Source organism: Cytobacillus oceanisediminis (genome assembly GCF_004366035.1).
Classification (GTDB): Bacteria; Bacillota; Bacilli; order Bacillales; family Cytobacillaceae; genus Cytobacillus; species Cytobacillus oceanisediminis_C.
The window spans coordinates 115,343-215,305 of record NZ_SOEE01000010.1; the positions used below are offsets into that span (position 1 = coordinate 115,343).

101 protein-coding genes and 1 pseudogene (1 of these 102 running past the window's edge) are annotated in these 99,963 nt (G+C 40.3%); 76 read left to right on the top strand and 26 right to left on the bottom strand.

Features of this window, described 5'->3' with window-relative positions:
• On the top strand, positions 1-466 hold the 3' portion of the coding sequence (locus DFO72_RS22915) for a CbiX/SirB N-terminal domain-containing protein (protein WP_113884844.1). It extends 740 nt beyond the left edge of the window; 466 of the gene's 1,206 nt are visible here — the last part of the coding sequence; its start codon lies beyond the left edge, outside the window; the stop codon is at positions 464-466.
• 233 nt (positions 467-699) lie between these two features.
• On the top strand, positions 700-1,119 hold the full coding sequence (locus DFO72_RS30600; RefSeq protein WP_309472976.1) for a CBO0543 family protein: 420 nt from the start codon (positions 700-702) through the stop codon (positions 1,117-1,119).
• A 187-nt stretch (positions 1,120-1,306) separates the two neighbouring features.
• Here the strand turns inward: DFO72_RS30600 and DFO72_RS22925 are convergent, their stop codons facing one another.
• Complete coding sequence (locus DFO72_RS22925) at positions 1,307-1,891, bottom strand: hypothetical protein (protein WP_113884758.1); 585 nt, start codon at positions 1,889-1,891, stop codon at positions 1,307-1,309.
• Between the two features lie 225 nt (positions 1,892-2,116).
• Between DFO72_RS22925 and DFO72_RS22930 the strand changes: the two genes are divergently transcribed.
• Together DFO72_RS22930 and DFO72_RS22935 are read left to right on the top strand one after the other, a co-directional pair.
• Positions 2,117-2,683, top strand: a complete 567-nt coding sequence (locus DFO72_RS22930; RefSeq protein WP_113884759.1) for an MOSC domain-containing protein — start codon at positions 2,117-2,119, stop codon at positions 2,681-2,683.
• A gap of 64 nt (positions 2,684-2,747) precedes the next feature.
• Entirely contained in the window at positions 2,748-3,428 is a 681-nt protein-coding gene (locus DFO72_RS22935) for a lysoplasmalogenase (protein ID WP_113884760.1), read from the top strand.
• 86 nt (positions 3,429-3,514) lie between these two features.
• Here the strand turns inward: DFO72_RS22935 and DFO72_RS22940 are convergent, their stop codons facing one another.
• Positions 3,515-4,093, bottom strand: a complete 579-nt coding sequence (locus DFO72_RS22940) for a CBO0543 family protein (protein WP_113884761.1) — start codon at positions 4,091-4,093, stop codon at positions 3,515-3,517.
• A gap of 118 nt (positions 4,094-4,211) precedes the next feature.
• On the opposite strand from DFO72_RS22940, the gene DFO72_RS22945 reads away from it, so the two are divergent.
• The 7 genes from DFO72_RS22945 to DFO72_RS22975 all read left to right on the top strand — a co-directional run bounded on the left by DFO72_RS22945 (position 4,212) and on the right by DFO72_RS22975 (position 15,811).
• Positions 4,212-4,766, top strand: a complete 555-nt coding sequence (locus tag DFO72_RS22945) for a DUF3231 family protein (protein WP_113884762.1) — start codon at positions 4,212-4,214, stop codon at positions 4,764-4,766.
• Between the two features lie 489 nt (positions 4,767-5,255).
• On the top strand, positions 5,256-6,872 hold the full coding sequence (locus tag DFO72_RS22950; protein ID WP_243856249.1) for a GGDEF domain-containing response regulator: 1,617 nt from the start codon (positions 5,256-5,258) through the stop codon (positions 6,870-6,872).
• Positions 6,873-7,916 (top strand): HEAT repeat domain-containing protein, encoded by a 1,044-nt coding sequence (locus DFO72_RS22955; RefSeq protein ID WP_113884763.1) that lies wholly within the window; start codon positions 6,873-6,875, stop codon positions 7,914-7,916. It abuts the gene before it with no gap.
• Positions 7,917-7,918: 2 nt separating this feature from the next.
• On the top strand, positions 7,919-9,328 hold the full coding sequence (locus DFO72_RS22960) for a glycosyltransferase family 2 protein (protein ID WP_113884764.1): 1,410 nt from the start codon (positions 7,919-7,921) through the stop codon (positions 9,326-9,328).
• Positions 9,325-12,576 (top strand): hypothetical protein, encoded by a 3,252-nt coding sequence (locus tag DFO72_RS22965; protein WP_113884765.1) that lies wholly within the window; start codon positions 9,325-9,327, stop codon positions 12,574-12,576. Before DFO72_RS22960 ends, DFO72_RS22965 begins: the two co-directional genes overlap by 4 nt.
• Positions 12,577-12,948 (top strand): response regulator transcription factor, encoded by a 372-nt coding sequence (locus DFO72_RS22970; RefSeq protein WP_113884766.1) that lies wholly within the window; start codon positions 12,577-12,579, stop codon positions 12,946-12,948.
• Positions 12,938-15,811 carry an ATP-binding protein gene (locus tag DFO72_RS22975; protein WP_113884767.1) on the top strand — a complete coding sequence of 958 codons (2,874 nt, stop codon included), beginning with the start codon at positions 12,938-12,940 and terminating at the stop codon, positions 15,809-15,811. Before DFO72_RS22970 ends, DFO72_RS22975 begins: the two co-directional genes overlap by 11 nt.
• Before the next feature lie 449 nt (positions 15,812-16,260).
• On the opposite strand, the gene DFO72_RS22980 is transcribed toward DFO72_RS22975, so the two are convergent.
• Both DFO72_RS22980 and DFO72_RS22985 read right to left on the bottom strand, forming a co-directional pair.
• Positions 16,261-17,106, bottom strand: coding sequence for a DUF7164 domain-containing protein (locus DFO72_RS22980; protein ID WP_113884768.1), 846 nt, complete (start codon positions 17,104-17,106; stop codon positions 16,261-16,263).
• Positions 17,107-17,115: 9 nt separating this feature from the next.
• Positions 17,116-17,997: a glycosyltransferase gene (locus DFO72_RS22985; protein ID WP_113884769.1), complete on the bottom strand. Its 882-nt coding sequence runs from the start codon at positions 17,995-17,997 to the stop codon at positions 17,116-17,118.
• Positions 17,998-18,116: 119 nt separating this feature from the next.
• Between DFO72_RS22985 and DFO72_RS22990 the strand changes: the two genes are divergently transcribed.
• The 6 genes from DFO72_RS22990 (at position 18,117) to DFO72_RS23015 (ending at position 23,298) form a co-directional block, all read left to right on the top strand.
• Entirely contained in the window at positions 18,117-18,971 is an 855-nt protein-coding gene (locus tag DFO72_RS22990) for a hypothetical protein (protein ID WP_134177284.1), read from the top strand.
• Positions 18,972-19,036: 65 nt separating this feature from the next.
• Positions 19,037-20,551, top strand: coding sequence for a glycosyltransferase family 2 protein (locus DFO72_RS22995; RefSeq protein ID WP_113884771.1), 1,515 nt, complete (start codon positions 19,037-19,039; stop codon positions 20,549-20,551).
• A 36-nt stretch (positions 20,552-20,587) separates the two neighbouring features.
• On the top strand, positions 20,588-21,463 hold the full coding sequence (locus tag DFO72_RS23000) for a GT-D fold domain-containing glycosyltransferase (protein ID WP_134177288.1): 876 nt from the start codon (positions 20,588-20,590) through the stop codon (positions 21,461-21,463).
• A 277-nt stretch (positions 21,464-21,740) separates the two neighbouring features.
• Positions 21,741-22,223 carry a DUF2975 domain-containing protein gene (locus tag DFO72_RS23005; protein ID WP_113884773.1) on the top strand — a complete coding sequence of 161 codons (483 nt, stop codon included), beginning with the start codon at positions 21,741-21,743 and terminating at the stop codon, positions 22,221-22,223.
• A 9-nt stretch (positions 22,224-22,232) separates the two neighbouring features.
• The gene (locus tag DFO72_RS23010; RefSeq protein ID WP_113884774.1) at positions 22,233-22,448 is read left to right on the top strand and encodes a helix-turn-helix domain-containing protein; all 216 of its coding nucleotides are present in this window, start codon (positions 22,233-22,235) and stop codon (positions 22,446-22,448) included.
• A gap of 58 nt (positions 22,449-22,506) precedes the next feature.
• Positions 22,507-23,298, top strand: coding sequence for a DUF817 domain-containing protein (locus tag DFO72_RS23015; protein WP_166672548.1), 792 nt, complete (start codon positions 22,507-22,509; stop codon positions 23,296-23,298).
• Positions 23,299-23,325: 27 nt separating this feature from the next.
• Here DFO72_RS23015 and DFO72_RS23020 read toward each other — a convergent pair whose 3' ends face one another.
• A complete protein-coding gene (locus DFO72_RS23020) occupies positions 23,326-23,817 on the bottom strand; it encodes a CBO0543 family protein (protein WP_113884776.1) in 492 nt (163 codons plus the stop codon).
• Between the two features lie 277 nt (positions 23,818-24,094).
• On the opposite strand from DFO72_RS23020, the gene DFO72_RS23025 reads away from it, so the two are divergent.
• Positions 24,095-25,114 (top strand): DUF3231 family protein, encoded by a 1,020-nt coding sequence (locus DFO72_RS23025; protein ID WP_113884777.1) that lies wholly within the window; start codon positions 24,095-24,097, stop codon positions 25,112-25,114.
• A 70-nt stretch (positions 25,115-25,184) separates the two neighbouring features.
• Here the strand turns inward: DFO72_RS23025 and DFO72_RS23030 are convergent, their stop codons facing one another.
• The 3 genes from DFO72_RS23030 to DFO72_RS30470 all read right to left on the bottom strand — a co-directional run bounded on the left by DFO72_RS23030 (position 25,185) and on the right by DFO72_RS30470 (position 27,820).
• Entirely contained in the window at positions 25,185-25,961 is a 777-nt protein-coding gene (locus DFO72_RS23030; RefSeq protein ID WP_113884778.1) for a YibE/F family protein, read from the bottom strand.
• Positions 25,958-27,076 carry a YibE/F family protein gene (locus DFO72_RS23035; RefSeq protein WP_113884846.1) on the bottom strand — a complete coding sequence of 373 codons (1,119 nt, stop codon included), beginning with the start codon at positions 27,074-27,076 and terminating at the stop codon, positions 25,958-25,960. Before DFO72_RS23035 ends, DFO72_RS23030 begins: the two co-directional genes overlap by 4 nt.
• A 621-nt stretch (positions 27,077-27,697) precedes the next feature.
• On the bottom strand, positions 27,698-27,820 hold the full coding sequence (locus DFO72_RS30470) for a hypothetical protein (RefSeq protein ID WP_258549834.1): 123 nt from the start codon (positions 27,818-27,820) through the stop codon (positions 27,698-27,700).
• Between the two features lie 158 nt (positions 27,821-27,978).
• On the opposite strand from DFO72_RS30470, the gene DFO72_RS23040 reads away from it, so the two are divergent.
• The 8 genes from DFO72_RS23040 to rpmG all read left to right on the top strand — a co-directional run bounded on the left by DFO72_RS23040 (position 27,979) and on the right by rpmG (position 33,774).
• Positions 27,979-28,581 (top strand): TetR/AcrR family transcriptional regulator, encoded by a 603-nt coding sequence (locus DFO72_RS23040; protein WP_113884779.1) that lies wholly within the window; start codon positions 27,979-27,981, stop codon positions 28,579-28,581.
• 2 nt (positions 28,582-28,583) lie between these two features.
• Positions 28,584-29,486 carry an ABC transporter ATP-binding protein gene (locus DFO72_RS23045; protein ID WP_113884780.1) on the top strand — a complete coding sequence of 301 codons (903 nt, stop codon included), beginning with the start codon at positions 28,584-28,586 and terminating at the stop codon, positions 29,484-29,486.
• A complete protein-coding gene (locus tag DFO72_RS23050) occupies positions 29,486-31,087 on the top strand; it encodes an ABC transporter permease (RefSeq protein ID WP_113884781.1) in 1,602 nt (533 codons plus the stop codon). Before DFO72_RS23045 ends, DFO72_RS23050 begins: the two co-directional genes overlap by 1 nt.
• 173 nt (positions 31,088-31,260) lie before the next feature.
• Positions 31,261-31,530, top strand: a complete 270-nt coding sequence (gene rpsN, locus DFO72_RS23055; RefSeq protein WP_113884782.1) for a 30S ribosomal protein S14 — start codon at positions 31,261-31,263, stop codon at positions 31,528-31,530.
• Positions 31,531-31,723: 193 nt separating this feature from the next.
• Positions 31,724-31,975, top strand: coding sequence for a type B 50S ribosomal protein L31 (locus DFO72_RS23060; protein WP_113884783.1), 252 nt, complete (start codon positions 31,724-31,726; stop codon positions 31,973-31,975).
• A gap of 33 nt (positions 31,976-32,008) precedes the next feature.
• Complete coding sequence (locus tag DFO72_RS23065) at positions 32,009-32,374, top strand: hypothetical protein (protein ID WP_113884784.1); 366 nt, start codon at positions 32,009-32,011, stop codon at positions 32,372-32,374.
• A gap of 59 nt (positions 32,375-32,433) precedes the next feature.
• A complete protein-coding gene (locus tag DFO72_RS23070) occupies positions 32,434-33,600 on the top strand; it encodes an FAD/NAD(P)-binding protein (protein ID WP_113884785.1) in 1,167 nt (388 codons plus the stop codon).
• Between the two features lie 24 nt (positions 33,601-33,624).
• Positions 33,625-33,774: a 50S ribosomal protein L33 gene (gene rpmG, locus DFO72_RS23075; protein ID WP_095312352.1), complete on the top strand. Its 150-nt coding sequence runs from the start codon at positions 33,625-33,627 to the stop codon at positions 33,772-33,774.
• Between the two features lie 48 nt (positions 33,775-33,822).
• On the opposite strand, the gene DFO72_RS23080 is transcribed toward rpmG, so the two are convergent.
• Positions 33,823-35,835, bottom strand: coding sequence for a sigma 54-interacting transcriptional regulator (locus tag DFO72_RS23080; protein ID WP_166672543.1), 2,013 nt, complete (start codon positions 35,833-35,835; stop codon positions 33,823-33,825).
• A 159-nt stretch (positions 35,836-35,994) separates the two neighbouring features.
• Here DFO72_RS23080 and yfcC point away from each other — a divergent pair, with 159 nt between their 5' ends.
• The 4 genes from yfcC (at position 35,995) to DFO72_RS23100 (ending at position 40,055) form a co-directional block, all read left to right on the top strand.
• Positions 35,995-37,497 carry a putative basic amino acid antiporter YfcC gene (gene yfcC, locus DFO72_RS23085; RefSeq protein WP_113884787.1) on the top strand — a complete coding sequence of 501 codons (1,503 nt, stop codon included), beginning with the start codon at positions 35,995-35,997 and terminating at the stop codon, positions 37,495-37,497.
• 36 nt (positions 37,498-37,533) lie between these two features.
• A complete protein-coding gene (gene iadA, locus DFO72_RS23090) occupies positions 37,534-38,709 on the top strand; it encodes a beta-aspartyl-peptidase (protein WP_113884788.1) in 1,176 nt (391 codons plus the stop codon).
• A gap of 248 nt (positions 38,710-38,957) precedes the next feature.
• Positions 38,958-39,722 carry an SDR family NAD(P)-dependent oxidoreductase gene (locus tag DFO72_RS23095; protein ID WP_113884789.1) on the top strand — a complete coding sequence of 255 codons (765 nt, stop codon included), beginning with the start codon at positions 38,958-38,960 and terminating at the stop codon, positions 39,720-39,722.
• Between the two features lie 27 nt (positions 39,723-39,749).
• Positions 39,750-40,055, top strand: a complete 306-nt coding sequence (locus DFO72_RS23100; RefSeq protein WP_113884790.1) for an ArsR/SmtB family transcription factor — start codon at positions 39,750-39,752, stop codon at positions 40,053-40,055.
• A gap of 94 nt (positions 40,056-40,149) precedes the next feature.
• Here the strand turns inward: DFO72_RS23100 and DFO72_RS29675 are convergent, their stop codons facing one another.
• A complete protein-coding gene (locus DFO72_RS29675; RefSeq protein ID WP_395858199.1) occupies positions 40,150-40,383 on the bottom strand; it encodes a metal ABC transporter solute-binding protein, Zn/Mn family in 234 nt (77 codons plus the stop codon).
• 277 nt (positions 40,384-40,660) lie between these two features.
• Between DFO72_RS29675 and DFO72_RS23105 the strand changes: the two genes are divergently transcribed.
• The 8 genes from DFO72_RS23105 to DFO72_RS23140 all read left to right on the top strand — a co-directional run bounded on the left by DFO72_RS23105 (position 40,661) and on the right by DFO72_RS23140 (position 49,660).
• Complete coding sequence (locus DFO72_RS23105) at positions 40,661-42,187, top strand: spore germination protein (RefSeq protein WP_113884791.1); 1,527 nt, start codon at positions 40,661-40,663, stop codon at positions 42,185-42,187.
• Positions 42,188-42,223: 36 nt separating this feature from the next.
• The gene (locus DFO72_RS23110) at positions 42,224-43,312 is read left to right on the top strand and encodes a GerAB/ArcD/ProY family transporter (protein WP_113884792.1); all 1,089 of its coding nucleotides are present in this window, start codon (positions 42,224-42,226) and stop codon (positions 43,310-43,312) included.
• Positions 43,309-44,388, top strand: coding sequence for a Ger(x)C family spore germination protein (locus DFO72_RS23115; RefSeq protein WP_113884793.1), 1,080 nt, complete (start codon positions 43,309-43,311; stop codon positions 44,386-44,388). The genes DFO72_RS23110 and DFO72_RS23115 overlap by 4 nt, the downstream gene beginning before the upstream one ends.
• Before the next feature lie 174 nt (positions 44,389-44,562).
• Positions 44,563-45,426 (top strand): MurR/RpiR family transcriptional regulator, encoded by an 864-nt coding sequence (locus DFO72_RS23120; RefSeq protein WP_113884794.1) that lies wholly within the window; start codon positions 44,563-44,565, stop codon positions 45,424-45,426.
• Complete coding sequence (locus tag DFO72_RS23125; protein WP_113884795.1) at positions 45,423-46,550, top strand: M20 peptidase aminoacylase family protein; 1,128 nt, start codon at positions 45,423-45,425, stop codon at positions 46,548-46,550. The genes DFO72_RS23120 and DFO72_RS23125 overlap by 4 nt, the downstream gene beginning before the upstream one ends.
• 2 nt (positions 46,551-46,552) lie before the next feature.
• Positions 46,553-47,374, top strand: coding sequence for a GNAT family N-acetyltransferase (locus DFO72_RS23130; protein WP_113884796.1), 822 nt, complete (start codon positions 46,553-46,555; stop codon positions 47,372-47,374).
• Between the two features lie 21 nt (positions 47,375-47,395).
• Positions 47,396-48,502 carry an o-succinylbenzoate synthase gene (gene menC / locus DFO72_RS23135; protein ID WP_113884797.1) on the top strand — a complete coding sequence of 369 codons (1,107 nt, stop codon included), beginning with the start codon at positions 47,396-47,398 and terminating at the stop codon, positions 48,500-48,502.
• Between the two features lie 72 nt (positions 48,503-48,574).
• Entirely contained in the window at positions 48,575-49,660 is a 1,086-nt protein-coding gene (locus DFO72_RS23140) for a YkvI family membrane protein (protein WP_113884798.1), read from the top strand.
• Positions 49,661-49,751: 91 nt separating this feature from the next.
• On the opposite strand, the gene DFO72_RS23145 is transcribed toward DFO72_RS23140, so the two are convergent.
• Together DFO72_RS23145 and DFO72_RS23150 are read right to left on the bottom strand one after the other, a co-directional pair.
• Positions 49,752-50,243, bottom strand: coding sequence for a hypothetical protein (locus DFO72_RS23145; protein WP_113884799.1), 492 nt, complete (start codon positions 50,241-50,243; stop codon positions 49,752-49,754).
• A gap of 111 nt (positions 50,244-50,354) precedes the next feature.
• Positions 50,355-51,701 (bottom strand): PLP-dependent aminotransferase family protein, encoded by a 1,347-nt coding sequence (locus tag DFO72_RS23150; protein WP_113884800.1) that lies wholly within the window; start codon positions 51,699-51,701, stop codon positions 50,355-50,357.
• A 184-nt stretch (positions 51,702-51,885) separates the two neighbouring features.
• Here DFO72_RS23150 and blaOXA point away from each other — a divergent pair, with 184 nt between their 5' ends.
• Positions 51,886-52,644, top strand: a complete 759-nt coding sequence (gene blaOXA / locus DFO72_RS23155; RefSeq protein WP_395858200.1) for a class D beta-lactamase — start codon at positions 51,886-51,888, stop codon at positions 52,642-52,644.
• A 42-nt stretch (positions 52,645-52,686) separates the two neighbouring features.
• Here the strand turns inward: blaOXA and DFO72_RS23160 are convergent, their stop codons facing one another.
• Positions 52,687-53,151 carry a hypothetical protein gene (locus tag DFO72_RS23160; RefSeq protein WP_113884802.1) on the bottom strand — a complete coding sequence of 155 codons (465 nt, stop codon included), beginning with the start codon at positions 53,149-53,151 and terminating at the stop codon, positions 52,687-52,689.
• Positions 53,152-53,262: 111 nt separating this feature from the next.
• On the opposite strand from DFO72_RS23160, the gene DFO72_RS23165 reads away from it, so the two are divergent.
• Positions 53,263-53,670, top strand: coding sequence for a RidA family protein (locus DFO72_RS23165; RefSeq protein WP_113884803.1), 408 nt, complete (start codon positions 53,263-53,265; stop codon positions 53,668-53,670).
• A 261-nt stretch (positions 53,671-53,931) separates the two neighbouring features.
• On the opposite strand, the gene DFO72_RS23170 is transcribed toward DFO72_RS23165, so the two are convergent.
• Together DFO72_RS23170 and DFO72_RS30760 are read right to left on the bottom strand one after the other, a co-directional pair.
• Positions 53,932-54,801 (bottom strand): putative RNA methyltransferase, encoded by an 870-nt coding sequence (locus DFO72_RS23170; RefSeq protein WP_113884804.1) that lies wholly within the window; start codon positions 54,799-54,801, stop codon positions 53,932-53,934.
• A gap of 311 nt (positions 54,802-55,112) precedes the next feature.
• Positions 55,113-55,157: an erythromycin resistance leader peptide gene (locus DFO72_RS30760; protein WP_113884847.1), complete on the bottom strand. Its 45-nt coding sequence runs from the start codon at positions 55,155-55,157 to the stop codon at positions 55,113-55,115.
• A gap of 129 nt (positions 55,158-55,286) precedes the next feature.
• Here DFO72_RS30760 and DFO72_RS23180 point away from each other — a divergent pair, with 129 nt between their 5' ends.
• Both DFO72_RS23180 and DFO72_RS23185 read left to right on the top strand, forming a co-directional pair.
• Positions 55,287-55,778 (top strand): hypothetical protein, encoded by a 492-nt coding sequence (locus DFO72_RS23180; RefSeq protein ID WP_113884805.1) that lies wholly within the window; start codon positions 55,287-55,289, stop codon positions 55,776-55,778.
• A gap of 71 nt (positions 55,779-55,849) precedes the next feature.
• Positions 55,850-56,701, top strand: coding sequence for a GNAT family N-acetyltransferase (locus tag DFO72_RS23185; protein ID WP_113884806.1), 852 nt, complete (start codon positions 55,850-55,852; stop codon positions 56,699-56,701).
• Positions 56,702-56,947: 246 nt separating this feature from the next.
• On the opposite strand, the gene DFO72_RS23190 is transcribed toward DFO72_RS23185, so the two are convergent.
• Entirely contained in the window at positions 56,948-57,817 is an 870-nt protein-coding gene (locus DFO72_RS23190) for an EamA family transporter (protein WP_113884807.1), read from the bottom strand.
• 154 nt (positions 57,818-57,971) lie between these two features.
• Here DFO72_RS23190 and DFO72_RS23195 point away from each other — a divergent pair, with 154 nt between their 5' ends.
• On the top strand, positions 57,972-58,199 hold the full coding sequence (locus tag DFO72_RS23195) for a hypothetical protein (protein ID WP_113884808.1): 228 nt from the start codon (positions 57,972-57,974) through the stop codon (positions 58,197-58,199).
• 60 nt (positions 58,200-58,259) lie between these two features.
• Here the strand turns inward: DFO72_RS23195 and DFO72_RS23200 are convergent, their stop codons facing one another.
• Both DFO72_RS23200 and DFO72_RS23205 read right to left on the bottom strand, forming a co-directional pair.
• A complete protein-coding gene (locus DFO72_RS23200) occupies positions 58,260-58,631 on the bottom strand; it encodes a VOC family protein (protein WP_113884809.1) in 372 nt (123 codons plus the stop codon).
• A 113-nt stretch (positions 58,632-58,744) separates the two neighbouring features.
• Entirely contained in the window at positions 58,745-59,038 is a 294-nt protein-coding gene (locus DFO72_RS23205; RefSeq protein ID WP_113884810.1) for a phospholipase, read from the bottom strand.
• A 194-nt stretch (positions 59,039-59,232) separates the two neighbouring features.
• Here DFO72_RS23205 and DFO72_RS23210 point away from each other — a divergent pair, with 194 nt between their 5' ends.
• The 4 genes and pseudogenes from DFO72_RS23210 to DFO72_RS23225 all read left to right on the top strand — a co-directional run bounded on the left by DFO72_RS23210 (position 59,233) and on the right by DFO72_RS23225 (position 62,040).
• On the top strand, positions 59,233-59,493 hold the full coding sequence (locus tag DFO72_RS23210) for a hypothetical protein (protein ID WP_395858201.1): 261 nt from the start codon (positions 59,233-59,235) through the stop codon (positions 59,491-59,493).
• A gap of 94 nt (positions 59,494-59,587) precedes the next feature.
• Complete coding sequence (locus DFO72_RS23215; RefSeq protein WP_113884812.1) at positions 59,588-59,968, top strand: VOC family protein; 381 nt, start codon at positions 59,588-59,590, stop codon at positions 59,966-59,968.
• Between the two features lie 80 nt (positions 59,969-60,048).
• Positions 60,049-60,665 (top strand): annotated as a pseudogene (locus DFO72_RS23220) (Type 1 glutamine amidotransferase-like domain-containing protein).
• Between the two features lie 259 nt (positions 60,666-60,924).
• Complete coding sequence (locus tag DFO72_RS23225) at positions 60,925-62,040, top strand: cysteine desulfurase family protein (RefSeq protein WP_113884813.1); 1,116 nt, start codon at positions 60,925-60,927, stop codon at positions 62,038-62,040.
• A gap of 8 nt (positions 62,041-62,048) precedes the next feature.
• On the opposite strand, the gene DFO72_RS23230 is transcribed toward DFO72_RS23225, so the two are convergent.
• A complete protein-coding gene (locus DFO72_RS23230) occupies positions 62,049-62,591 on the bottom strand; it encodes a hypothetical protein (RefSeq protein WP_395858198.1) in 543 nt (180 codons plus the stop codon).
• 131 nt (positions 62,592-62,722) lie between these two features.
• On the opposite strand from DFO72_RS23230, the gene DFO72_RS23235 reads away from it, so the two are divergent.
• The 23 genes from DFO72_RS23235 to DFO72_RS23340 all read left to right on the top strand — a co-directional run bounded on the left by DFO72_RS23235 (position 62,723) and on the right by DFO72_RS23340 (position 87,776).
• Positions 62,723-63,730, top strand: coding sequence for a DUF3231 family protein (locus DFO72_RS23235; RefSeq protein WP_113884815.1), 1,008 nt, complete (start codon positions 62,723-62,725; stop codon positions 63,728-63,730).
• A 1,705-nt stretch (positions 63,731-65,435) separates the two neighbouring features.
• Positions 65,436-66,089: a DsbA family oxidoreductase gene (locus tag DFO72_RS23240; protein ID WP_113884816.1), complete on the top strand. Its 654-nt coding sequence runs from the start codon at positions 65,436-65,438 to the stop codon at positions 66,087-66,089.
• A 167-nt stretch (positions 66,090-66,256) separates the two neighbouring features.
• On the top strand, positions 66,257-67,165 hold the full coding sequence (locus DFO72_RS23245; protein WP_113884817.1) for a cupin domain-containing protein: 909 nt from the start codon (positions 66,257-66,259) through the stop codon (positions 67,163-67,165).
• Positions 67,166-67,304: 139 nt separating this feature from the next.
• Positions 67,305-68,438 carry an endospore germination permease gene (locus DFO72_RS23250; RefSeq protein WP_113884818.1) on the top strand — a complete coding sequence of 378 codons (1,134 nt, stop codon included), beginning with the start codon at positions 67,305-67,307 and terminating at the stop codon, positions 68,436-68,438.
• Entirely contained in the window at positions 68,398-69,858 is a 1,461-nt protein-coding gene (locus tag DFO72_RS23255; RefSeq protein WP_113884819.1) for a spore germination protein, read from the top strand. Before DFO72_RS23250 ends, DFO72_RS23255 begins: the two co-directional genes overlap by 41 nt.
• Positions 69,858-71,000 (top strand): Ger(x)C family spore germination protein, encoded by a 1,143-nt coding sequence (locus tag DFO72_RS23260; RefSeq protein WP_113884820.1) that lies wholly within the window; start codon positions 69,858-69,860, stop codon positions 70,998-71,000. The genes DFO72_RS23255 and DFO72_RS23260 overlap by 1 nt, the downstream gene beginning before the upstream one ends.
• A gap of 123 nt (positions 71,001-71,123) precedes the next feature.
• Complete coding sequence (locus tag DFO72_RS23265; RefSeq protein ID WP_166672545.1) at positions 71,124-71,567, top strand: DUF2243 domain-containing protein; 444 nt, start codon at positions 71,124-71,126, stop codon at positions 71,565-71,567.
• Positions 71,564-72,019 carry a hypothetical protein gene (locus tag DFO72_RS23270; protein WP_134177290.1) on the top strand — a complete coding sequence of 152 codons (456 nt, stop codon included), beginning with the start codon at positions 71,564-71,566 and terminating at the stop codon, positions 72,017-72,019. The genes DFO72_RS23265 and DFO72_RS23270 overlap by 4 nt, the downstream gene beginning before the upstream one ends.
• Positions 72,020-72,177: 158 nt before the next feature.
• Entirely contained in the window at positions 72,178-74,091 is a 1,914-nt protein-coding gene (locus tag DFO72_RS23275; protein ID WP_113884823.1) for a PTS mannitol transporter subunit IICBA, read from the top strand.
• Between the two features lie 88 nt (positions 74,092-74,179).
• On the top strand, positions 74,180-76,270 hold the full coding sequence (locus DFO72_RS23280; RefSeq protein WP_113884824.1) for a BglG family transcription antiterminator: 2,091 nt from the start codon (positions 74,180-74,182) through the stop codon (positions 76,268-76,270).
• Between the two features lie 12 nt (positions 76,271-76,282).
• Positions 76,283-77,419: a mannitol-1-phosphate 5-dehydrogenase gene (locus DFO72_RS23285; RefSeq protein WP_113884825.1), complete on the top strand. Its 1,137-nt coding sequence runs from the start codon at positions 76,283-76,285 to the stop codon at positions 77,417-77,419.
• Positions 77,420-77,505: 86 nt separating this feature from the next.
• Positions 77,506-77,643 carry a hypothetical protein gene (locus tag DFO72_RS29680; RefSeq protein WP_166672546.1) on the top strand — a complete coding sequence of 46 codons (138 nt, stop codon included), beginning with the start codon at positions 77,506-77,508 and terminating at the stop codon, positions 77,641-77,643.
• Positions 77,644-78,550: 907 nt separating this feature from the next.
• Complete coding sequence (locus DFO72_RS23290) at positions 78,551-79,270, top strand: GntR family transcriptional regulator (RefSeq protein WP_113884826.1); 720 nt, start codon at positions 78,551-78,553, stop codon at positions 79,268-79,270.
• Positions 79,271-79,472: 202 nt separating this feature from the next.
• Positions 79,473-80,558, top strand: coding sequence for an ABC transporter substrate-binding protein (locus DFO72_RS23295; RefSeq protein ID WP_113884827.1), 1,086 nt, complete (start codon positions 79,473-79,475; stop codon positions 80,556-80,558).
• 16 nt (positions 80,559-80,574) lie between these two features.
• Positions 80,575-81,651: an ABC transporter ATP-binding protein gene (locus tag DFO72_RS23300; RefSeq protein ID WP_113884828.1), complete on the top strand. Its 1,077-nt coding sequence runs from the start codon at positions 80,575-80,577 to the stop codon at positions 81,649-81,651.
• Positions 81,652-81,656: 5 nt separating this feature from the next.
• Positions 81,657-82,574, top strand: a complete 918-nt coding sequence (locus DFO72_RS23305; protein WP_113884829.1) for an ABC transporter permease — start codon at positions 81,657-81,659, stop codon at positions 82,572-82,574.
• Entirely contained in the window at positions 82,571-83,371 is an 801-nt protein-coding gene (locus DFO72_RS23310) for an ABC transporter permease (protein WP_113884830.1), read from the top strand. The genes DFO72_RS23305 and DFO72_RS23310 overlap by 4 nt, the downstream gene beginning before the upstream one ends.
• A gap of 15 nt (positions 83,372-83,386) precedes the next feature.
• Positions 83,387-83,710, top strand: a complete 324-nt coding sequence (locus tag DFO72_RS23315) for a (2Fe-2S)-binding protein (protein ID WP_113884831.1) — start codon at positions 83,387-83,389, stop codon at positions 83,708-83,710.
• Complete coding sequence (locus DFO72_RS23320; RefSeq protein WP_113884832.1) at positions 83,700-84,779, top strand: NAD(P)/FAD-dependent oxidoreductase; 1,080 nt, start codon at positions 83,700-83,702, stop codon at positions 84,777-84,779. Before DFO72_RS23315 ends, DFO72_RS23320 begins: the two co-directional genes overlap by 11 nt.
• Before the next feature lie 29 nt (positions 84,780-84,808).
• Entirely contained in the window at positions 84,809-85,138 is a 330-nt protein-coding gene (locus DFO72_RS23325; protein ID WP_113884833.1) for a (2Fe-2S)-binding protein, read from the top strand.
• Positions 85,139-86,212 (top strand): NAD(P)/FAD-dependent oxidoreductase, encoded by a 1,074-nt coding sequence (locus DFO72_RS23330; protein WP_113884834.1) that lies wholly within the window; start codon positions 85,139-85,141, stop codon positions 86,210-86,212. It abuts the gene before it with no gap.
• 86 nt (positions 86,213-86,298) lie between these two features.
• On the top strand, positions 86,299-86,631 hold the full coding sequence (locus tag DFO72_RS23335; RefSeq protein WP_113884835.1) for a DUF1904 family protein: 333 nt from the start codon (positions 86,299-86,301) through the stop codon (positions 86,629-86,631).
• A 17-nt stretch (positions 86,632-86,648) separates the two neighbouring features.
• A complete protein-coding gene (locus tag DFO72_RS23340) occupies positions 86,649-87,776 on the top strand; it encodes an NAD(P)/FAD-dependent oxidoreductase (protein WP_113884836.1) in 1,128 nt (375 codons plus the stop codon).
• Positions 87,777-87,837: 61 nt separating this feature from the next.
• Here DFO72_RS23340 and DFO72_RS23345 read toward each other — a convergent pair whose 3' ends face one another.
• From DFO72_RS23345 to DFO72_RS23365, 5 genes are all read right to left on the bottom strand, one after another.
• Positions 87,838-87,975, bottom strand: a complete 138-nt coding sequence (locus DFO72_RS23345) for a YvrJ family protein (RefSeq protein ID WP_113884848.1) — start codon at positions 87,973-87,975, stop codon at positions 87,838-87,840.
• Between the two features lie 78 nt (positions 87,976-88,053).
• Positions 88,054-88,272: a DUF2922 domain-containing protein gene (locus tag DFO72_RS23350; protein ID WP_113884837.1), complete on the bottom strand. Its 219-nt coding sequence runs from the start codon at positions 88,270-88,272 to the stop codon at positions 88,054-88,056.
• A gap of 42 nt (positions 88,273-88,314) precedes the next feature.
• Positions 88,315-88,533, bottom strand: coding sequence for a DUF1659 domain-containing protein (locus DFO72_RS23355; RefSeq protein WP_113884838.1), 219 nt, complete (start codon positions 88,531-88,533; stop codon positions 88,315-88,317).
• A 65-nt stretch (positions 88,534-88,598) separates the two neighbouring features.
• The gene (locus tag DFO72_RS23360; RefSeq protein WP_113884839.1) at positions 88,599-89,102 is read right to left on the bottom strand and encodes a sigma-70 family RNA polymerase sigma factor; all 504 of its coding nucleotides are present in this window, start codon (positions 89,100-89,102) and stop codon (positions 88,599-88,601) included.
• A gap of 195 nt (positions 89,103-89,297) precedes the next feature.
• Positions 89,298-90,110: a hypothetical protein gene (locus DFO72_RS23365; RefSeq protein ID WP_113884840.1), complete on the bottom strand. Its 813-nt coding sequence runs from the start codon at positions 90,108-90,110 to the stop codon at positions 89,298-89,300.
• A 531-nt stretch (positions 90,111-90,641) separates the two neighbouring features.
• On the opposite strand from DFO72_RS23365, the gene DFO72_RS23370 reads away from it, so the two are divergent.
• A complete protein-coding gene (locus tag DFO72_RS23370; RefSeq protein WP_113884841.1) occupies positions 90,642-91,037 on the top strand; it encodes a hypothetical protein in 396 nt (131 codons plus the stop codon).
• A 774-nt stretch (positions 91,038-91,811) separates the two neighbouring features.
• On the opposite strand, the gene DFO72_RS23375 is transcribed toward DFO72_RS23370, so the two are convergent.
• Both DFO72_RS23375 and DFO72_RS23380 read right to left on the bottom strand, forming a co-directional pair.
• Positions 91,812-92,246 (bottom strand): CBS domain-containing protein, encoded by a 435-nt coding sequence (locus tag DFO72_RS23375; RefSeq protein ID WP_113884842.1) that lies wholly within the window; start codon positions 92,244-92,246, stop codon positions 91,812-91,814.
• Between the two features lie 465 nt (positions 92,247-92,711).
• On the bottom strand, positions 92,712-94,121 hold the full coding sequence (locus DFO72_RS23380) for a YfcC family protein (RefSeq protein ID WP_113885891.1): 1,410 nt from the start codon (positions 94,119-94,121) through the stop codon (positions 92,712-92,714).
• Between the two features lie 110 nt (positions 94,122-94,231).
• Between DFO72_RS23380 and DFO72_RS23385 the strand changes: the two genes are divergently transcribed.
• The 5 genes from DFO72_RS23385 to DFO72_RS23415 all read left to right on the top strand — a co-directional run bounded on the left by DFO72_RS23385 (position 94,232) and on the right by DFO72_RS23415 (position 99,850).
• Positions 94,232-95,029: a MurR/RpiR family transcriptional regulator gene (locus DFO72_RS23385; protein ID WP_113885890.1), complete on the top strand. Its 798-nt coding sequence runs from the start codon at positions 94,232-94,234 to the stop codon at positions 95,027-95,029.
• Between the two features lie 12 nt (positions 95,030-95,041).
• Complete coding sequence (locus DFO72_RS23390; protein ID WP_113885889.1) at positions 95,042-96,172, top strand: M20 peptidase aminoacylase family protein; 1,131 nt, start codon at positions 95,042-95,044, stop codon at positions 96,170-96,172.
• A 1-nt stretch (position 96,173) separates the two neighbouring features.
• Entirely contained in the window at positions 96,174-97,319 is a 1,146-nt protein-coding gene (gene menC / locus DFO72_RS23395) for an o-succinylbenzoate synthase (protein WP_181782453.1), read from the top strand.
• Positions 97,320-97,949: 630 nt separating this feature from the next.
• Entirely contained in the window at positions 97,950-98,468 is a 519-nt protein-coding gene (locus tag DFO72_RS23400) for a YfiT family bacillithiol transferase (RefSeq protein ID WP_113885888.1), read from the top strand.
• Between the two features lie 974 nt (positions 98,469-99,442).
• Positions 99,443-99,850: an NUDIX hydrolase gene (locus DFO72_RS23415; RefSeq protein ID WP_134177292.1), complete on the top strand. Its 408-nt coding sequence runs from the start codon at positions 99,443-99,445 to the stop codon at positions 99,848-99,850.
• Positions 99,851-99,963 lie beyond the last annotated feature (113 nt).

Consider the following 99,963-nt stretch of genomic DNA (forward strand, 5'->3'; position numbering starts at 1 on the left):
AAAACGGCATGATGATACGGCCATTTTATTAATCGGTCGCGGCGGCAGCGATCCATATGCAAATGCTGATTTTTATAAGATCAGCAGATTACTGTGGGAAAAGGTGAATGTATCAGCCGTTGAATGTGCCTTCATGGGTGTCACGACGCCGACTGTGCATGATGGGATAGAGCGCTGCATCAAACTGGGCGCAAAAAGAATCATCATGCTGCCATATTTCTTGTTTACCGGCATTTTAATGGAGAGAATGAACAAAATGGCCGAACAGTTTAATGAAAACTATCCTCATATCTCCATAGATATTGCTGAATATTTTGGGTATCATCCAAAGTTAAGAACAGTCCTGCTCGAGCGTATGAACCAAGCACTGGACGGCACTTCGACAGGAATGCAGGACTTGGAAAATTTCCGTAAGTATGCGGAAGAACACGGGTATGAACACCATCACCATCACCATCATCATTAATTGTATATTTGGGTCAAGCTGCCAGAGGGCAGCTTTATTTTTTATCATGGATGAGTGAAGAAAACCTTGAGTGAGATTGAAGATGAACAGGTTCAGAGAATAAATATGATCTAAAAGGGTGAATTTAGTATTATCTGCAATAGGAAAGGTTGATCTTAATGGAGAAAAAATTATTGAACCTGCTTCTCGGATTGTGCATTTTTTCGGTTCCATTTTTGTTTAAGGGTAAAAAAATGAGGGAGACATTAGTTATTTTTTTCTCGAAAGGCGTCCTTGCCACTCTGGTTGACGCTTATGTTGTGGGAACGAAAAGAGTTGAATACCCGGTACGCCCTTTTTCAAGAATTTTTAAAACCAACCTGATTTATGATATTTTGTTTTTCCCGCTTTTAAGTGTGATTTGGGTTAAAATTTCTTACCATGACAAATTAAGAAATATATTCCTCAAAAGTTTGATATTCAGTGTCCCAATGAGCATCGCCCAATGGTACTTTGAGAAAAACACCAGACTATTCAAGTGGAGAAAATGGTCCATTTTCCATACCTTTAGCAGTGTTAATTTTACCTTATTCACTATTAGAGGTTTTGTTGGGTTTATCAAAATATTGGATCGACTAAAGAATAATCGGAACTTAAATGAGTTGGAAGGTTAATCAAGTTTTTGCAAACTTACCTTGCTATCTCGCACAATAAAGTCATGCTGCCATTACGGCGGCATGACTTTATTTTTATTGTTGATGTAAATCTGACTCTGTGCCAGTCTCAAAAAGGCAGCGGATATTAGTACACAACTGGAATGTATTATAAATAAAAGAACACCATGAAATAAATCATCCACATTTAATTTGAATGATTATGGTTATTAAATTTACTCTCTGTCCATAAAAAAACGTTCGTAATCACCTTAGCTAATATAATTACGATTAGGTAACATACAAAAAGAAAAAAATTATTCGTGCTCCCGTATAGCCTGAATAGACCGAGACCTATAAGAAGAGGCTTAAAAACAAATGCTAACACGCCAGCAGTCAGCACAGTATAGACATAGTAATTTTTTTTATGATTTAAAGTCCATTGATAAACAAGCATAAATGTGACAGGAACGAAACTGGAGTCAAGAGATAAACCTGGAACCATTGGAATCATAGGAAAAGGGTAATTCAGCAGCCCGGAATTTTTATTGTACAAGTCGATATAGCCAAATAGCATATGAATGCTATAACCATAAAATCCCATGAAAAATATTTTTCTTTTATCAATTTTGAAAAATAACACAATTAAAGGAATAATAAATAGCATAACCATAAACCAATATTCAAAGGAAGTGTAAATGCTGTATTCCACCCAGTAATGATTTAAAGCTTTTTGTCCCTCTTTACCCATTTTGACAATATGATCGAATTCTTTTATCCGGTTTTCCTCCACGGCAAATGTACCCCTTTTAACTGCGTGTTAGTTATGTCTATGTTTCCTAATTACTTATTTTTATATGTGTGATTTTATAAGTTTTCAGGAAGCATTAATCATTATTTTTAACTTATCGTTTATAAACAATGGTGAACATAATGGACTGGAGTGAAGGACTAATTAATTTTTTATGGAATAAATAAGTAAAAGGAGTCTAAAGAATAGGAAGGCTGTGTGGAATAAATGCAGGATGGAATAGAGAAATATTCACTTGTGGGTACAGTCATAGCGGTAAGCATAAGCAAAAGGCACACTTTCAGTAAAAAAAATCAAAATATCATAAAACTGGTGAAGGGTTTGGGGATTGAAGGGGATGCCCATTTTGGTTCAACGATTAAACACCGGTCAAGGGTGGCACAAAACCCTGACCAGCCGAATCTAAGGCAGGTTCATCTAATCCACAGTGAGTTATTTGAGGAGTTAGCAGAAAGGTTCCATATTGAACCTGGCCAAATGGGTGAAAATATTACAACCGCGGGAATCAATCTTCTTGAACTGCCTGCTGACAGTATTTTATTTATTGGGATATCTGCCGCTATTAAGGTAACTGGATTACGCAATCCTTGTGCTCAGATTGATCATTTTCAGCCTGGTCTTTTAAAGGCTGTTATTGACCAGGATAGAGACGGAAACCTAATAAGGAAAGCTGGAATAATGGGTGTTGTTTTGGAGAGCGGAGAAGTAAAACCAGATGATGAAATACGTGTTCAATTACCGCCAAAACCCCATAGAAAGCTGAAACGGGTTTAGGTGTTTGTAATGACTCCTAATAAAATAAAGTGTTATCTTTGAGAGATAGGGATGTGGATTTATTTTGAAAAATTGGCAGATTTCTATTTTAATAGGACTAATGTCTATTTTGTATATTTTCATTATTCCGCATGAGCCCCTGGCATTGAAGATTGTCTTCAAGCTGATTCCAATGGCACTAATTATTATTTATGCATTCCGTAAGCTCCCTGCCAGCCCTTCGCCGGCATTGCGTTTAGTCATTATGGGCTTATTTTTCTGCATGCTCGGGGATGGATTCATTGCGGTGTCATTTGTTGCCGGACTTGGGGCTTTCCTGGTTGGCCATCTTTTCTATTTGACTGGATTCCTGAAAATGGCGCATATCACTAAGCTGCGGCTGGCTGCCATAATCCCGATTGGTTTATATTCCTGGCTTGTTGGCCGCCAGCTGATTTCATCCTTGGCTGCTGAGGGAAATGATACGCTGGTGATGCCTGTTATTGCCTACATGCTGGTCATTTCAATAATGGCGTTATCAGCCATCCTGACCGGAAGTAAATGGGCCATTGCCGGGAGCCTTTTGTTTGTTATCTCGGATTCCATTCTTTCTTGGAATATGTTTGTTTCAAGCGTTGTTCTTTCAGATGTTTTCATCATGACAACTTACTACGCTGCCCAATTCCTGATTGCCTGCAGTCTTTCTTCAATTGGGAAGAGAGAAGGGATGATCACTGTAAAATCGGAAGTGATACGGCAATTGTAGATTGATTTTACTATAGGCTGTTAAAGGTACACTTTAGATGTAAAAAAGACTTTCCGAAATTAAGAAAGTCTTTTATTTTTTCCATTTTACTCTCCTTCAGATTTTATTTTATCCAGTCCCTGTAAACTTTCCATTTTCGTTATCCAATATCCGGCATAGTAAAGTGTAAGGAAAATGACGAAATCATATAAAGTAGACCAGCTTTTTGGATTATAAAAATCAATGGCATTAAAGAAATTCATTCCTCCAAAAGCTGCAATGGCAGAGAAAAGGATTCCTTTTAACAAGCTATTCATTTGAGGCTTTATCTGGAGAGCAAACATTATTCCTACCGGTGCTAAAGAAAAGTGGTACGGTAAAAATAGAAATGGTGCCAGAGGAATAATGATCATAGGATAGGACCATAACCCCAAAGATAATGCTGCCAGATCTATTGTAAGGGATAAAATTATACTTAATAAGCCAGCTAAGAGAAGACGCCCAGTGCTGTCCTTTTTCCTGTACTTAAACCATACCAGCCAGGGAATGATAAACAAAGCCAGTCCAAACCACCATTGCCATGTTGTAATAAAATCGTTCTTAAGGATATCCGCGAATGCAGCGCTTATCTCTGTAAACTGTTGATATGCTTTTTCAGACTTTGCCAGTCCCTCTTCAAAAGCCATATAATTCACCCTATCTTTTTCTAATTATTTTCAAGTGGAAATTAATATAACCAGTGCATCTAAATCTTTGTATTTTCTTTCTGCCTCTACACAACATATATAATGAGGAGGTAAGAAGATGCCTAACGCGTTGGAAGCAATTTTTAATATGCTCAGAATTTCATTTGATAATACAAATGAACCTAAATCTCTCTTACATGTGATAGAAGTTGGAGACCTATGGAAGTATGTAACTTTAATTGAAGAATTTATCAGGTACGAAGAATTGGGATTGAACACAACAGCGGATGATGAAGTGCGGGAAATGCTGACAGATGTAGTAAAGGTATGTGAGACACAGGTAAAAAGGGTAAGCAATTTTATGAAAAACGAAGGAATTCCTTTGCCTGACGTAACTTCTTCAAAGCCTAATTCAAGCCCGAAAGATGTTCCTTTAGGTGTCAAGTTAACAGATGATGAAATTGCAAATGGGGTCGCATTTAAATTAGTAACCTGTTCACAAGCATGTGCTAAAGGACAGGTAGACTCTATCCGCAGTGATTTAGGCCTCATGTGGACTCAATTTTTTTTAGAATGGACTGCTATAGGAGCAACTGTAAAAACATTGATGAGGAAAAGAGGATGGCTAAAAGTGCCGCCATATTACTATACCCCCGGTTCTCCACAAAGATAAAGAATCCAGCTCAAATGGTTTGAGTTGGATTCTTTATCTTTTATCATGAAGTGTTTTTTGGAGGAGGCAATAGTTAACCTGGATAAAAGATTTTGACAAAGCATTGTGAGAGGAAAAATGAAGAAAAGCAGGGCCTATTCTGTCCTTGTATTTAGGCTTAAAATCTCTAATCTTATTTACATTCATTAGCTTTATCATCTATAGTAATTGAATCCACTAATGTTATTTCAGCAGAAATTATAAATTTCAACTCCATTTTTGGATGAGGGCTATTCCCTTAGTCTTCTGCAGAAATAGGCAAATATTTTTCAGTACATCCAGGTTTGTATGGATACTATTAATGATTTAGACTAAAATTATGGAAGATATTTGTTATAGAAACATATTTTTTCATTCAATACTAATTAGCAGGTATGGTTTAGGCTCTAAATTGAAAAATATAGATTCACTTTAACCAGAGAACTGCTTTTAAAAAACGAGGTGTAGATAATGGAGCTGGAAAAGTATAAAGTTCTATTATTTGAAAAAATAAAAAGGCAGATTGCATCCTGGTTTGATGGCAATCTATTTGAATCTATCAGTAATGAAGAAGTATACAGGTTCCTCCATTCCATGAAAGGTACTGCTGGTACTATACAGCTTACTGGTCTTCATCAGCTGGCAGACAGATTAATGGCGGATATTGAAAGACAGGAAATGAAAGAATGGGATAAAAAAGACCTGAGAAATTATTTATTCGATTTAATCGAAATGAGCTATGAATATGAACATTTCCAAACGGTCAAGCAGCAGAACCCCATACGGGTTGAAAACGCCCCTCTAATTCAGCTGATTGATGATGATATCTCCATGCTGATCCTCCTTAAAGATGCTCTGGAAAGAAAGGGCTGGATGGTCATTGCCAGTACCGAGCTGGATGTTGCTAAAGAACAATATTATGACCATCGTCCAGATTGTTTAATAATAGATATTAATCTGGATGGAGAGAGTGGTTTTCAGTTATTAGAAGATATACAAAATCATACTCGAAACAAGTATATTCCGAAGATCATGATCAGTGTAAAAGCAGATCGTGAAACCAGGATAAAGTCATATAAAATGGGTGCGGATGATTTCATATCCAAGCCGATTGACCTTGAGGAATTTCTTGTAAAAATTGAACGGCATATGGACAATAAAAAATTATTTGATCAGTCATCTATGATTGATGAATTAACACGGGTATATAATAGAAGGTTTTTTCATGATAGTTTACTAATATTTATGAATGAGTTATCAAGAAATCAACGCCTGTTCTCTCTGGCTATGCTGGATATTGACTTTTTTAAAAAAGTTAATGATGCATATGGCCATCAAACAGGAGATAAGGTCCTTGTTGAATTTGCAAAGTATTTAAAGGAAAATGTACGCCAAACAGATTATGTATTCCGTTATGGCGGCGAGGAATTTATCATTTTATTCTCTGGTGCCAACGGGAACGAAAGCAAAACAGCCCTTGAAAAGATATTAAAAGGGTTTTCGGAAAAACGATTTGCAGAGGGAGAGAATGCATTCAGCGTTACTTTTTCTGCTGGGGTATTTATGGTTGATGAGCCAGAAATGGAGAGAGACATCATTATTAGAGCAGCAGACCAGGCCCTTTATGAAGCCAAGCAAAAGGGAAGAGCCCGGGTGGAATGCTGTAAACTCGATTCTTTTGCGCAAAATAAGAAAAAGCTTCATGTATCTGTTATTGACGATGATCCGATTATAAGAATGATGTTAACAAAGGTTCTAAGCAATATGGAGCTTAATCATGCAGAACTTGATATAAAGGTTTTTGAAGACGGCCGGAAATTTCTTAATTCCAATCGAATAGAGGAGAAAGGCCCTCATTTTCTTATTCTTGATGGGATTATGCCTGTCATGGATGGTCTTGAGGTGATGCACGAAGTGAAAAAGTCAAAAAGAGCAAAGGATATTCATGTCCTTATGCTGACCGGACGAAAAAGTGAGCATGATATCGCCCGTGCATTGAAACTGGGTGCTGAGGATTATGTGACAAAGCCATTTAGCCTGACAGAACTGGAAGCAAGAATTCAGCGCTTAATAAAGAGGTTAACTTAGATGCTGAAGAATGAAATATATCTTCTTGGCGTATCAGCTGCTGTAATTTTAGGATTATTAATGCTTATTCTCCTGTACCTGGTCATAAGAAAATGGATGGAGCATAGAATTCGAAGGAAAATTAATGAGAGCATTCAAATGCTGAGTCCGCAGATATTTGAATATATTTCAGAAGGAAAAATAAGCCGGCATCTCCATTTGGATAGTGATATAAAAAAGAAGGCTGCTGAAGAGCTCCTCTCAAAGTTCGCAGCTTATTTAACAGGAGAAGATGAAACGGAGAAACTTCGGGAGTTTGCTGATAGCCATCTGCGAAATTACTTTCAGCGGCAATTAAAAAGCAGAAGATGGAGCATTAGAATGAATGCACTATTCCATATCGAGGATCTCCATCTAACAGAATTGCAGTCTCATGTTCTGGAGACAGCTATGAAAGAGAGAATATCGCACGATGAAAGAGTGCAATCCTTGAGAATACTTGCGGTATTTCAGTATGAAGGGATCTTTGATCTTCTCCTTTCTAATAGTGATAATCTTTCGGATGGTGAATTAAGAAATATTATTCTGCGGCTGAATGATCATAAGTTCTGCGAGTTTATTTTAGGTTTTCATCAGGCAGGAAAACAATTGAAATATGCTGTTGTCGATGCTGCTGGAATCAGAAAAGATTTAAAATATGTAAATTTTATTGAATCGGTTTATGCAAGCTATCATGGAGAGACACGATTGCGAGCTGTGAAGGCCCTCTCCTCTTTAGGTGTGGTTAAGGACCTATCCCCCTATCTGAAACTGCGTCATTCCGGCGATTGGAAAGAGAGAATGATGGCCGCGAAGCTGTTTGGATCCCTAAAAGAGCCGGAACTGCTGCCATATTTATTGGAACTTCTCCATGATGCATCCTGGTGGGTGCGATCTCAGGCTGGACAGTCCATTATGCTTTTTCCGGACGGAAGGGAAAAACTGCAGCTTGTGCTGGAAACCTCAAATGATGCTTATGCAAAGGATATGGCTTGGGAATGGATGAATAAAGGAGATTTCGTTTAATCATGGCTTTGATTTGGGGAAATATAATAGTAGGGTTCGCAATGTTTATAGCAGCCTATATGGTGCTTGTCATCAGCTTCTATTCAATCATTTTATTAATCTCTGTATTTCAGTTAAGAAAAGAATATATGCTGGACCGGAATCAGACACTTGACGAATATATGAATGAAACCTTCGCAAAGCCGGTTTCCATCATTGTTCCAGCATATAATGAAGAAGCCGGCATTGTTGCCAGTGTCCGTTCCCTTCTGAGTATTGACTATCCTTCATTTGAGATTATTGTGGTTAATGACGGTTCTAAAGATGCTACCATGGACAAGCTGATTGAGAATTATGATATGAGAGAAATTAATCCAGCAGTCAGAAAGATGGTTGAGACAGAAACTGTAAAAAAAATATATCAGTCCGCTTCCCTTCCGCATCTATATTTGATAGATAAAGAGAATGGCGGAAAAGCAGATGCGTTGAATGCGGGGATTAATTTTTCCCATTATCCTTATTTTTGTTCATTGGATGGCGATTCTGTACTGGAAAGAGATGCCTTCTTAAAGGTAATGAAGCCTATCATGGATTCAAATGGGGAAGTCATTGCTTCAAGCGGAAGCATTCGGATTGCAAATGGGTGTGAAATACAGGACGGAAATATCTTAAAGGTCGGCTTAGCCAGTGAGCCTTTGGTGGTTATGCAGATAATTGAATATTTAAGGGCCTTTTTAATGGGAAGGATCGGGTTAAGCCGCCATAATCTACTGCTGATCGTTTCCGGAGCTTTCGGTGTTTTTTCCAAGCAATGGGTCATTGAAGCAGGCGGCTATAAAACCAATACGGTTGGTGAGGATATGGAACTTGTCGTAAGGCTTCACAGGCTTATCAGGGATAAAAAGCAAAAGAAGAAAATTGTCTATGTGCCTGACCCTGTTTGCTGGACAGAAGTTCCTGAAAGCATGACTTATCTTAGAAGGCAAAGGCGCCGATGGCATCGCGGTTTATTTGAAAGTTTGTGGACACACAGAAAGATGACGTTCAACGCAAGATATGGTCTGATAGGCTTTGTTTCATTCCCTTACTTTTGGATTGTAGAATTTATAGGACCGATTGTAGAATTATTGGGGTATTTATATGTTATTGTATCCTTATTCTTAGGAGGCATCTATCTGGAGTTCGCCATCCTGATTTTCCTGCTTTCTTGTTTGTACGGCTCACTTTTCTCAATGGCTGCTGTGCTGCTTGAAGAATGGAGCTTACGGAAATTCCCGAAAATCTCCGACTTAATGAAACTGTTTTTCTATTCAATGACGGAAACCTTATGGTATCGGCCATTAACGGTTTTTTGGAGATGTGAAGGGATTTGGCAGCTGATCAAAGGTGATACAAGCTGGGGAGAAATGAAAAGAAAAGGTGTTTCCGGATGAGAATATTTACCAAAGGGCAAGCTATCGTTTTTTTGATTGTTTTTGGAGTTTTGGCTGTTATTGCAAGTCCTTTCTGGACATGGTGGCTGAAGCAGGATCAAGAGCTCAATGTGTTCATCTTAAATAAGACCGTGCCGGATGACTCATACCGGGAGCATAAGGGGCTCGTATGGATTTTAAATAATGAAAAATATATTAAAGCAAATGGGGACCGATATAGTATTGAAGATGATTACAGCGGCTTTAAGCCAGGCAGGAAAAGTGAGTATTCCATTAAGCCATTCCCTGATAATCTTGAAAAATATCAAGTGCTTTACCTCGCCGATACGTATGGGGTTTATGAGGAAGAGTTTAATGGAAGCAATCCCCTGGGAGAACGGTCTTCAAGTCTTAATGGCGGTCTTCAGGAAGAGGAAGTCATTCAGCTGGAAGATACACTGCTATCATCCAAAGGGAAAACACTGATTGCTGAATTCAATACCTTTGCGGGTCCATCCTCAAATGAGGCACGGCACCGGCTGACGAATTTATTGAACATCAGCTGGAGCGGATGGATAGGCAGATATTTCCCGGATTTATCAAGCAGCGAGGTTCCGGTTTGGATTAAGGATAACTATGATGAGGGCAGCTGGGGTTTTAAAGGTCCCGGCCTGGTGTTTGTGAACTCGCAGGATTATGTGGTGGTGGTTGATGAAAGTGAACTGAATGGTGAAGGGGTTGGTTTCACGTTTACTGAAAAGGGAGAAGGTTACTTCGGGAAGAAAGCGCACGCTCCTTATCGGTATTGGTTTGATGTGATCGAGGCAAGAAATCAGGATGAAATATTAGCAGACTATTCATTGCCTCTTACAAAAGCAGGAAAAAGCAAACTGCAGAACGCTGGAATTCCTGTCACCTTCCCAGCTGTGATCCAGCACAAAAACACAGCTTATTCTTCCTTTTATTTTGCAGGTGATTATGCAGACGAAGCAGAAGTTCCTGGTATTTATCAGACCAGGGGATTGTCGAAGTGGAAGGAATACTTTAGTGCGAACGATTCATTTTACTGGGAAGCTTACGTTCCAATGATGAAAAAAATGCTGCAGGACAAGCCGGGAAGCGCGGATAGTCAGAATGCGCCCGAAACAGCCAGCAACACTGGAATACAAACGAACAGCAAGACTGGTGAAGAATATATACAAATTCTAAAAGATGGCACCTGGGAGGATCTATTGGTAAAAGGGGTGAATATGGGGATTGCTAAGCCTGGCTCCTTTCCTGGTGAAACAGGAATAACAGAAGCAGAATATTTCCGGTGGTTCAAAACGATTGGAGATATGAATGCCAATGCCATCAGAATATATACATTGCACCCGCCTGCGTTTTATGAGGCCTTTTATAAATACAACCAGATTGCGGAAAAGCCATTATTTTTATTCCATGGTGTCTGGGTTAATGAAGAAACACTGGTTAAAGAGCAAGACGCTTATTCAGATGCTGTTACAGCAGATTTCAAAAATGAAATGAAGCAAATGGTCGATATCATTCATGGTAGTGCTGTTATTGACGAGAAGCCAGGTCATGCTTCAGGTAAATATACTTATGATATCTCGCCTTATGTGCTGGGCTTTATGATTGGAATAGAATGGGATCCAGAGGCGGTCGCAGGCACAAACGAGAAACATAATGGCCTGCAGCAATTTTCAGGAACCTATTTCCAAACGGAAAATGCAAATCCTTTTGAAATCTGGCTTGCTGAAATGATGGAATATGCCGTGAAATATGAAACGGATCACTACCAATGGCAGCACACCATGAGCTTTACAAATTGGGTAACAACAGATCTGCTGACCCATCCATCAGAGCCTTCGATTAAGGAGGATATGGTCTCAGTGAACCCTAATCATATTAAGAAGACGGATAAGCTGCATGCCGGACTGTTCGCATCCTACCATGTGTACCCTTATTATCCTGACTTCCTCAACTATGAAGAAAAGTATGTGAATTTTATCGATTCCGAAGGGGACAAGAATAATTATGCCGGCTATCTTCATGATTTAATAGCTGTCCATGAGATGCCTGTTCTAGTGGCGGAATTCGGCGTTCCTTCTTCAAGGGGCATGACGCATGAAAACGCTGGAGGAATGAATCAGGGCTTTCATTCCGAAGAAGAGCAAGGAAGAATAAACAGCCGGCTGCTTGAATCGATCGTTTCGGAAGGGTATGCAGGCGGACTGGTGTTTTCCTGGCAGGATGAATGGTTCAAACGCACCTGGAATACGATGGATTATGATAACCCTGACCGGCGGCCATATTGGTCAAACAGGCAAACAAATGAACAGCATTTTGGCCTTTTAAGCTTTGAAACTGGGAAAGATGAAGCCGGTATTTATGCGGATGGCAATACAGGTGATTGGAAAAGGCTGAATGCGAAACCTGTTTACAGCTCTGATGATGAGAATTCTTACTTGAAGGATATGTATGTTGCTTCTGATGAGGAGCATTTGTATATACGAATAGATTATAACCATCCCATTGACTCAAAGAATGAGAAGACTTATTTACTGATCGATACAATTGCAGGACAAGGCCAGACCTCCATTCCCATTAGTCAAACGGACAAGATCAAAACGGACTTCGGAGTTGACTTTTTGGCGGAAATAGGCGGACAGGATCATTCCAGGCTTTTAATCGACAGCTACTATGATTCTTTTTATTATCATTATGGCCATATGCTGAACATGATACCGAATGAAAGCTATGCAAACAAAAAGGATAATGGAGTTTTTCATCCTATCAGATTAGCACTGAATAAGGAATTAACGATTCCTTCAACTGGGGAAACGAAACCATTCAAGTCTTATGAGACCGGCAAACTACTGTTTGGGAATGCAAACCCCGGATCTGAAAACTTCAATTCTTTAACCGATATTAGTATAAGCAGGAATAAAAAAGTAATGGAGATCAGACTCCCATGGGCATTGCTTAATATGAAGGACCCCAGTCAAAAGGAGATAATGGGGGATTTATGGAGAGCAGGCCTTACCGGCAGCCTGAATATTGAAGGATTATGGATTAGTGCAGTGTCGGCTGACAGCTATGGCATCAAGGATTCTTTTCCAAAGATGCAAAAAGGCGCGATACATGAAAAAGAATCAGTCTTTTATTCCTGGGATGTGTGGGAGCAGCCAGATTACCATGAAAGACTTAAAAAATCTTATTTTATTTTGAAAAAATCATTTGACTCCATACAACCGGGAGAGAAGTAAATGAAAAAGATATTGATAGCTGAAGATGAAGAAATTCTGCGCATGCTTATTTCTGATACTCTGGAAGATGGGGATTTTTCTGTAGATGAAGCTGAAGATGGAGAAGAAGCTTTGCAGCTTATGGAAAAAAAGCAATATGATTTGGTCATCCTGGATTATATGATGCCAGTCCTTACCGGTCTGGATGTCATAAGGAAAGTACGGAGCGGAATGAATCAAAACAAAGATGTGAAAATATTAATGTTATCTGCCAAAAGCCAGCAAAATGAACAGGAAGAGGTTTTAAACGCAGGTGCAGATTATTTCATGGTTAAACCGTTCAGCCCTCTTCAATTATTGGAGAAGGTCGGAGAAATAGCAGATGAAGTTTAATCATTTTATAAAAAAGAGCCTTACCAGACAGATTATCGCCCTTATGGGAGTGTTCACTCTTCTCTTCCTGGCGGGGACTATTATTCTGACTTTGCTGCAGGAGCATGTGAACAGCTCTTATTACAAGGAACGTGAAAAGCTTGTCAAAAAAGAAGAAATTGTTCAGCAAATCGATCATGACTTTAATCTGGTCTTTTTCAATGTCAGAGGCTATTTTGCCTATAACAATTCTGAATTGAAAAACCAGGCTGCTTCCTTAAGGCCCGGGATCAGAAAGCTTATAAGTGAATACAACCGTATCGCTGCAACGCCTGAGGACAAGGCATTTGGAAAGGAAATGGATGAATTTGCAGATTTTTATTTCATTGAAAGGCTTCCCGCATCAATAGAATATTTTGAAGCAGGCCGTATGGATGAAGTTATCAAATTGGCAGATTCCGGCGCAACTGCAAGGATAAATTCCTTTCAGGATGAAACACACGACTATCTGCAAAACCTCCATAAGGAGCTTAATGACAGAGTTCAGAGCCTAATCATCAAACAATCCTACATACAAACAGGGTTTTTTCTCTTTCTTGTTGTCATTCTGGTTATCTTGTTCAGAATGATCCGGATTATGTTCAAGAAAATTGGGCAGCCGCTCACTCAGTTTGCCAATGCCGCTGAGGAAATTGCAAGGGGAGGAAAGGCGGAATTGCATGTAGGACAGGAGCGAATGGATGAATTGGCTGTTTTGTCTACTGCTTTTAGTAAAATGGTGAGAACGCTGCAGGAAAAAGAGCAGGATTTGCTTGCTCAAAATGAGGAACTGCTTGCGCAGCAGGACGAGCTCCAAGCACAGAGGGAAGAATTGGAGGAAGTATTGGGAACTATGCGTTCAAATGAGAGAAAGCTTGAACGCCGGAACGAGTTGATCAATGGAATCTCCAATTCGCTGCAGAAACAGGAAGTGCTGGAGAGTATCGTAAACAATATGTGCTATGTCATTGAGGCAGATTGCGGATTAATTGTCATGCTGCAAAATGGCGAGTCTGCTTCGTTTGGCATTTCAGCTTTGGGTGTTGAGCAGTTTAATAATCATTTGGCAAGTGGCTTTATTGACAGGCTGAAGCAGACAAAGGAAGGATTTACAGTTAAGAGGCAATTGCTTCAGGAAGAAAAAGGATACCATGAAAGAACAGTTTTCGGCTATGACTTGTACCTGCCGATTATCTCTTCAAATCAAGAGGTGACCGCTGTCATGGTCTTCACCAGATTTGGTTTTCCTTTTATACAGACACATATGGATGAATATTCAGCATTATCCAAACAGATTGGATTGTCGCTTGATAAGATCAGCTCATATGAAAACTCTGAAGCTGACCGAAAATTAAACCAGGATATCCTGAACACGGTAAAGGAAGGCATGCAGTATGTCGACAGGGACGGCTGCATATTGCAGGTCAACAAACAGCTTTGCGAAATGTTCCACTGCCAGGATGGCTTTGCAGGGATTGTTGGTCAGACCTGGGATAAGTGGAGTGTTCTTTTAAAGAAGCAGGTAGTGGATGAAGATGGCTTTACCGAATTCATCTGGCGCGCTTTTAATGGTGAAACATCCAGCGGGGAAACGTTTGTATATAAAACCAAGGATAGAGGACATGTATGCCAGATGTACTGTGAAGGTCTTTATCAGAATAATGAGCGAGTAGGAACTGTATTTGTCCACAGGGATATTACAAAGGAATTTAAAGTGGATGAAATGAAATCGGAGTTTGTCAGCACCGTCAGTCATGAATTGAGAACACCGCTTGCCAGCATTTTAGGTTTCTCAGAGCTGCTTTTAAACCGTGAACTCAAGCCGGAGAAGCAGAAGAAGTATTTGATGACAATATTAAATGAGGCCAAGAGGCTTACCTCCCTGATCAATGATTTTCTTGATGTCCAGCGGATGGAATCCGGTAAACAAACGTACGAAAAAAAATATATTGAGCTTCTCCCTATTATTGAGAAGGTAATAGATAACCAGCAGGTGCAGACGGATGTTCACAGGATTATTTTGGAATCATTTGATGGAAATGATCTTATTCTCGGAGATTCCAGCAAGATTGAACAGGTATTTACCAATTTGATTAGCAACGCCATTAAGTATTCTCCATCTGGAGGCCCAGTCTATTTAAGGTTATACGAGGAAAACAGCCTGCTTCATATAGAAGTGGAAGACCATGGACTGGGAATTCCGGAAAATGCAGCTGCGGATATTTTTAACAAGTTTTACAGAGTGGATAATTCAGATCGGCGTCGAATTGGCGGAACTGGGCTTGGGCTGTCCATTGTTCAGGAAATCGTAAGGGCTCATGATGGGTATGTAAGCTTCAAATCAAAATACGGGGAAGGAAGTACCTTCATTGTTTCCATTCCAGGTGTCTATAAGCCTTCCCATGGACTGGATGAGAACATTCATCAAAGCGGCACACGCTATGAAGTGCTGGTCATTGAAGATGATCAAAGCCTGGCAGAACTGATTATTCAGGAGCTTACTGAAAACAATTTGCATGCGAAGCACTTCAATACCGGAAGGGATGCCCTGGCGTACTTGGAAAATCACCTTCCTGATGCGATTGTTTTGGACATCATGCTTGATGAAGGGCTTGATGGATGGAGCATTATGAAGATATTAAAGCGAAATGAAGTTCTAAGTCATATTCCAATTATTATATCAACTGCATTGGATGAAAAAGAGAAAGGCCTGTCATTGGGAGCTCATGATTACTTCATAAAGCCATATCAGACAGGCAGCTTATCTTTGGCCATTTTGCAGACATTGCTTAAAGTTGGAAAGGCAGGCCAAATATTAATTCCAGAGAATTCACCCGGTGATTGATTTGTACATGCACTATATTAGATTTTCCTGGGGAAAGCTTTCTGCATTGAATACAGACCTGGCAGCAGCACCTTGAGCTATAGAGATTCTAAGTTCAGATAAAAGATTCATTTATAACAGGCACACGGTTCTAAAGTCATTAAAATGACTTTAGAACCGTTGCCTCTTTTTGTATATTTAAGCTATTTCCAGCGGGTTTCAAGAAATAATAGGCATTAAAAATAAATACAGTTCTTTTTTATGAATAAGATATGGCTGGTAGCCCTTTAGGAGGGATTCTATGGATTACGGTAGATACCAGGCATATGGCAAGGGACAATGAGATCAATTATGGTTCCTGGCGAGGAACTCTGGATGTCCATTCGGGAAGCTGGCTTCACATTAGGCAGGGAATGAAAAGCGATAGCTGCCAAGGAGACAATGAAAATGATCTTTAATCTCCATATTTATTAGAAAACTCTTTTCATTACGTCCAATTCGATCAATGCCTTAAGGGAAATAAACATACAATAATCTTTGATAATTGAGGGATCTAAATTTTCAAGACTAAGATGATTATAGTTACCATCTGCAAACTGGAATTTTGAAAAAGCCTCATCTGTATGCCAGCAGTGAATATGGGGGTGGCTTTCAATTCGATCATCAGAGGTGCTGTCAAAATCCAGCTTATCTGGTTCAATCAGCAAGTGGTCAATTAAATGGTTTATGGCAATTTCACTGCTGTACATCGAAGTCACGCCTCTATACCATCCTGGCCAGCTTCCTTCAGATTCATAAAATTCTGCAGCAAGTATACACTCTGATATTAGCAGTGAAAGTTCGCAGACCTTTTTTATTTGCTTTGTTTTTCCGTAATGGGAGGTTCCGATATTATGGATACCGCGATGGTTAAGTCCGAAAAGGCGGGAAAGCTCCATGAGTTTGCTTTGGACCTCGGAATCAAAAGCATATTTTCCTATGCCTGCTGTAAAATATTCTGGGTAAAATGAATTCCAGGCCGGTGTCAAAAAAGTATCTGCATCGGTCCGCAGGATATATTCATAATCTTTCAAAATGGAATCAGACTCACTGCTGGCAATACAGCTAATGGAATTTAGATATGGATAGTCATGGTATGGCGAATCGTACTCTATTTTAATGCAGTCGTCCGGCAATAATTCAAGCGTCTGTTTTGGACCGAAAATAACCAAATCTGTATCCTTGCTTTGAATAGAGCGGTAAGAAGTGTATAAGCAGCCAAACTGTAAAAGTAACTCTCTTTTTCCTTCCAAGTAAACAACAATTGCTCTCTTCATTTTGCACCTCTAAAAATTGATGCCAAAAAGATTCATAAACCAATCGTCGTCATGAACTCTTTTTTGGAAGTAGTGTTCTCGCTGCAACATAACATCACTTTTCAATACTCTGTCGATAACGAAATCTGGGTCAGTAAACTTAATTAGTTTCTTACACTTTTCCACTCTTTTCTCATTAAAATGGCTGTAAGCCATACGCAACAGGTTATAATTAACGTCCTCCCACGTAATAAGAAATGGAGGAGATTCCGTACGGAAGACATGGAAAACAGTGCATTTTGGTTCTGCAAAGCATCTATAACCCATCAGCCATAATTTTAGTGAAATCTCTTCATCTTCTCTTCCCCAAACTTTAAAGCCATTTTCAAATCCATTGATATACTGAAAAACCTCTTTAGATATGGCAAGACATCCCCCAGCTAAAAGAGGAACTTTTGATAATTTCTTTATATCTGTTTTCCACTTAGGCTCCAATTGTTCATTCCAGGTATATCCGTATCCTTTTTTCTCAGGGTTCATAAAATCAGCAATTCCGGGATTCACAGCATCTGCAATGCCATTTTCAATAGGGGCGACTAAGGAATCTATAAAGTAGTCTTTGAAAAACATATGTGCATCACAAAATATGAAATATTTCCCCGAAGCATGCTCTGCTCCTATATTTCTAGCCTTTGCAGCACCTGCACTGTTCGTTTTTATGAGTTTTATTTTTTCTTGTTCCTCTTCTAAAAAATGACAGCATTGGTCCTCAGATCCGTCATCAACCACGATAATTTCATAAGAATGGTTCGTTTTGGTTTTAAGTATGGAGAGAATGGTGTTTTTTATGTGTATTCCTTCATTTTTGACAGGCAGAATAAGGGACGTTTTTACTAATTTTTCAGGTCTCACCTTTCCCCCTCCATGATGAAAAAGTTGAAAAGTCACAAATTAATTCTTTCATCCAGCACACTCTTATAAGACAAGCATATTGTAGCATTATGCTTTGGATGTTTTTTAGAAATGAAAGGATGAAGAAAATGGGCATTCAAACCCAGTTATTAGGAATAGGCAATAATGATGAAATCGTAACTTTGATTGGTCACATTGACATATCCGAAGATGGTAAAATGGCACTTCTCACCTTTGAAAATAAAAGCCCTTTACCTCCTTCCGGCCCGGAATCAAAATTAATTAGTTTAACATTAAACAAGGATTCATTAAAAGAAGGGGAAGCCAGAATTCTCGATGTAGAGCCAGCTGCTTGGAAATTTGCTCCATACGAAACGGCAAAAAGTAAAATGCAAGTGGTTTTACATCCTGAACAGCCAAATTTAGGACTTGCCCAAAATGAGAAATTGGTTATAACACTCCTGAATATGAAGACAAATGGTAAGTATAAAGAGGAAGACTTCCTTGGGTATGGGTCAGAGAATCAGCTGCAGGTCATCGCTTCCTTTAACAGACAGGATTCAAGTGAACTTGTTACGATTGAAGGATACTTTTTTAAAGCCCCGGATCTAAAACCACAGCATCCTGGTGAAGTGAATAATTTTCACCCAAGTGTAACAACAACATCACTAGCACCTTACGTAACTACAACACCGCCGCCAAATGTAACAACAACTCCACCGTCACCCGAAAGTATGGAACCCTGCAATAATAAACAAGCCAATCCTTATGAAGAGGCACTTTCAATTTTAAGGCTGACTTCGAAAGCAATGATAAAATCGATTCTTAAAAGTCATCCAAATGATCCAGGCTTCAATTTCAAATTTAGTTTGTTTGGGATTGCCAATATAGAAGTATCAAGCAATTTTTCGTTTCAAATCCCAATAATAAACAAGTTATGTGTTGAATTGATAAAAGGTGTCAGCAAGGTATAACGAATGAAAATACTATATAAAGCAAAACTTTCTTTTACCATACAAAGGAAGGTGCTGTGAGTACCATGCGAAAGGTTTCTGTTATTATCCCCATAAAGAATGAAGAAGAGAAATTAGAAATGATTTTAAACGAAGTTAAGAAGCTGAATCCGCTTGAAATCATTACTGTCATAAACGGATCGATTGATAAATCAGAAGAAATCGCTCAAGCAATGGAATGTAAAGTTATTGTTTATGAGGATGCTTTAGGACATGACATTGGAAGGGCAATTGGGGCTTTTTATGCAAAGGGGGACATCTTACTTTTTTTAGATGGTGATATTCTTATTTCAAATAAAAATCTATATCCGTTTATTGATGCGATAGAGCAAGGCCATGATATTGCCCTAAATAACCTGGAGTTAATTATGAACACCAAGGAGCGGCCGCATTCTGTATCGGTTGTCAAAAAGGCGCTGAACGAACTGTTTGGTTATGATGAATTAACGATTAACTCCATGGTTGCTGTGCCGCATGCAATCAGCAGGCATGCATTGCAGGAAGTTAACTGGCGAAGTCTTGCCAATCCGCCTTTAGCCCAGGCAATAGCCATGAGCAAGAAGCTGTCGATTGTTGCGCCTGAATATGTTGATGTAATAAGCAGAAATAAAATCAGGCCGGATATTCATATTGAAAAATCCAGTGAATCCCCCTATAACTGGATCGAGGATGTAATCTTTGGAGATCATTTGTCAGCAGTACATTACCTTATTACAGAAAAAGGAAAGAGAGGAGGCCACCCTGATAAAAGATACCGAACTATGCTGCAAAATATTAAACGGTTAAATGCTGGCAAAACAGTACTGCGAAGTGCTGTCATCTGTGACGAAGGTAAACTGAGCCTTGAGCAGTTGACTGAAGTGATCAGGACTTTAAAAGAATCGCAAATTGATGAAATCCTGTTTATCTCAAGCAGACAGGAAAAGATAAAAATGGATAGATTACGGGATTTAAATGTAATGGTAATTCCTTTGTTTATTAAAGGCGATATATTTTTAAATAGAGCTATTGGAGCAGTTTTCGCTTCAGGGGAGAGCGTACTTTTCCTCGACGAAAAGAGTATTTTGCCAGCCGAAGATTGGGAAAAGCTGTTCAAAGAAGCAGAAAATGGGGCAGATTTGGTTCTTTTAAATGAAGTCAATTATTTAGATGAAAGTCATCCCCTTGAACTAATAAATAGCATGAAGTATTTTCTTAATTTAGCAGCAAAGAGACCTGATCTCTGGAATAATGGCTTGGCCTTTCAGCCCCATGTTATCAGCAGGAAAGCACTGCAGCTAGTTGGTAATTCATCTATTATGATTCCTCCAGTGGCCTATCTCAAGATAATGGAACATAGTCTGCCTGTTTCAGTTGTCCAGGTCAGCACAAAGCTCCCTTACATGGATGACGCCATAAAGAAAGAGGAACTGATTGGAGATTGCATTGAAGGGCTATCTTATTTTTTTTCGAAAACGAATGAAAGAGGCGGCTTTTCTGATGGAAACAGGAAAAGAAGGATTCTAGATGAATTAAACGATAACGGCAGAGAAATTTTTTAAGAGATTCAATTTTTTTAAAAATGAATGGAGGACAAAATGATGTCTATGTATTCAGAGAAGGATTGGGATAGATTAAAAAACTTCGGATACTTAGAAGACCTCACATATGAAGCGTACTTCCGCGGCGGAGAACAGCATGTGGAAGAGCTGGTTGGAGCTGACTATATTCTCCCATATTCTGTGGAAGAAATATTGGAAGCAGGGATAGCCAGCTTATCAAATAAATTAATCAAGCTTAAAACACCTCATGAGGTTCAACAGGAAATAAAGCAGGCTATGGGTAATAATAAAGGATACTCCCTGATCAGAATTGGGGATGGGGAGCTTTTGACTCTTGGACATGACATTCTTTTTTCAGCGGAAGAGATAGAAAGCATCCCAAGGCTAAATTTCTTATCATATGCCGGTGTAAACTTGCCCGATCACAGCATCAGGGACTTATTAGCAAGAAATATGATGGAAGCCGATATGGTTGGCATTCCATTCCTGAGGAGACCTACCTTTCAGCAATTGTTTAACAAGCTGGCAAAGGTTCACAAATGGCCTATGAAAAGCATGAATTTAACCAGATCCGTAATAAATTATGAACTCCATCTGCAGACAACGCTATTTCAGGACCTTCTGAACAATAAAAGAGTATTATTAATAGGAAATCGGATGATGGAGGGAGAAACCGTTCTGCGTAATGCCGGGTTTAATAACATTGCGGGTTCGATTCCTGTTGAGAATATTAACTCGGTTCCGCATGTGCTTTCCGAGGCGCAAAAATATGACTTCGATGTGGCCCTCGTGTCTGCAGGCATTCCAGCAAATTTAATTTGTGTCGAATTGGCCAAACGCAATAAAATTGCCATTGATTTTGGTCATTTAATTGATGAACTGATTAACAATACGAAGGTAATTGTTAAATAAAAGCTATCTTTCAGCAAAACTGTATTCCTGCAAACATTGTTAAGGCACTAGTTATATCAACTATGCATATGACATATTTTACTAAGCAATTAATAATTTAATAGCTTTAAGTTAAATAGAGCATTTCACTGCCATGAGAAATGCTCTATTTCTTTGTTAAAGTATCAAGAATGGGTCTGGATTCAATAAAAATATAATAAAAAACGCTAATTATTTATTGCAAAACGATAAATTCTGTATTAAAATCAAACTGAAAATAAGAAGTGAGGTGTTTTTTTTGGAAAAAGTAACAACATTGTTTTTAAAAATAGCTGTTTTTCTTTTGGGTGTCCCTATTTTGGTTCTGTGCATTTTTTTGGTGCCTGAGCTGGGGAAAGCTGCAGGAGAAATGCTGCCGAAGTTTGCTTTCCTTAAATATTTGGTTTTCATCGTGTTTTATGCTTCGACGATTCCTTTTTACTTTGCGCTGTATCAGGCTTTCAAGCTTTTGCGCTATATTGACAAAAATAAAGCTTTCTCAGATTTATCGGTCATAGCTTTAAAGAAAATTAAATACTGTGCCATCACTATCGCCGGATTGCATGTGCTGGTACTGCCGGTCTTCTATATTTTTGCAGAAATAGACGATGCCCCGGGTGTCATTTTCGTTGGCTTGCTGGTTCCTTTTGCATCAATGGTTATCGCAGTCTTTGCGGCAGTTCTGCAGAAGCTTTTACAAGAGGCAATTGATATAAAATCAGAAAACGATTTAACGGTCTGAGGTGAGAACATGGCAATTATTATAAATGTTGATGTGATGCTGGCAAAGAGGAAAATGAGTGTAACAGAACTCTCAGAGAAGGTAGGAATCACAATGGCAAACCTCTCTATTTTGAAAAATGGCAAGGCGAAGGCGATAAGGTTTTCAACCCTGGAGGCCATTTGTAAAGCATTAGACTGCCAGCCTGGGGATATCCTGGAATACCGAAATAATGAGGAAGATTAATGATACAGGTGGGGGATAAAAGATGCATTTGACTATTCGAAAAGAGGAACCGCGATCGATAAGGTCAATTAAGCAGCTCTTTCGTTTTGGCTGGGAGCAGGCTTTGTCCTGTTTGTTTCCTGTTGTTATTTTTGCTTCTTTAGCTTTAACCAAATTCCTGCCGATGCCCATTCTGCCGCGGTATGACTGGATGCTGATCATTTGTCTCCTGATGCAGTGGGTCATGGTGCGCTCGGGGCTTGAAACGAAGGATGAATTGAAGGTTATCACATTATTCCACCTTATTGGCCTTGCACTTGAACTATTCAAGGTCCATATGGGCTCATGGGCTTATCCGGAGGATGGTTATTCCAAAGTGTTTGGGGTTCCTTTGTACAGCGGTTTCATGTATGCCAGTGTAGCAAGTTACCTGTGCCAGGCATGGAGGAGGCTGAAGGTTGACCTGGTTAAGTGGCCGCCATTCATGGCGGTAGTTCCTCTTGCAGCTGCGATTTATTTGAATTTTTTTACCCACCATTATTGGATTGACGTCCGATGGTGGTTATCTGGAATGGTTATGGTTGTTTTCTGGCAATCATGGGTCACCTACGAGGTTGGCGGGATCCGTTACCGTATGCCGATTGCACTTTCTTTTGTGCTGATTGGTTTCTTTATATGGATAGCAGAAAATATCGCAACGTTCTTTGGGGCTTGGGAATATCCCAATCAGGCTGATGCCTGGAGCCTGGTTCATTTAGGGAAGGTGAGTTCCTGGCTCTTATTAGTCATTGTCAGCTTTCTTATAGTGGCTACGCTAAAGCGGGTGAAAGGAAACAGTTCCGCTGGTTCAGCTTCTGGTCAAACTTTATAACTGTAAGGATTAAGTTCAATTGGCTGATTAAAGGTAATCAAACACAAATAAATAAAGGGCTGCAATTGGAACTGATAGAATTAATGCCCGCAGTTTATGGACATAGTGTAAACGGATCATAGGAAACATAATGACGACAAATAAAAAAGACCACCAAATATTCCATCCATTATGATAGCTTATGAAACTAAAACGGGATGCCAGCCATTCAGCTGCCCAAAATAAGACAATCCATTTTGCATAATAGTACATTTGCTTTTTTAATTTGCCGGGAAAATGGGATAAGAACACGAATCCCATTAAAGGATTGATAATGATATTGTGCAGCAGATGAACTCCCATCAGATTCAAAAGGCCTTTTTCAAGTTCCCATAAATGAAAATGGCTGTGTGAAATAAATTCATAAATAAAAGATGCCACGGAGATATAGAGCATGGTAGGATAATAACTTTCCCAATTCTTCCAATCTCCTCTAAAATAAGCAAAGATAATGACCAGTATAACAAGGATGCAATGCATATATTCACCTCATTTTTCTGGTAATTAGTATTGACGACATCTAAAATTAAATACCAATAAATGTAAAAATGGATAAATTATCCTAATAGTATTAACTGCAAATTAGATTAAGATGCTGATTTCAGGGGCTCTTACCTTATTATCTATGGGACTGTTGTTATAGAGGCTTTTTGGTAGTTTAAAGGGCAGTAATGAAGAATATTTACTTTATAAAATATAGGTATTTTTTAAACTTTTAGAGATAATAAACCTACAAATACATTGTGGGGGAGTCATTGTGGAATCCAGGAAAAAGAAAGTAAATATTGAACTGTCTTGCACAGAAATTGGAGGCCTTTGGGGTGTTTATTTACAAGAGAGCATGAGTTCCTGTTTTCTCAAGTATTTTTTACACCATCTTCAAGATGAGGAAATCATTCCATTAGCAAAAGAGTCATTGCAAATTTCGCAAGGAAGGTTAGAAAAGATCAAAAAAATTTTCCTCTCAGAAAATTTTCCGGTGCCTGCTGCCTTTTCCGAAGGGGATGTCAATTTGTCAGCCCCTCCATTATTCAATGATGTGTTCACTTTAAGCTATATTTATATGATGAATCGATTGGGCATGATTAACTTCAGCTATACTGCATCAAACAATGTTCGGCTGGATGTCCTGGATTTTTTTACAGAATGTATACATACCTCTACAGAAATGTTTGGTAAAGCAGTAAAGCTGATGCTGACTAAGGGCATTTATGATCGGCCGCCAAAAATGAACTATCCAAAAGAAATTGAATTTGTCCAGAAAGAATCTTTTCTTTCTGGAATTATAGGCACTAAACGTCCCTTGAATGCAATTGAACTATCGGAAATATTTTTCAACATCGAGCGAAATTACTTTTCAGTTCTCATCATGCTTGCGTTTGCTCAAGTGGTAAAAGACAAAAACCTAAAGAAACATATCTTGAAAGGAAAGACGATCAGCGAAAAACAGATATCTTTTTTCAATAATTTATTAATGGAAGAAGAGCTTCTTGGAACCGTTACTGTCGGAATGGAAGTAACAGAATCCATTGTATCACCTTTCTCAGACAAACTTATTTTTTCTATGATCAATGTTTTGAATTCCGTAGACATTAGCTTAATTTCACATGCCATGTCAGTGTCCATGAGAACCGACCTAACAACTCAATACAGTAAAATTATTGCAGAAGTCATGCTTTATGCAAAGGATACCTTTGATATAGTGGTAAAGGAAAAATGGCTTGAACAGCCTCCGCTTGTGACTAATAGGAAGTTGCTGATACATAAAAAGCAATAAGATACAGGCAATAGAAATAAGGATGAATCATTTAGTTGACTGCAGCCTCTCAAAAGGGCTGCAGTCAAAGCTATTCAGTCGTATCGGATGTATTTCCTCTTTTCACTAAATACATGGCGGTAATCCACGACGTGATGGGGATCACCATTGTTACCCCAATTCCTGCACAAAAAATCGTGATCATCTCGCCGCTGAAAATTTTTGAATTGATAATTTCACCTGGTGAATAGGATAGGTCTTTAAACCATATCAGCAGTGCTAAATATCCGCCAAAGAAGGCGAAAAATAATGTGTTGGTGCTTGTTCCGAGAATATCCTTACCGATGCTGATGCCAGCTTGGAACAATTCTTTTCTGCTAATGTCCGGGTGATGATAATGAATTTCCCTCATTGGGGAAGAAATGGCCATGGCAGCATCGGTTATGGCGCCGATTGTACTCATAATGATGACAGACGCAGCCACTTTAACAAAATCAACCCCAATATAAAGGGAAAATATGCTCAACTCTTCTATTTCCTCTTCACCAAATCCCTGAATCATTGACTTTTCTGCAATAATGACAATGAACACAATGAGAACGACCGTAGTAATGATGGAAGCCAGAAATGCGGTTTTCGTCTTAATGTTCACTTCATTTATAAAAAATAGATTGATACAGCCAATGAATGCACAGGCGAATAATGTAACGATAATTGGATTGATATTTGGATCGTTCATAAAGAAAAGGACGAAAATAATCACTCCGAAGTTGAGGAAGATCGCAAAAAATGATCTGGCTCCTTTTTTTCCGCCTATAAGGGTCATCAGAATAAATAAAATGGCTGCCAGCAATAGGATTGCGTTCATCTTTGTGCCCTCTTTCTATTAATGAAGTATATCGTGGTATACAGCCCAATCGGAATCGTGATCACAATCCCAATTCCTCCGGCAAGTGCCCGGGCTAACTCAAGCGAAAGGTTCATGGATAGGCTGAATCCGAGCGGTGAGTCATTTTTTATATACAGAATAAGCATCGGAATGGAACCGCTGATATAGGCGAAAAACAAGATATTCGTCATGGTGCCCATAATGTCTTTGCCCACTTCCATACCAGAGCGTTTAAGAGCCTGAACTGGAATGCTGTTATTTTTTTCATATAAGCTAAACAATGAGGATGACATGGTAATGGCCACATCCATAACCGCACCTAAAGAGCCGATAAATAAACCGGCTAAGAATACCATCTGATAGGGCCTGGTTATAAACTGGAGCTCTTCATATTTTAAGCCCTTCCCGCCAGTTAACCGAATGACTAGATAAGTGATTAATAATGATAAAAAAGTAGCCGCAAGAGTAGCAATAATCGCTGCATATGTTTTTTCATTAAAGCCGTTTACGAGCAGAAGGGAGGTAACGGTAAATAAGATGACTGCCGCACTGCATATCAGCAGCAGGCTTATTTCCGGATTCTTCAGATATACATCCAATGCATAAGAAAGCAGCACGGCATTAACTGCCAGGCTGATGATGGAAAAGAGACCTTGCTTTTTCCCGACAAAAAGCAGTATCAGGATAAAGATCCATCCTGTCAATAGTATGTAATGGTCGCGCTTTAGATCAAGGATATCTCCGCTTAATTCTCCAGCACCTTCTTTTTTCTCCTCTATGGATACGAATAACTTTTGTCCTGTTTGAATTTCATAATCGTATGCTTTGGATTTAGAATACTGATTGGATAACTGGATTTGCTGCCCTTTTTCTTCGCCATTCGTTATTTCTGCCACGATACGCTGTTCATATAGGCGATCTTCATTATCATAAATATCCTTTACTTCTTCAGAATGATGAGTTTGAACCTCTTTAACTTCAGCAATTGTTCGTTCATAGAATGAGTCATTGTTTTGAACAAATAGAGCAGAGGAAGCAATGCAAGATGCCAATATGATATATAAATAGAATTTTTTTAAAGGGATGTTTTTCAAAATGAACCTCCAGAGAATATAAAGACAGTTTTTAGTATAAATAAGCGGTTTTTCCGCTGAAACCCATAATGATGCCATGCAGCTGCCCGCTTCAACGCAATAAGAATAACAGTAATTTTTTCAGATAGTCAAGCGTATCAAAGTGTGTGTGCAATGTCCAATTGTTTTGGCCTCTAAGTATCATGGGCTGCAGATAAGGTCAAAGAGAAATGCCTGCAAGGTTTAACACCTGGCAGGCATTTGTGATGGCAAAAGTATAAGGAATATCAAGGGATCATTGGTCAGGGAGATCCCTAGATCGAACAATATAACTTGTATGAGAACTGCAAAGGAAGTGATTTTAACATACTGAAAGGTAAAGAACCGCGGACAGTTGAGGAGTTAGCCGCAAGACACAAAAATTGTCATCTCCAACCTGCATCGTGCTTATTGAATTATCAGATTTTAAATAAACCACATGCTCACTTTGCTTATTTAATATTTGATGAACAGGATTCATGCTTCTCATCCAGCTTATCCCGTACTATACTCTCATATTTGCCCGCATTCATTTATGGATTCAAATTTATCAAAAAAAAATCATCCAGAAGGATGAAAGAGAATGACTGCTGAGCCATGCTGTTATTTTTTTTTCTGCAAAATGGAGCTTTCAGTTTGCTGTTTCTCTTGTTTCTGTCTTTCTGCGTCCTTCTTGAATGCCTCCATTGCTTTATAGAAAAGCAAAGTCACCTCTATCACCTCCATATAAAATGTATCCCCCCTGAATCATTAGATAAAACTTAGAATACGAATTTTTATAAAAAAACATTGACCAAAGTGGTCATTTTTTGTTATGTTGAAAATGACCATATTGGTCATTTTAGTGAAAGGAGTGCAATATAATTAATACTACTTTTTACAGCTTGAAACCCGAAAAACAGGAACGAATTATCAATGCAGCCATGAAAGAATTTGTGAAGAGCGGTTATGAAAAGGCATCAACAAATGAAATGGTAAAGGATGCACAAATAAGCAAAGGCTCATTGTTCAACTATTTCAGCAATAAAAAGGATTTGTATTTCTTTTTGATTCAGAATGCAGTAAACATCATAGAACAAATCTATGTTGAAATAGACATGAATGAAAGGGACATTTTTGAAAGAATCAGCCAGGTAGGGTTCATTAAATTAAACATTCAAAAGAAGTATCCCCTTGTATTTGATTTCTTAAAATCACTGCTTGAAGAAGATGCTCAGGATGTAAAATCGGATATAAATCTACTGCTGGCAAACATTCAAAAAAATGGCTTCAAAAGAATCTACGAAAACATCGACTGGTCAAAGCTTCGGGAGGATATAGAGCCTGAAAAGGCGATGAATATCCTTAATTGGACCATGACTGGTTTCGCGGAACTGCAAATAGCGAAAATCACGTCATTTGAGGATATCGGTATCGGGCTGTTTAACGAATGGGACAGTTATAAGGAAATTTTAAAGCGCTGTTTTTATAAAAATGGGGAGGAATGAGCATGAGCCTTTTAAAAGTAACCAACCTAACAAAGAAATTCGGCAAGTTTACAGCACTGAATGGGGTAAATCTCGAGTTAAATGCAGGTGAAGTACTGGGGTTCATCGGCCCAAATGGGGCAGGAAAGTCCACCACCATTCGGGTGTTATTGGGGATATTAAAGGCAACAGGCGGAGAAGTAAAGCTTTTTAACAAGGACGCCTGGCAGGATGCTGTCGACATTCATAAGAGGGTGGCATATGTGCCAGGTGACGTGAATCTCTGGCCAAACTTAACAGGGGGGGAGGTTATTGATTTATTTATAAAATTAAATGGCACTGCGAATAAGGCAAAACGTGAGGAGTTAATAGAGAAATTTGATTTGGATCCATCCAAGAAGTGCAGAACCTACTCTAAAGGCAACAGGCAAAAGGTTGCTCTGGTTGCGGCCTTTTCCTCTGATGCTGACTTGTTCATTCTGGATGAGCCGACATCAGGCCTGGATCCATTGATGGAAAAGGTTTTTCAGGAATGTGTGATGGAAGTTAAAAGACAAGGAAAGAGTGTTCTCTTGTCCAGCCATATTTTATCAGAGGTAGAAAAGCTGTGCGACCGGGTAAGCATTATCCGTCAAGGCAAAATTATTGAGTCGGGAACCTTAAATGAGCTGCGCCACCTTACACGGACACAAATGCTCGTTGGCACCAGCATGCCGATTACAGGATTACTTGATATGCAAGGCATTCATGAGGTTCAGGAAAGTGAACATGGTATGTCGTTTCAGGTTGATACGATGCAAATAGATGCAGTCATCAGGCATATAAGTCAATTTGGCATCATCAGGCTGGAAAGTGCCCCGCCAACATTAGAGGATTTATTTATGCGTCATTATGAAGGGGCAAAGGATACTGGAGGTGTCCGCTGATGGCAGGCAACCATTTAGCAAAAACTGCTTTCCTTTCAAAATTTATATTCCGGCTGGACCGTTTGCGGATCCCAATATGGGTGCTGGCACTTACCTTTTTCACGATAATCGTTCCAACAGCCTTTAAGGGATTATATAATTCTCAGCAGGAAAGAGATGCAATGGCACAAACAATGGCAAACCCGGCGATGACTGCTATGACTGGTCCCGCGGATCTAAGCAACTATACGATTGGTGTCATGACAGCCCATCAAATGCTTTTAATGACTGCTGCTGTGACTGGTTTAATGAGCATACTGCTGGTTACGCGGCATACCAGGGCTGATGAAGAGGATGGACGACTGGAATTGCTCCGTTCGCTGCCTGTAGGGCGTCTATCCTATTTAAATGCATCACTGCTTGTAGTATCGGCAGCATGCATTGTATTGGCCTTAATTAATGGATTCGGCCTTTATGCCCTTGGAATTGAAAGCATGGATCTGGAAGGGTCATTGCTATATGGTGCTGCATTAGGGGCGACGGGTCTATTTTTCGCAGGTGTAACAGCTGTATTTGCTCAAGCTTCAGATAGTTCACGCGGAACAATCGGTTATTCGATAGCCATTCTTCTTATTTCTTACCTTTTTAGAGCAATTACAGACATCAGCAATGAATCATTATCCTGGCTTTCGCCGCTCGCATGGGTAACCAAAGCAGAAGTCTATGATTCTAATAATTGGTGGCCTATTGTCTTAATGATTGCTGCAGCCATGGTTCTTTTTGCCGTCGCGAATTATTTGAATGCAATTCGAGATCTGGATCGCGGATTTTTACCATCCAGACCCGGAAAAAAATATGCATCACGCTTTTTGCAGAGTCCAACCGGCCTTGCGTTAAGATTGCAGCGTACCGGAATCATTTCATGGGCAATAGGCATGTTTGTGCTGGGGGCTTCTTACGGTTCAGTTTTAGGTGATCTGGAATCATTTTTCTCTGATAATGAGGCCATGAAGCAGCTCCTTAAACCAACAGAAGGGGTAACATTGGTGGAACAATTCATTCCCATGCTGATGATTGTCATTTCACTGATGGCAACCATTCCTCCGGTTATGGCCATGAATAAGCTCCGCGGCGAGGAGAAAAAGGAACGAATTGTTCACCTGTTAAGCAGAGCCGTTTCACGGACAAAACTGTTAGGTAGCTATTATGTCATTTCCGTCATTAATGGATTTGTCATGATCTCACTTGCAGCACTCGGCCTTTGGTCTGCCGGAACTGCTGTGGTTGAAGGCGGGTTATCCTTTGGAATGATCTTTGGAGCTGCATTGTCCTATTATCCAGCCATGCTGGTCATGATCAGCCTGGCCGTATTTCTAATTGGCTTCCTGCCAAAATTATCCGGTTTTATTTGGCTCTATGTTTTATATTCTTTTATTGTGCTGTATTTAGGAGGCTTATTCCAATTTTCTGACTGGATCGGCAGTATTTCTCCTTTTGGCCATGTTCCGCAGGCACCGATTGAGGAATTTTCAATTATCCCGCTGCTTCTATTGTGTTTAATTGCTGGGGGACTGGCGTTAGCAGGGTTTATAGGGTTTAATAAGCGGGATATCGAGCAATGAAAATAGAAATTAAGAAACGCAATCTATATGGGGATTGCGTTTTTTATTCATACTAATAACAGTTAAAAGGAAATTCTGAAGTTACATGTGTTGCAATATCAAAATCTTTGTGATTAAATAACATTATTCAAATCGTAATAATTACGATTTTCATCAGGAAGGAGTGACTTACCTTGGCAAAAAAATCTAAGGTAGCAAAGGAAATCAAACGCCAGGAGCTTGTATTAAAGTATGCAGAAATACGTAAGGAACTAAAAGAAAAAGGGGATTATGAGGCTTTAAGGAAACTGCCAAGAGACTCATCACCAACACGGCTGAAAAACCGCTGCCAGGTGACGGGCAGACCAAGGGGATATCTCCGCAAATTTAAAATGTCCCGAATCGCTTTTCGGGAATATGCGCACAAAGGGCAAGTTCCGGGAGTAAAGAAATCCAGCTGGTAAAAACAAAAGCATCAAGCGCCTTGCTCACCCCCCGACAAGAACAAGTCGAGCCGATCGGAAAGGTGCTCTTTACGTTTCTGGGCGGATTGGCTTGTGACCTCGAGGGGGTAGGCGCTGGAGCTGGACGTAGATAACTTTTTCATAAAATTATAAACAAATGGCGATTTAAAAATAAAATGTGGAGGTAATGAAAATGAAGGAAAGTATTCATCCGGAATATCATAAAGTAGTATTCATGGATATGAACAGCGGCTTTAAATTTTTGACAGGATCAACAAAGACTGCAAATGAAACAATCGAGTGGGAAGATGGAAACACATACCCATTGATTAAAGTTGAAGTAAGTTCAGATACACATCCGTTTTATACTGGAGTTCAGAAGTTCACGGATCGCGGCGGACGTGCTGAACGATTTATGAAGAGATATAACATGAAGAACAAGTAAGGTTTCTTCACTTGGCAAGGTGAGGTGAAAGATATGAATTCACATCTTATGGAAATTTTCTCAAGAGAGATTGTAAAGTCTCTCCCTCCTAAGCAAAAGGAGATTTATGAATATGTCGTTGATCTGGAAGAAGAATTGGCTCAAAAGGCTTCGACTTCAGAAGAATTTATGGCTCTACTTGTGAAGCACTCACCTCATAGGCAGGCGGCAGAACATTTTAACCTTTCATTTGGACAGCTGATGATGATCATGCATGAAATTGAAGACATTATTAGCAGGGAGCTTGAGAATAAATTGAACCAAGTAACATGGGTCGAATTAACAGATAGTGTCCGGGCAAGAAAGAAAGGGAATAAAGTTAAATATTTTTATTTCTCCTTAAATGAAAGTAAACCGTAGAAAAATCCGTTGTTTAAATCGTAATGATTTCGTATTAAACTCTGCCCCAGGAGGGTCATATGGTTTATGATTGGATCGTTGTAGGAGGCGGCATTCAGGGCAGTACCATTGCAGCCTTCTTAGTAAAGAATAATAAGGTATCAACTGATAAGCTACGCATTATTGATCCACATGTAAGGCCATTATTTAAGTGGACTGCAAGTACGGATCGGATTGGCATGAAGTTTCTGCGCTCACCTTTTGTACATCACCTTGATGTCGATCCATTCAGCTTAAGAAGCTACGCAGCAAGGCACCAATGGAAGAAAAGTGAGTTTTATGGGGTCTATAAGAGGCCATCCCTGGAAATGTTTAATGAGCACAGTCAGACTCTTCTCCATGATCTTGGGTTAGGGACCAGCTGGCATCAGGGATATGTAAATGGTCTCGATAGGGAAGACAATTATTGGATTGTAAGCACAGCCCGAGGAGAAAGTCTAAAATCCAAAAAAGTCGTATTGGCATTAAGCATAAACGATCAGCTTCATGTACCGGAATGGGCAGATTCTATTAAGCAAGGCAGTCATCAGCTGTATCACATCTTTGATGAAACTGCAGATTTTTCAAAATTGAGGCCGCCAGTTGCCGTAATTGGAGGAGGCATTACAGCCGCCCATACAGCTATCAAGCTTTCGACATTATATCCAGGTCAAGTCAATTTAATAAAAAGGCATCCCTTTAAAGTTTGTGATTTTGACAGTGATCCGGGATGGCTTGGACCAAAATATCAAAAACACTACCAGCGAATCACGGATTATTCCGAACGCAGAGAAATAATTAAAAAGGCGAGAAACCGGGGATCGCTGCCCTCAGAATTATTCCATAAGCTTAGGAAGCTTGAAAATGATCGAACGATAAAGGTGGAAGACGGAGAGGTTACTTCCGTGAAGGAAGGAGAAAACAAGGAACTGCTTCTTTTCGTGGACACACAGGAAGTCAAGGTACATTCGATTGTTTTTGCAACCGGGTTCAGGCCATCCAGGCCTGGCGGAAGCTGGCTTGAGAAAGCCATTGAAATGTTTGGCCTTCCATGTGCAAAGTGCGGATACCCGATTGTCAGTCAATCTCTTGAATGGTGCCCGCAACTATATGTAACAGGGCCCCTGGCAGAACTGGAAATTGGGCCGATAGCCCGAAATATTTCAGGGGCGCGCCAGGCTGCAGAAAGAATTGTTCAAAGCATTTAAAAAGTTAATAAGGAGGAAATCATTATGAGAGTAAAGATTACATTAGCTTGTACAGAGACAGGGGACAGGAATTATATTACAACCAAAAATAAGCGGAACAATCCTGACCGGATCGAATTAATGAAATATTCTCCTCGTTTAAAGAAGCATACGTTGCACCGTGAAACGAAGTAAGACCTGAAAATTCAGCACGGTATTTGAAAATCGTGCTGAATTTTCATTTTAATTATTCGACAATGCAAACTCCAGTCCCTTTTCTGTCACATTGGTGCCTGATCTCCCCTGGCGGATGATGACAAATCCCAGCTGTTCTAATTCCTTGAGTCTGAGTCTTGCCTGCTGTTCCGTGAGGGGGAAGTTTGTATTCTGGGTAAGAGCTGACAATTTCTTTCGGCTTGCTGGTATTCCTTTCTCATTTAACTCGGCAATAAATGTAAGCAGAATCTTGTGTTCAGCTTTTAAGTTTGTTAGAGTCTTTGGCGTTAATTGGACCCTTGCCGGGGCTAGGTCTGCCGGCAAATCAGAAACTTTCAGAACATTATCATCCGAAACGGCAAGCATGTACTGTACTACATTCTTCAATTCTCTTATATTTCCCTTCCATTCCATCTGGGACAATAATTCTAAAGTATCCTCTGTTATGTCAGCAGCAGGTTTCTGGCTCTGTCTTATGAAGGACTTAATTAAAATTGGAATATCTGTTCTTCTCTGCCTTAGGGAAGGAATGGACAAGGACAGAACCTTTAAACGATGATATAGATCTTCACGGAACCTTCCTTCTTCGATCATGTGCTTTAAGTTCCGATTAGTCGCCGCAATGATCCTGACATTAATAGGAATAATCTTGTTTCCTCCTATTCTGCGGATTTCCCATTCTTCGAGAACGCGTAATAGCCTGGCCTGCAGTTTCATACTGATATCCCCAATCTCATCCAAAAACAAAGTCCCTTGGTCAGCCTGTTCAAAAAGTCCTTTTTTTCCGCCTTTTCTTGCCCCGGTGAATGCCCCATCTTCATATCCGAATAATTCACTTTCAAGCAATTCTTCTGGAAGGGCGTTACAATTTATTCCTAAAAAAGGTGCATTTTTTCTGCTCGATTCCGAATGGATGGCTCCGGTGAACAGTTCTTTTCCAGTGCCGCTTTCCCCCTGAATCAAGATAGGTAGGTCGGATAATGAAAGTTTCTTGGCAATCCGAATGGTTTCCTGAAGGGTCTGACTCTCACCCAAAATGCTTTGGAATGTATATTTAGATACAAAACCCTTTTTCTGAAGCTCCAGTTTTACTCTTCTTTCCATTTCGAGCGTTTCATCCATATTTTTAAATGTGGCAACAATCGTGTTATCATTTTTCATTGGAAATCGGTGCACCAACAAGTTTGTTTGTCTTACCGTAAAGGCTTCCTGATCACCAGCTTCATCATTTAACAAGAAATCCAGCAGTTCGTTGTTTCTGAATACCTGGCCGATTTTCTTCTTAAGCGCATACTCAGGTGATATTCCTATCATTCTCTCAAGCTCTTTGTTAAAGACTGAAATCGAACCGGAACTGTCAAATGCCAAAATCCCATCATTTACTCCATCTACGACCCTTTTTAAATATTGATTGAGTTTATCGGCTTCCTGTTTCAAGGATGATAGTTTCTTGCTCAGTTCAATTATTTTTCCGGTGTACTTATCGGTGATGTTTATTCTGAGGGCTTCCGGCAGTTCAAAGTAATCAATAATAGCCATAATCGTGTGAATATCAATAAGCCGTACACCGAGATTAAGTTTTGTTGGGATAGAAGAAGGGATTAATTCCATTTCTCCTGGAGTAACGGCAACCTCAATCGAATCTGGAACTTCTCTGCCAGGTGAATAGGGAATATATCGGAGATGTCTGATTCCGAGTCTGTCCAGAGTTTCAATAGAGTCTATGGTGCTCTGTGGAAAGTCATTTACAAAAAGGACATTTGTGTCATTTGGTATTTCAAATAGGTAATCGATATATTGATAATTTACGGTTCTGTGAGCTGTGATCACTTCACAGGAAGGAGCAATAACATGCTTTACTTCATCATGAATCAGGTAAGAAGAATACACAATTAAGGCATCCTCTATTAAGGGGGGCAGATATTCTTCTGAAGCAAAGCTCTTTATTCGTATATACTGTCCGAGAATTCCTTTTAGCTGTTCTGTGAGTTCTTTACAGGTTTCCCTGGTTCCGGCAAGCAGCACTAATTCATTTTTCATGGTAAACTCCTTTATTGGTTGATTAATGGTTATTATTATACCAGTTAAATAACCCATTAATAAACCAGTTTTCAATCTTTTATCCATTTATTCTGAATTTTCAACTTGGCACACAAATTGCATTAAGTATTTACATCTAGAGATAAAGGGGGAAATAGAATGAAAGAAAAAAACAAAGCCTGGAAAGTGCCGCACACGTTTGTCATCGTTTTCTTTGTGGTCCTTCTGGCCGCCATTGTTACGTATTTGGTTCCCGTTGGACAATTCCAGACGGAAGAAGTAACTTATACGCAAAATGGGGAAGAGTCAACCAAGACCGTATTGATTCCCAACAGCTTCGAAATAGTGAAGGATGAAGAAGGAAATCCTGTCCGCCAGGGTACAAGCCTTTTTGAATCTGGGGGAGAAGCTGGGTTTTTAAATTATGTTTTTGAAGGACTCGTATCAGGAGATAAATGGGGATCCGCAGTTGGCATAGTAGCATTCATATTGATCATTGGCGGAGCATTTGGAATTATAATGAAAACTCGTGCTATTGAAGAAGGCATTTTAAGTGTGATTGACAAGACAAAAGGCAGAGAAATCTTAATCATACCGATTATGTTTTTCCTGTTTTCGCTTGGAGGAGCTGTTTTTGGCATGGGGGAGGAGGCCATTGCATTTGCGATGATTCTTGTTCCTCTTATGGTTGCACTTGGCTATGATGCCATAACAGGTGTGATGATCACCTATGTTGCAACACAAATTGGGTTTGCCACCTCCTGGATGAACCCTTTCAGTGTGGCCATTGCACAGGGTGTATCGGGAGTTCCCGTTATGTCTGGCGCACCGTTTCGAATAGGCATGTGGGCTGTTTTCACATTAATAGGCATTATCTATACATGGAGATATGCAGCTGGAATTAAAAAGGATCCTTTAAAATCAGTAAGCTATGAATCAGACAGTTATTTCAGGAAAGAAATGAAAACGGGGGAGCTAAAGGTCAGATTTACTCTTGGACACGGCCTTGTTCTGTTAACCATAGCAGCCGGAATTGCCTGGATTGTATGGGGTGTTGTGGAACATGCATACTATATCCCGGAAATAGCTTCGCAATTTTTTACGATCGGATTGGCAGCTGGACTTATTGCCGTATTCTTTAAGCTTAATAATATGAAGATAGATGATATTGCTGAAGGATTCATTGAAGGGGCAAAAGATCTTTTGCCGGCAGCATTGGTTGTAGGCATGGCAAAAGGCATTGTCATCATCTTAGGCGGAGACAGTCCGGATGCACCATCTGTATTAAATACAATGCTCTTCGGTGCCGGACAGGTAATTGGGGATTTCCCTGCAGCCCTGTCCGCGTGGTTTATGTATCTTTTTCAATCCGGATTCAATTTCTTTGTTGTTTCAGGATCAGGCCAGGCAGCCCTTACGATGCCGCTGATGGCGCCGCTGGCTGATATTGCCGGAGTATCCAGGCAGGTTGCCGTGCTTGCTTTCCAGCTCGGCGATGGTTTGACAAATATTTTTGTTCCTACTTCTGCAGCCCTTCTGGGAGCTCTTGGAGCAGCAAGACTTGACTGGGGAACATGGGCAAAATTTATCATCAAATTTTTGCTGCTCCTTATGGGGATTTCTTCATTATTTGTGATTGGCGCAGTACTAATCGGTCTTTAACTAGACATCATAAGTTAGACAGAAAGGGGTTTATCCTTGTTAAATCTTATAAAGAACGCAGAAATCTATTCTCCGCAGTATCTTGGGAAAAAGGATTTATTACTTGTTCATAATAAAATAGGCTATATCCGCGATTCGATTGAAATACCTGATCTTTCATTTGCGGATATTGAAGTCATTGATGCCGAAGGGAAAATTGCCGTTCCGGGTTTTATCGATTCGCACGTTCATATTATCGGCGGCGGCGGTGAGGGAAGCTATAAAACGCGGACACCGGAAATCCAGCTGACAGATGCTACACTGTCTGGCATTACTACCCTGGTAGGTGTCATTGGCACAGACGGAACAACACGGACAATGGCTAGTCTTATTGCTAAAGCCCGGGGGCTTGAGGAAGAAGGAATTACCTGTTTTGTCCAGACGGGTTCATATCAGGTACCAGTAAAAACACTGACTGGAAAAATTGAAGATGATCTCATTCTTATTGACAAGATTATCGGTGTCGGAGAAATTGCGATCGCCGACCACCGCTCTTCTCAGCCGACAGTTGAGGAGATGGCTAAAATCGCTTCAGCCGCACGTGTAGGTGGCATGCTTTCTGGTAAAGCGGGAATTGTAAATGTCCATGTGGGTGATAGTTATGATCATTTAAAACTCTTGGAAGACGTTGTGGAGAAAACGGATATACCAATAAAACAATTTTACCCGACACATATTAATCGAAATCCTCATTTATTTGAAGCTGGCATACGTTATGCCAAAAAAGGCGGCTATGTCGATTTCACGACAAGCTCCATACCAAAGTTTCTCGAAGAAGGGGAAGTAAAGTGCAGCAAGGCTCTGAGATTCATGCTGGACGAAGGGATTCCTGCTGGACAAATTACGTTTACTTCAGACGGCCAGGCCAGCCTGCCTGATTTCAATGAGCAGGGAGAACTGATTGGTCTGCAAATTGGCAAAGTTTCCACACTCTTTTCCGAAGTGCGGGATGCGATCCTTCAAGAAGGGGTCTCTATAGAAAAGGCACTTTCTGTCATTACAGAAAATCCAGCTTCTATCCTCAAGCTTTACCAAAAAGGAAGGATAGAGGAAGGTAAAGATGCAGACCTTGTGCTTTTGAAAAAAGAAACACTGGCAATCGAAACCGTTTTTTCCCTTGGCAGAAAAATGGTTGAAGACGGTAAGGCTGTTGTGAAAGGAACCTTTGAATAATAAATGAGAATGAAAACCAGGCAGCTCTTAAAAAATAGGGGCTGCTCTTTTGTTGCCAATCATACCCGAAAATTAAATATATGAACATCCTTATCATGTTACGGGTAAATCCATGCAGATTTTATTAATAAAAAGGAATTACTTAACTATTGACTGAAATGGACTCTTTAAATTACGATATGTTTAAACGATTAAACAGATAAACATTAAATTAATTTACTTTGAATTGTATAAGAGGAGGAAATATTATGAGAAAAACGGCACTGATCACAGGGGCAACTAGCGGATTGGGTTATGAATTTGTAAAGCTGTTTGCTGCTGATGGCTATAATTTAGTTCTGGTTGCAAGAAATAAAGAGAAGCTGGAAGAAATAAAAAAGGCTTTTGCTGAAACAGAGGTAACGATCATTGCCAAGGATTTAAGTATCCAGGGGGCTCCAAAGGAAGTTTTTGAAGAAACTGCAAAACTTAATATTAATATTGATGTTTTGGTAAACAATGCGGGTTTCGGTTTAATGGGAAAATTTGATGAATTGGATTTGCAAAAACAAATAAATATGATTCAATTAAATATAACTGCTTTGACAGAGCTAACTTATTATTTTCTTCCTTTTATGAAGGAAAGAAATAATGGGAAGATCTTAAATGTTGCAAGTACGGCTGCTTTTCAGCCTGGTCCGCTTATGGCTGTCTATTATGCATCAAAAGCGTATGTCCTGTCTTTTTCAGAAGCTTTGGCAGAAGAACTGCAGGAGTATTCCATTTCAATCACCACCCTTTGCCCAGGTGCAACGAAAACGAACTTTGGCTCCGCTGCAAGCGTAGAAGGAACCAAAATGTTCAGCCGGGCCATGCTGCCTGATGATGTAGCAAAGAAAGGATATGAAGGGTTGATGAATGGGAAACGCGTCCTCATAACAGGTGGACTTAATAAATTCGGTGCGATTAGTGCAAAATTCTTGCCAAGAAGTTTAGCAGCTAAGATCGCCAAGTATGCAGCTGGAGAAAAATAACAACCCTATGTGGTAAGGGGGAGTCTTATGTCACAGAAAGCCATAGATGTGTTTAGAGCGTGTATTCCATTATTTCATGCATTAAGTGACCCTGCGAGGCAGGATATAATCATTTTGCTGGCAGAAAATGACGCATTAAGTGTAAATGAAATAGCCCAGCAGTCTAATCTTTCCCGGCCTGCTATATCCCATCACTTAAAAGTCATGCGTGACAATGATCTGGTTTTAATTGAACAAAAAGGGACTCAGCGTTTCTATACTCTTTCTATAGAACAGGGAGTAGAACAATTAAAAAAGCTGATTCAAATAGTCGAAAGTGAATGTATTTTATAACTTGGTTAGAATGAAAGGAAAAGAGCGCAGGGATTGCGCTTTTTCTTTTTAGCTGTTTAAGGCTTTATTTATTGTCTCGATATCTTCTTAATAATTAATCGTTTTCCTCAGCATGCTTGGGTTCCTCATCACCATGATCATGATCATGTGTGCCCTCCAGAAGGTTTATCCCTTCATCAGCTTCTTTAATCATTATATTCTCATTATTAAAGGTTTTAACTGGTTTATCAGCGAACCCTCCCACACTGCTCCTGATTAAAATGAACAAATCAGCATCACCTATTTTTGCCAGGGTTTTTTTAGTCGGTTCATAAGTTTCTAGGTCAATATTTACCGATTAGATACTTTTTACTCCTGCTTTGATACTCGAGAATTTTTCATTAGAGAATATATCTGTACTCGGTTTTTAATTAGATGAATCATGATTTGAACCAAGTTGATAATAGACTCCTGATATTTGTAGCATGTGAATGATGAAATGCTTATCCATTGATAGCTGCATTTCATAGTTTTCACCAATTGCAAGCATGCATAATAAAAGAATAATTATGATCGCACGGCAGCATACTAAAACTATGATTTGTTAAGTTTTGGAGGAGTGACCGGTGGGTTTTTTTAAATCGAAATTAAAAAGGTTTAATAGGGACAATAAACAAAAGAAGAATGAAAATAGTGAGCATGAATTGCGGATTGATGAACTCCTTCATCGCTGTAAAGAATCTACAGATTTTGTTTCCTATAGATATTCAGAATCCAGCCCATTTTATATTCATTATTACCAGACAATTGTAGAAATAAATATTTTGCATCAATATGTCCTGCCTTATATCAATGAAAATGAGAGCAATACCCTTTTTGATCTTCAGCAGGCTATTCCTATTGATAATACTGAAATTATAGATAATGTTCATGAAATAAGGGATAAATTGCTGACAGGCTGTATTGTTATTGAAGTAAAAGGTTCTATTCAAGAGGCTTTGGTCATATCTGCTGTTTCGCTTGAGAAGAGACCCGTCAGTATGCCGGAAGTAGAGTACAGTGTTGTGGGGCCAAAGGAAGCTTTTGTCGAATCAATTGATGCTAATATCAATCTGGTCAGGAAGAGACTGCCTATACCTGATCTCATCGTGGAAGAAGTAAAGATTGGAAGCCTGACAAAAACAAGGGTGGCTGTTCTTTATATAAAAGGAGTTACGGACAAAGAAAATGTGAATACGATTCTGCAGCGTCTGAAAGAGATTCATTTTGATCAAATTGTGGACAGCTCCTTTATTAACCAAATCATTTCCGATAACCATAATTCTCCCTTTCCTCATTTAATTGATACGGAAAGGCCTGATAGGGTGGCGAGTGTTCTCTCGGAAGGGAAAATAACGATTATTGTAGATGGCTCACCGCATGCTCTAACTGGTCCTACAACTCTCGTAGAGTTTTTTTCAGCTTTTGAAGATTATTTTCTATCTTGGCATATTGCCTCCATTTTTCGGCTTGTCCGGTTGTTTGCTGTATTCTTTTCCGTTTTGTCGACTTCTCTTTATGTCGCAGTGCTAACCTATCATTACGAAATGATTCCGGAGAACCTGCTTAATCCGCTTATTGCTTCAAGGAGCGGGATCCCGTTCCCGCCGATTCTGGAAGCGATTATTCTGGAATTGACCATTGAGCTATTGCGTGAGGCTGGAGCAAGGCTGCCGACAAAAATCGGACAGACGATTGGTATCGTAGGCGGTATTGTCATCGGGACTGCGGCTGTACAGGCTGGGCTGACCAGTAATGTGCTGCTGATCATCGTGGCGCTTGCGGCCCTGGCGTCCTTTACAACGCCTGTCTATCAAATGGGCAATACGATCCGCTTAATCCGCTTTCCTTTTTTAATCTTTGCCCAGTTATGGGGACTTCTGGGAGTAACCTTTTGTTTCTCATACATTTTGTGCCATTTGCTAAAAATGACTTCTCTGGGACGCCCATATCTGGCACCAGTCTATCCATTAAGGCTGGATGATTTAAGGGACTCCCTTTTCCGACTTCCGTTTTTCATGCAAACGAAGCGGCCGATGCAGGTCAGATCTCCTGTACGGACTCGTTTTCAGCCCAAAAAGCACGAGAAACCGAAAAGAGACATAGAAGATTAATGGGAATAAATATGTTCTGATAAAGGAGGCTAGTTGATGTTTCCATTGCCTAAAGAAGATAAAATGGTATCTCCCTTTTTTGTATTTTACTTAATACATGCTATGCAAGTAGGCGTAGGGATTCTAGGCTTCGAAAGAGTTATTGTCCAGTCGGCCGGCTATAGCGCCTGGATCGCAATCTTAGCTTCCGGCGCCTCCATTATCGGATTGATATGGATTTCCTATCGCATTTTAAACAAGGGAAACAACGACATCGTAGCCATACACGCTGATATTATGGGAAAGTGGATCGGCGGTTTTTTCAGCTTTCTATTTTCGTTATATTTCTTATCTTTTGCTTTGGTGGTTCTCAGGTCTTATGTAGAGGTCATACAGGTTTGGGTATTTCCCGAAGTCTCACAATGGATATTCGTACTTATTATTATTTTTTTAGCCTATTCCTATGTCACAGGAGGTTTTCGGGTTGTCACAGGGGTAAGTTATTTAGGGATTTTATACGGCTTGCCATTATTATTGGTGAAGTTTTATCCTTTGCAGTATGCCGATTATGGCAATCTTCTGCCAATCTTTAATGCCTCTCCTGCAGATTTATTTAAAGCATCAAAAGAAATGACTCTTAATTTTCTAGGGTTTGAGACCTTATTTATGTTTTATCCTTTTATAAAAGATGGGCCGAAATCTGAAAAATGGGCCTATTTCGGTGTGCTGTTCAGCATATTTATTTACCTCCTGACTGCTTTTGTTACGTTTGTCTACTTCAACCAGGAACAGTTGAAAGGCACCATTTGGGCTACACTCACACTATGGAAAATCGTGGACTTAATCATTGTAGAGAGGTTCGAATACATAGGAATTTCCGTATGGTTCTTTACTATTCTGCCGAATATTTGCATCGGCCTCTGGTGTGCAAGCCGGGGAATGAACCGGCTGTTTCCTGTTTCTCAAAGAAATGCTTTAAAGATGTTTTGCCTGTTGCTGTTTATGATTAGCGTCTTATTGACAGATAGACAGCAAATCGATGTCCTTCAGAAAGTTATTTCCCAAATAGGACTTTATACAATTTACTTTTATTTACCATTCTTGCTGGTTTTACAATATATCATCATGAAGGTGAAAAAAGGATGAAATCAAAAAACTTTTTATGGTGTATAACACTTCCATTAATCCTGACAGGATGTATTCCAAGTCCAAAAGTATTGGAGGATATCCAATTAGTGCAGACAATAGGCTATGATTATGTCAATGATGAGGAATTCGAAGGAACAGCAGGCTCTTCCAACATACCACCAGGTGAACAGTCATTACCGGTAAATGAGGTTTTTTCTGCAAAAGGGAAGACAAGTAAACGGATCAGGCAAGAGATTCAGGCGGAAGCTGCAAGGCCCATAGTCGTTGGCAGGGTAGGATTAGTCATTTTCAACAAGGAACTCGCAGAGCATGGCATTGAAAAACAAATTGACAGTCTGCAGAGAAACCCCAGTATTGGCAGGAAATTGCTGCTTGTTGTATCGAAAGAGAAGGCGAAAGACATTATTGATTCAAATTACTCGCAAAGTGATTCTGTATCACAGTATTTAATCGATGTGGTGGAACAGAATATTGAGGCGACTATTCCTGAGATAAATTTGCACCGTTTTCTTGTGCACTATTACAGCAAAGATGCCGACCCTTTTTTACCTTTAATAGAGAAACAGGGTAAGCATTTGAAGGTAAGCGGACTGGGGATTTTTAAAGAAGATAAGCTAGTTGATACAATCAGCTTTGGTGACGCCTTTATCTTCAAAATCCTTTATGAAAAATTCCGGCGGGGACAATTTGAAGTAGAACTTAGCGGGGGAGAAGATGTAAGTCTCGAAAACCTGTCATCAAAACCTAAAATAAGGGTGGACAAGAGGAATGGGAAATATATAGCCACTTTTAAGGTGAAAGTAAACGGCAGAGCCATGGAAGGGGTGGATTTAGATCTTACAGACAAGAAAACGATTGAGAGAATTGAAAAAGCAGTGGAAAAAGAAATAACTGAGAGAGCAGAGAAAATGATCAAGAGGTTTCAGGAAATGGATACAGATCCCCTTCGGATTGGAGAAAAGGCCAGGCAGCGCTCTGATTTTAATCGGAAGGAATGGAGGGAGCAGTATAGTCAAATGGAAATTAAGATTGAGGCAAAAGTGAATGCTGTTCAATCAGGGATTATAGAATAAATATGTATATGATAAGAGAAATTGGCATCCGAAAAGGGTGTCATTTTTAATTATAAAATTTTCAGAATTATTATTGTTTTCTAAAGGAATATATGATAGTTTAGTTAAAACGAAGTTGAGACTTCAAAAAAATTAAAATACAGCTTAAACTTCATAATTTTAAGGTGAGTCTAAATGATATTAAAAGAAGCGATCGAAAAAGAGTTTAAAAACCTCTCCAAAGGGCAGCGGAAGGCCGCTAAGTATTTACTGGATAACCCTAAGGAGTTTGCGGTGAAGTCAGCGGGTGAGATTGGCAAGAGAATAGGGGTAAGCGAAACGACAGTCATCCGATTCTGCTATTCGATTCAGCTTTCCGGCTATTCGGAACTGCAAAAGATGGTAAGGGAGCAGCTATTGAAGGCGAATAGCACGTTGGGGCAGTATCTTTCGAGCAAGGTGGAACTGGCCGAAAAACCGGAGTTCCTGTCAAGTGTGATGGAGAAGGATTGTCTCCATATCAGGGAAACGATTCAGAATATAAGTCAGGATGATTTTGATGTTTTAGTGAAACGTTTGATAAAAACAAAAAAAGTATATGTTACCGGATTGCGGTCTTCCTTTGCGGCAGCAAGCTGGCTTTCTTTTACCCTTGGGGTTGTAAGGGGAAATGCGAAGCTGATCCGGCCGGATACGGATGATCTGCTGCTGACGATTTCTGAAATGGATGAAGAAGCGACGTTCATTGCCATTTCATTCGACCGCTACATGAAAGATACGATTAAAATGGCGGAACTGGCGAAAAAGCAGGGAGCATATATAATCGGCATTACGGATTCAGCAATCGCACCGATTAAAGATCATGCTGACTTGCTCTTTCAAATCCATTCATCGGAAAAATCGACGATTGATGCGGCGCCAGCGCTCTTTTCTTTTCTGAACGCGGTGATTGCGGGTGTGTCGATTCAAGATTGTGACCGATTTCAAACAAGGAAAGAGCAATATGAAAAGCTGGAAAGTGAACATTTTTTTATTCAGCCGGGAGGGAAGATGGTTTGAAGGTAATTATTGAAGAGATTAAACCTGTAATGGATACGGTTTTTAATCATTTGCACGAAAACCCGGAAGTGAGCTGGAGGGAATATAAAACCACTGAGTACTTGAAAGAATTCCTTGAATGCCGGGGATTCCAGGTTCAGCTGTTTGGGGATTGCACTGGTTTGGTTGTTGAAGTGGGTGAAGGGAGTCCATGCGTCGCGCTGAGAGCGGATATGGACGCACTTTGGCAGGAAGTGGACGGCAAGTTTCAGGCAAATCATTCGTGCGGACATGATGCCCACATGACAATGGGGGTTGGGGCCATGCTGCTGCTTCAAAAGGCAGGCCACCCTAAAAAAGGCAAACTGAAATTCATCTTCCAGCCGGCTGAAGAAAAGGGCACTGGTGCCTTGAAAATGATTGAGCATGGCGTGCTGGATGATGTGGATTATCTGTACGGTGTACATCTGAGGCCAATCCAGGAAATAAGGGATGGAGAAGCGTCTGCAGCCATATATCATGGAGCAGCAAGATTTGTGACCGGAGAAATTATCGGGGAAGATGCCCATGGCGCCCGCCCGCACCTTGGGCAGAATGCCATCGAGATCGGTGCTTCTTTCATCCATGAAATCAAAAATATTCATTTGGATCCGATGGTCCCGCACACGGCTAAGATGACCAAATTCCATGCCGGCAGTGACTCAGGCAATATCATTCCGGGAAAAGCTTCCTTTAGCCTGGATCTGAGGGCACAAACAAATGAAGTCATAAATGCACTGGGAGAAAAGATTGAAACGATCACAGAGTATTTATCTAAGCTGTATGGAGTCAAGATCAGCCTTGAGACGAAAGCGAATGTGGCAGCAGCTGAAGTGGATGATGAAGCTCAGCACTTTCTGGAGAAGGCTATAGTTGATGTCCTGGGTGCTGGCCGATTAAAGGAGCCAATAGTGACTTCTGGCGGGGAGGACTTCCATTTTTATACTCTCAAGAAGCCGAATATAAAGGCCACAATGCTCGGATTAGGCTGTGATTTAAAGCCGGGGCTGCATCATCCGGACATGACGTTCAATCGGGAAGCGATATACTCGGGAATGGAAATACTGGCAAAAGCCGTCATGGCCACTTTGGAAAAGGAGGAGTGAAGATGGCTGCTGTGACAATGGATTTACGCATATTAAAGACAGCATCCGATATGGATCTTATTCAAAAGCTGGAGAAGACAATCTGGAATATGGCTCCCCTGCCGGTTCATCAAACCATCACAGCTGCCCAGAACGGAGGGCTGCTGCTCGGGGCATTTATAGATGATAATCTTGTGGGATTCAGCTACGGATTTCCCGGTTTTCACAAGGGGAAAGGCTATTTATGCTCCCATATGCTGGGTATTCACCCTGACCACCAGGATAAGGGGATGGGGGCATTATTGAAGCAGAAGCAAAAAGAACTGGCTTCCGGTATGGGCTATGACCTGATCACCTGGACTTTTGATCCGCTTGAAAGCCGGAATGCTTACTTGAATCTTTCCAAGCTGAATGCGGTTTGCTCCACTTATGTGGAGAATTGCTACGGAGATATGGATGACAGCCTGAATCATGGGCTGCCTACAGACCGTTTAAAGGCAGAATGGTGGATTACTAGTTCACATGTGGAGGAGCCATTGGGCATTGAAACAGCGACCGCACAGAATCCCTACGATTGGGGAATTTCAGAGGATGACTTTCCTGTTTTATTAAATACTGAATGGGATGCTGCTGTAGGTCCAGTGCTTGTTCCGGTTCCGGCAAACTTCCAGATGATTAAGAATAAGAACTTCGAGCTTGCGATCGATTGGCGCTTTAAAACAAGAAGGATTTTTCAGGAGTTATTTTCTAAAGGGTACGCTATGGCAGGATTTCAAAAAGGGCTGGATGGCCGCCCTGTGCACTACTATGTATTAGTCCAGAGGAATCAGCTTAAACTCAACTAACAGGAAAAGGCGGGAATGAACATGAAAGTAACAGAAGTCGTATTGCGGCACATGAAGATGAGAATGAAAGCTCCATTTACAACAAGCTTCGGCACGTTTCAGGATAAAGAGTTTCTCTTGCTGGAAGCCAAGGACGAAAATGGTGTGAGCGGTTGGGGAGAATCTGTTGCCTTTCATTCACCATGGTATAACGAAGAAACGCTGAAAACGAACTGGCATATGCTTGAGGATTTCATCATTCCGAATCTATTAAACAAAGAAATGCAGCATCCTGATGAAGTTTCGGAAACTCTTTCCTACATACGGAAAAACAATATGGCGAAATCAGCATTTGAAGGGGCGGTTTGGGAGTTATATGCCAAGCGGAAGGGAATCCCGCTTGCAAAGGCCCTCGGCGGAACAGCGAATGAGATTGAGGTTGGCATCAGCATCGGGATTCAGGATAGTGTTAATGACCTGGTGAACCTTATTAGTGAATATGTAGAGGAAGGCTATAAGCGCATCAAAGTGAAAATCAAGCCAGGCTGGGATGTTGAGGTCATGAGGGAAGTGAGAAATCATTTCCCGAGCATAGCACTTATGGCTGATGCAAATTCAGCATACACCCTTGAAGATATCGAACTATTAAAACAGCTGGATGAATTCGGGTTAATGATGATCGAGCAGCCGCTTGCATCTGATGATATTATCGATCATGCAGTACTTCAGAGAGAACTCAGAACGCCTGTCTGCCTCGATGAAAGCATTCATTCCTATGAAGATGCCCGCAAGGCGATTGAGCTGGGAAGCTGCAAAATTATTAATATCAAAATCGGCCGGGTCGGCGGGCTGACAGAATCCAGGAAAATTCATGATCTCTGCCAGGAACGGGGCATCCCGGTATGGTGCGGAGGCATGCTGGAATCGGGAATCGGAAGGGCACACAATATTGCCTTAACTACACTATCAAACTTCATTATGCCAGGGGACACAGCCGCATCATCCCGATACTGGGAGAAGGATCTGATAGACCCTGAAGTAACTGTTGAAGATGGAATGATCAAGGTTCCTGGAAAACCAGGTCTGGGATATGGACCAAATTATGAAACCCTTAAACAGTTTACTGTTTTTGAAAAAAGCTTTTCTTAAGGGAGAAAGAATTCTCTCTTTCCCTTTTAAGAAAAGTTGTCAAAAAATTCAAATATCTAAAGGGGGATCATAATGAAAAAGAGTATTCAGATTGCTGGTGCTTTTATCGGGGTCATAGTCGGAGCGGGCTTTGCTTCGGGCCAGGAAATTTTGCAGTTTTTTACCGGCTTTGGCTGGATGGGGATAGGCGGTGCCATTCTGGCGACCATTTTCTTTGCTTTTCTGGGGATGAACTTAACACAGCTTGGAAGCCGTCTGCAGACAGATTCCCATAAAGATGTCATTTACCATATTTGCGGCAGATATCTTGGCATGGCGGTTGACTTCATCATTACCTTCTTCCTTTTTGGAGTGGCCGCTGTCATGCTTGCCGGATCGGGATCCATTTTTGAAGAGCAATTCGGGATTCCAAGCATGGCCGGCAATGTCATTATGGCTATATTAACGATCCTGACCGTTTGCCTGAATATCCAGAAAGTGATTTCGATTATCAGCCTGGTCACTCCATTTCTTTTAGTAATGGTAATTATCATTGGCGGTTATGCCCTAAGCACGATGGGGGTGGATTTATCAGAGGTACAGAAACTGGCGGAAAGCCAGACCCCTGCTGCTTCCAACTGGTTCATGGGCGGACTATTATATGTTTCCTACAATATTGCGGCTGGTGCTGCGATGCTGGCTGTCATGGGCGGAACCACTACAGATGAAAAGCAGGCAGGAATGGGAGGCATCCTTGGCGGTGCCGGTTTGGGAATTCTTATCTTAATTATCAATGCAGCTATGCTTGTAAAAATGGATATTGTGGGTGGCTCTGAGATGCCGATTCTTGCACTTGCCAATGAAATTTCACCGGTGTTTGGGTTATTGATGTTCGTTGTACTTCTTGGTATGATCTATAACACCGCTGTTGGTATGCTGTATGCCTTCACGGCCAGGATCGTGAAAAGGGAAAATCCTAAATTCAATCTATTTGCTGTATTATTTGGTGCAGCAGCGTTTGGAGCCAGTTTCGCAGGCTTCATTACGCTGGTAGGAACGGTTTATCCTTTGATGGGCTATTTAGGATTTACGCTTATTGCGGCGATTGTGCTTGCATGGCTGAGGGGGAAGCGGAAGGCTGCTGGGAGTATGGGTAATAGAGTTGCTTTTAAACAGTAGAAACTTTACTGATTCTTTAGAAAGCTCAGTTCTCCTGAGCTTTCTATACATTCTCACCTCATGGTTGTCTTACTGGATGGCATCCTATTCCTTAATAAAGATTGTATTCTCCACTCTCCGGTCCGCTTCCAGCTGAAGGAAAAGATACCCCCATCCCACGCAAAGCCTCTTTAGCTTGTGTCAGGTAATTTTCTGCCTGGTCCTGCCATCTGATGATCAAGCTCATAAACGCCTTATACTCAGGACCTGCATTTCCCTCCATGGTTTTTAGTCCTTCACGCACCTTTTTATCCTGATTTTCCGCATTCACGATGCAAGCTGCCAGTGTAGCGATAATCGTTTGCCTCTGCTCACCGTTCACAAGTCTATGGGCACATCCGACAGTGGTTACGCGGTGATACGAAGCCGGAACGAGGTGATTGTGCATTTCTGTATTTCCTTTTAAATCTTTGGTCTCAGGAATATGAAAAAGCTCAGAACTCATGGAACAAACCATTTCTTCAGCATATAAACTTTGCTGCAGCAGCGTTAAAATATCTCCCCAGCCAGTTGCCCGATAATATGGATAATAATAAGGATTCAATCGAACCATCTCCTTTTATGGATATTGGAACCCCATCATTATAGATATGTTTGTTAAGCGGTTGTCATGTCATCCTGGGAGGTGGCGGCCAGTCCAAATTAAGTTTATCTTTTAGAGATAAGAATGGGCTAACGCACGAATCCCGTCCCCGATCTTCTTCACTCCAACTGCAATTTTCCGGTCCTCCACCTGAGAGACACTTAATCGAATTCTATTTTCCTTTAGATATTCTGGAAGATACATTGGTGCAGCATCCTGAACGAATACATTTTTCTTTTGGAGATGCTTCACAAGATGCTTTGCTTTCATTCTGCCCGGGAGGACAACTGTCGAATAGAATCCCGAATCCCCGCCAGTAAATGAAGTATTGGGAGGCAAATGCTCCAGGTATGCCTTTTTGAGGATGCTACCTTTCTTTTTGTATTGCCGCCGGAGTTTTTCAATATGGGCTTTAAACATACCGCTGCTCAAGTAAATCTCAAGTGCCCCCTGTGTGAGGACAGGTGTGTGGACGTCCGCTGCAAATTTGGCCTGTGTAAAGCTTTTCATTAAGGCTTCTGGAAGAACGGCCAATCCTAATCGCAGGCCTGGCAGCAAAACTTTCGAAAAGCTTTTTGTGTAAATGACTCTTCCGGAAGAATCATAGGCAAACATTGGATGTGCCTTTTTTCTTGTATCAAGATCTCCCATATAGTCATCCTCCACTATGTAGACATCATATTTCTGAGCAAGATCGACCATATCCTTTTTTTCCTGGTTGGAGTAGCTGCAGCCTGTAGGGTTTTGAAATCTGGAAACAGTGTAGAAAAACTTGATGTTTCTCTCTCTGAATACCTTTTCTAAGTAATTGAGATCAATGCCTTTCTGATTCACCTCTATGCCAATAGGCTTCAAGCCACGAGAGGTAATGGAATCTATGAAACTGAAGTGGGTTGGCTGTTCAACACAGATCCCGTTTTTATTATTGGGAAAAGGCAGTGAGACTAGGAGATCCAGTGCCTGCTGGGAACCTGATACAACAGCAATTCTTTCAGGCGGAGCAAAAACCTGCAGATCCTGTAGCTGAGCTGAAAGCTGTTGCCGAAGGCTGGGTAAACCAAGGGGATGGGAATACTGAAACATTTCCTCTTTATAAAGCTCAATTGCCTGATTCATACAATGCTGGTAATCACGGTATGGCATTTTGCTTTTATCCGGTCCTGCTGAGACAAAGTCAATGATCATAGGTTTTTGTTTTTTGGGCATATCAGTACCTACCGCAAAATAGCCGCTTTTTGGCACAGAGTAAATAAGATGTGCCTTTTCCAATTCACTGTAAGCTTTCATTACTGTGTTAATGCTGCAGTTGAACTCTTTGGCAAACCTGCGGATGGAAGGGAGCTTTCCTCCGGCTTTCAAGCGTTTATCATCTAATCTGGATTGGATTTCTACTATGATTTCATCATATTTATTGCCCATGAATACATTCCTCTCGTGGATTTGTATGGGTACAGATGGACAAAACAGTTCTTTTCTGTATCCATCATGCTGTTTATAGTATAAGGGACAAATACAAGAGCTGACATCATGACTGAAATCCTATTTTATGAAGGGGGAAAAGTAGATGAAGTGGATGAGAAGAGCGGGAATTGCGGCCATTTTCATGTTATTGCTGCTGACGGGTACTGGTGCTGAGGCATTAGGCGGAAAGGAAAACACAAAGCATCTGCCCATTGAAGAAGCTTTTGCAGGAACAGAGGGCACTATGGTTCTCAAAAATCTTAAGAATGACAAGGTTTATATCTACAACAAGGAGAGGAGCAAAGAGAGGCTGACGCCTGAATCAACCTTTAAAGTCGCCAATGCCCTAATCGGACTGGAGACTGCCGCTGTAAGAGATGAATATGAAGTGAAAAGATGGGATGGAGTTGAGCGGGAATTCGACAGCTGGAACCGGGACCATTCGCTGGCTTCTGCCATAAGGGAATCAGCTATATGGTTTTACCAGGACCTGGCGAGAACGATTGGTGAAAAGAATATGCAGGATTACGTTTCAAAAATTCAGTACGGAAACCAGGACATATCAGGAGGAATCGATGCCTTTTGGCTGGACAGCAGCCTGAAAATTTCCGCAGCAGAGCAAGCTGATTTTATCGAAAAACTGGTTGAAGAAGACTTGCCTTTTTCACAAAAGAACCAAAAGACAGTCAAACGTATGATGATTCAGGATGAACAGGATCAGTTCATCCTGCATGGCAAAACAGGGACAAGGCTGTCTGACATGGGACTGGGCTGGTACGTTGGCTTTATTGAAACAGAGAAAGGCTCATGGGTGTTTTCGGTTAATATTGATGGAACAGGTACCGAGGCAAAAAATATTGCTGCGGAAGTGCTGAAGGAGAAAAAAATCATGAAAGACTGATGTTAGCGGATCCAGTGAAGGAAGGCATGTTCATTGTTTCCCTCACTGGACTTCAGCTGCAAATGTAAAAGAGGCTTTCCCATTTGGCCATTCTGCTAAGACTTCATAAATATAATTGCCTTTACTTGAAGGTACAGTGATTTGATGATCCTCCAGCTTGATTTCTTTTTCTTTCCCTGTTTCATTCCATAAGTACACTTTAATAACCGGTTCATCTTCAATCTTAATCCTAACTTTTTGGTCTGGTTTTATCATAATAGGTGTTATATGATCTGCCATCTGATTCGGTGATGCGTGATCTGTTGTCACAGTTTCCGTTTCCAGCCCTTTTTTTCTGACCCACTGTTCATTTCCTTTTTCCATTTGATAATCTGTTCCGTCCACTTCGGCAACCGCATTCATCGATGGAGGGAATTCAGCTTCTTCCCCAGCGTTAGTTGAGCATCCAATCATTATTATAAAAAGGGAATAAGTTAAACTCGCTTTTAACAATCGTTTTAAGCCCAAATTGCCACCCGCCTTTTTAGAGAACCTTATTAAAAACAGTTTAACCGAAAGAGGAAAAATTGCATATATGCGGAATTAATATAGGTACTGTCAATAGAAAGGAATCCTGAAATGACCCAAAATATATCCTTAATCCGTTCATCGAAATTACCGTCAATTGATTATGCTTATGCATCCTATGTTCCTTCCGAAATGGACCTGTTTTTTATGGCGGGAGCCTGCCCCCTTGATGCAACTGGCAGAGTGCCTGAGCAAAGCGGATATGAAGAACAGGCCAAGCTTTGTGTTGATAACTTGAAGTCAGCATTAAAGGAATGCGGTGCAGAATTAAAGGATGTGGCTTATACAAGAGTCCTCGTTGCATCCTCAGACCAGTCAGATTTGGTGACAGCCTGGCAGGCAGTTAGAGAAGAATTCGGCTCACATGATGTTCCAAGTACATTGTCCGGTGTAACCGTTTTGGGATATAGCGGTCAAGTAGTTGAGATAGAAGCGGTTGCGGCTTTATCCAAAGAATAAAAAAAACTCTATTATGCCGAAAAAAATGCTCTAAGAGCTGTTCTTAGAGCATTTTTTTGGTATAAGTTCTGGAATTGAACATTCTTTAATTATTAGGGTTGTTTCTATTCACAGATTGCGGCTGTTGTTCAAGCCATCTATGCTTAACCTAAATTTTATAGCAAAGGGCACCTGCTTGGAATATTTAGTACCAATCTATCTAAATAAGAAACTTCTATATTTTAATTCAAGCCATCTTTTTCCATTATAAAACCTCACTTCCTATTTGTTTATACCGATCAGAATATCTGCATCTAACGTTACATGACTGCTGTTCCTGCTAATAAAAGAGTGAATGGCAGCCTGATTGGAATCCCAGGAAAGGGGAGACATCTGGGCTAAATACGGAAGTTTGCTTTCGTCCATTTTTCTTTCATCCGTCACATGAATCGTGTCGGTTAGGGTAAAATGCTTTCTAAAAAGGGAAACGATCTCATCATTTTTATATAAATTTTTTTCATTGCTTCCATAAAGGGAATTCCGCATTTCCTTTAAATGCCCTGTGCGCGGAACCGCCTTTATGATGAGCCCTTTTGAGGACAAAATTCTCTTAAATTCCTTGTAATTTGAAGGAGAGAAGAGATTCAGAATCATATTGAAGGACTGATCTGCTAAAGGAGATCTCGCCAGATCCCCTACAAGCCATATTTCATCTTTGTAATTTTTCGCAGCCTGTTCAATCCCGGCTTTCGAAATATCCACACCGACACCTGTCATCGTTCCAACCCTGGAATTCTCTAATATCTTTTTCAGATGCGAACCTTCACCGCATCCTGCATCAAGCATTAAGGATGGGGTGCTGGAATTTGTGAAATAGTCATGAATCACGGTTGAAATTTTATCATGAAGGGGATCAAACAGTTCACTTTCCATGATAATTTTCTCTCTGGCTTTATATAAGGTTTTGCTGTAGCGGCTCTTGGCAGAATGATTAAGCATGTTCACATATCCATGCTTTGAAATATCATAGGTATGCCTGTTCGAACATAGGAGGCTTTTATATTGAACAAGCTTCAATGATTCTTTACAGAGAGGGCATCTTAGAGAATTACTGAACGTCCTAAACTTTGCAGCGATTGTTTGATTTACCATGTTTTCTCTTCCTTTCAACAAAAAAATCACAGGCATCTGCCTGTGATTCAGAGTAAAGGGAAGAAGCCCCATCCTAATTCGGCTGGGCTAATCAGAGCCGTCAGCTAATAAACCTTCCTGTTTCATGGAAGAGTTTAAGAGATATAAAAAAAGAAAGGCAAAAACCATGCCTTTCTCAATTTGCCAATTTCATTTGGCAGAATATGAAATAACATATTGACGCTATTCCATATAAATTGAAGATTATTAAAAAAGGACAGACTGATCCCATTTACTCTGCATACACAAACAGAGCCTTTGAACGTATTAAATTATTGGTTCAAAGCTGGGAATCGAAGTCTTATTGCGTATGTCATTTTTTAATAATCCTCCTTAAAGATAAAATACAGTTGTATTATAGTTGCTATTCTAAGATAAGTAAAGGTCCTATACAGAATTTTATAAAAGAGGGGAGGGAAGACTTAGTTTGAAATGGAGGAAAACCTATGAAAAAAAAACTTTTACTGACGATTTTCATGGCACTTTCTATATCTCAGAGTAATGCATATGCACAATCCCTCTCATATCCCTGCAGCATTGTACTGAAGCCTGTAAATAAAATTCCCAATATTAGCGGCACAGCTTTAATAACAAAGGTAAAGAAACCGTATACGGAACAGCCTGGCAGCCCTGTAAGAGAACGAACCGGTGTTGGTATATACGCTGATTGGATGCCTCAGCCTTCTAACTTTGGAGATTATGATCAATATGAAGGGTTTGCCCAAATCCCAGGTGAAATAAGCTGGAAATTTAAAATGTATCCCGTTAAGGAAGATCAGCCCAGCTGGTTTGGCGGTTCGCCATGGGTGGGGAAATTTGATGAAATCTCAGCAGAACTATCTCCTGAAACGATCGTAAGCTTGAGGCTGTCCAATTCAAGGACCAATCGTCTGGGGCCGGCCGTTTTACAATTCACATTAAAGAGATGTGCAGAGTAAGAAGGATATTGTATAAAGAGTATTTAATACTTAGTGGGGTGAAAAAACAAAAGATTATGAGGGAGAAGCGAATGATAGCAGAATTAGCAGAATTAAATCAATATGATATTCCCGGTCTAATAGATTTATCGGCATCGGTTGGATGGGATTATGATGAAAATGAAGTTAGAACACTTTTGGAATCGGGGAGAGTTTTCGGTCATAAGAATTCTGCAGGGAGAATTGTTTCTAGTTCAGCAATAATCCCTTATGACACTAAACTGGCGTCGATTGGCATGGTTATTGTCCATGAAGAATTCAGAGGATTAGGGCTGGCAATGGAAGCAGTCCGGAAATGTGCTGGAAGTATTACTGCAGATATGGCGGTAATGCTAATTGCAACGAAGGAAGGAAAGCCCCTTTATGAAAAAATGGGCTTCACAGCAGTGGATTATATAAGCAAATTTCTTTGTGATAAATTCGTCCCTGAAAATTTACAGGATCATGATGGTGTTTTCATAGAAGACTTCAAGCAGTCTGATTTAGCCAAACTTGTTGATTTGGACGGGACTGCCGTTGGAGATAAGCGAAGCGTTTTTCTCCGCAATCGAATCAGCCAGTCCAAACAATGTCTTGTTGTTAAAAATAATAAAGGAGAAATCATAGGATATGGATTATCCATACAAGGGCCAGTAAATTTAATACTCGGACCCATTGCAGCTCCAGATTCAGAAACAGCTGCTTTAATCGTAGAAAATTTGGCTTTACATCATAAAGGGAAGCTGCGTATTGATGTTCCAAAGGGAAGAACCGATTTTATGTCTTATTTGGATCGATGCGGTTTTGTTAAAGCAAATACTCCCCCAGTCATGGTGAAAAATTCAGCAGCTATGCCGCAGAGGAACAATTCCTTATATGCTATTGCTTCGCAGGCTTTTGGATAGAGAAATGACGAAATTGGCTATGCGCAAATAAATATTTTTATCCGCAGATAAAATTGGGCTATGTGCAAGTAAAATATTTTATCCGCATGTAAATTTGGTCTATCCGCACGTCAATGTCAATAGCAGGTCAATAATGCTTATATAGTTTCTGAAAAGCGGCTGGGGAAAGCACAGTCTCCATGCAAAATCATAAAAAAACGGCTTAATCTCAGGATTAAAGCCGGTTTTTTTATCTTTAATTACCATCTAGATAATCAGCAGAGCCGTCCCTATAGTAATCAAAATGGCGCCTGCAATTGTATTCATCGCCGGTTTTTCTTTTAATATGATGAAGCTTAAAATCATTGTAAGCACAACACTGAACTTATCGATGGGATTGACAACACTAACCTTGCCGATGGCGAGAGCGCCGAAATAGCACAGCCAGGAAAATCCGGTTGCGGCTCCAGAGAGGAAAAGAAATAGATAAGACTTTTTGGATATTTTTTTTAGTTCCTTAAAGGTCCCTTGAAAAAACACAATTCCCCAGGCGAAAATAATGATGACCACAGTCCGGATGAAAGTAGCCACATTGGAGTCGACGTCTTCAATTCCTAACTTTGCTAAAATATTGGTGGCTGCAGCAAATACCGCAGACAATACCGCCAGGAAAATATACGATTTTGTATTGAATACTTTCCTTTTTGAAGTCTTCTTTCTGTCTTTGCCGATTAACACAAAGGTTCCAATGGAGATAATGACTCCCCCTGAAACAACTAAAGCTGTAGCGGGTTCTCTTAGAATAATAAATGATAACAGGATGGTTAAGACAACGCTCGACTTATCAATGGGCACTACTTTTGACACGTCGCCGATTTGAATGGCTTTAAAGAAACAAATCCATGATAAGCCGGTTGTCAGGCCTGAAAGAATGAGAAATATGTACGATTTAACAGAAATAGTCAAGATGCTTTCCGTTTCTCCCGTAATAACAACCATAAGATAGGCCATGATGACCACCACAATCGTCCGGACTGCAGTAGCTAAGTTGGAATCAACCTTTTCAATGCCAATTTTTGCGAGGATGGCTGTGAAGGATGCAAATACCGCGGCAAGCAGAGCTAAAATGATGCTCATAGACATGATCTCCATTTCTTCAATGGGTTTATTATATTTTATTTTGCTGAAGTGAATATAGAATATTCTCTGATTCCTTTAGTACACATTTAAAAAATTCTGTTTTTTTGCTGAGTATTCTATATTATAGTTTGATTAAGCAAGGAGGCAGGAAATGGATCAAATTGATAAAAGGAATCGCTTGAACGATGAACCATTTAGTTTTCGGCTAAATAAGAATAACACAGTATTTCTTGATTATAATGGAAAACAGGTGAAAATTCTAAAAGGGAAAGAGGCAGAGAAATTTCTAAAAAAAATGAATGATGCTGAAGAAGAAAAGAGCAGGCAATTAATCATGGCGAAGATAACGGGGAACTTTAAACGGGGAAATGAACGGTAATTGTTATGAGCTAAAACAGCAGTGTCAATTGGCACTGCTGTTTCTATTATTACGTAAACTCTACCTATGCTGGTCGAAAAGTATGGCGTTGCCATCCGGATCTTCGAGTGTAAAACTTGCAGGACCAGCGCCTGACTCATCTGCTTCGTTAATGATATGAACCCCTTGTTCCTTCAGCTGCTTTTGAAGATTCCGAATGTCAGTGAATCCCTCTAAATTTTCTGCATTTTGGTTCCAGCCAGGGTTAAATGTAAGAATGTTTTTCTCGAACATCCCTTGGAATAGACCTATTACACAGCTTTCATTCTTTAAGATCAGCCAATTTTGAGAGATATCCCCTCCTAATGCTTCAAAACCAAGTTTTTCGTAAAATTCTTTTGACTTCTTAATGTCTTTAACAGTTAAACTTACTGAAAATGCTCCTAGTTTCATAGTTCCTCCAAGGGTTTAGTTTTTATACAATTCAGACAATACAATTTGAGTTTAATCGAAGCCATTTTATAAAGCAATAGAGTTGCCATTAAAAAAGCGGCTGGGACCGCTTTTTAATAAAGTCTTCTTCTCCGAAACCGGCTGCAGGTAAAATCGGTTTGGATTTTCATATAAATATAAATAATCGCCGCAATTGTTCCTTCTTCGCCGTGCCTGTTTGTCTTTGGCTTCAGACATCTCAGGAATTCCCGGTCACAGCTGCATTTCGATCTACCGTTTGCCCAGCATTTATCATGTGCCATGCAGCAGGCATCCACGCCGTTAATAGGGGCATCTGGTCCGCTGCATCCGGGACCGCACCATCTGTAGCCGGGGAACAGGCAAGGAATCTGTTTTTTTCTCCTCAATAGTATCCCCCTTTTTATATCAATTTAATTATAGATATGGCAGAACCCTGCTAGAGGTGTGGTTACTTATCTACTAAATGAAGATTGTTTTCTGATTAAGGGCAGGGGCCCATACCCCATAGGCACCTGACGCATATCCTTAACTGTAGACAAATACAGAGGAGGAGTTCCGTTTGGATTATCAATATCAGCACATGCCAGTGGCACAGGAGTATGTTCCTCACAATGGCATGTATTTCACTGACCAACGAGTTCGGCCCGGATTTGGATTCGGGAGACCAGGATTTGGGTTTGGCCGGCCAGGATTCGGATTTGGAGGACCTGGATTTGGACTGGGGCTTGGATTTTTAGGGGGCCTGGCGACAGGAGCTTTGCTGGCACCTGGGCCAGGATTTGGATATCCTTACTATCCTTACCCGCCATACCCGTATCCGCCATACCCTTACTATTACTAAAGGAAGAGAGCTTTGTCCTGGGGCAGGGCTCTCTTTTTAATTGATTTAATTTTCAGAATTATATAATATGAAATAACGATAGGAGTGTGAAAGTATGATTAAACAAGTTGGACAAATAATGCTATACGTAAACAATCAGGATGAAGCAGTGAAATTTTGGACTGAAAAAGCCGGATTTCAAGTAAAAGACGAAGAAGATAATGGCCAGGGAATGAGATGGATCGAAGTAGCACCATCGAAGGAGGCGGAAACTAGCATCATACTGCACAACAAGGAATGGGTAGAGAAGATGTCGCCGGGATTAAATCTGGGCACCCCTTCATTGATGTTCTTCACGGAAAATATTGAGCAGCTGTATAGCGACTTTTCAAACAAGAATATTACCGTTGGAGAAATGGTGGACATGCCTTCCGGACGGGTTTTTAACTTTGCGGATGGAGAAGAAAATTACTTTGCTGTGATGGAGAAAAAGTGAGAAAGGGATAGGCAGAGCTGCTAATTCAGAGGTGTGGAAAGATGAAACAAATTATTGCTCTCTGAGGTGGTGGTTTTTCTATGGAGCCCGACATTCCATTATAGGATATATACTGGTTCCTACAGCAAGCGGGGATTCCGACCAATATACAAACAGATTCTATCATTCTTTTGAAAAAATGCCCTGTCAGCCATCCCATTTATCTTTATTTAAACCGCCAGCCAGTGATATTGAAGGATTCGTACTGGAATAAGATATTATTTATGCTGGCGGAGGCAGCACGAAAAATCTCGTTGCTTTGTAGAAGGAATGGGGATTAGATGCAGTACTTAAAAAAGCATGGGATCAAGGGATTACTCTCGCTGGCATAAGCGCCGGCTCTTTATGCTGGTTTGAAGAAGGCGTTACAAATTCCTTTGGCGATGAAAAGCTGGATCCGTTAAAATGTTTAGGATTTTTAAAAGGCAGCAATTGTCTTCATTATGATGGTGAATTAAATAGAAGGCCTTCCTATCATCGATTATTGTCTGAGAACAATATCAAAGCTGGTATAGCGGCAGATGATGGAGCTGTCATTCACTTCATAGACCAGGATATTCTGAAGATTGTCAGCTAAAGGCCTGATGCAAGGGCATATAGAGTTTATTTTGATGGAGAGGTAAAAGAGGAAGTGCTTGTAGCTGAATTCTTAGGATAACAACTTACGGGAATAGCGTACAAAAAATCGTCAGGACCACTAATCTGAACAGTTTCTCAAGCATTCCGCCAGCTCCTTTCGATTGGTAAGCATAGTTTTATTATACGTGTCCTTTATTAATAGAATATAATTGGCCTGTAAAGTTTTTGTTAAGTGTAATTTAGGGGTGCGCCGGCATCCCTTTTCCTATGTTTCTGAAGCATCTCTATTTCCTCTATTTTCATGGTTTTGATATTCTTAAGGCAAAGGGGGAAGAGGAATGAACAAAGTCTATCTCGATTACAATGCAAGCACACCTTTGGCATCGGAAGTTGTAGATGTCATGAATCCGCTGCTGACGGACTTTTATGGAAATCCTTCCGCTCTGCACTGGGCTGGGCAACCAGTAAAAGAGAAGCTGGTGAATGCAAGAAAACAGGTAGCTGGCTTGTTGTCATGTTTGCCGGAAGAGGTTATTTTTACAAGCGGCGGAAGTGAAGCGAATAATTTGGCATTAAAGGGTTATTATTTCAAGCACCAGCAAAAAGGCAAACATATTATTACGTCTAAAATCGAGCATCCTGCCATCGTGGAGCCCCTGAAATTTCTGGAGCGCCTGGGTGCTGAAATCACCATGGTGGATGTGGATGCATATGGGCTGGTTTCTACTGAGGCTATTGAAGATGCCATTCGGGAAGATACAATCCTGATCACCATGATGCATTCAAACAATGAAGTGGGGACCCTTCAGCCGATCGAAGAAATAGGGGAAATCGCCAGAAGACACAGGATCACTTTTCATACCGATGCGTCTCAATCTATGGGCAAGGTAACTGTTGATGTTAATCAACTGAATGTGGATATGCTCACAATAGCGGGCCATAAATTGTATGCCCCAAAAGGAATTGGCGCCTTATATATCAGAAAAGGCATTGAGCTGGAGCCGCTGATTCATGGGGCTGGGCACGAGTTTGGATTGCGTGCAGGAACAGAGAACACTCTGCTTGCAGCCGGGCTCGGAAAAGCATGTGAGCTGGCTCAGGAACAGGTCTGGGACCGGAAGCTTGCAGACTTAACGAATTATTTTTGGGGTCAATTGAAGGAGGCATTTGGTGATGGAGTTGTCCTTAACGGCCATGAAGAAAAACGGCTTCCGAATACTCTGAATGTCAGTTTTATCAATCGGGTTGGACAGGACATTTTATCCGCCATTCCACAGCTTGCTGCCTCTACAGGGTCAGCCTGCCATTCAGGCAAAGTGGAATTGTCCCCTGTTTTAAAAGAAATGAAGATTCCTGAACAGGTTGGAATGGGTGCTGTCAGATTCAGTCTAGGAAGATATACGGTAAAAGAGGAACTCGATCAGGTGATTTCCTGGCTGAAAGAAAAGATCTAGGCTGCCGTTTATTCCGCTGAAAAGACACCGGCAATTTGCAGAAGATCATCCGAAAAAATGCAATACATATCCGTATCGCCGGCTTCAATGGCCATTTTCCGTACGGCAATCCCATCGTAGCCTTTCTTCACAAGACTTTTGCGAAATTCGGCATTGGCTTCATCTTTATTTAGTAAGATCGCCTTATCTTTCCAGGTAAGGTGTCTTTTTTTTGTGCTTGCATAGTCACAATAGGGGTCCCGCTCATTCATGAAATGCTCATAGGAATCGTAGTCCTTTAAAATCGGTTCATCTATATATACTTTATAAACAAATCCCGGGACTTGTTTGTCATATTCAACCACTTTCGGCAAACCATCTTCCCAAAACTCAGTGTCCGATTTTTCGATAACGGTCTCTGTCCCGAAGGCAAAGGACTTAGCAGATTCAAAATCTGATGAAAGCCAAATGCCAATCGTATCGAACTCTTTCATTGATTTTTGAATAGCGTGCTCTTTATGAAAGTGATCAAATTTCCTAATTGAACCGTGATAAACGATCAAATGAAACACCTCCCATTAATAGGATGTCCGATATTTGATCTGTTATGAATGATGAAACATGAACCCCTGTTTTAATAAAAAATTTCTTTTTTATTTCAGCACTTTGGAAATAATAAAATAAAAAGAGGGACGTGGAGCCAATGAGTGATAATCAAAATACGGAATTAACGGCAGCTGAAATAGCGCAATTATGGTCGGCTTATTTGAACAGCAGCATGTGTAATTGTATTTTCACATACTTTTTAAATGTTATTGAAGACCGGGAACTACAGTCCATGCTTGAGGATAGTATTCAACTGACTGACAAACATTTACAGAGACTGACGGGCTTTTTTGAAAACGAAGGGTTATCCGTGCCCCATGGATTTAAACCTGAAGAGGATATAAGAGAAAATGCTCCGCAGTTGTTTTCGGAAAATTTTTCCCTGCATTTCTTTTACAATATTGCCATGTTTGCTGTCAATTTTTATGCGCTGTCCAAAACACTTTCCGTCCGATCTGATATCGAGGAATACTTTAATAATTGTTTGATGGAAATTAATGAATATGAAACAAAGCTAAAAAAAATGCTGTTGAACAGAGGCTTGTATATGAGATCCCCTCATGTCATTCCAGTGAAAGAAACCAGCTTTGTTGAAAGCAAAAAATTCATGGGCGGCTTGTTTGGTGATAAAAGGCCGCCGAATGTTATTGAAATTACAAATATTTATATGAATTTAAAAAGGAATGCCATGGGAAAAACGATTATGGTGGGATTTAGCCAGGTCGCCCAATCGAAGGAAGTTGGCCAATTCATGGCAAGGGGCAGGGATATAGCAGCAAAGCATACAAAAGTATTTGCCGGGTTGCTCGAAGAAAGTTATTTGCCTGTTAGTATGTCTTGGGATATGGAAGTAACAGATTCCACTGTCCCACCCTTTTCAGATAAGCTAATGATGTTTATGACGACATCCCTCATTGCTCTTAGTGCAGGGATTTATGCCACAAGTGCAGCTTCAAGTGCACGAAAGGATATTTCGGTTAATTACATTCGCTTGGCCGCTGAAATTGCTAATTTTGCTGAAGATGGCGCAAACATTCTGATCAAAAATGGCTGGTTCGAGGAGCCGCCGCATCCGGCAGATCATGATGAACTGGCAAATATATAATCGCTGAAGGCTGGGGAAGGGACTTAACCTTTTCCAGCCTTTTTTGATTTCTTTAGTAATTGTAATTCCACTTGCTTGAAGATTTAAAAAAGTCTGCAGGGCGGTGAAAACCAGCAATTTGTATTCTGTTTTTTTCTGCTGACAAAAGATAATTTAGCCGGCAGAACTAGTTGCCCTTGGCGTGTTGAATAACATCAATGGAAGGTTTTGCAACACTAAGCTGGCGTTCAACGCACATGCGAATCATCGGAAATTAGTATGTCAGCTGATACCGGTTTGAGATGGATCTCAAGAGTAAAAGGTGAATAAACACGAAAAGGGCAGAGTACCGGAATAAATGGTAACCTCGTAATGAATAACGACGAAAAAGGCAGAGTGCCGTAAGAAATGGTAGTTAATCAGAAGGAATAACGACGAAAAGGGCAGAGCGCCGTAAGAAATGGTAGTTAATCGTAATGAATAACGACGAAAAAAGCAGAGTGCCGTAAGAAATGGTAGTTAATCGTAATGAATAAAGACGAAAAAGGCAGAGTGCCGTAAGAAATGGTAGTTAATCAGAAGGAATAACGACGAAAAAGGCAGAGCACCGTAAGAAATGGTAGTTAATCAGAAGGAATAACGACGAAAAGGGCAGAGCGCCGTAAGAAATGGTAGTTAATCGTAATGAATAACGACGAAAAAAGCAGAGTGCCGTAAGAAATGGTAGTTAATCGTAATGAATAAAGACGAAAAAGGCAGAGTGCCGTAAGAAATGGTAGTTAATCAGAAGGAATAACGACGAAAAAGGCAGAGCACCGTAAGAAATGGTAGTTAATCAGAAGGAATAACGACGAAAAGGGCAGAGCGCCGTAAGAAATGGTAGTTAATCGTAATGAATAACGACGAAAAAAGCAGAGTGCCGTAAGAAATGGTAGTTAATCAGAAGGAATAACGACGAAAAGGGCAGAGCGCCGTAAGAAATGGTAGTTAATCGTAATGAATAACGACGAAAAGAGCAGAGCGCCGTAAGAAATGGTAGTTAATCGTAATGAATAACGACGAAAAGAGCAGAGCGCCGTAAGAAATGGTAGTTAATCGTAATGAATAAAGACGAAAAAGGCAGCGCGCCGTAAGAAAAGGTAGTTAATCGTAATGAATAACGACGAAAAAGGCAGAGTGCCGTAAGAAATGGTAGTTAATCGTAATGAATAACGACGAAAAAGGCAGAGTGCCGTAAGAAATGGTAGTTAATCAGAAGGAATAACGACGAAAAGGGCAGCGCGCCGTAAGAAATGGTAGTTAATCGTAATGAATAACGACTAAAAGAGGAGAGCACCGTAAGAAGTGGTAGTTAATCATAAGGAATAACGACGAAAAGGGTTGAGCACCGGAAAAAATGGTAGTTAATCGTAAGGAATAACGACGAAAAGGGCAGAATGCCGTAAGAAATGGTAGTTAATCAGAAGAAATAATGACGAAAAGAGGAGAGCGCCGCAACAAATGGTAGTGAATCGCAATAAATTATCACGAAAAGGCAGTTAAACATAATCAACAGCGACCAACAATGTACAATTTAATACGGGTGTTAATCCCACCAAATCGACCCTTAAGCTTTTTCCGTGTAAAATAAAACGCCACCTACTATACTAAAGAGGAATATACTGTATTGGAGGAATATTATATGCATATTGAAATGTGGACTGACTTCGCTTGACCGTTTTGCTATATTGGCAAAAGGCATCTGGAGGATGCCATTAAACAGATTAATCATCCAATTGAAGTCACTTATCGCTGCTTTGAGCTGGACCCGACAGCTGAACGGGATATAAAGGATAATATGTATGAAAAGTTATCCAAGAAATACGGGATGACGATTGAACAGGCGAAAGCCAATACCCAAAACATGGTGCAGATGGCGAGAAATGCCGGGCTTGAATTCAACATTGATACCGTCGTTCTCACTAACACGTTTGATGCTCACCGTCTGACGATGTTTGCCAAAATGAAAGGGCTTATGAAAGAAATGACTGACCGGCTGCTCCAGGCTTATTTTACAGATTCCATTCATATAGGGAATCATGCCGCTTTAGCAGAATTAGCCGAAGAAGTCGGCCTGAACCGTGAGGAAGCTGAAAAAATGCTTGCCGGCAATGAGTTTGCAGATGAAGTCCGTGCAGATGAACAACTGGCACAGCAATACCGCATCACCGGGGTTCCATTCTTCCTTATTAATAAAAAGTATGCACTTAGCGGAGCACAGCCAACTGAGATGTTTGTGCAGGCGTTGCAGAAGATTATTGCAGAGGATGAAATTACTGTTTTAAAGGATAATGACGGAATGATCTGTGATGATGACGGATGTGAAATTCCTAAGAAATAATTAGATTAATAAAAAAGAACCAGTCTAACAGTCCTTTAAAAAGGACAAGACTGGTTCTTTTTAATTCATCCATAAAGCGTGCATAAGCCCAACTTGAGAAATTAACGTACCTTCTTTTTTTATAGGCATATGATGTGTTGATAAATCTGTGAAGGGAATGACATGTATTGTATCATCCTAATGCGTATTCCTATCCATATTACCCTTTTGTAAATGCACCTGTATTTCATACTGACAACATGTTAAGAAGCAATCAGGATCATTTTCAGCAGCTTTGTGAAACGGTCCTTGAAGGAGTCAAAAGGGAAGCTTCGGTACTTGAGCTATACACTCAGCTCGCAGAACAAGCCCCTAATGAAGAGCATAAACAAAATATTATTCAGGCTATTGAAGGAAAGAAAGTTCATTTAACCCATTTCTGCAACCTTTATTACAATTTAACGGGAACCCAGCCGGAGTATCAGATTGGCGATGTATCCATTCCTCATTATCGTGATGGCTTGCATAGGGCTTATCAATTGGAAATGGAGGGTTTCCAGGAGTATCAGCGGGGGTCCGCACTTTCACAGCTTCCGCAAGTTCAAAATGTGTTTATTTGGGCTATGACAGGGGAACAGGAAAATGCAGCGCGGCTTGTTTCACTGAATGACCGGATTACCGATTATGGCCCACAGCCATTTGTCGTTGATATAGAAGAAGCGACAAAACAGAATAACACATTCCGGACGGCGATATGGACAGGTCAGCATATGCAGCTGACATTGATGAGCATAAATCCAGGAGAGGATATCGGCCTGGAAATTCATCCTGAACTCGATCAATTCATAAGAATTGAAGAGGGGGAAGGAATCGTTCAGATGGGGGACAGCAAGGATCGGTTGGACTTTCAGCGGAAAGTTGCCGATGACTTCGCAATTGTAATCCCTGCAGGTAAATATCATAACGTCATCAATACAGGCAGTAAACCACTCAAGCTATACTCCATTTATGCACCGCCACAGCATCCATTTGGAACGGTGCATCAAACGAAGGCAGATGCCATGGCAGCTGAGGAAGAGCATCAGCACGGAAATTAAAAGATAAGGGATGAATCAAAAGCGGTCAGAAGACTTTCGTTTTTGTTTCATCCTTTATTTTGGAGGTTCTGGAATCTCATTACATAAATTGCTCTTGTCTGGTAAGTATATTAAATAAAACTAATAGCTGGAGAAAGATATGCAGAATTTAATAAAGGTCCTGATACCCAGACAACTGTATTTATTGCTCATCCTGTCCACAGGCTTGCTTAACCATGTTATATTGATTCCTAATTTATTGACAGCTGCCGGAAGAGACAGCTGGCTGAGTGTGATAGCAGCATATCCGATTTCACTAATTTTTGTGTGGCTTATTTACTACATACTTAAAAACTCGTCAGATGAAGGTTTCTTTTCTATGCTGAGACAGCGTCTTGGAAGTACTTTTTCCGTACTTTTATCGGCTCCTGTATTTCTTTTTTTAATTGCGAGTTCTTATATAACATTGAGGGATTTAGTGATTTGGCTAAATACGTATTTTCTGGCAGAGACTTCTTTACTAATGATTAATATTATTTTAATACTGGTTTGTTTTATTACGACACTTTACGGTGTGAAATATATGGCTATTTCCAGCGGCGTGCTGCTTCCGCTTGTTATGCTTTACGGCGTATTTATTTCGGTTACAAACACCCGTTTGAAGGACCCAAGTCTATTGTTCCCGCTTCTTGCAAACGGGGCTGAACCTCTAATGAACGGCATTGTCTATTCTCTCTCGGGATTGCTTGAGGTTTATATCATCATATTACTGCAGCCGTATTCACAAAAAGCTTTTAAGTTTAAGCATCTTGTTATTCTTTTGACGCTTCTGGCAGGGCTAATATTGGGACCGCTCTCAGCCTCGATCATGGAATTTGGGCCTGTAGAAGCGACAAAATTTCTTTACCCAGCCCATGAACAATGGAGAGTCCTGACCATTGGAGAATATATCTCACATTTGGACTTTCTCGCCTTATATCAGTGGTTAAGCGGTGCATTAATCAGAATCGGATTATTTATGTATTTAGCCGGTTCATTTTTTCAAGCTAAAAAGAAACATTATCGATTGAATCCCAAATTGGTCCTTTCTTTGTACCTCATCTTGATTGGGTTAATGAGTATAAAGATTGAAACTTACACTTTTTATCGGATTATCTATAAGTATTATCTGCCGGTCAGCGTGGTGTTTTTTCTGTTGTATATCCTTTTGTCAGCCTTGATTATATTAGTTTTGAAGAAGAGGGATGAAAACCATGGCAAGAACAAGAATTCCAAATTCCAATCCTCAACATAAAGACAATGGCTGCACAAAAGCAGAGGAGTTAAAACAGCAGCTTTCCAAAAGCGGGGATTTTGTGAGCATTGTCCATGCTGCTGAAAAAGATGAGTTGGAGATTTTGTATTTCGATACTTTGGCCGATACCAAATATTTGGATCAACATATCTTGCCAAAACTTGCTGCTGAGAAGGACGGCACGGCAAAAGATAAGCTCAGGGCTTTATTCCAGGCTGAGCTGGTAACAGAAAAACCAATTGATGACTTGTCTTTATTGCTTTTTGAGGGGAATTTCCTGTTCCTGGCTGATCAGCACTTATTAAGTATAAAAGCAGCAAACCTTCCAAAACGGCAGCCAGAAGAGTCTGCACTTGAGACTTCCATTAGAGGCCCAAAGGATGGGTTTGTTGAAGATTTGCAGACAAATATTTCTTTAATTCGCAGAAGGCTCAATACCAGTACATTATGTGTTGAAAAATATACAATCGGACAACGGAGCAAAACGAAAGTAGCACTTATGTATATAGAAGATATTATCGATAAGCGGGTCCTGGATGAAATTCATAACAGGCTTGGGAAGGTTGAACTCGATATCTTGACGAGTATCCATGAACTCGACTCCTTAATACGGGACCGCCCCTATTCGATATTCCCCAGTCTTGATTATACCGGCCGTCCGGATTTTATCGTTCAGGCACTGAATCAGGGCAGGTTTGCCATTCTGGTGGAAGGAAACCCCACCGTTACCTTTGCCCCGATCAGTTTATTGCTGCAGACTAAATCACCTGAAGATCATTACATCAATTATGCGTTTGTAAGTCTGGAAAGAATCATCAGGATGATCGGGATAACGGTATCCGGGTTCCTTCCGGGAGTATGGATCGCATTTTCCGCCTTTAATATTGAGCAGATTCCTTACCTGATGGTTGCAACTATCTCTGTGTCCCGATTTGGCCTGCCTTTGAGTGCACCGGTTGAGATGTTCATCATACTGCTTTTGTTTGAGCTTTTTAATGAAGCAGGAATCAGGCTGCCAAGAGCCATTGGGCAGACAGTGGCCGTACTGGGTGGTTTAATTGTCGGGGATGCCGCTATCAGGGCCGGATTAACCTCTCCAACCATGCTTGTTGTTTCAGCCATTACGTATATTTCGTCCTTTACTCTTGTAAACCAGTCCCTTAGTTCCGCTATTACCATTGTTAGATTTCTCGTCATCTTCGTGAGTACTTTTTTAGGCTTGTTCGGTGTCATCATATTCTATATTCTCACTGTTCTATATTTTTCGACACTATCATCGTTTGGCGTTCCTTATCTTTCATCATTAGCTCCTATCAACTGGAGGGAAAGTGTAAAGGCATTTCTGATGCTGCCTGTACAATTTTATAAATCCCGTACCTCGTCCACCAGCCCTGACGATCCAACGAGGGAGGAGAAATAATGGCTAGAAACGTAATTTTGATGATTGCCGCATGCTGTATTATGCTTTCAGGCTGTTCAGGCATAAAAAATATACAAGATTTAACCTATATAGTATCAATCGGGATGGATTATGATGAAGAAAAGGATGAATATACAGTGTTTCTCCAAGGTCTGAATTTTGTAAATGTCGCAAAACAGGAAGGCGGAAAATCAGCAGACCCCATCCCTATATTTGTGGCTTCTGCAAAAGGAGAAACGTTAAATTTAGCTATAAGGGAGCTGTACAAATTATCAGAACCTTCCTTGTATTTTGCACATGTAAAGAATCTTGTCATATCAAAACGGATTCTCCAGCACAAATTTAAAGACGTTGTAGAGGAGATTGGAAGGAACCGTTTTATTCGCCCTACGCTTCATATCGTGACAACAGACGAATCAATTGAAGAGGTATTTAATATTAATGCACTGTTTAATTATCCGGCAGTATATACCGTTATATTTAAAAAGGATATATACGATGTTGACCATAATGAAATTCGGCCGGTACCTTTAATGAAGTTTCTGCGGGAATATTATGAACCAATGAATGCAGCAAAATTGCCTTCCGTAAAAATTAATAAAACAAGCTGGAAGGCAGAAAAGGATTATCCGGTATTATATTTTGACGGTTATGCAGTTTTTCAAAACAAAAAATATATTAAGGATCTTACATTTGAGGATTCTTTATTTCTTAATTGGCTGATGGAAAAATATGTTGCTATAGACGAAAGAGTCGATGTAGAGGGTAAACTGGCTGCAGCAGTAAAGCTGGAAAGCCCGAAGCTGAAATTTCAGTATGAGGAAAACGCCTCATCCCCAAAGTTCTCTATCGTTTTATCCATCCGTGCAGATTTACTGGAAAAAGTAGAGGACATTTCTTCTGACCGATTAACAAGCCTGATAGAAGAGAAGATAAAAACAAAGCTGCAATCGCTTTATTTGGATGGTATAGAAAGAAAAATTGACTATCTTAATGCGGGTGAGAAATGGTTTCGCATGCGTCCCGAGAAATTCGCAGAATTAAAGAAAACAGGCCATTTTTATTTGGAAGAAAACTCTCTTACTGACATTCAGGTGAAGGTTCAGATTTTTAATTTCAACAGCTATAAGTTTAATGAATGAAAAATTTCTGAAGGGGAGAGGCTGAATACCTCTTCTTTTTTTGCAATTTTACTTCAAGGAAAGAATAATAACCATGTAGTTTGGGCACTAATCGAAGTATGAATGTTTTCGGAGGGTGCCTTTATGAAAAAGAAAAATAAAAACCTCTTTATAGCTGGTTTAATCCTTGGGTTAGGTCTTATTGGGGCGATTGATGGCATCGTATTTCATCAGCTGCTTCAATGGCATCATATGATTATGAGCCCAAATATCCAGCTGGAAATTTTTACAGATGGCTTATTCACTTCTCTATTTTCTGCCAAGCTGCTTTGGGGAGGGATGAAAATTTTTCAGGATGCCCGGAATAATGAATTGGGCACAAGCTGGAAGATATTTGTTGGCGGTATTTTTATTGGGGGAGGCATATTTAACCTTGTCGAAGGAATTGTGGACCATCACATTCTCCAGGTTCATCGTGTCAGACCATTAGCCGAAAATCCATTATTCTATGATTTAGCCTTTTTAGCCATTGGATTATTGCTTGTCATCATTGGGCTTATGATCAAGCGGTCGGAGAAGGAAGCATGATGAAAAGAGCAGGAAGCTTTATCAGTTTTTTCATCATCTTTTTAGGTTTCTTTTATTTTTACACAAGTCAGAATCCCCACAGCCAGACGGGGGCAGACCAGCATATGGGTCATGGGTATGTGGAAATCCCAAAAGATCATGAAATTCCCGCTGTCAGCATAAGTGTTGCCCCCGACGGACCAGATACATGGCTTTTAAGGCTGGAGCTGCTTCATTTTTCTTTTGCGCCTGAAAAAGTTGGTGAGACCCATCCAAGCTATAATGAGGGCCATGCACATTTATACATAAATGGAGAGAAAATCAGCCGTTTATACGGACAGTATTATCATATAGGCAAACTGAAGGAGGGAAAAAATGAAATTACCGTGTCACTTAATTCGAACAATCACGGAGCTTTAATGTCCCGCGGCAAACCCGTGATGGCCAGTATAACTATAGATGTGGACCGGTAAGCGAAGAGGGTGGAACCAAGAACAGTCAGCTGCTAAATAAGAAACCGCAGTTTTGTCATCCGCGGCGCGACAAAGTTAGGTTTCTCCTTTGTTGAGTATAGCCCGTTTGTACATTACCATTAATAATAAAGTACTATATTTTGAAAGGATGAGTGTACATGGCTCAATCTAATCTAAAAGTAGCTGTACAGAAGTTCGGTAATTTTCTGAGCTCAATGGTTATGCCGAATATCTCTGCTTTTATAGCATGGGGTCTTATTACAGCTTTATTTATACCTACTGGCTTCTTCCCAAATGAAAGCCTTGCCATAATGGTCGATCCAATGGTTAAATACTTGCTTCCGCTTCTTATTGGTTATACAGGAGGTAAGCTTGTACATGATCAGCGCGGTGCCGTTGTTGGTGCCATCGCGACTATGGGGGTCATCGCAGGCGCGGAAATTCCTATGTTCCTTGGCGCCATGGTTATTGGTCCTCTGGGCGGATATGTGATTAAGAAATTTGACCAAATGATTGAAGGCAGAGTCCGTGCAGGATTCGAAATGCTCGTGAACAATTTCTCGGCAGGAATTCTTGGTGCGTTCATTGCAATCCTAGCGTTCAAGGGAGTTGGTCCGGCAGTTGATGTCTTCACCGGGTGGCTTGTAGCCGGTGTTGACTGGCTGATTGGCACTGGACTTCTGCCGCTGACAAGCATCTTAATTGAACCGGCAAAAGTATTATTCTTGAACAATGCCATCAACCATGGTGTTCTTTCGCCAATCGGCGTTGAACAGGTAAAAGAAACAGGACAGTCCATTCTGTTCCTGCTTGAAGCAAACCCTGGACCTGGTATCGGTGTCCTGCTTGCTTACATGTTCTTTGGAAAAGGCAATGCAAAGAAATCCGCACCAGGTGCCGGAATCATTCACTTCTTCGGCGGGATTCATGAAATTTATTTCCCGTATATCTTAATGCGTCCGATGCTCATTATTGCTGTCATCCTTGGCGGAATGAGCGGCGTGTTCACACTGGTTCTTTTAGGCGGCGGATTATTCGCTCCGTCATCACCGGGCAGCATTATCGCCATTACGGCTGTAACGCCTCATCATGCAAGTGCGTATATTGCAAACTTCGCAGGTGTGCTTGTGGCTGCTGCTGTTTCATTCATCGTGTCTGCATTTATAATGAAAACAGGCAAGCAGGGTGAAGAAGATATTGAAGAAGCTGCGAAAAAGATGCAGGAAATGAAGGGCAAGAAAAGCTCTGTATCCAACGTGATTGAAGGCGGTCAGGCTGCAATGCCTGATAATGTATCCAAAATCTATTTTGCCTGTGATGCAGGAATGGGCTCAAGTGCCATGGGTGCATCACTTCTCCGCAAAAAGGTAAAGGAAACGGGCATGGACATTGCTGTTACGAATACAGCAATCTCTAATTTGCCAGCAGATGCCGAAATCGTCATTACCCAGGAAGAACTGACGCCAAGGGCACGCCAAAAAGTGCCGAATGCATTCCATGTATCGGTTGATAACTTCCTATCAAGCCCGGAGTATGATAAGCTGATCAGCGCACTTCAGTTCCCGGCTAACTCAGAACTTCACGAAATCGTTGAAGATGCTGAAGATAATGTTCCTGATATCCAGGACGAAGAGATGGCTCATGATGACGATTTATTGCGTCCGGAAAATATATTCCTGAACAAAGAGTTTGCTGATAAGGATGAAGCGATCCGCTTTGCAGGAAGAGTGCTTGTGGATGCAGGCTATGTGGAAGAAAGCTATATTGAAGCGATGATTGAACGTGATAATATCACTTCCACTTATATGGGGAATGATGTTGCGATCCCGCACGGAACCGAAGAAGCCAAAAAGGCTGTGATCAAATCCGGCTTTACCGTTATCCAGGTGCCAAATGGTGTTGATTTCGATGGCCAAAAGGTCCGTCTGATCTTCGGAATTGCAGGCAAAGACGGTACACATCTTGAAATACTATCAGGAATCGCGGTAACATGTTCTGACATGGATAATATCGAAAAATTGGCTGCGGCTGAATCTGTACAGACCATTATGGATATTATCGGCAAAAAATAATACTAAAGCTATTTCCGAATAGAAAAGCGTCATTCTGCGCTTTTCTATTCAGTGTTTTTGTCACTAATTTTAGAAATGAGCTGATCTCATGTATATTACATCGAGGGAAAAAGCCATTATTGAATTGATTATAAAAACATCGGGTAAACACACGGCATTGTCGATTGCATCTTCGTTAAATGTCAGTGCGAGAACGATTCAGAGGGATTTAAAGGCAGTTGAGAAAATTGTCAGTGAGTTCGAATTGAAGTTAACCCGCAATTTAAATCAGGGCCTTGCTATTGAAGGGAAAAATGAGCAGATTTTCCGGCTGATCCAGCATTTGACCAGCAGTGAACCGATCGACCAGCCTCCTCAGGAAAAGAAACTGCGCCTTCTAATAGCTATTCTGGAAGAAGACTTATACAAGACTCAGGTTCTGGCAAGCTACCTCGGCATCAGTACGGCTACCCTGTCAGCCTATCTGGATGAACTTGGTGAATGGCTATCCGTTTTCCAGGTCCAGCCTACGAGAAAACGGGGAGTCGGTGTAGAGCTTCACGGATCAGAAGCAAATAAACGAAGAGCACTAGCACATTTTTTCCTTCAATATTTTCATGAAGAATTAATTGAGAAACTATTTTTGCTGGAAAAAAGGAAGCTTGGTGAAGAAAGGGTCCTTCATTACTTTGAACCGGATTATCTTTTTCAGGTGAACAGTATTGTTCAGACTGTTTTTTCTGGTGCACCTGCCCGGTTTGCTGATAGTGGTTATCTGGAGGTTGTGCTGCATGTATGCATTTCACTGCAGAGGACTCAAAAACAGCTTTTTGTGGATCAGAATGATACCCTTCCTGAAAAGGAAGTTATAGTGGAATACGGATTGATGCAGCAGATAACAAGCAAGCTGGAACGAAAATTTAACTGCATTTTTTCAGAAGGGGATGTCCTATACCTCGCACGAATACTTAAAGGGACCAAATTGAGCGGAGCCGAGGCTTTTCCATATGACAGCCTTGTGCTCGCCCAAATGATCAAGAATGTGATTAAATCTGTTTCGGAACAGCTGCATGTGGATTTAACCAAGGATTTTTCTTTATTTCAGGGACTGCTGGCGCACATGGAGCCATCCATATTCCGCATAAAACAGAATATGGAATCTTATAACCCGCTAAAAGAAGAAATTATGCGCAAATATCCGGTTCTGTTCATGGCTGTGAAAAATAGTCTTGTAGAGGAATTTACTGATATTGATCAATTTTCCGATGACGAGATCGCCTTCATCGTCCTTCACTTTGGCTCAGCCCTGGTCATGCAGGAAGAGAATCTTTCCATTAAGGCACTTGTGATTTGTCCGACAGGCATCGGCACATCCAAGATGCTAAAGAGCAGGCTGAAAAAAGAAGCAGCTGAAATTGATGTGATCGAAATCAAGTCGATGAAGGAAATTTCAGAGGGTGTTGATCTAAAAGATTATGATTTAATCCTTTCTACAGTCAGACTTCCTTTTATAAATGCTGAGTACATATTGGTGAATCCGCTCTTAAGCGATGAAAATATTCTTACCATAAAAAGCTACTTGCAGAACAATATTGAAAGCCTGACAAAAGGAAAAGAATATCAGCCGGGGGATGGGTTCAAACAGGCTGAACAGAAGAACCTTTCTTTATCCGCAATGCTTGAGGAAGTAAGAGATATCCAGGAGAGCATCGAGTCTCTTATTCATAACTTCCGTTTTTACCGGATGGATGGAGGAGAAAGCCAGGAGCAGATTCTTAGGAAAATGCTTGTGAATGCCGAAGGAGATAATTTGCTGACGAATGCTGAAGATGTCCTGCAGTCATTAAGGGAGCGGGAACAAAAAGGCGGGCTTGGCATACCTGAAACCAATATGGCTCTCTTTCATGCCCGCAGTAAAAATGTCCGTGAACTTATTTTTCAGATTGCCCACCTGCCTGAGCCATGCATGGTAAAGGGGATGGACGGGAGAGATGTTATTCTGAAAAACCTTCTGCTCATGCTGGCACCGTTCGATCTAAGCAGTAGAGAGCAGGAGATATTAAGCTTAATCAGCACAAATATCATTGAGACAGAGGAAGCGATTCTAATTTTTTCTTCAGCCAATGAAGACATGATTTACAAGAAGCTAGAATCAATTTTGACAGAATACCTGCAGTCTCATTTTAAAATAAATCAGTAAAGGAATGATTCGATGAAACAAGCAGTCCATTTTGGAGCAGGGAACATAGGAAGAGGATTTATTGGAGCCCTATTTTCACAGTCAGGCTACCATGTAACATTTGTTGATATTGCCGACGAAATCATTAATCAGCTGAACGAAGAAAAACAATACCAAGTGCTGCTGGCTGCAGATATACAGGAATCCATGACAATTGAAAATGTTTCAGGATTGAATAATCTGAAACAGGAGAATGAAGTAATAGAGGCCATTAAGCAGGCTGACTTCTTAACAACAGCGATTGGCCCTAACATCCTTCCGCGGATTGCTCCATTAATTGCAAAAGGCCTGGCTGCAAGAGCAGAGGCAGGAATTAACCAGAAGCTTTATGTCATTGCATGTGAAAATCAGATTTCTGCGACTGATCTTTTAAAAGGCTATATTATGGAGCATCTTGACAGCGATGTAAATCTGGCGGGTGTATCTTTCCTAAACTCCGCAGTAGACCGAATTGTCCCAATCCAGAACAACCAGGGATCACTGGATGTTCTTGTTGAACCGTATCATGAATGGGTTGTGGAAACGACTGAGGACATTCCGCATATCGAAGGAATGAAAATTGTTCCGGAGCTTGCGCCATTTATCGAAAGAAAGCTATTCACGGTTAACACAGGACATGCCGTTATTGCTTATTTCGGATACCTGGGAGGAAAAGAAACCATCGACCAGACACTTGCGGATGAAGAAATTTATAATCAGGTTCAGGCAACACTCCGTGAAACAGGTGCCTATTTGATTAATCGATATGATCTGAATCCGAGCGAGCATCAGAAATATATTGATAAAATTATCGGCCGTTTCCAAAATGCCCACTTAAATGATGGTGTAACAAGAGTCGGACGTTCGCCGATAAGGAAGCTTGGCCCTGAAGACAGACTGGTTCGCCCGGCACTCCAGGCACAAAAAGCAGGCTTATCATACACAAACCTGGCTAAAGCCATTGCTGCAGCACTAATGTTTGATAACAGGGAAGACGAAGAAGCGGTAAAGCTCCAGGACATGATTCAAGAAAACGGAGTAGCTTACGTGCTGAAGGAAGTATGCGGACTTGAAGATTCAAGCGAGCTTGCTAAAGAAATACTGAAACAGTATGAAGCATTGGAAAAATAAAAAGGATTTAAGGCTGCTGAAATGTTCGGCAGTCTTATTTTTTGGGGGTTTTTCGGTGGGTGGAAAATAGAACTTATGGAGGGCTTATGAAGCTAAAAAAGGTGGAGATCCGTGGAAATGGTCGCTATGGAGGAGTCATGAAACCCAAAATGGTTGGAGAGGTAGGAAATGGTCGCCATGGAGGGCTCATGAAGTCCAAAATAGATGGAGATCCGAAGAAATAGTCGGCATGGAGGGTTCATGAGGCCAAAATAGGAGGAGAGCAGATGAAATAGTCGCCATGAAGGGCTCATGAGGCCCAAAATTCATAAAAGCCATAAATTTCTTCTTCATAAGGGGGCAAGGGAGAATTGATCTCTGGTAATTAATTCGAAGTCCCAGAGCCAGCCAACAAACTGGGAGTTATTCAAAGGGTAACGATGAAAACTCGGACCCGGCAGTCAAAATGGGGGTTAATCAAAGGGAATAACGACGAAAACTCGGACCCGGCAGTTAAAATGGGGGTTAATCAAAGGGAATAACGACGAAAACTCGGAGCCGGCAGTCAAAATGGGGGTTAATCAAAGGGAATAACGACGAAAACTCGGACCCGGCAGTCAAAATGGGGGTTAATCAAAGGGAATAACGACGAAAACTCGGAGCCAGCAGTCAAAATGGGGGTTAATCAAAGGAAATAACGACGAAAACTCAGACCCGGCTGTCAAACTGGGAGTTAATCAAAGGGAATAACGACGAAATCCCAGATCCAACCGACAAGATGGGAGTTAATCAAAGGGAATAACGACGAAAACTCGGACCCGGCAGTCAAAATGGGAGTTAATTAAAGAGAATAGCGACGAAATCCCAGATCCAACCGACAAGATGGGAGTTAATCAAAAGGCGTAAAGATGAAATCCCGAAGCCAGCCATCAGAAGGGGCCATAAACTGGAGCAGCAGCTTCGAAACGATAAGATTTTTTAAAACTGGTGATTAGTCAGTTCCGGTGGGAATGCGCTTAACAATGCTGTTTAAATGAAGTCCTCATTCTAAATATTAAATTTTCAAAAAATATTGACAACTATTCAAAAAACAGATAAATTATAAAATAATATAAAGTTATAACATTATATTCTTTCAAGGGAGATACATAAATGCAGATAGATAAGAGTTTACATATACCTCTTTATAGACAAGTAGAGCAGATTTTGGAAGATAAAATCATTTCAGGCCAATGGGAGGTGGGGAGTCAGCTGCCGACTGAGCAGGAGCTGTCCGACCGATTCGATGTAAGTACCATTACTGTTAAAAGAGCTGTGATTGAGCTTGTGAATAAAGGTTATCTCTTCAGACAGCGAGGCAAGGGAACCTTTGTATCTGGAGCTGCAAAAGAGCAGGACCTCAATTCCATTATTTCGCTGTCCACCGGTGCGGAACAGGAACATCCGCATGAAATGATCAGCTTTAAATATGAGACAGCAGGTTCTGAAATTGCCCAGAAGTTAAGGATTGATCCTGAGGATGAGGTGATCAAAATTGAGAGATTAAAAGTGGAAAACAATGATCCTCTCGCATTGGAATATACCTATCTTCCAGCAGATAAATGTCAGGGGCTTACACCTGAAATGATCAATAACGATTTAATTTTTAACATCCTAAAAAATAGATTCCATATAGCACTAAAACGAGCCAGGGTATTTATCCGGCCATATATTCTTCCTGATCATCAGGCTAAGCTGCTTCATGTGGAACCGGGAACCCCGGTGTTTGAGTGGGAGCGTACTACATACACAAAGCAGGAAGACATCATTGAGTTCTCTAAATTCTATATCCGCAGTGATAAAGAGGTTTATTATACAGAGGTTCAATTGTAAAAAAAAAGCTGAAATATCAGAGGGCGTTTTATAAATACAAAAGATATAAAGTTATAATATTATATCTTTATATTTTATATATAAATCAATCTCTTTAAATAGATTGATCCAAATTATAAAGGGGGTATCGCTTTTATCAAGTCTTCATCTTAGAACAGCTCCTTAAGTTCACAAAAGCAAAAATAAACGAGGGGGAAATGAGTTGAAAAAGAAAGCTTATTTAATTGTATTGCTTTGTTTATTGCTTGTCACAGCTGCAGGATGCAGCGGCCAAACAGGAAGCTCTGCAGATGAAGGATCAGGAAAAAGTGATGAAAAGACACTTGTTTTAGCGGCATATGGAGGAAGCTATGAGCAAAAGATGAAGGAGGAGTTGATCCCAAAGTTTGAGAAAGAGCATGGCGTAAAGGTGAAATATATTACTGGAAGCTCTGTTGATACCTTATCCAAGCTACAGGCTCAAAAGGATAATCCTCAAATTGATGTAGCTTTCCTTGATGATGGTCCGCAAGCACAGGCAAAGGCGTTTGGATTGCTGGCGCCAATGGATGAGAGTGTTGTTACGAATCTGGCAAATGTCTATGATATTGCAAAAGATAAAGATAATGTCGGCGTTGGATTCGGAATCATCTCAACCGGCTTGGCTTATAACAAGGATGTCTTCAAACAGAATGGCTGGGAACCGCCGACATCCTGGAATGATTTGGCCGATCCGAAGTTTAAAGGAAAACTCGTACTGCCTTCCATTGCCAATACGTATGGAGTTCATTTTCTGCTCATGACTGCGATTGCTAATGGCGGAGATGAAGAAAACATTGAACCAGGCTTTGAAAAAATGAAGGAAATTGCCAAAAACGCGATCACTTTTGATAAAACAGCTGACGTATCAAATTACTTCCTGCAAGGGCAGACAGTTGCAAGTGCATGGGGAAGCAGCCGGGTATTTACCCTTCAGGATAGCGGATTCCCGATTGAATATGTCATTCCCGAAGAAGGGGCTCCAGCACTAATGGCAACTGTCAGTGTGGTGAAGGACGCTCCAAATGGGGAACTTGCACAGGAATTTGTCAATTTTGTTCTGGATGAAGAAGCTCAGCTTCTATTTGCCAACTCCTTGTTTGACGGTCCGGTTAATAAGAATGTGAAGCTTGAAGGTGACATCGTCGATAAAGTGGCATATGGGGAAGAGGAGATTGCCAAATTGATCAAAGTCGACTGGGAAGCTGTAAATGCAAAACGAGCAGAGTGGACAGAACGGGCCAATAAAGCAATCGAAGTAGCCCATTAAAAGAGAGGGGAAACGAATGAGTTACTTAAGCCTGGAAAACGTGGTCAAGACCTTTAATAAAACAGAGGTAGTTAAAAAGCTCAGCCTTGACATCCAAAAAGGGGAACTGGTCTCCTTTTTGGGGCCTTCGGGCTGCGGAAAAACGACAACACTGAATATGATCGCCGGATTTCTGGAGGTGGATGGCGGGAAGATTGAGGTGGACGGCAAACCCGTTCACCTGCTTCCTCCCAATAAAAGAGAAATGGGCATGGTGTTCCAGAATTATGCTTTATTTCCTCACATGACGGTTTTTGATAATGTCGCCTATGGACTCAAGCTGCGTAAAGTGCCAAAAAATGAAATAAACAAAAGGGTTCTGGAAGCACTGGAAATGGTCCGTTTAGCTGGCTATGAAAAACGCTATCCAAAGGAACTATCCGGGGGACAGCAGCAGCGTGTTTCACTGGCGAGGGCATTGGTCATTAAACCGAAGGTGCTTCTCCTTGATGAACCACTGAGCAATCTTGATGCAAAGCTGCGCCAGGAAATGCGCGAAGAAATTGTCGATATTCAAAAGCAAGTGGGGATTACAACGATATTTGTCACACATGACCAGGAGGAAGCATTGGCCATATCGGACCGGATCGCGGTCATGTACGAGGGCCGGATTGAACAGGTAGATGATCCGGCATCCATATATAACCATCCAAAGACTGATTTCGTATCTCAGTTCATAGGGGAAGTCAACCACATTCAGGGGAAAGTTCTGGAAACCTATGAAAATAAGAAATGCAAACTGCATTTTTTTGGGAATGAACAGATCGTTTCAGTTCCATCCGTGAAGAATTCCGAAGTTCACTTTTTCATAAGGCCGGAAAAAATCCAGATCGCCTTAGCCGAATCGAATGAAAGAAATGAGGCTTTTCAAACCAAGGTGGAAAGGAAAATGTTTCTTGGAGCCAAGACAAGATACATTTTGAAGGTACATGACCGGCATCTTATTGCAGATATTTCCAATACCGTATTAAATCCCACCGAAATTAAAGAAGGAAACAGTGTCTACACTTATTGGAACCCTGAAGACCTGCTGCCTTCCAGAATGGCGAGGTGACTCACATGCAAGCCGGAATCGGAACGGAACATGACTTATTGCTTCAGCAAAAGAAAAAGAATTTGAATAAAAAACGGCTTGATACGTGGCTGCTTTTACTTCCGACGCTGGGGATCTTCATTTTCTTCTTTCTTCTGCCATTGTTTTTCTTATTTATTACAAGCTTTAAAAATTTTGATGCCAGCACGGGAGTGGGAAATGAGTGGACACTCCAGAACTATATCAAATTCATGTCAGATCCTTTTTATCTTGGGGTGGTCTGGCGCACTGTGAAAATTGCACTTCTAACAACATTGATTACCATCATGATTTCTTATCCCGTAGCTTTTCAGATTTCCAGATCAAAAGGAAGAACCAGGAATTATTTAACCCTTCTGGTCCTTTCCCCGCTACTGATCAGCATGGTTATACGCTGTTACGGCTGGGTGATTCTTTTATCCAACAATGGTGTTGTCAACAATACACTATTAAAGCTGGGCTGGATTGATCAGCCTTTAACCCTCTTATACACCGAATTGAGTGTGGTCATCGGGATGGTGCATGTTCTTTTCCCGTACATGGTGCTGAGCATCATGGGCTCACTCGAAAAAATAGACCCTTCTGTCATCAGAGCCTCGCAGAATCTTGGGGCCAGCTCCTTCAGAACTTTCTTTTCCATTTTGCTACCGTTAACCTTGCCAGGTGTTTTCGCCGGATCGGTTATGGTGTTCAGCTTAAGCGTCAGCTCATTTGTTACACCGGCCATTCTTGGCGGTCCGCAGGTGAAGGTTATGTCCTATTTAACGTATGAACAGGTAGCTGTCATGCTGAATTGGCCGTATGGAGGCGCAATTGGCTTCCTCCTTATCCTGATTGCCACCATTACAATCATCGCATACAGCAAAATCCTTGCCAGATCTGAGAAGGGAGTGGCCATACAATGAGCAGGAAGCTGTCCAAGTATTTCTTTAACTTTGTCTGTTTACTGGTTTATATTTTCCTGCTGGCGCCAATCGTGGTTATATTGCTTTCTTCCTTAACAACTACCGAATACATTGTATTCCCGCCAGAAGGCCTTACCCTCAGATGGTACACAGAATTAATAGAACATCCGGAATTTATGCAGTCCTTTACACTGAGCATTATTGTGGCGTTCGGAACAGCCATTATTTCCACTGCCATTGGCACATTGGCTTCACTTGCGGTCGTCCGGCGCCAATTTAAAGGGAAGACAGCGATTGTTCAATTAGTAGGTTCGCCTCTGTTGATTCCATCTGTTGTATTTGGTGTCGCTCTCTTGCAGTTTTACTCCTGGATTGGCTTAGCTGCGAGCCCGCTTGCATTGATTTTAGGTCACATCATCTTAACGGTTCCATTTGTGATGCGTCTGGTTGTTGCCAGCTTAGTAGGTTTTGACCGTTCCATCGAACAAGCTGCCCTGAACCTTGGTGCAGGACCGATGAAAGTTTTCTTTCAAATTACTCTGCCGATTATTAAATCAGGCGTTATAGCAGGCGCCATTTTCGCCTTTATTACTTCATTTGATGATTTAACAGTTGCCTTATTCATTGTCAGTACCGACGTTGTGACACTGCCAGTGCGAATTTACACATATATGCAATATCAATATGATCCGATTATTACATCCGTATCAAGCATCATGATTCTTTTCACTGTTGTATTAATGCTTGTAATTGAAAGAGTGCTTGGTGTAGGAAAAGTGTTTTCCTCGAAAAATTAGATAGGAGAGGTCTTTATGCACATTGAGAAACATCCCGTTCTAGGCAGGCAGCTTCTCAAGCCTGTAACCATTTATTTCAATGATCAGCCATATCAGGCCTATTCGCAGCAATCAGTCGCTGCCGCCTTAATGGCAAATGGTATTAAGAAATTGGGTGTCAGCCGAAAGCTGGTCCAATCCAGAGGATTATTCTGCTCGCGCGGGAGATGCTGCAGCTGCTATATGACGATTGACGGTGAGGATCATGTACGGAGCTGTATGACAGTGGTTAAAGATGGCATGCGAATATACCCGAATATGGAAGATCCCGAGGTAAGGAGGGAGATTGATGAAGACTGATGTACTTATTATCGGAGGTGGTCCTGCAGGTCTATCAGCAGCAATTGAGACGGCATCAAGGGGACTGGATGTAACAATTGTTGATGAAGCTTCTCAACTTGGCGGGCAGCTAAACCAGCAGACTCAAACGCTGCGTCCGCTTCCTTCTGTATATGAACCCATGCGTGGCTTTGAATTGGCATATAAGCTAATTGAGCAGATTAAGGGTTTAAGTGTAAAGCCGCTCCTGAATCACCGTGTGGTTGGATTTTACGCTGATGGTAGTGCCGGAATTACCGATGAAGAAAATGTATTCCCGGTAAAAGCAAAAAAGATTATTGTGGCTTCCGGAGCGGCTGAAAAGGCCGTCGCTTTTCCAAAATGGACAATGCCGGGGATTATGACAATCGGTGCTGCACAGACATTGATCAATCGTGATTTTGTGATGGCTGGGAGAGAAGCTGTTATTGTGGGCTCCAGTGATTTTGCCATGGAAACGGCAATGCAGCTGATGGCTGTGGGCACTCGGGTGAAAGCAATCATAGAAAAACAAAGTGAAGTTTCAGCAATAGACCAGGAAAAAGTGAGTGAACTATCAAGGAATGGAATTCCTTTTTATTTTAATAGTTTTATAAAAGAAGTAAGAGGAAATGGGCAGGTGGAACAAATTGATATTGAACTGCCTGATGAAGTCATTACCCTGAATGTGGACCTCGTTTGCATGGATGGAGGCAGGATGCCCATACTGGATGTTTTTTACCAGCTGGGCTGTTCCTTTGGCTTCCAAGAGGAGCTGGGCGGCTGGGTCCCGCAATATAGTAATACATTCCAAACCGACAGGGAGGATGTATTTATAGCTGGGAATGCGGCAGGCATCAGCACTCAGGGGCCGTTGCTTCTGACAGGAATGATTGCCGGCATTAGTGTAAGTGAAGAATTGCAGGCAATCCGCTCGGCAGAGGCAAATGAGATGAGGGAGACACTTTGGAAAGAACTCGGATTATTGGAGTACAAAGAAGTGTACAGCGGAAGAGTCAAGCATCTCGAGAACTTTACAAGCCCAATACTGAAAGATCAATTTATCTCCTAGATAGGAAAAGAGAGAAGAAGGTGAATTAGTTGGATAAAACGACGATCATCTGCAGATGTGAAGAAATCAGCTGTGAAGAAGTGGAAGAGGTTATCAGCAATGGAGGAAGGACATTTGATGATGTTAAGAGGATTACCCGCTGCGGAATGGGTCCTTGCCAGGCTAAAATCTGCACCAGCATGGTGGCAGAAATTATTCACCAGCAGACTGGGCTGTCACTTTCAGAGATTCCGCTGCCGAGGATGAGGATGCCGCTATCTCCCATTAAGCTTGAAACACTGGCAACGAACAGTACATCCTTTAGTGCGGTCAAGTCTGTCCTTGATGATGTGGAAATTGAAGAAGGGAAGGTGAGGTAATTGGAAACAAACTATGAAACAATTGTTATTGGAGGAGGTGTAGTGGGCAGCGGAATTGCTTACCACCTTTCTGAGCGATACAAAGAAGGCGTGCTTGTGCTTGATAAAAAATACCCCATGTCAGGCACCTCCGGATCCACCCAGGCCTGGGTATGGGTACATAATAAAACTCCTTCCTGGTATGCGGAATTTAGTATGTACAGTGCGGAACTCTATCCTTATCTGTCTAAAAAGATCGGGGACGTAGAATACAAACGTACAGGGGGGCTATCACCATTTTTCAATGAAAGTGATCGTGAAAAGGCAGAGAAACTCGCGGAATCTTATCGAAAAATTGGCATCAAAATCAAAGTCTTATCCAGGGAAGAAGTTCTCGAAAAAGAGCCCTATATGAATCCAGAAGTAGCCGGGGCTACCTACAGCTCCATTGATGGCAATGTCAATCCATTCCGCCTCATTGATATGTATATGAGAGCAGCTAAAAGAAATGGCGTCCGCTATTCTACTTATAATAAGGTAACTGAGATTAAAAAGCACGATGGAAAATATGCAGTTGTATCAGATAATGGGGCGTTTGAATGTAAAAACCTTATTCTTGCTGGCGGAACCTGGTCAAGAGAAATCGGTGACATGCTTGGAGTTAAGATTCCTGTTAATCAATTAAGAGGGCAGATCCTAGTGTCTGAACCATTAAAGCCTTTCTTAAATTTTACAATAAGCGGATTAAGGCAGGCTAACAATGGTGAAGTACTGATGGGTTATTCAATGGAAGAAGCTGGCTTTAATCGGGCTACAACGCTTGATGTGATTCAGGAAACAGCCAATATGGCAGTCCAATATGTACCCGGATTAAGAAAAGCCAAAATTGTCCGTGCTTTTTCCGGAATCCGGGCCATGCCTGAGGATGGTTTTCCGATTCTTGGTAAAGTGCCAGGCCATGAAAACCTTTATGTAGCCGCCACCCATAGTGGAGTTACACTATCTCCTTTAATTGGTACCCTTATAACGGAGTTAATCATGGATGGGGAAACTTCGATTCCGATCGACAGGTATTCTTTAAGCAGGTTTGGCTAGAGTGAATCATATTAAGTTATAATATTATAACTTTTTTAAAAGGTAGTCAGGAAAAATATTATGTAAACAAAATTGGAGGAAATAAGATGCCGCATTTGTTTATAAGGGGAATATCAGTGGATCAGACTAAGGAAATCAGTACACAGCTGGTTAAAGACCTGGCTTGGCTTTGTGACTGCGGAGAAGATAACTTCACATTGGAAGTTTTGAATTCAACTTTTGTGTTTGATAAAAAAGAGGTTTCAGCATATCCATTTATAGAAGTAAAGTGGTTTGACAGGGGCAAAGCAGTTCAAAACCAATTTGCCGGGATTGTTTCGAACCATGTTCAGTCGCTTGGGGTGCCGGAGATAGAAGTCGCATTTTTAGCTTTTTTAGAGGCGGATTATTATTTGAATGGGAAGAGTTTTGCGGATTAAAAGGGGGGAGTTCAATCATGAAAATAGCAGTCATAGGCTCAGGAATTGCAGGTTCAAGTGCAGCCTATCACCTCTCAAGAGAAGGTGCAGAGGTAGTCATTATTGATAAGGCACATCAGGGGCAGGCAACGGCAGCAGGCGCAGGAATCATTTGCCCGTGGATTTCCAGAGTAAATCACAAAGACTGGTACACCATTGCAAAACGAGGCGCTCTTTACTATCCATCTTTAATAGCGAACCTTAAACAAGATGGAGAAGAGGATTTTGGATATAGAATGGTAGGAGCTCTGGCAGTCAGCAGCAGTTCTGATGAGCTGGATGCGATCGAGCAAAGTGTTCGGCAAAAAAGAGCTGAAACCCCTGAGGTTGGGGAGATTACGAGATTATCAGCAGTGGAAGCCCGGGAACTTTATCCTCCGCTCCGCGAGGATCTGCAGGCTGTCCATGTTACAGGTGGAGCCAGGCTGGATGGAAGGCTGTTAAGAGACGCTATGCTAAATGGTGCAAAAAAACATGGTGCAGCAATAATTGAAGGTGAAGGTGACCTTGTATTTCAAAATAATAAGGTTACAGGAGTAAAAGTGAACGGGGAGGTCATTGCGGCCGATGCAGTTATCGTTACAGCCGGTGCCTGGGCTAAAGACTTACTTGCCCCGTTAGGCATTGATCTGAAAATCGAGCCGCAGCGCGGGCAAATTGCCCATCTGGAAATCGACAGTATGGACACCTCCAGTTGGCCGGTTGTACTTCCGCAAAGCTCTCACTATCTAGTGGCTTTCGACCATTCCAAAGTAGTAGTTGGAGCTACCAGGGAAACGGGCTCCGGGTTTGACTATAGACTAACGGCGGCAGGTGTGAAAGAAGTGCTGGATGAGGCATTAGCGGTGGCACCTGGATTAGCTGAAAGCACGCTAAAAGAAGTAAGGATTGGCTTCCGTCCGGCTGGACCTGATATTTTGCCGCTGCTGGGTACGGTTCCTGCTGCAGAGGGGCTGGTTATCGCAACAGGATTAGGAGCATCAGGGCTTACGATGGGACCTTACGTGGGTACATTGGCTGCAGATCTTGCTTTGAAAAGAGAGATGGAAATAGATCTATCACCTTATGATCCATTAAGAAAAGGCTTGGAAGCAGAAATAAAATGAAACTAAGAGTTAGGTAAAAAGGAGCTGCCATACTGTTTTAATGGCAGCTTAATTGTTTTTCCTACTCCTTCAATCGATCCGGCAATCCCTGAATGGAAGACACCACAACATCAAGTTTCGCTTCGATCCGGTTCAGCAGAAAAAACGTGACAACGATTGGGAAGCCGAGTTCGCTGATCAATGTAACCATCTGTTCCATACCAGTTGCTCCTTTCTCATGAATTACCTTTACCTGCATTAAAAATGGCCGGGTTTCAAAGAATCCGGCCACTGCACCTTACATTAATTCATAATCAGTTACATTACGCTCAACCAGCCGGACACTATCCGCTGTAATCAAGTCACCGCCATTGCCGATAAAAGCATTGGCAGCAATGATTTGTTCCATAGCTGCTTTCACAGCTTCAGGATCAATCGGCTCGATGGGGTTATCGACGGATAATTTCGTTGGCTTGCCCAGTTCGGACAAAAAAGTCATCTCTAATGATTTAGCCATTTTAATTCCCTCCTTAAAATTTTAGTTTTTTAATAGAATGAATTAGCCCAGGATTTCGAAGCTGTCATTTCTATTCATTTCAGCCAGTGGATAGCTGCATAGTCCAGAGATCGCTTGTCCCACTGAGAAAAGCTGGTCTGCTGTTGCCGATTGCTTTACGCGACTGTAGGTTTTGGACTTGTGGATTGGTTTGCCCTGCGTATTAAGGCCTGTTTCAAACACTAGACGAAGTTTGGAATCAGTGATAATTGCTTGCGCCATCTTTGTTCACCCCCTTTCATGCTCTATATACGAATTATGGGGAGATAAGGACAGGGTAAAATTGATTAATCTTCCAAAAAGCGATTATTTTCCATTATATTTTTCAGCTTCTCACGGGCACCATGCCGCCAGTTTTTGACTGCTGACAGGCTGACTTGTTCTTTTTCAGCTATTTCCTTGACAGACATCTGATCACATAATGTATACTGCAGCCATTTCATTTGATTGGCAGTTAATAGCCCGCATTTTGTTAGCAGCTCGTGTGTATGATCTGTGGCGGGGAATGGGGAGGGGCCTTCAATAAGTTCCCAGAATTCATCTTTCGGATAGAAATATTGTTGGCTTTGTTTATTCTGTCTTGTTAATTCGTTCATGATTTTCCCTTTTACCATACTGTAAGAATAGGAAAAAAAAGTCCCTTTTTCAGCGTCATGATTTTTCCACGCCTGCCAAAGTGAAATTAATCCCAGCTGGTAAAATTCCTCCTTGTTGTTAAAGATGTTCAGGCTATGCATGATTTTATGGATCATTGGATCATATTGGGCTGCTAACTGTTCAAAACTCTCCATGAATATTATCCCTTCAAGGAAAGCGCGCTCTCTATGTATTCCCGGGTAGCTCAAACATAGCGTGTAAAAAATATTTTGGCGAATCAAGAAAAAGTCCCAGTTCAGTGAGTTAACCCCCCTAAGTCCGGAGTTAAGGGGTCCAAGTCCGGACTTAAGGGGTCTAACTCACGAAAAACGGGTAGTTAGCCTGTTTTTTTATTTTTTGTAAAAAAAATTCATGAAGAAGCCATTATCTTCAGCTAAAAACCCCATTTTAAACAAATCCTCAAAGTACATTTCTTCAAATTTCTTAGTCAAAATTCCATAGAAATAAGCGACAGGATTATTAATGGCGCGGGTTTTCATCTTACCGATCAGCTGCTTAAATGAATGGATGGCTGCTGCTAAAACAGCGTTCAAATTTTGTTCACAATTGTTTTTATATGCTGCAATGGATGCCATTTTCCAAAACTCCTCAATTTGCTTTGCTTTCGGAAAAAAGTATTTTACAGTGCTTGTGAATGATTGTGGTACACGATCACTAGTGTAGGTGTGATCAAGGACGGTATAGTTACGTTTATTAATCTTTTGATTTTTATTAGCTTTAGAAAGATTGATAGTTTTATTAGGGTGGTCCAATTTTTCTTTCTTAGGTGGCTCACTCTTGGGAAAACGATTAAAAACATACAAATTACTGGACTGGGACCCGTTTTTTCTCTCTGTTTCAAGTACAGTGATAATCCCTATCTCTAAAGCTTTGGCAATCATCCTTTTAAAAGTGGATCGGGAAATGCCATTTCCGTTATATTCTTCGTGGATGGCTTTTAAAATGGTGCCAATTTTAGCATTGGAGACTCCAGGAATTTTCGCAGCAAAACGAACCAGCCTCTTTAAACCAGCTAGTTCACCTTTTGAGAACTTTTCCTTATGCAGCGAAAGCCACATCTCCACATGCGCATTAAACTCCTGAAGATTCTTAAATTGGGAATATCCTTCAAATTGCTCAATTCTGCCTGATTTTAAATTCATACATATGCACCGCCCTTTCACCTCCTAAATACAAATGAAGGGTGGGGGAAGGACAGGGGGTTATTGGGTACATTGTGACGAAATCGTGAACGGGGGTGTTTTTTGGAACTAGCTGTTGAAGCGTGGCGACAAAGAATAAAGCTTCATAGGCCATAATAGATTTATGTAGACTGAGTTTCGCAGGTTCAAAGTAAAACGCACGCCATTTGAAATTCATGTCTACAAAAATTCGAAGGTACAAGTAAAAACGGTCGCCAAGCTAAATAATTATGACCTGCCCTAATATCTTGACAATGATAATCATTTTCATTTAAAATAAACTTTATCAATGATAATCATTATCAATCAATTTAGTTTACATCAAAATAATCTAAACTGAGGGAGGGATATAAGTCGATTAAACATCACATTTGCGGCTGGTGCGGTTATATGGCGGATACTGAATCTGATGAAAATAACGAAGCCCAATGCCCTTGCTGCGGTTTGGATCGTATCGAGGCAGCTGATTATGAAATGTAGGAGAGTTGAAAAATGAGTGAACTTTATATCGCAATAGATCATTTTGATCATCAAATCGATTGCTTTTGCCCGGATGCTGATCATGTGAATATACTGCATTTTCAAAAGGGGGATTTAATTGAGGTCACTCCTGAACGTAAATCTACAATGCTGGGATGGTATGCGCTAGTGGTGATTAATGGACAGCAGGCATTTTTCATGGCTATAGAGGATATTGAGAGATATTTCATGAGTGAATGCATATCATCACAGTTAGATATAGACCTGAAAATCAATTATCTGCAATATAAAATTGATCAGGATCTTGAAGCGGGGGACAAGGACTCTTTTGAAGAGAATAGCAGAAAGCTGAGCGAAACCTGCAGACTGAAAGAGGAATTAGAATATTACATAGCCAAAGCCATCTAAAAGGTGTAAACAGGAATAAAGTTAACGTATCTGAGCGTTAGCTTTATTCCTGTTTATTCCATTTATGTATCCCAATATAGAAAATTTCCACGCATGAAATCTGGCCGCCTGTAAAATACCTTTTTCCTTTTGGATGCAAGGATGTGATTCCTTTTACCAAACCTTTTCACCCTCTCCATATTAGTTACTGGTATTGCAGCAAATTTGCTGTACCGTTTAAAAAAGTGTCAGTCAAATTGTCACAACCCGCCAGTTTTTATGTAGTAGGGACGATGATAAGGATTGGAGGGAATTGCTTGACTTCAAACTCTGAGGTGCCGAAATTAGATCTGTTAGATTTAATCAGCGAGCGGCTTAGTCTTATCCCAAAGATGAGGTAGATGAAATAATGAATAATCCATTAGTAATAAGAAGAGAGCCTTTATTTAGATTTTCGCATTATTTTTTTATAAATTACTTACATTACACCTTATTTTAGGGTTTGCTATGGATGGAATTTTTGGTTAATGCTAATTAGTGTTCTAATTAAAAAAGCAATCCTTTTGCTTCAAATCTTCTATTATTTACCCACTAAAAAAGTAAAGAAATACTTCAAATTTTTATATGTATCTATCTATTAATCCTAATGGGTTAGGGTAACCCAAATAGAACGTGAAGGTTACAAGTTTACTTTTTGCAACAAGTGATAAGACCTTGAAAGATATTTAAAATAATAGCACAGACCCAATATAGGTCTGTGCTTATTATTTTTTTAAATACCAAAGGAACCCCTTACTACTCTTGCGGTGCAGAAGGAGTTGAAATACTTTGTAATGCCTGTTCTGCCTCATTTGCATATTGGTTCTGTACGGCTAGATCTCCTAAAGCTACCATTCCGACTATTTGTCCATTTTCCACTACAGGCAATCGTCTAATTTGCTGCTGTGCCATTAAATTTGATGCTTGATGAACATCCATATCAGGGGTCCCTTGTACAATTTTCTGTGCAGTCATAACTTGCGAGATTGGTGTTTGAACATTTTCTCCTTGAGCGGTGGTACGAAGTGTTATATCACGATCTGTTACAATGCCAACGATATGCCTGGCGTTATTAACTACAGGGATAGCTCCGATATTATATTGGCTCATTAATGCCGCAGCTTCCTGTACCGTCTGTGTTTCGTTAACTGTAACAACATTTGATGTCATGATATCTTTTAATTGTGCCATAATAATACCTCCAAATTTTTTTGTTCTTTAGATAGGATGTGGAAAATTGGTGATATTATTTATGATTATTTATCCTATTTTTTTATAAGGCAGCCACTTTCCTATTTTGATTAAAAGAGTCACTTGGTATAGTTCTTTCACTGGTAGTTTTACCAATGCTGTTAATAACAAATTTAGAAATAATTTGCTTGTCTTTATACTTACTAAGGATCAAAAAGTAAATAGATATTTTTCTATAGGCAGCATTTTTGTTATTTAAATAATCAGAATACAAAAGGCTATGGAGGTACAAGTTGAGTTTAAAAAATGATATTTAAAAAGACATTATGAAGGACAAGTAGAAGGCACTTGTAATTTAATAACAATAAAAAAAGCCTTCTTTCTATAAGAAGAAAAAAGGCTCTTAATTACAGTATACCTTCATTATTATTTTCAAACTGTAATCGGCAGCTCTAAAATCACAATTTAAAAGGGACCCCAATTCATCCACACGCCGATTACAAGGAAAACTGATCCAAGGATGATCCAAATCATAAGTAATGGAAAAATGAACCGGATCCATTTTATCCATGATACACCTGCAATTGCTAAATTCGCCATCAATATCCCAGATGTAGGTGTAATTACATTTGTAAAACCATCTCCCATTTTGTATGCTTGTACGGCAACTTGTCTAGGAATTTCCATAATATCTGCCAACGGAGTCATAATTGGCATTACTATAACGGCCTGGCCACTTCCAGAAGAAACTAAGATATTAAATAATAGGTTGGCAATAAACATTACCAATGCACCCATAACACTGGTAAAAGGTGTCATAAGATTTGCCATTCCCTGAACAATTGTATCTAAGATCTTCCCATCTTCTAAAACTACTACGATGGAACGAGCCATTCCAATAATCATTGCTCCATACACTAATCCCTTAGCACCCTTAAAGAATTCTAATACAAGTTTGTTTGGTGTTATCTTTGCAATGATTGCAGTTCCCACTGCAATTATTAGAAATATTGCAGCCATCTCATTTAGAGACCAATTGTATTGAAAAACCCCAAATACATAGATCCCAATTCCGATTACAAGCCAAAACAACACAAGTTTATGTACACCTGTAAGAACAATTTGTTTATTTAACTGATTTTTCTCTTCAATTTTCGGAAAAGGGGTATTTCCTAATACACTTTTAGCAGGATCATTTTTTATTTTATTGGCATAATAAGCAATGTAGGCAATTGTTGTAATTAGTATTGTGATGTATATGATAATTCGATACCCGATGCCAGAAAACAAAGGCAGCTGGGCAATTTGCTGTGCAGTACCTGTTGTTAGCGGGTCAAGGAAAGCGGTATTAAATCCTGCGTAGGCGCCAAGATATATAATTGAGATTCCCACTATAGCATCCATCTTCATTGAACGGGCCAAGATGATACCAATAGGTATAAATGCAATTACAGCATTAACGATAATCCCTAGGGCTCCAAAAATTGAAAAGAGTATACATACGACCGTTATCAGCAGTAATTCTTTATTTTTTGTTTTTTCAATCGTTTTTAAAATCATAGCATCAATTGCACCAGTCGATTCAATGACGGCAAAAGATCCTCCAATAATCAATACTAGGAAAATCAAAGGAGCAGAACTAATCATCCCTTCTTGAATGGCAAGAAATATATCTATGAGACTTGCAGTTGAGGAATCTATCTGTTTATAGCTATCTGGTACGACCATTGTTATACCTTCGACTTCTTCTCTAGAGAATTCACCAGCTGGGATAAGATAAGTCATAACCGCCATAAGGAATAAAATTCCAAATAAAATAACATACGCATCAGGTATACCCCATTTTAACCCCTTCTTTTCTTTAGTTTTCTCCATTGCAAACACCTCCGTTTGAATTTTCTTAATATTCATTGACTTTTATTATAATAAAGCATAAACTTTATTTTAACAACAATAAATTAAATACTTTATTCTGGAGTTGAAACATGTCTTATATTGAAAAAACAAACAAACACTATGATTCGTTAACGAAAGGATTAAAAAAAGTAGCCGAATCATTACTCTCCAATCCGGTTTTATTTGCCACACACCCAGCTAAAAAAGTAGCTTCTTTAATTGATGTCAGCGAGACAATGGTTATCCGCTTTTGTAAAGCTATAGGGTACATTGGCTTTGCAGAATTACAAAAAGATGTTCAATACAGATTGTTAACGATTCAGCCACCAGGTAAAGAAGTTTCACTTAATACATCTGATTCATTTGAAAGTGTAATGAGTATTGATGAAGGCATCATCCATCAGGTTGCTAAAAATATTGACTGGGATATTGCTAGAAATATTGTTGACCAGATTGTTGGTTCTCGTTCAGTAAAAATAGTGGGGTATTACCAATCTTTTGCTTATGCACATTGGTTTTCATACGTTTTAAATAATCTTCTGGATAACACCACTTTATATCGACCTGAAACTGATGTTGGAATCACTAAAGATGGTAAAGAACATGCGGTTTTAATTTTTTCCTATTATCGATATGCTTTGGAATCAATTAGATTAGCAAAAGAGGCAAAATCAAATGGGAATAATATTATCGTCATAACTGATTCACAGATTTCACCAATTGTGGAGTATGGAGATCTCGTTTTAACAATTAACACATCTCAAAAGTCTTTATTGGAAAAAGGTCCTGTAACCTTTTCTGTTTTAAACGCACTTCTGCTCCATATAGCCCAAAAGGTTGGAAAGCTTGATTTTGTGAATCCCACAAATCGATACTATATTCAATGAAAGGTGATAAAAATGGTAGCTTATCTAAGAGAAAAGATTTATGAAACATTTGATTATTTACATTCCCACCCAGAACTAAGCTGGAAAGAAACTAGTACGACAGAATATATTAAAAAGCGTTTGGAACAGGCAGGATGTTCAGTCAGAACGTTTGAGGATTGTACAGGAGTAGTAGGGGATTATGGAAACTTCTCAGGAGATGTGCCAATTGTTGCAATTCGTGCAGACATGGATGCCCTCTGGCAAGAGGTAAACGGTGAATTACAGGCTAATCATTCATGCGGACACGATGCCCATATGACTATGGTTTTGGGCGTTCTCTGGCAAATACAAGAGCAAAAGGGTCTTAAAGACAAGGTCGGTGTAAGGTTTATTTTCCAGCCTGCAGAAGAAGTTGGTGCAGGAGCACTAAAACTAGTAGATAAAGGAATCGTTGATAATGTCGATTATCTATATGGGATTCATCTAAGACCAGTCCAAGAAACACCAGATGGCTATGCTACTCCCGCTATTATGCATGGTGCAACAGGTTCTATGGAATTTGAAATCAGAGGAGATGATGCACATGGTGCTCGTCCTCATTTAACTCATAATGCAATTGAAATCGGAAACTCTATTCTAAATTCCTTTAATACAATTCATCTAGATCCAAATGTGGCTCACACAATAAAAGCTACTCGATTTATATCAGGAGGAAAAAATACTAATATCATCCCTGGCAGTGCTTCTTTGGCTATTGATTTACGTGCACAGACTAATGAAATTATGGAAAAGCTAAGGCAGAGAGTACTCGAAATTTTACAATCCTCCAGTGAACTTTTTAATACAGATATCGTATTGACGAATGATTATGGAATTGCGGCAGCTGAAGTCAGCAATGAAGCATTAGAAATGGCAGAGCAAGCAATTATTAATTGTTTAGGTGAAGAAAAGCTGGCGGCGCCCCTTATTACACCTGGTGGAGATGATTTTCATTTTTATACGATTAAAAAGCCTCATCTAAAAGCAACTATGGTTGGACTAGGATGTGACCTAAAACCTGGCCTTCATCATCCGAATATGACTTTTAATAGAGATTCCTTACTCAATGGAATAAATATTTTATCTGAAATTATCATTCTACATAGTAAAAAGGAGTGTTGATATGAAAGGAATTTATATAAAAGAGGTGGTACTACATCATACTAGGGTATCTTTGAAAGCCCCATTTACTACAAGTTTTGGCACTATCCAATCTAAAGATGTTTGTATCGTTGAAGTAATTGACGAATCTGGTATCTCAGGTTGGGGAGAAACGGTTACCAGCAATGAACCATATTATAACGAGGAAACAACTTATACCGCAGTTTATATGTTAAAAGATTTCCTTATTCCTAGAATTCTTCAAAAAAAAATCTCCCATCCTAAAGTAATTCATAACATGCTCTCTTTTGTACGCAGAAACCAAATAGCTAAAGCTGCCCTTGAAACGGCCATGTGGGATGTTTTTGCGAAGAAGAATGGAAATTCATTGTCAGAGGTTCTTGGAGGGATAAAGAAAGAGATAGCCGTTGGAAAAAGCATTGGTATTCAAGAAACACCTGATCAATTAGTTGAAAAGGTAGGGATGTATGTTAAGGAGGGATTTAAAAAAATAAAAGTAAAAATTGCCCCAGGAGCTGACATTGAATATATCGGTGCTGTTCGCAAGAAATATCCCGATGTCCCCCTTATGGCTGATGCTAATTCCGCTTATACCTTAGAGCATATTGAACACCTCAAAAAGTTGGACAAATATAACCTCATGATGATTGAACAGCCTTTGGCCCATGATGATATTATTGATCATGCTATTTTACAGAAAAACATCTCTACACCAATCTGTCTTGATGAAAGTATTCATAGTTATGAAGATGCACGAAAGGCAATTGAACTTGGCAGCTGCAAGATCATAAATATAAAAATCGGCCGTGTTGGAGGGCTCCAGGAATCTATTAGAATCCATGATTTATGTAAAGTACATAATATTCCTGTATGGTGCGGAGGAATGCTAGAGACTGGAATAGCAAGAGCCCATAATATTCATATGACAGCACTATCTAATTTCACGATACCTGGAGATACGGCTCCTTCTTCCCATTATTGGAAAGATGATATAGTAAAGCCCGAAATCACAATGGAAAATGGATACATCCAGGTTCCAGAAGAATTGGGAATAGGTTATGAAATTGATCGAGAGAAATTGAAGAAAATATTGACTCGTTCCGAAAGAATCTATTCAATTGAATCTACTCATCCAATCCCAGGATAGTTAAAAAAAGATATTTTTTAGAGGAAAAATTCATATATCGCTTGGAGTTACAAGGGGTAAACATCCTTCATAAAATTAGAAGAATTGATTAAACCAAGTCTTTAATAATACAATCGGGTGCTTATGTTCAAAATTAGCTGCTAATCAGGCAGCTTTTTCTAATTCAACAAACGGGGCAGGTTTGTTGAATAAGAGCTTTCTTATAATGAAAGCATTTATAATAATGAGTGTAAATTTAAACATAAAAATGGAGTGGATAGGGTGTCGGCTTCTATTTTCTAAGGGGGAAGAAAATTAAAAAAGTGGCATTTTTTTATATGGATCTTAATGATAATTGTAACTGTATTAGGTGTGTTCGGACAAGCTTTAGACTATTTTATGGATGAACAAATGGCTAATACATATCCTACGGTATATTACTTATTATATTACTCACAAAACAAATACTTAGTGTTGAATTACGAAGTGATAACTAAAAGTTTGAAAAAAGGTTAGACTGCTATGCCCTCTTATTCTTCTTTGTTAGTTACGTAACATTGTAAAGGAATTAGAGGATTTGATGGAGAATTCATAGTATTAATCCTTTATTTAGTTAGGCGCAATCATCAAGTGTTTTAGGAGGAAAAGCAGATGGATTTGATATACCCAATTGGTCAATTTCAATTTGATGGTGAAATTACTAACAATGTTACGAGCATTTGGATAAATGAGATTGAAGATTTACCAAGATTATTACGAGATGCTGTAAGGGACTTAGATAATATAAAGCTAGATACAGCCTATCGTACAGGAGGGTGGACTGTTCGACAAGTAATACATCATCTTGCGGATAGTCATATGAATGCCTATGTTCGCACTAAATTGGCTCTTACGGAAGAAACCCCTGTAATTAAGCCATATGATGAAACAAGTTGGGCGGAACTATCTGATTATAAATTGTCGATTGATATTTCACTTTCACTTCTCGAAGTATTGCACAAACGCTGGACCTGCCTATTACGTAGTCTAAGTCCAGCTGATATGGAAAAAACATTTATTCACCCAGATTCAGGAGAAGTTTCAATAGGTGAAAATATCGGAATCTACGCTTGGCATGGTAAACATCATCTTGCGCATATTACTTCTTTATGTAATCGCATGGGCTGGTAAGTGTTTAGTTGAATTAATACAATTAAATTACTATAAAATCTGGCTGCCAAAACTGGCGGCTTTTTTCTTTTTGAACTAAAGGGGCAGATTTGACTAATTTTATCATTAAGGAATTTATCCAAGAAGATCTGTATAATCATGATGATAGTATAGAGTCCTTCAATAAGATTCTACACAATATAGGTTCATACTATTTTATTGAAGAATTTGAGGAGAAAAATTGGATTTATTTATCCCAAGATTAATAAATGTAAAATGCAACAAAAGAATTGTCATAAATCAAATTATTTCACTGTTAACAATCTACGAAGCATCAGTTGAGCAGCTATGCTTCTGACCTTTTAACTTTCTTCCATTGTGAATACATCTCAAACACTGAAATAAATAAGACTAACCATAAAAACCCATTGTCAAAGGCTATACCAGAAGATGATTGACCTCCTAAAATTGTAAATAACCCCATTAAAATCAGGATATAGATGGTCGAAAAAATTTGCCATTTTAGTATGTCTTTATTGTTTGTGTTTCTGTATTCCTTGAACATCAGACTAAACAAGAAAAGTCCTAAAATAAGTGCAATAAGAACAACTTTTGGAATTGCGTTAGCAAGTGGAATGTTAGGGAAATAGTCATAAACAAATAAGAGCGTAAAAGCCAAAATAACAATAAAATCTAATGGTTTTAGAAATTTAATAAGACTACCCCCTTTTTCTAAATTATACCATATCCCTAATGGTATTCATTTAATAAAAAGCAGCAAAGTTTACGAAAAGAGCCTTATTAAAAGTTCCCTGGAAAAAATTTTTGACGAGAAAAATACATTTGATAAAAGAGCGTTGCGTTGATCTTTATAAGAAGGATTGGTGCTATTTTATATTAAATTCCTTTTAAACTAACGGGGCTGGTTTGTTGAAGAAGGTGAAAGAAAAAAAGCAGCGAATTAATTAAGTATTCTATTAATGCGAGGTCAGGATATGTTACCACCAAAACATATTGTTTCAGCAGCAACTATTGTACTTAATGAGCAAAAAGAGATTTTATTAATTAAAGGTCCTCGTAGAGGATGGGAAATGCCTGGGGGACAGGTTGAAGAAGGAGAATCATTAAAGGACGCTGCAATCAGGGAAACAAAAGAAGAAACTGGTATAGATATTGAAGTTTTAAAATTTTGTGGAGTATACCAAAATGTAAGTGATTCTATATGTAACACATTGTTTTTGGGAAAACCAATCGGAGGAGAACTGACAACATCTCCAGAGAGTTTAGAGGTAGGATTCTTTCCAGTTAAAAAAGCCTTGGAAATGGTCACTTGGAAAAATTTTAGGCAAAGAATTGAGTTTAGTTTAAACGAAAAACTTCATCCTTTTTATATCGAATTTTGATTTAAGATACATTTAGCTAAACCAGCTAATAGTTTGTCAACATTTTTCAATGAAATAGAATTTTTAGTATGGTAAGCTAAAAATAAGCATGCCAAATAACCTTCCATTATGTC

Coding starts and splice junctions, on each gene's coding strand:
- DFO72_RS23375 (WP_113884842.1), bottom strand. CDS start 92,246: ATGGCACAATTAAAAGATATCATGACATCAAATGTTGTTACAGTTAAC.
- DFO72_RS23180 (WP_113884805.1), top strand. CDS start 55,287: ATGAAAAAAAAACTTTTACTGACGATTTTCATGGCACTTTCTATATCT.
- DFO72_RS23365 (WP_113884840.1), bottom strand. CDS start 90,110: ATGAATTTAAAATCAGGCAGAATTGAGCAATTTGAAGGATATTCCCAA.
- DFO72_RS23210 (WP_395858201.1), top strand. CDS start 59,233: ATGCCAGTGGCACAGGAGTATGTTCCTCACAATGGCATGTATTTCACT.
- DFO72_RS23360 (WP_113884839.1), bottom strand. CDS start 89,102: ATGGAGAGTTTTGAACAGTTAGCAGCCCAATATGATCCAATGATCCAT.
- DFO72_RS29680 (WP_166672546.1), top strand. CDS start 77,506: ATGAAGCTAAAAAAGGTGGAGATCCGTGGAAATGGTCGCTATGGAGGA.
- DFO72_RS23130 (WP_113884796.1), top strand. CDS start 46,553: ATGGCTGCTGTGACAATGGATTTACGCATATTAAAGACAGCATCCGAT.
- DFO72_RS23140 (WP_113884798.1), top strand. CDS start 48,575: ATGAAAAAGAGTATTCAGATTGCTGGTGCTTTTATCGGGGTCATAGTC.
- rpmG (WP_095312352.1), top strand. CDS start 33,625: ATGAGAGTAAAGATTACATTAGCTTGTACAGAGACAGGGGACAGGAAT.
- DFO72_RS23415 (WP_134177292.1), top strand. CDS start 99,443: ATGTTACCACCAAAACATATTGTTTCAGCAGCAACTATTGTACTTAAT.
- DFO72_RS23190 (WP_113884807.1), bottom strand. CDS start 57,817: ATGAGCATCATTTTAGCTCTGCTTGCCGCGGTATTTGCATCCTTCACA.
- DFO72_RS23000 (WP_134177288.1), top strand. CDS start 20,588: ATGATGTCTATGTATTCAGAGAAGGATTGGGATAGATTAAAAAACTTC.
- DFO72_RS23265 (WP_166672545.1), top strand. CDS start 71,124: ATGAAAAAGAAAAATAAAAACCTCTTTATAGCTGGTTTAATCCTTGGG.
- DFO72_RS22960 (WP_113884764.1), top strand. CDS start 7,919: ATGGCTTTGATTTGGGGAAATATAATAGTAGGGTTCGCAATGTTTATA.
- DFO72_RS23060 (WP_113884783.1), top strand. CDS start 31,724: ATGAAGGAAAGTATTCATCCGGAATATCATAAAGTAGTATTCATGGAT.
- DFO72_RS23285 (WP_113884825.1), top strand. CDS start 76,283: ATGAAACAAGCAGTCCATTTTGGAGCAGGGAACATAGGAAGAGGATTT.
- DFO72_RS23380 (WP_113885891.1), bottom strand. CDS start 94,121: ATGGAGAAAACTAAAGAAAAGAAGGGGTTAAAATGGGGTATACCTGAT.
- DFO72_RS30600 (WP_309472976.1), top strand. CDS start 700: ATGAGGGAGACATTAGTTATTTTTTTCTCGAAAGGCGTCCTTGCCACT.
- DFO72_RS23250 (WP_113884818.1), top strand. CDS start 67,305: ATGCAGAATTTAATAAAGGTCCTGATACCCAGACAACTGTATTTATTG.
- DFO72_RS23255 (WP_113884819.1), top strand. CDS start 68,398: ATGGCAAGAACAAGAATTCCAAATTCCAATCCTCAACATAAAGACAAT.
- DFO72_RS23385 (WP_113885890.1), top strand. CDS start 94,232: ATGTCTTATATTGAAAAAACAAACAAACACTATGATTCGTTAACGAAA.
- DFO72_RS23110 (WP_113884792.1), top strand. CDS start 42,224: ATGTTTCCATTGCCTAAAGAAGATAAAATGGTATCTCCCTTTTTTGTA.
- yfcC (WP_113884787.1), top strand. CDS start 35,995: ATGAAAGAAAAAAACAAAGCCTGGAAAGTGCCGCACACGTTTGTCATC.
- DFO72_RS23010 (WP_113884774.1), top strand. CDS start 22,233: ATGGCAATTATTATAAATGTTGATGTGATGCTGGCAAAGAGGAAAATG.
- DFO72_RS23235 (WP_113884815.1), top strand. CDS start 62,723: ATGAGTGATAATCAAAATACGGAATTAACGGCAGCTGAAATAGCGCAA.
- DFO72_RS22940 (WP_113884761.1), bottom strand. CDS start 4,093: ATGGCTTTTGAAGAGGGACTGGCAAAGTCTGAAAAAGCATATCAACAG.
- DFO72_RS23115 (WP_113884793.1), top strand. CDS start 43,309: ATGAAATCAAAAAACTTTTTATGGTGTATAACACTTCCATTAATCCTG.
- DFO72_RS23020 (WP_113884776.1), bottom strand. CDS start 23,817: ATGCATTGCATCCTTGTTATACTGGTCATTATCTTTGCTTATTTTAGA.
- DFO72_RS23120 (WP_113884794.1), top strand. CDS start 44,563: ATGATATTAAAAGAAGCGATCGAAAAAGAGTTTAAAAACCTCTCCAAA.
- DFO72_RS23280 (WP_113884824.1), top strand. CDS start 74,180: ATGTATATTACATCGAGGGAAAAAGCCATTATTGAATTGATTATAAAA.
- DFO72_RS23350 (WP_113884837.1), bottom strand. CDS start 88,272: ATGGCTAAATCATTAGAGATGACTTTTTTGTCCGAACTGGGCAAGCCA.
- DFO72_RS23270 (WP_134177290.1), top strand. CDS start 71,564: ATGATGAAAAGAGCAGGAAGCTTTATCAGTTTTTTCATCATCTTTTTA.
- DFO72_RS23300 (WP_113884828.1), top strand. CDS start 80,575: ATGAGTTACTTAAGCCTGGAAAACGTGGTCAAGACCTTTAATAAAACA.
- menC (WP_181782453.1), top strand. CDS start 96,174: ATGAAAGGAATTTATATAAAAGAGGTGGTACTACATCATACTAGGGTA.
- DFO72_RS23345 (WP_113884848.1), bottom strand. CDS start 87,975: ATGGAACAGATGGTTACATTGATCAGCGAACTCGGCTTCCCAATCGTT.
- DFO72_RS22955 (WP_113884763.1), top strand. CDS start 6,873: ATGCTGAAGAATGAAATATATCTTCTTGGCGTATCAGCTGCTGTAATT.
- DFO72_RS22965 (WP_113884765.1), top strand. CDS start 9,325: ATGAGAATATTTACCAAAGGGCAAGCTATCGTTTTTTTGATTGTTTTT.
- DFO72_RS22950 (WP_243856249.1), top strand. CDS start 5,256: ATGGAGCTGGAAAAGTATAAAGTTCTATTATTTGAAAAAATAAAAAGG.
- DFO72_RS23310 (WP_113884830.1), top strand. CDS start 82,571: ATGAGCAGGAAGCTGTCCAAGTATTTCTTTAACTTTGTCTGTTTACTG.
- DFO72_RS23030 (WP_113884778.1), bottom strand. CDS start 25,961: ATGAACGCAATCCTATTGCTGGCAGCCATTTTATTTATTCTGATGACC.
- DFO72_RS23185 (WP_113884806.1), top strand. CDS start 55,850: ATGATAGCAGAATTAGCAGAATTAAATCAATATGATATTCCCGGTCTA.
- DFO72_RS23290 (WP_113884826.1), top strand. CDS start 78,551: ATGCAGATAGATAAGAGTTTACATATACCTCTTTATAGACAAGTAGAG.
- DFO72_RS23065 (WP_113884784.1), top strand. CDS start 32,009: ATGAATTCACATCTTATGGAAATTTTCTCAAGAGAGATTGTAAAGTCT.
- DFO72_RS23215 (WP_113884812.1), top strand. CDS start 59,588: ATGATTAAACAAGTTGGACAAATAATGCTATACGTAAACAATCAGGAT.
- DFO72_RS22995 (WP_113884771.1), top strand. CDS start 19,037: ATGCGAAAGGTTTCTGTTATTATCCCCATAAAGAATGAAGAAGAGAAA.
- DFO72_RS22930 (WP_113884759.1), top strand. CDS start 2,117: ATGCAGGATGGAATAGAGAAATATTCACTTGTGGGTACAGTCATAGCG.
- DFO72_RS23045 (WP_113884780.1), top strand. CDS start 28,584: ATGAGCCTTTTAAAAGTAACCAACCTAACAAAGAAATTCGGCAAGTTT.
- DFO72_RS23070 (WP_113884785.1), top strand. CDS start 32,434: ATGGTTTATGATTGGATCGTTGTAGGAGGCGGCATTCAGGGCAGTACC.
- DFO72_RS23400 (WP_113885888.1), top strand. CDS start 97,950: ATGGATTTGATATACCCAATTGGTCAATTTCAATTTGATGGTGAAATT.
- DFO72_RS22990 (WP_134177284.1), top strand. CDS start 18,117: ATGAAGAAAATGGGCATTCAAACCCAGTTATTAGGAATAGGCAATAAT.
- DFO72_RS23315 (WP_113884831.1), top strand. CDS start 83,387: ATGCACATTGAGAAACATCCCGTTCTAGGCAGGCAGCTTCTCAAGCCT.
- DFO72_RS23335 (WP_113884835.1), top strand. CDS start 86,299: ATGCCGCATTTGTTTATAAGGGGAATATCAGTGGATCAGACTAAGGAA.
- DFO72_RS23200 (WP_113884809.1), bottom strand. CDS start 58,631: ATGAAACTAGGAGCATTTTCAGTAAGTTTAACTGTTAAAGACATTAAG.
- DFO72_RS23340 (WP_113884836.1), top strand. CDS start 86,649: ATGAAAATAGCAGTCATAGGCTCAGGAATTGCAGGTTCAAGTGCAGCC.
- DFO72_RS23305 (WP_113884829.1), top strand. CDS start 81,657: ATGCAAGCCGGAATCGGAACGGAACATGACTTATTGCTTCAGCAAAAG.
- DFO72_RS22945 (WP_113884762.1), top strand. CDS start 4,212: ATGCCTAACGCGTTGGAAGCAATTTTTAATATGCTCAGAATTTCATTT.
- DFO72_RS22970 (WP_113884766.1), top strand. CDS start 12,577: ATGAAAAAGATATTGATAGCTGAAGATGAAGAAATTCTGCGCATGCTT.
- DFO72_RS22975 (WP_113884767.1), top strand. CDS start 12,938: ATGAAGTTTAATCATTTTATAAAAAAGAGCCTTACCAGACAGATTATC.
- DFO72_RS23170 (WP_113884804.1), bottom strand. CDS start 54,801: ATGGTAAATCAAACAATCGCTGCAAAGTTTAGGACGTTCAGTAATTCT.
- DFO72_RS23165 (WP_113884803.1), top strand. CDS start 53,263: ATGACCCAAAATATATCCTTAATCCGTTCATCGAAATTACCGTCAATT.
- DFO72_RS23050 (WP_113884781.1), top strand. CDS start 29,486: ATGGCAGGCAACCATTTAGCAAAAACTGCTTTCCTTTCAAAATTTATA.
- DFO72_RS23095 (WP_113884789.1), top strand. CDS start 38,958: ATGAGAAAAACGGCACTGATCACAGGGGCAACTAGCGGATTGGGTTAT.
- DFO72_RS23370 (WP_113884841.1), top strand. CDS start 90,642: ATGAGTGAACTTTATATCGCAATAGATCATTTTGATCATCAAATCGAT.
- DFO72_RS23390 (WP_113885889.1), top strand. CDS start 95,042: ATGGTAGCTTATCTAAGAGAAAAGATTTATGAAACATTTGATTATTTA.
- DFO72_RS30470 (WP_258549834.1), bottom strand. CDS start 27,820: ATGGAGGTGATAGAGGTGACTTTGCTTTTCTATAAAGCAATGGAGGCA.
- DFO72_RS22980 (WP_113884768.1), bottom strand. CDS start 17,106: ATGAAGAGAGCAATTGTTGTTTACTTGGAAGGAAAAAGAGAGTTACTT.
- DFO72_RS23100 (WP_113884790.1), top strand. CDS start 39,750: ATGTCACAGAAAGCCATAGATGTGTTTAGAGCGTGTATTCCATTATTT.
- DFO72_RS23320 (WP_113884832.1), top strand. CDS start 83,700: ATGAAGACTGATGTACTTATTATCGGAGGTGGTCCTGCAGGTCTATCA.
- DFO72_RS23355 (WP_113884838.1), bottom strand. CDS start 88,533: ATGGCGCAAGCAATTATCACTGATTCCAAACTTCGTCTAGTGTTTGAA.
- DFO72_RS23260 (WP_113884820.1), top strand. CDS start 69,858: ATGGCTAGAAACGTAATTTTGATGATTGCCGCATGCTGTATTATGCTT.
- DFO72_RS23080 (WP_166672543.1), bottom strand. CDS start 35,835: ATGAAAAATGAATTAGTGCTGCTTGCCGGAACCAGGGAAACCTGTAAA.
- DFO72_RS23150 (WP_113884800.1), bottom strand. CDS start 51,701: ATGGGCAATAAATATGATGAAATCATAGTAGAAATCCAATCCAGATTA.
- DFO72_RS23225 (WP_113884813.1), top strand. CDS start 60,925: ATGAACAAAGTCTATCTCGATTACAATGCAAGCACACCTTTGGCATCG.
- DFO72_RS23195 (WP_113884808.1), top strand. CDS start 57,972: ATGGATCAAATTGATAAAAGGAATCGCTTGAACGATGAACCATTTAGT.
- blaOXA (WP_395858200.1), top strand. CDS start 51,886: ATGTTATTGCTGCTGACGGGTACTGGTGCTGAGGCATTAGGCGGAAAG.
- menC (WP_113884797.1), top strand. CDS start 47,396: ATGAAAGTAACAGAAGTCGTATTGCGGCACATGAAGATGAGAATGAAA.
- DFO72_RS23275 (WP_113884823.1), top strand. CDS start 72,178: ATGGCTCAATCTAATCTAAAAGTAGCTGTACAGAAGTTCGGTAATTTT.